This is a genomic window from Actinomycetospora chiangmaiensis DSM 45062, assembly GCF_000379625.1.
Lineage (GTDB): Bacteria > Actinomycetota > Actinomycetes > Mycobacteriales > Pseudonocardiaceae > Actinomycetospora > Actinomycetospora chiangmaiensis.
Genome location: NZ_KB903219.1, coordinates 113,773 through 200,391, shown reverse-complemented (window position 1 = coordinate 200,391; position 86,619 = coordinate 113,773). Strand labels below are relative to the sequence as shown.

79 protein-coding genes, 3 tRNA genes and 1 riboswitch (1 of these 83 only partly in view) are annotated in these 86,619 nt (G+C 74.0%); of the genes, 38 read left to right on the top strand and 44 right to left on the bottom strand.

Annotated features, from left to right (window positions below; translation table 11 throughout):
- The 9 genes from A3CO_RS0108515 to A3CO_RS0108475 all read right to left on the bottom strand — a co-directional run.
- Positions 1-875 (bottom strand): IS110 family RNA-guided transposase (locus A3CO_RS0108515; RefSeq protein WP_018331823.1); only part of this gene is annotated, 875 nt, incomplete at its 3' end.
- A 156-nt stretch (positions 876-1,031) separates the two neighbouring features.
- Complete coding sequence (gene cobA / locus A3CO_RS0108510; RefSeq protein ID WP_018331822.1) at positions 1,032-2,249, bottom strand: uroporphyrinogen-III C-methyltransferase; 1,218 nt, start codon at positions 2,247-2,249, stop codon at positions 1,032-1,034.
- Positions 2,246-4,054, bottom strand: a complete 1,809-nt coding sequence (gene bluB, locus A3CO_RS0108505) for a 5,6-dimethylbenzimidazole synthase (RefSeq protein ID WP_018331821.1) — start codon at positions 4,052-4,054, stop codon at positions 2,246-2,248. The genes cobA and bluB overlap by 4 nt, the downstream gene beginning before the upstream one ends.
- Positions 4,055-5,113, bottom strand: a complete 1,059-nt coding sequence (cobC, locus tag A3CO_RS0108500; protein WP_018331820.1) for an Rv2231c family histidinol phosphate aminotransferase CobC — start codon at positions 5,111-5,113, stop codon at positions 4,055-4,057.
- The gene (locus A3CO_RS0108495) at positions 5,110-5,493 is read right to left on the bottom strand and encodes a hypothetical protein (protein ID WP_018331819.1); all 384 of its coding nucleotides are present in this window, start codon (positions 5,491-5,493) and stop codon (positions 5,110-5,112) included. Before A3CO_RS0108495 ends, cobC begins: the two co-directional genes overlap by 4 nt.
- A 91-nt stretch (positions 5,494-5,584) precedes the next feature.
- A riboswitch (cobalamin riboswitch) is annotated at positions 5,585-5,708 on the bottom strand.
- A 68-nt stretch (positions 5,709-5,776) separates the two neighbouring features.
- The gene (locus A3CO_RS40200) at positions 5,777-6,349 is read right to left on the bottom strand and encodes a LuxR C-terminal-related transcriptional regulator (RefSeq protein ID WP_018331818.1); all 573 of its coding nucleotides are present in this window, start codon (positions 6,347-6,349) and stop codon (positions 5,777-5,779) included.
- A gap of 100 nt (positions 6,350-6,449) precedes the next feature.
- Positions 6,450-7,376: an asparaginase gene (locus tag A3CO_RS30925; RefSeq protein ID WP_018331817.1), complete on the bottom strand. Its 927-nt coding sequence runs from the start codon at positions 7,374-7,376 to the stop codon at positions 6,450-6,452.
- Positions 7,377-7,431: 55 nt separating this feature from the next.
- The gene (locus A3CO_RS0108480; protein WP_018331816.1) at positions 7,432-8,004 is read right to left on the bottom strand and encodes a cyclodeaminase/cyclohydrolase family protein; all 573 of its coding nucleotides are present in this window, start codon (positions 8,002-8,004) and stop codon (positions 7,432-7,434) included.
- Complete coding sequence (locus tag A3CO_RS0108475) at positions 8,005-9,702, bottom strand: formate--tetrahydrofolate ligase (RefSeq protein ID WP_018331815.1); 1,698 nt, start codon at positions 9,700-9,702, stop codon at positions 8,005-8,007.
- A 100-nt stretch (positions 9,703-9,802) separates the two neighbouring features.
- Here A3CO_RS0108475 and A3CO_RS0108470 point away from each other — a divergent pair, with 100 nt between their 5' ends.
- Positions 9,803-10,747, top strand: a complete 945-nt coding sequence (locus A3CO_RS0108470; RefSeq protein WP_018331814.1) for an AEC family transporter — start codon at positions 9,803-9,805, stop codon at positions 10,745-10,747.
- On the opposite strand, the gene A3CO_RS0108465 is transcribed toward A3CO_RS0108470, so the two are convergent.
- Entirely contained in the window at positions 10,744-10,959 is a 216-nt protein-coding gene (locus A3CO_RS0108465; protein WP_018331813.1) for a hypothetical protein, read from the bottom strand. The two genes, A3CO_RS0108470 and A3CO_RS0108465, sit on opposite strands and share 4 nt — an antisense overlap.
- Positions 10,960-11,049: 90 nt before the next feature.
- On the opposite strand from A3CO_RS0108465, the gene mobA reads away from it, so the two are divergent.
- The 5 genes from mobA (at position 11,050) to A3CO_RS0108440 (ending at position 14,731) form a co-directional block, all read left to right on the top strand.
- On the top strand, positions 11,050-11,697 hold the full coding sequence (mobA, locus tag A3CO_RS30920) for a molybdenum cofactor guanylyltransferase (protein WP_051085888.1): 648 nt from the start codon (positions 11,050-11,052) through the stop codon (positions 11,695-11,697).
- A gap of 27 nt (positions 11,698-11,724) precedes the next feature.
- A complete protein-coding gene (locus tag A3CO_RS30915; RefSeq protein WP_245561466.1) occupies positions 11,725-13,269 on the top strand; it encodes a chloride channel protein in 1,545 nt (514 codons plus the stop codon).
- Positions 13,266-13,721, top strand: a complete 456-nt coding sequence (locus A3CO_RS0108450; RefSeq protein ID WP_018331810.1) for a hypothetical protein — start codon at positions 13,266-13,268, stop codon at positions 13,719-13,721. Before A3CO_RS30915 ends, A3CO_RS0108450 begins: the two co-directional genes overlap by 4 nt.
- Before the next feature lie 108 nt (positions 13,722-13,829).
- Positions 13,830-14,255: a PPOX class F420-dependent oxidoreductase gene (locus A3CO_RS0108445; protein WP_018331809.1), complete on the top strand. Its 426-nt coding sequence runs from the start codon at positions 13,830-13,832 to the stop codon at positions 14,253-14,255.
- Positions 14,256-14,311: 56 nt separating this feature from the next.
- Positions 14,312-14,731, top strand: a complete 420-nt coding sequence (locus A3CO_RS0108440) for a cupin domain-containing protein (RefSeq protein ID WP_018331808.1) — start codon at positions 14,312-14,314, stop codon at positions 14,729-14,731.
- On the opposite strand, the gene A3CO_RS35505 is transcribed toward A3CO_RS0108440, so the two are convergent.
- Positions 14,732-18,382 carry a transglycosylase domain-containing protein gene (locus A3CO_RS35505; RefSeq protein WP_051085887.1) on the bottom strand — a complete coding sequence of 1,217 codons (3,651 nt, stop codon included), beginning with the start codon at positions 18,380-18,382 and terminating at the stop codon, positions 14,732-14,734.
- A gap of 325 nt (positions 18,383-18,707) precedes the next feature.
- Here A3CO_RS35505 and A3CO_RS0108430 point away from each other — a divergent pair, with 325 nt between their 5' ends.
- Entirely contained in the window at positions 18,708-19,187 is a 480-nt protein-coding gene (locus tag A3CO_RS0108430) for a hypothetical protein (protein ID WP_018331807.1), read from the top strand.
- Here A3CO_RS0108430 and A3CO_RS0108425 read toward each other — a convergent pair.
- From A3CO_RS0108425 to A3CO_RS35495, 6 genes are all read right to left on the bottom strand, one after another.
- Positions 19,184-19,942, bottom strand: coding sequence for an SDR family NAD(P)-dependent oxidoreductase (locus tag A3CO_RS0108425; RefSeq protein ID WP_018331806.1), 759 nt, complete (start codon positions 19,940-19,942; stop codon positions 19,184-19,186). The genes A3CO_RS0108430 and A3CO_RS0108425 overlap by 4 nt on opposite strands.
- Before the next feature lie 12 nt (positions 19,943-19,954).
- Positions 19,955-20,962 (bottom strand): acetamidase/formamidase family protein, encoded by a 1,008-nt coding sequence (locus A3CO_RS0108420; RefSeq protein ID WP_018331805.1) that lies wholly within the window; start codon positions 20,960-20,962, stop codon positions 19,955-19,957.
- Complete coding sequence (locus tag A3CO_RS0108415) at positions 20,959-21,282, bottom strand: putative quinol monooxygenase (RefSeq protein WP_018331804.1); 324 nt, start codon at positions 21,280-21,282, stop codon at positions 20,959-20,961. Before A3CO_RS0108415 ends, A3CO_RS0108420 begins: the two co-directional genes overlap by 4 nt.
- A gap of 67 nt (positions 21,283-21,349) precedes the next feature.
- On the bottom strand, positions 21,350-21,739 hold the full coding sequence (locus A3CO_RS0108410; RefSeq protein WP_018331803.1) for a hypothetical protein: 390 nt from the start codon (positions 21,737-21,739) through the stop codon (positions 21,350-21,352).
- A 46-nt stretch (positions 21,740-21,785) separates the two neighbouring features.
- Positions 21,786-23,594, bottom strand: coding sequence for a serine/threonine-protein kinase (locus A3CO_RS35500; protein ID WP_018331802.1), 1,809 nt, complete (start codon positions 23,592-23,594; stop codon positions 21,786-21,788).
- A 60-nt stretch (positions 23,595-23,654) separates the two neighbouring features.
- On the bottom strand, positions 23,655-24,356 hold the full coding sequence (locus tag A3CO_RS35495) for a DUF1707 SHOCT-like domain-containing protein (protein ID WP_018331801.1): 702 nt from the start codon (positions 24,354-24,356) through the stop codon (positions 23,655-23,657).
- Between the two features lie 34 nt (positions 24,357-24,390).
- On the opposite strand from A3CO_RS35495, the gene A3CO_RS30895 reads away from it, so the two are divergent.
- Both A3CO_RS30895 and A3CO_RS30890 read left to right on the top strand, forming a co-directional pair.
- Positions 24,391-25,356 (top strand): DUF3048 domain-containing protein, encoded by a 966-nt coding sequence (locus A3CO_RS30895; RefSeq protein WP_018331800.1) that lies wholly within the window; start codon positions 24,391-24,393, stop codon positions 25,354-25,356.
- A gap of 20 nt (positions 25,357-25,376) precedes the next feature.
- Positions 25,377-25,550: a CsbD family protein gene (locus A3CO_RS30890; RefSeq protein ID WP_018331799.1), complete on the top strand. Its 174-nt coding sequence runs from the start codon at positions 25,377-25,379 to the stop codon at positions 25,548-25,550.
- Positions 25,551-25,611: 61 nt separating this feature from the next.
- Here the strand turns inward: A3CO_RS30890 and A3CO_RS0108385 are convergent, their stop codons facing one another.
- Positions 25,612-25,857: a hypothetical protein gene (locus tag A3CO_RS0108385; protein ID WP_018331798.1), complete on the bottom strand. Its 246-nt coding sequence runs from the start codon at positions 25,855-25,857 to the stop codon at positions 25,612-25,614.
- Positions 25,858-26,228: 371 nt separating this feature from the next.
- On the opposite strand from A3CO_RS0108385, the gene A3CO_RS39370 reads away from it, so the two are divergent.
- From A3CO_RS39370 to A3CO_RS0108365, 3 genes are all read left to right on the top strand, one after another.
- Positions 26,229-26,579: a hypothetical protein gene (locus A3CO_RS39370; RefSeq protein ID WP_018331797.1), complete on the top strand. Its 351-nt coding sequence runs from the start codon at positions 26,229-26,231 to the stop codon at positions 26,577-26,579.
- Between the two features lie 13 nt (positions 26,580-26,592).
- Entirely contained in the window at positions 26,593-27,450 is an 858-nt protein-coding gene (gene purU / locus A3CO_RS0108375; RefSeq protein WP_018331796.1) for a formyltetrahydrofolate deformylase, read from the top strand.
- A 383-nt stretch (positions 27,451-27,833) separates the two neighbouring features.
- On the top strand, positions 27,834-28,145 hold the full coding sequence (locus A3CO_RS0108365; RefSeq protein WP_018331794.1) for a hypothetical protein: 312 nt from the start codon (positions 27,834-27,836) through the stop codon (positions 28,143-28,145).
- Between the two features lie 11 nt (positions 28,146-28,156).
- Here A3CO_RS0108365 and A3CO_RS30885 read toward each other — a convergent pair whose 3' ends face one another.
- Positions 28,157-29,704, bottom strand: coding sequence for an alpha/beta fold hydrolase (locus A3CO_RS30885; protein WP_018331793.1), 1,548 nt, complete (start codon positions 29,702-29,704; stop codon positions 28,157-28,159).
- 175 nt (positions 29,705-29,879) lie between these two features.
- Between A3CO_RS30885 and mtnA the strand changes: the two genes are divergently transcribed.
- Complete coding sequence (mtnA, locus tag A3CO_RS0108355) at positions 29,880-30,824, top strand: S-methyl-5-thioribose-1-phosphate isomerase (protein ID WP_018331792.1); 945 nt, start codon at positions 29,880-29,882, stop codon at positions 30,822-30,824.
- Here mtnA and A3CO_RS0108350 read toward each other — a convergent pair.
- The gene (locus A3CO_RS0108350) at positions 30,821-31,753 is read right to left on the bottom strand and encodes an SDR family NAD(P)-dependent oxidoreductase (RefSeq protein ID WP_018331791.1); all 933 of its coding nucleotides are present in this window, start codon (positions 31,751-31,753) and stop codon (positions 30,821-30,823) included. The genes mtnA and A3CO_RS0108350 overlap by 4 nt on opposite strands.
- Positions 31,754-31,835: 82 nt before the next feature.
- On the opposite strand from A3CO_RS0108350, the gene A3CO_RS30880 reads away from it, so the two are divergent.
- Positions 31,836-32,363: a TetR/AcrR family transcriptional regulator gene (locus A3CO_RS30880; protein ID WP_018331790.1), complete on the top strand. Its 528-nt coding sequence runs from the start codon at positions 31,836-31,838 to the stop codon at positions 32,361-32,363.
- Between the two features lie 78 nt (positions 32,364-32,441).
- Positions 32,442-33,311: a sterol desaturase family protein gene (locus A3CO_RS0108340; protein WP_018331789.1), complete on the top strand. Its 870-nt coding sequence runs from the start codon at positions 32,442-32,444 to the stop codon at positions 33,309-33,311.
- A gap of 12 nt (positions 33,312-33,323) precedes the next feature.
- Here A3CO_RS0108340 and A3CO_RS0108335 read toward each other — a convergent pair whose 3' ends face one another.
- The 5 genes from A3CO_RS0108335 to A3CO_RS0108315 all read right to left on the bottom strand — a co-directional run bounded on the left by A3CO_RS0108335 (position 33,324) and on the right by A3CO_RS0108315 (position 35,855).
- On the bottom strand, positions 33,324-34,613 hold the full coding sequence (locus A3CO_RS0108335; RefSeq protein WP_018331788.1) for an aspartate aminotransferase family protein: 1,290 nt from the start codon (positions 34,611-34,613) through the stop codon (positions 33,324-33,326).
- Between the two features lie 49 nt (positions 34,614-34,662).
- Positions 34,663-35,115, bottom strand: coding sequence for a nuclear transport factor 2 family protein (locus tag A3CO_RS0108330; RefSeq protein WP_018331787.1), 453 nt, complete (start codon positions 35,113-35,115; stop codon positions 34,663-34,665).
- 95 nt (positions 35,116-35,210) lie between these two features.
- Positions 35,211-35,489 carry a hypothetical protein gene (locus tag A3CO_RS0108325; protein WP_018331786.1) on the bottom strand — a complete coding sequence of 93 codons (279 nt, stop codon included), beginning with the start codon at positions 35,487-35,489 and terminating at the stop codon, positions 35,211-35,213.
- Between the two features lie 161 nt (positions 35,490-35,650).
- Positions 35,651-35,723: transfer RNA gene (locus A3CO_RS0108320), tRNA-Arg, on the bottom strand.
- 42 nt (positions 35,724-35,765) lie between these two features.
- A tRNA-Ser gene (locus tag A3CO_RS0108315) sits at positions 35,766-35,855 on the bottom strand.
- A gap of 220 nt (positions 35,856-36,075) precedes the next feature.
- On the opposite strand from A3CO_RS0108315, the gene A3CO_RS0108310 reads away from it, so the two are divergent.
- On the top strand, positions 36,076-37,107 hold the full coding sequence (locus tag A3CO_RS0108310) for a zinc-binding dehydrogenase (RefSeq protein WP_018331785.1): 1,032 nt from the start codon (positions 36,076-36,078) through the stop codon (positions 37,105-37,107).
- A gap of 40 nt (positions 37,108-37,147) precedes the next feature.
- Here A3CO_RS0108310 and A3CO_RS0108305 read toward each other — a convergent pair whose 3' ends face one another.
- Together A3CO_RS0108305 and A3CO_RS0108300 are read right to left on the bottom strand one after the other, a co-directional pair.
- A complete protein-coding gene (locus A3CO_RS0108305; protein ID WP_018331784.1) occupies positions 37,148-38,902 on the bottom strand; it encodes a phosphatidylglycerol lysyltransferase domain-containing protein in 1,755 nt (584 codons plus the stop codon).
- Positions 38,903-38,941: 39 nt separating this feature from the next.
- Entirely contained in the window at positions 38,942-39,646 is a 705-nt protein-coding gene (locus A3CO_RS0108300; protein ID WP_018331783.1) for a dienelactone hydrolase family protein, read from the bottom strand.
- A gap of 98 nt (positions 39,647-39,744) precedes the next feature.
- Between A3CO_RS0108300 and hisC the strand changes: the two genes are divergently transcribed.
- Complete coding sequence (hisC, locus tag A3CO_RS0108295; protein WP_018331782.1) at positions 39,745-40,797, top strand: histidinol-phosphate transaminase; 1,053 nt, start codon at positions 39,745-39,747, stop codon at positions 40,795-40,797.
- Here hisC and A3CO_RS30875 read toward each other — a convergent pair.
- Entirely contained in the window at positions 40,710-41,888 is a 1,179-nt protein-coding gene (locus A3CO_RS30875) for an acyltransferase family protein (protein ID WP_018331781.1), read from the bottom strand. The two genes, hisC and A3CO_RS30875, sit on opposite strands and share 88 nt — an antisense overlap.
- Before the next feature lie 143 nt (positions 41,889-42,031).
- On the opposite strand from A3CO_RS30875, the gene A3CO_RS30870 reads away from it, so the two are divergent.
- On the top strand, positions 42,032-42,718 hold the full coding sequence (locus A3CO_RS30870; RefSeq protein ID WP_033414002.1) for a DUF1990 family protein: 687 nt from the start codon (positions 42,032-42,034) through the stop codon (positions 42,716-42,718).
- 24 nt (positions 42,719-42,742) lie between these two features.
- Entirely contained in the window at positions 42,743-43,930 is a 1,188-nt protein-coding gene (locus A3CO_RS0108280) for a low temperature requirement protein A (protein WP_245561465.1), read from the top strand.
- Between the two features lie 75 nt (positions 43,931-44,005).
- Here the strand turns inward: A3CO_RS0108280 and A3CO_RS0108275 are convergent, their stop codons facing one another.
- The gene (locus A3CO_RS0108275) at positions 44,006-45,115 is read right to left on the bottom strand and encodes an FAD-dependent oxidoreductase (protein WP_018331778.1); all 1,110 of its coding nucleotides are present in this window, start codon (positions 45,113-45,115) and stop codon (positions 44,006-44,008) included.
- A 66-nt stretch (positions 45,116-45,181) separates the two neighbouring features.
- On the opposite strand from A3CO_RS0108275, the gene A3CO_RS0108270 reads away from it, so the two are divergent.
- Positions 45,182-45,844 (top strand): TetR/AcrR family transcriptional regulator, encoded by a 663-nt coding sequence (locus A3CO_RS0108270; RefSeq protein WP_018331777.1) that lies wholly within the window; start codon positions 45,182-45,184, stop codon positions 45,842-45,844.
- Positions 45,845-46,241: 397 nt separating this feature from the next.
- Here the strand turns inward: A3CO_RS0108270 and A3CO_RS0108255 are convergent.
- Positions 46,242-46,329 (bottom strand) — tRNA-Ser (locus A3CO_RS0108255).
- A gap of 197 nt (positions 46,330-46,526) precedes the next feature.
- Positions 46,527-46,991, bottom strand: a complete 465-nt coding sequence (locus A3CO_RS0108250) for a MarR family winged helix-turn-helix transcriptional regulator (RefSeq protein ID WP_018331774.1) — start codon at positions 46,989-46,991, stop codon at positions 46,527-46,529.
- Between the two features lie 79 nt (positions 46,992-47,070).
- On the opposite strand from A3CO_RS0108250, the gene A3CO_RS0108245 reads away from it, so the two are divergent.
- The gene (locus A3CO_RS0108245) at positions 47,071-48,063 is read left to right on the top strand and encodes an NAD(P)H-quinone oxidoreductase (protein ID WP_018331773.1); all 993 of its coding nucleotides are present in this window, start codon (positions 47,071-47,073) and stop codon (positions 48,061-48,063) included.
- Between the two features lie 93 nt (positions 48,064-48,156).
- On the opposite strand, the gene A3CO_RS0108240 is transcribed toward A3CO_RS0108245, so the two are convergent.
- Complete coding sequence (locus A3CO_RS0108240; protein WP_018331772.1) at positions 48,157-49,374, bottom strand: cysteine desulfurase-like protein; 1,218 nt, start codon at positions 49,372-49,374, stop codon at positions 48,157-48,159.
- Positions 49,375-49,535: 161 nt separating this feature from the next.
- Here A3CO_RS0108240 and A3CO_RS0108235 point away from each other — a divergent pair, with 161 nt between their 5' ends.
- From A3CO_RS0108235 to A3CO_RS30860, 6 genes are all read left to right on the top strand, one after another.
- Complete coding sequence (locus A3CO_RS0108235) at positions 49,536-50,090, top strand: bacterial proteasome activator family protein (protein WP_018331771.1); 555 nt, start codon at positions 49,536-49,538, stop codon at positions 50,088-50,090.
- Between the two features lie 57 nt (positions 50,091-50,147).
- Positions 50,148-51,101, top strand: coding sequence for a galactan export ABC transporter permease subunit Wzm/RfbD (wzm, locus tag A3CO_RS0108230; RefSeq protein WP_018331770.1), 954 nt, complete (start codon positions 50,148-50,150; stop codon positions 51,099-51,101).
- A 5-nt stretch (positions 51,102-51,106) separates the two neighbouring features.
- Positions 51,107-51,919 carry a galactan export ABC transporter ATP-binding subunit Wzt/RfbE gene (gene wzt, locus A3CO_RS0108225; protein ID WP_018331769.1) on the top strand — a complete coding sequence of 271 codons (813 nt, stop codon included), beginning with the start codon at positions 51,107-51,109 and terminating at the stop codon, positions 51,917-51,919.
- On the top strand, positions 51,919-52,821 hold the full coding sequence (gene glfT1, locus A3CO_RS0108220) for a galactofuranosyltransferase GlfT1 (protein WP_018331768.1): 903 nt from the start codon (positions 51,919-51,921) through the stop codon (positions 52,819-52,821). Before wzt ends, glfT1 begins: the two co-directional genes overlap by 1 nt.
- A gap of 70 nt (positions 52,822-52,891) precedes the next feature.
- On the top strand, positions 52,892-56,284 hold the full coding sequence (locus A3CO_RS30865) for an arabinosyltransferase domain-containing protein (protein ID WP_018331767.1): 3,393 nt from the start codon (positions 52,892-52,894) through the stop codon (positions 56,282-56,284).
- A gap of 101 nt (positions 56,285-56,385) precedes the next feature.
- Positions 56,386-57,327, top strand: coding sequence for a hypothetical protein (locus tag A3CO_RS30860; RefSeq protein WP_018331766.1), 942 nt, complete (start codon positions 56,386-56,388; stop codon positions 57,325-57,327).
- Between the two features lie 34 nt (positions 57,328-57,361).
- Here the strand turns inward: A3CO_RS30860 and A3CO_RS0108205 are convergent, their stop codons facing one another.
- Positions 57,362-57,817, bottom strand: a complete 456-nt coding sequence (locus A3CO_RS0108205) for a GtrA family protein (protein WP_033413997.1) — start codon at positions 57,815-57,817, stop codon at positions 57,362-57,364.
- Positions 57,818-57,882: 65 nt separating this feature from the next.
- Between A3CO_RS0108205 and A3CO_RS30855 the strand changes: the two genes are divergently transcribed.
- From A3CO_RS30855 to dprE2, 4 genes are read left to right on the top strand one after another with little or no spacing between them, the layout of a single operon-like run.
- Positions 57,883-61,005, top strand: coding sequence for an arabinosyltransferase domain-containing protein (locus A3CO_RS30855; protein WP_018331764.1), 3,123 nt, complete (start codon positions 57,883-57,885; stop codon positions 61,003-61,005).
- Entirely contained in the window at positions 60,989-63,925 is a 2,937-nt protein-coding gene (locus A3CO_RS30850) for an arabinosyltransferase domain-containing protein (RefSeq protein ID WP_084681632.1), read from the top strand. Before A3CO_RS30855 ends, A3CO_RS30850 begins: the two co-directional genes overlap by 17 nt.
- A gap of 45 nt (positions 63,926-63,970) precedes the next feature.
- The gene (gene dprE1, locus A3CO_RS0108190; protein WP_018331762.1) at positions 63,971-65,341 is read left to right on the top strand and encodes a decaprenylphosphoryl-beta-D-ribose oxidase; all 1,371 of its coding nucleotides are present in this window, start codon (positions 63,971-63,973) and stop codon (positions 65,339-65,341) included.
- A gap of 22 nt (positions 65,342-65,363) precedes the next feature.
- Positions 65,364-66,119, top strand: a complete 756-nt coding sequence (dprE2, locus tag A3CO_RS0108185; RefSeq protein ID WP_018331761.1) for a decaprenylphospho-beta-D-erythro-pentofuranosid-2-ulose 2-reductase — start codon at positions 65,364-65,366, stop codon at positions 66,117-66,119.
- A gap of 47 nt (positions 66,120-66,166) precedes the next feature.
- Here dprE2 and A3CO_RS30845 read toward each other — a convergent pair whose 3' ends face one another.
- Positions 66,167-67,579 (bottom strand): acyltransferase family protein, encoded by a 1,413-nt coding sequence (locus A3CO_RS30845; RefSeq protein ID WP_018331760.1) that lies wholly within the window; start codon positions 67,577-67,579, stop codon positions 66,167-66,169.
- 383 nt (positions 67,580-67,962) lie between these two features.
- Between A3CO_RS30845 and A3CO_RS30840 the strand changes: the two genes are divergently transcribed.
- Positions 67,963-70,188, top strand: a complete 2,226-nt coding sequence (locus A3CO_RS30840) for a hypothetical protein (protein ID WP_018331759.1) — start codon at positions 67,963-67,965, stop codon at positions 70,186-70,188.
- A gap of 58 nt (positions 70,189-70,246) precedes the next feature.
- Here A3CO_RS30840 and mscL read toward each other — a convergent pair whose 3' ends face one another.
- The gene (gene mscL, locus A3CO_RS30835; protein ID WP_051085884.1) at positions 70,247-70,684 is read right to left on the bottom strand and encodes a large conductance mechanosensitive channel protein MscL; all 438 of its coding nucleotides are present in this window, start codon (positions 70,682-70,684) and stop codon (positions 70,247-70,249) included.
- 207 nt (positions 70,685-70,891) lie between these two features.
- On the opposite strand from mscL, the gene A3CO_RS0108165 reads away from it, so the two are divergent.
- Positions 70,892-72,235 carry an MFS transporter gene (locus A3CO_RS0108165; protein ID WP_018331757.1) on the top strand — a complete coding sequence of 448 codons (1,344 nt, stop codon included), beginning with the start codon at positions 70,892-70,894 and terminating at the stop codon, positions 72,233-72,235.
- Positions 72,236-72,338: 103 nt separating this feature from the next.
- Here the strand turns inward: A3CO_RS0108165 and A3CO_RS35490 are convergent, their stop codons facing one another.
- The gene (locus A3CO_RS35490; protein WP_018331756.1) at positions 72,339-73,019 is read right to left on the bottom strand and encodes a hypothetical protein; all 681 of its coding nucleotides are present in this window, start codon (positions 73,017-73,019) and stop codon (positions 72,339-72,341) included.
- Between the two features lie 124 nt (positions 73,020-73,143).
- Between A3CO_RS35490 and A3CO_RS0108155 the strand changes: the two genes are divergently transcribed.
- The gene (locus A3CO_RS0108155; protein ID WP_157647197.1) at positions 73,144-73,584 is read left to right on the top strand and encodes a hypothetical protein; all 441 of its coding nucleotides are present in this window, start codon (positions 73,144-73,146) and stop codon (positions 73,582-73,584) included.
- Here A3CO_RS0108155 and A3CO_RS0108150 read toward each other — a convergent pair.
- The 5 genes from A3CO_RS0108150 to glf all read right to left on the bottom strand — a co-directional run bounded on the left by A3CO_RS0108150 (position 73,581) and on the right by glf (position 79,728).
- Complete coding sequence (locus A3CO_RS0108150; protein ID WP_018331754.1) at positions 73,581-75,584, bottom strand: glycosyltransferase; 2,004 nt, start codon at positions 75,582-75,584, stop codon at positions 73,581-73,583. The genes A3CO_RS0108155 and A3CO_RS0108150 overlap by 4 nt on opposite strands.
- 112 nt (positions 75,585-75,696) lie before the next feature.
- Positions 75,697-76,407 carry a hypothetical protein gene (locus A3CO_RS0108145; protein WP_157647195.1) on the bottom strand — a complete coding sequence of 237 codons (711 nt, stop codon included), beginning with the start codon at positions 76,405-76,407 and terminating at the stop codon, positions 75,697-75,699.
- 25 nt (positions 76,408-76,432) lie between these two features.
- Complete coding sequence (locus A3CO_RS0108140; RefSeq protein WP_018331752.1) at positions 76,433-77,635, bottom strand: alpha/beta hydrolase; 1,203 nt, start codon at positions 77,633-77,635, stop codon at positions 76,433-76,435.
- A complete protein-coding gene (locus A3CO_RS0108135; RefSeq protein ID WP_018331751.1) occupies positions 77,632-78,498 on the bottom strand; it encodes a DMT family transporter in 867 nt (288 codons plus the stop codon). The genes A3CO_RS0108140 and A3CO_RS0108135 overlap by 4 nt, the downstream gene beginning before the upstream one ends.
- Positions 78,499-78,534: 36 nt before the next feature.
- Positions 78,535-79,728, bottom strand: coding sequence for a UDP-galactopyranose mutase (gene glf, locus A3CO_RS0108130; RefSeq protein WP_018331750.1), 1,194 nt, complete (start codon positions 79,726-79,728; stop codon positions 78,535-78,537).
- Between glf and A3CO_RS0108125 the strand changes: the two genes are divergently transcribed.
- Positions 79,727-80,215, top strand: a complete 489-nt coding sequence (locus A3CO_RS0108125; protein WP_051085883.1) for an SRPBCC family protein — start codon at positions 79,727-79,729, stop codon at positions 80,213-80,215. The genes glf and A3CO_RS0108125 overlap by 2 nt on opposite strands.
- 63 nt (positions 80,216-80,278) lie before the next feature.
- On the opposite strand, the gene A3CO_RS0108120 is transcribed toward A3CO_RS0108125, so the two are convergent.
- Positions 80,279-81,595 (bottom strand): heparin lyase I family protein, encoded by a 1,317-nt coding sequence (locus A3CO_RS0108120; protein ID WP_018331748.1) that lies wholly within the window; start codon positions 81,593-81,595, stop codon positions 80,279-80,281.
- 201 nt (positions 81,596-81,796) lie between these two features.
- On the opposite strand from A3CO_RS0108120, the gene A3CO_RS0108115 reads away from it, so the two are divergent.
- Positions 81,797-82,378 (top strand): TIGR03086 family metal-binding protein, encoded by a 582-nt coding sequence (locus A3CO_RS0108115; protein WP_033414075.1) that lies wholly within the window; start codon positions 81,797-81,799, stop codon positions 82,376-82,378.
- Here the strand turns inward: A3CO_RS0108115 and A3CO_RS0108110 are convergent.
- Positions 82,360-83,655 (bottom strand): heparin lyase I family protein, encoded by a 1,296-nt coding sequence (locus A3CO_RS0108110; RefSeq protein WP_245561464.1) that lies wholly within the window; start codon positions 83,653-83,655, stop codon positions 82,360-82,362. The two genes, A3CO_RS0108115 and A3CO_RS0108110, sit on opposite strands and share 19 nt — an antisense overlap.
- Before the next feature lie 186 nt (positions 83,656-83,841).
- On the opposite strand from A3CO_RS0108110, the gene A3CO_RS30825 reads away from it, so the two are divergent.
- The gene (locus tag A3CO_RS30825) at positions 83,842-84,462 is read left to right on the top strand and encodes a hypothetical protein (RefSeq protein ID WP_018331745.1); all 621 of its coding nucleotides are present in this window, start codon (positions 83,842-83,844) and stop codon (positions 84,460-84,462) included.
- Here A3CO_RS30825 and A3CO_RS0108100 read toward each other — a convergent pair.
- The gene (locus tag A3CO_RS0108100) at positions 84,422-84,886 is read right to left on the bottom strand and encodes a hypothetical protein (protein ID WP_018331744.1); all 465 of its coding nucleotides are present in this window, start codon (positions 84,884-84,886) and stop codon (positions 84,422-84,424) included. The genes A3CO_RS30825 and A3CO_RS0108100 overlap by 41 nt on opposite strands.
- Before the next feature lie 179 nt (positions 84,887-85,065).
- Here A3CO_RS0108100 and A3CO_RS30820 point away from each other — a divergent pair, with 179 nt between their 5' ends.
- Positions 85,066-86,619: the 5' portion of an acyltransferase family protein gene (locus A3CO_RS30820; RefSeq protein WP_245561463.1), read on the top strand. 489 nt of this gene lie beyond the right edge of the window; only the first 1,554 of its 2,043 coding nucleotides appear in the window; it begins with the start codon at positions 85,066-85,068; the stop codon falls past the right edge of the window.

Genomic DNA, 86,619 nt, shown 5'->3' with positions numbered 1-86,619 from the left:
GGTTGCCCGTCGGCACGTCGGGCTCGTTCCCGGCTCGAGCGCAGTGGACGGCGGTGGTGCCAGGCCGACTCGACCAGCAGGCGACGGGCATGGGAGTTCCCGGTCTTGGTGATCCCGCCCTGGACCCGTCGGGCGCCGGAGGAGAACTCCGAGGGCACCAGTCCGAGGTAGGAACCGATGGTGGACCCGGTGAATCGGTGCCAGTCGGCGACCTCGACGCAGAGCCCGGTCGCGGTCAACGTCGAGACCCCGCGCAGGCACCGCAGCCGCCCCACCGGTCCAGCCAGCACTGGATCGCTGGTGGCCATCTCGGTGATCGCGGCATCGAGCCGATCGCGGCGGGCATGAACGGTGAACACCGCATCGAGGGCTTCGTCGAAGGCGAGCTGGACTCCGCGGCGCTCGAAGTGGTGGCTGCGCAGCCAGACCTCGTGCGCGGCGGTCCACGCGGTGTTGTCCCAGACCAGACCCTGGCGCAGCAGCAACTTCGAGAGCCGATGTCGGGCCCGCATCAGATCACCGCGGCAGTCCTCACGGGCCCGCACCAGATCCCGCGCGGCTTCCTCGGACTCGGTCGGGACCCGCACCCCGGGTACCTCACCGATGCGCAACAGCCGGGCGAGCCGCTCGGCGTCGCGGCGGTCGGTCTTGACCTTGTCTCCGGCCGGGCGCTCGATCTTCGAGGGCGCCACGACCTCGCAGGCCACCCCGGCCGCCCGCAGCGCCCGCGCCAGCCCGAACCCGGTCGGCCCGGCCTCGTAGCAGGCCGCGACCGGGCCGGGCTGCGCGAGCACCCAGTCCACGATCTGCCCGGTCCGCGCCCCGATCCGCTGCGTACGGATCTCCGCAGCGCCCTCGTCGATCGCGCACGCCACGACCGATCTAGCGTGAACGTCCAACCCGACCCACGTACCCTCACCCAGCACCGGCGCCTCCCGTAAATGCGGCACCGCCACCTCACGACGGTGACCCGCGCCAACTTACGAGCGAGGCGCCGGGCCTCCATACGGTCTAGGGCTCTCCTCCGGCGGTCAGGGCGGCGGGAACGCCGACGGGTCGGCGACGGGGCCGATCACGACGACGGCCGGCGGGCGCAGCCCGGCGTCGACGATGGCCGAGGGCAGCTTCGCGAGCGGCGCGCGCACCGTCGCCTCGCCCGGCAGGCCGCCCTCCTGGATCGCGATCGCCGGGGTCTCCGGGTCGCGGCCGCCCGCGACGAGCGCCTCGGCGATGTGCGGGAGGTTCTCCACGGCCATGAGCAGCACGACGGTGCCGGTGAGGCGGCCGAGCGCGTCCCAGTCGACGAGCGACTGCTCGTGGCCCGGGGGCAGGTGCCCGGAGACGACGACGAACTCGTGGGTGATCCCGCGGTGGGTCACCGGGATGCCGGCGAACGCGGGCACCGAGATCGCGCTGGTGACACCCGGGACCACGTCGACCGTGACGCCCGCGGCGGCGCACGCCTGGATCTCCTCGTAGCCGCGGCCGAAAACGAACGGGTCGCCGCCCTTGAGCCGGACCACCCGGTTCCCGGCCAGCGCCTCGTCGACCAGCACCGCGTTGATCGTGTCCTGGCTCATGTAGCGCCCGCGGGGCAGCTTGGAGGCGTCGATGACGGTGACGTCGGGCGGCAGCTCGTCGAGCAGCGCCTGCGGGGCGAGCCGGTCGGTCACCACCACGTCGGCCTGCGCGAGTGCCTGGCGGCCGCGGACCGTGATGAGCCCGGCGTCGCCCGGGCCGCCGCCGACGAGCGTGACCCCGGGGTTCCGGTCGCCCCGGTGACGCCGGTCGGCGAGGGTGCCGCTCCGCAGCGCCTCGACGACGCCGTCCCGCACGCCCGCCGCGCGCCGCGGGTCGCCGCCGCCGATCACCCCGACCGTGACGTCGTCGTAGCGCCCGACCGCCGGGGTGACGGCCGTGCCCTCCTCCGCGCTGTCCGCCCGCACGCAGAACACCCGGCCGCCCTCGGCCTCGGCGGCCACGGCCGCGTTGACCTCGGGAACGTCGGTGGCCGCGACGCAGTACCAGGCGGTGTCGAGGTCACCCGCCGCGTACGTCCGCTGCTCCCAGACGATCTCCCGCGAGTCGGCGAGCGCCTCCAGCGCGGTGGTGACGGCGGGGCTCACGACGTGGACGTCCGCTCCCACCTCGAGCAGCCCCGCGACACGGCGCTGGGCCACCGAGCCGCCGCCCACGACGACGACGCGGCGACCGGCCAGGTCGAGTCCGACGGGATAGAGCGTGCTCACTGACGAATCTCCTCGGTCTTCTCGGCGACCCCGGCGCTGTCGAAGGTGGCGACCTCGGCGAGCGCCCGCGCCGCGGCGGCGACCAACGGAGCCGCCAGGAGGGCCCCGGTCCCTTCGCCGACCCGCAGCCCGAGGTCGAGCAGCGGCTCGAGCCCCAGGTGGGTCAGCGCCAGGGTATGGGCAGGCTCCACGGAACGGTGGCCCGCCAGCCACGCCTGTGACGCATTCGGGGCGAGCGCGTCCGCGACCAGCGCCGCCGCCCCGGCCACCACGCCGTCGACGACGACGGGGGTGCGCAGCGCCGCGCCACCCAGCAGCAGCCCGGCGATCCCGGCGATCTCCAACCCGCCGACGGCCGCCAGGGCGCCGAGCGGGTCGTCCGCCGCGGCGTGAGGGGAGGATCCGAGCGCTCTTGTGGTGTGAGGGTTCCCCTCGCGCGGAGAGCCGGGGAGCAGGCCGTGCCGCCCCAGGGCCGTGCGGATCACCGCCGCCTTGCGGGCCAGCGTGACGTCGTCGATCCCGGTGCCGCGCCCGGTGACGACCTCCGGCGAGGTCCCGGTGAACGCCGCCACGAGCGCGGCCGAGGCGGTGGTGTTCGCGATGCCCATGTCGCCGGTGACGAGCAGCCGGTTGCCCGCGGCGACGAGGTCGCGCGCCACCTCGATCCCGGCGACGACCGCCGCGCGGGCCTCGGAGCGGGTCATGGCCGGGCCGACGGTCATGTCGGCGGTCCCGCGGGCGACCTTCCGGGGCAGCAGCCCGGGCGCCGGGTCGATCGTCGCGGCGACCCCGACGTCGACCACCACGACCTCGGCGCCGACCTGGGTCGCGAACGCGTTCACGGCCGCCCCGCCCGCGAGGAAGTTCGCCACCATCTGGTGGGTCACCTCCTGCGGCCACGGCGTCACGCCCTGGGCGTGCACCCCGTGGTCGCCGGCGAACACCGCGACGACGGCGGGTTCGGGCACCGGCGGCGGGCACGACCCGGCCAGTCCGGCGAGCCGCACCCCCACCTCGGCGACCTGCCCGAGCGCCCCCGGCGGCACCGTCATCCGCGTCAGCCGCTCGCGGGCCGCGGCCTCGCCCTCGGCCAGGTCGAGCGAGGCACAGGCCGCCAGCGCGTCGTCCAGCGCGTCCCCGCCGGGATGCGTGCCCCACGTGTCCTCGTGCACGGCCCACTCCAGGGGTCGGCGCCGGGCCCAGCCGGCGCTCTCCAGCTCGGGCGCGTCGGCGAACGCGGTCACGTGGCCGACGCACAGGTACGCGACGATCTCGAGGTGCTGCGGCAGGCCGACGCGCTCGCCGAGCAGCGCGGCCAACTCCCGCTCGCGGAAGAACGACACCCACCCGACGCCGAGCCCCTCGGCCCGCGCCGCGAGCCACAGGTTCTGCACCGCGCCGGCGACGGAGTGTGCGGCCATCCGCGGCTGGGTCGCCCGGCCGAGGACGTGCCGGCCGCCCCGGGTGGGGTCGCACGTCACGACGACGCCGAGCGGCGCCTCCCGGATCGCCTCGACCTTCAGGCCCGCGAACGCCCGGGCCCGGGCGGCCGGCAGCGACGCCGCGAACGCGGTCCGCTGGGCGCCCGCGAGGTCGGCGAGCTCGCCCCGGACCGCCGGGTCCCGCAGCACGAGGAAGTCCCACGGCTGGGAGAACCCGACGCTCGGCGCGGTGTGCGCGGCGGCGAGGACCCGGCGCAGTGCCGCGTCGTCGACCGGCTCGGCGGTGAAGCCGTCCCGCACGTCCCGCCGGGCCGACAGCACCCGGTACAACGCCTCCCGGTCACCGGGTTCCAGCACGCTCACTCACAGCACCTCCCGCAGGACGTCGACGAACGCGTCCATGGTCGTCCGGTCCCGGACGGCCACGCGCAGGTGCTCCCCGTCCAGACCCGGGAACGTGTCCCCGCGCCGCACGGCCCACCCGCGGTCGCGGAGCCGGGCCCGCACGTCGGTCCGGCCCGGGACGCGCAGCAGCAGGAAGCTCGACGCCGGGTCGGAGCCGCGCACCTCCACGCCGTCGAGACGCCGGAGCGCGACGAGCAGGTGCTCCCGGTCGCCCCGCAGCGCGACCGCCGCCCGGTCGGCCTCGGCGCGCGCGGCCGTCGTCGTGCAGGCCTGCATCGCGACCAGCGCGGGCGTCGAGACCGACCACGGCGGGGCGGCCGCCGCGAGCCGGGTCACGAGATTCGCCGGCGCCAGGACGTAGCCGACGCGCAGCCCGGCGAGGCCCCACGTCTTGGTCAGGCTGCGCAGCACGACGAGCCCGGGCAGGTCGGTGCGCCCGGCCAGCGACTCCGGCTCGCCGGGCACGGTGTCGGCGAAGGCCTCGTCGACGACCAGCACCCGCCCCGGCCGGGCGAGCGCGGCGAGGGTCGCCGCGGGGTGCAGCACGGAGGTGGGGTTGGTCGGGTTCCCGACGACGACGAGGTCGGCCGCCTCGGGCACGTCGCCCGGGTGCAGCGTCAGGTCGCCGCCCAGCACCACCCGCTCCACGACGTGCCCGGCGGCCCGCAGCGCGGCCTCGGGCTCGGTGAACTGCGGGTGCACGACGACGGGTCGCGCGGGCCGCAGGGCCCGCGCGAGCAGCACGAACGCCTCCGCGGCGCCCGCCACGGGCCAGACCTCGGCCGGGTCACGGCCGTGGGCGCCCGCCACCGCCGCCCGCGCCGCCGTGGCGTCGGGGTAGGCGGCGAGCCCGGACAGGGACGCGGCGAGCCGCTCCGTCAGCCACGCCGGCGGGGTGTCGGCGCGGACGTTGACCGCGAGGTCGACCAGGCCGTCGCCGACCTCGGCGTCGCCGTGGTGGGCGAGGTCGTGCGGGTCGTCGGCGGGAGCTGACTCGCTGGGGAGGAGCGCCGTCACCGCATCTCGCCCTGGCGCGCGCCGGCGGCGGCCCGCAGCAGGGCCGCCTCCGCCGCGGGCACCGACGCGGCCAGGACGGAGGTCACCGCGCGCGGAGCCGCGCCCGGGTCCCAGCCCTCGGCGTCCATCCGCTCGAGCAGGGCGGCGGTCAGCGTGTCGATCCGCGCCGTGAGGTCGGCCCGGGAGCGGACCGGCCCCGACCCGAGCAGGTCGAACGGCACGGTCGCGGCGTCACCGAGGCACGCGAGCGCCAGGGCCGCGCGGAGCTCGTCGGAGGCACGGGTCCGCCAGGTGGCCGGACGGGGGCAGACGGCGTGGCGGCGCAGGTGCCGCGGGGGGCCGCCGGGGCGGTCCGATCGCGGTCGGGGGGCATGCGTCATCGCAGGCAGGCCTTCCTCGGGTTCCTCGCCCGATCGGCCGGCGACCCCGAGGGGGAGCCGTCGGCGTGCTGTGGCACCTCACGACGGCCGGAGTCTCCTGGCTCCCGGATCGACACTCGCCCCGGCCTTCCCGCCGGTTGCCCGACCGTGGCCATGCGTGGGGTCCGCTCCCCGGTGACAGTGGCGGGACCGCGCCGGATTCACACCGGCTTCCTCCGCGTCCGTCGACCGCTGAGCCGACCACACCCGCGGGCCGGGGTCAACGACACGGACGTCACGTGGCTCAGTGCAGGATGCCCTGCCGGAACCCGCGGGCCACCGCGTCGGCGCGGTCCCCGGCGCCGAGCTTGCGGAACAGCCGGCGGGCGTGGGTCTTCACGGTGTCCTCGGCCAGCGACAGCGATTCGGCGATCTCGGAGTTCGACAGCCCGTCGCACATCCCCAGCAGCACGTCGAGCTCCCGGCGGGACAGCTCGGTGGTGGTGGGGCGGCGGCCGCGGGCACTGAACGGCCGGGGCCCGGTCTCCTCGCCCGCACGCAGGAAGCCCTTGGCCCCCCGCTCCAGGGCCAGGCCCGCCACGCGGGGTTCGTCGGCGGGGCCGCCGACGACGAGGACGGCGACGTCGGGTGCGGTGGTGCGCACGGTGTCGAGCACGCCGATCCAGTCCGCTTCCCGGGTGTCGGGGCCCTGGGTGTCGGCGGCGACCAGCACGAGATCGGGGCGCTCCCGCTCCAGGACGGCGGCCAGCTCCTCGTCCGGCCCGACCCCGCACACCAGGTCGAACCCGGCGTCCACCCCCCGGGCGACCCGCTCCCGGGTGGCGGCATCCGGCGCCACGATCAGGCAGACGGGCACGGCGGCTCCTCGGGCTCGGGAGGGGTCTCAGGACGGTCGCGCCAGGCTCCCACACCAACCCGACATCAGGACCCGCGGGCTGCCGACACGTTTGAGGACATCACCCGTCCGCGGGGCGCGGCAGGCTCGCCGTCAGCTCCCCGACCGGTCGCCCCTTCCCGACGACGGGGGGCGCGGCCACCGCGCGCAGCGCGGCGGGCACGGCGAGGCCGACCGCGTCGAGGACGGCGAGCAGGACCGGTCCGAGGGCCCGGCCGGCCCCGTCGGCCACCTTCGCCGCGACCGCGGTGCCGTCCGGGAGGGCCGCGACGAGGACGCCCTCCGCGCCCGACTTCGCGACGCTGCCGGGCAGGGCGGTCATGAGCACGGTGTCGAGCCGGTCGGTGCCCGCCACGAGGTCCGGGCGGGCGCGCATCGCGGCGGCGACCCGGGCGAGTGCCGGGTCGGTGGGGCGGGCCAGCCCGTGCGCGAGCCGGGCGAGTCCCGCGAGCGGCGTCACGAACGCCGGGGCCCCGCAGCCGTCGACGCTCGCGCCGAGCACCGGCCCGGCGAGCTCGTCGACCGCGGTCCGGCACGCGACCTGCAGCGGGTGCTCCGGCTCGAGGTAGTCCGGATCCCCGCCGGCCGCCACGAGCATCGCGGCGTGCTTGCCGGAGCAGTTCATCGCCAGCGGCGTCGGCCCGTGCCCGGCGGCGAGGTACGCCCGCATCGCGGCGGTGCCCAGCGGCAGGTCGGGCACGCAGCCCAGGTGGTCCGGCGTCAGGCCGTGGCGGGCGAGCAGCGCGGTCACCGCGGCGAGGTGGACCGGCTCGCCGCTGTGCGAGGCGCCGGCGATGGCGACCTCGTCGTCGGTGAGGTCGGCGCCCGAGCGGAGCACCGCGACCGTCTGGGCCGGCTTGAGCGAGGAGCGGCCGTAGACCGGCGCGGCCGGGTCACCCGCCGTCAGGAAGGGCGTGCCGTCGGGGCGCAGGACGACGAGCGCGACCTCGTGGACGGACTCGACGAGACCGCCCCGGGTGCTGCGCACGTGAGCACTAACGGTCGCCATGGCGACCTTTTCTGCTCACCTGGCCGGAGGCCACCTAGAACGCCGCCCGCTCCGCCAGCCGCCGGGCCTCGCCGGCGCGCTCCTCGGCGTCCTCGACGCGCGGGTCGGCCCACGCGTCGGGCCCGTCGGCGATGTTGATCCCGACCAGCGCGGAGGCCGACTCGGCGGCGCCCGCCGCGAGCAGGGCGGCGGTCACCGCGTCGCCGGAGAGCGCGTCCGGGCCGTGCTCGGCGAGGGCCGCCGCGATCTCGGTGACCCGCACCGCGAGCCCCAGCACGTCGAGCGGCACCTGCACGATCGCCTCGGTCGCCCCCGCGTCGCCCCCGGGGGCCGTGCGCGCCGCGAGGAACCCGGCGAAGGCGGCGACGTCGTCGTCGGCCAGCCCGAGCGCGCGGCCGCGCAGGCCGTCGAGCTCGTGCGAGAGGTCGAGGGCGGCCGGGTCGGTGCGCGCCGCCGCCTTGGCGACCTTGCCCGCGAGGCCGGCGGCCAGCGCCGCGGTGATCGCGGCGGTCGACCCGGCCGCCGGGCCGGGCCCCTTCGCCGCGAGCGCCTCGCCGAGCGTCGCGACCGGCACCTCGCCCAGCGGCCGGGGCTGCCCCGGGGCCACCTAGAACAGCCCCACGATCGTCCCGTCGGGCTTGACGTCGATCGAGTGCGCGGCGGGCTGCTTGCCCAGGCCCGGCATCGTCCGCATGTCCCCGCAGATCGGGTAGACGAACCCGGCGCCGACCGACGCGCGGACCTCGCGCACCGGCATCCGCCAGCCCGTGGGGGCACCGAGCAGCTTCGGGTCCGACGAGATCGACAGGTGGGTCTTCGCGATGCAGACCGGCAGGCCGCCGAACCCGTTGCGCTCGTAGAGGTCGATCGAGGTGTTCGCGGCCGGGGCGTAGTCCACGCCGTCGGCGCCGTAGACCTGCGTCGCCACCGTCTCGATCTTCTCGCGCAGCGAGGCGTCGTCGGGGTAGAGCAGTCGGAAGTCCGAGGGCTCGTCCGCGGCCTCGGCGACCGCCTCGGCGAGCTCGGCCGCCCCGCGGCCACCGTTCGCGAAGTGCGTCGACACGGCGACGCGGGCGCCGAGCGACTCGGCGATCTCGCGGATCGCCGCGTGCTCGCTCGCGTGGTCGGTGGGGAACGCGTTGATGCAGACGACCGGGGAGACGCCGTGCAGGCGCATGTTCTCGATCTGCTTGCGCAGGTTCGCCCCGCCGGCGTGCACCTCGTCGGGGTTCTCCGCGAGCAGCGCCTCCGGCAGCTCCCTGCCCGCGACGATCCGGTGGTTCCCGCTGTGCGCCTTCAGGGCCCGCACGGTCGCGACGACGACCGCGGCGTCCGGCGTCATCCCCGACGCGCGGCACTTGATGTTGAAGAAGCGCTCGGCGCCCATGTCGGCGCCGAACCCCGCCTCGGTGACGAGGAAGTCGCCGGCGTGGATGCCGATGCGGTCGGCGACGATCGAGGAGTTGCCGTGCGCGATGTTGCCGAACGGGCCGGCGTGCACCAGGACCGGCGTGTTCTCCAGGGTCTGCATGAGGTTCGGCTTCAGGGCGTCGCGCATCAGCGCGGCCATCGCGCCGGCACCGTGGATGTCCTCGGCGGTCACCGCGTCGCCGTCGGGGGTGTAGCCCACGACGATGCGCCCGAGCCGCGAGCGCATCTCCTCGAGCGAGTTCGACAGCGCGAGGATCGCCATGACCTCGGAGGCGGAGGTGATGTCGAAGCCGGACTCGCGCGGGACGCCGTCCAGCCGGCCGCCGAGACCGGTCACGACGTTGCGCAGCGCACGGTCGTTGACGTCGAGCACCCGGCGCCACGTGACGCGGTACGGGTCCAGCCCGGCGGCGTTGCCCTGGTAGAGGTGGTTGTCGAGCACCGCGGAGAGCATGTTGTGCGCGCTGGTGACGGCGTGGAAGTCGCCGGTCAGGTGCAGGTTGAACTTCTCCATCGGGACGACCTGCGAGTAGCCCCCGCCCGCCGCGCCGCCCTTGATCCCGAACGTCGGGCCCATCGAGGGCTGCCGGATCGCGATGACCCCGCGCTTCCCGATGTGGGAGAACGCCTGGCCCAGCCCGACCGTCGTCGTGGTCTTGCCCTCGCCGAGCGGGGTCGGCGTGATCGCGGTCACCACGACGTACTTGGCCGTCGGCCGGTCGGCCATCACGTCGATCGCGTCGAGCTCGATCTTGGCGACGTCGCGGCCGTGCATCTCCAGCAGGTGGGAGGGCAGGTCCATGGCCGCGGCGACGTCGTCCAGCGGCGTCAGCGTCGCCTTCTGGGCGATCTCGAGGTCCGACGGGATGCTCATGACGGATCACACAAGCAGAGACCGCCCCGGCCGTCGACGCGAAGTGACCTCGCGCCTACTGCGCGCACGCGCACCGGATCGTCGGAGAGCATGGTCGTCCGTGGACCCCGCGACCCTCCTCACCCAGATCGCCCCGATCTTCGCGGTGATCGCGATCGGCGCGGTCGCGGCCCGGTGGGAGCGGTTCTCCGAGTCGGCCGCGGCCACCCTCAATGACCTCGTCTACTACCTCGCGCTGCCGGCCCTGATCTTCGACTCGGTGGCGGAGGCCGACCTGTCCACCGGGGTCTCGGGCGTGGGCGTCGCCGTAGCGTCCGGCCTGCTGCTCGTCGGCTACGTCCTCGCGGTGCTCGGCGCCCGTGCCGTCCGCCTGCCGTGGCGCGACGCGAACGCCGTGGGGACGGTGGGCGCGTGGGGCAACGTCGGCTACCTCGGCATCCCGCTGTCCGTCGCGGTGCTCGGACCGGCCGCCGGGTTCGCGGCGTCGCTGGTGTCGACGATCCACACCGCGCTCGCGATCTCGGTGTTCGTCGTCGCGGCCACGCTGATCGACCGGGACCGGTCCTCGCGGGGGCTGCTCGTCCGCACCGTCGCGCGGCGGGTGCTGGGCAACCCGATCGTCGTCGCGATCGTGCTCGGCCTCCTGGTGGCCGCCAGCGGGTGGCGGCTGCCGCGACCGGTCGCCACCACCGTGGAGCTGCTCGGGGACATGGCCGCGCCGGGCGGGCTGTTCGCGCTCGGCATCCTGCTCCGCGGGGCGCTGCCCGCCCTGCGCGGCGGCGGACGCGTCGGGGGCATCGTGGTCGCCGTCGTGGTCAAGCTCGTCGTCCTGCCCGGGCTCGCGGTGGGAGCGGTGCACCTGTTCGCCGTCCCGGCGCCGTGGGCCGCGGTGCTGGTACTGATGTGCGCCTTGCCGGACGCGGCGACGGTGTTCGTCCTCATGGCGCAGTACCGCACCTGGTACCGGGAGAGCACCGCCGCCGTCATCCTCACCACCGTCGGGTCGATCGTGACCCTGCCGGTGGTGCTGACGCTCGCCCTCTAGTTCGACATCCAGAGGCTGCGGCGCTCCTCGTGGGTGCGGGCGTGTGCGATCCGGTCGACGGCCTCCCGCTGGTCCGGGCTCGCCGTCCCCAGCGCGACGGCGCGCTCGGCGTCGGCCATCTCGCGGTCGGCGCGTGCCTCGTCCACGTCGGCCGGCGTCGCCGCGATCTGTCCGCGTCGAGCGTCCTCGGGCTCGCCTGCGTACCTCGCCATCGTGGTCCACTCCTTCGTCGCGCGGTGGGCCTGCTGCTCAAGCCCAGGCACGCCGTGGGTAGACGCAATGCGCGCGCAACAATCAGCGCTGTGTCCGAGACGACTGCCGCCGCCGTGGTCCTCGCCGGCGGGCGATCGAGCCGCATGGGGCGCGACAAGGCCACGCTGAGCTGGGGCGACGGCACGCTGCTCGACCACGTCGTCGCGGTGGCGCGCCGTGCGGGGTGCGGTCCGGTCGTCGTGGTCGGCGCCGCCGGGTTCCCCCGACCGGTGGACGCGGAGGGGTTCCTCGCCGTCACCGACGACGAACCCGGCCGCGGCCCGCTGCAGGGCATCGCGACCGGACTCACGACGGCGGGTGACGCGGGCCGCGAGGTCGCGTTCCTCTGCTCGGTCGACCTGCCGCGGCTGCACCCCGCCTACGTGACGGCCGTGCTCGGCGCACTCGGCGACGCCGAGGTGGCACTCCCCGTGCTGCACGGGCACCGGCAGCCGCTGGCCGCCGTCTACCGGACCGCGCTGGGTCCGCGGGCCACCGCGCTCCTCGCCGCCGGCGCCCGACGTCCGGCGGACCTGTTCGCCGTCAGCGACGTCCGGGAACTCACCGCGGCCGACCTCCTCGCCGACCCCGCGCTCGCCGCCGCCGACCCCCGCCTCGACGCCGTGGCCGACGTCGACACCCCCGAGGAGTACGCCGCCGCCCGATCCCGGGAGGAACCGGACGACGCCGCGACGTAGGCCGCCCGGCGTGGGAGGTTGATCGTCGTGACGGCACCCCGGTGGCAGCGGTTCCTGGGCACGTCGGTCCCCGGGATGGCCGTGGCCGCCGTCGTGGTCGGGCTCGGCGCCGGCCTGGGCGCGGTCGTGTTCCGGGAGCTCATCTTCGGGGTGACGCGCCTGGTCACCGGCACCACGGACTACGCCGCGACGCCCGGTGCGCCGCTGCCCTGGTGGCCCGAGATCGGCCGCTGGTTCCTCGTGGCCGCACCGGTGGTCGGCGGTCTGCTCTACGGCCCGCTCGTCTACCGGTACGCCCGGGAGGCCCGCGGGCACGGGGTGCCCGAGGTGATGCTGGCGGTGGCGGAGAACGACGGCCGCATCCGGCCCCGCGTCGCCGTGGTGAAGTCGATCGCCTCCGCCCTGACCATCGGCACCGGCGGGTCGGTCGGGCGGGAGGGGCCGATCGTGCAGATCGGCTCGGCGATCGGCTCCAGCCTCGGGCAGTGGATGCGGATGCCGTCCTCACGCCTGCGACTGCTCGTCGCCTGCGGCGCGGGCGGCGGCATCTCGGCGACCTTCAACGCCCCGATCTCGGGCGTGTTCTTCGCCCTCGAGATCATCCTGCTCGACTTCACGATGCTCTCGTTCGTCGTCGTGGTCACCGCGTCCGCCGTCGCGAACCTCGTCGCCCGGGCGTTCGAGGGCTCGTCGACGTTCCTGCGGCTCCCGCCGTTCGCCGTCGAGTCGTTCCCCCAGTTCGCCCTCTTCGCCGTCGTGGGCCTGGTCGGGGCGCTCGTCGGCGTCGCGTTCACCCGCACCCTCTACGGCCTCGAGGATCTCGCCGACGCGGTGTGGAAGGGCCCGGAGTGGCTGCGGCCCGCCGTCGGGGGCGTGCTCGTCGGTCTCCTGCTCGTCGCGCTGCCCGAGATGTACGGCGTCGGCTACCCCGTGCTCCAGGCCGGCGTGGCCGGGCGGTACGCGCTCGGGTTCCTGCTGGTCCTGCTCGTCGGGAAGCTCCTGGCCACCAGCCTCACGCTCGCGATCGGGGGCTCGGGCGGCATCTTCGCGCCGTCGCTCTTCCTCGGCGCCATGACCGGCACGGCGCTCGGCCTCGGGTTCGCCGCCCTCGCCCCCGGCGTCGCCGGGCCGGCGGGCGCCTACGGCCTCGTCGGGATGGCCGCCGTGCTCGCCGGGGCGACGCGCGCCCCGATCACGGCCGTCGTCATCGTCGCGGAGATCACCGGCGAGTGGTCGCTGATCGTCCCGCTGATGATCGCCGTGGCGCTCGCGACCGCGCTCTCCCGCCTCGTCGCCCGCGAGACGATCTACACGATGAAGCTCTCGCGACGCGGCATCCGGCTCACCCCGCCGGGCGCGGCCACGTGGCGCCCCTTCGGGCCCGGGGAGGTGCTCGACCTGCCCGAGGAGCGGGTCCTCGTCCGCGTCCCCGTTCCCGACGACGGGTGGGTCGCGCCGCCCGCGTTCGCGAGGCTGGACGGCGGGGCGGACGATGCGCGGGTGCTCCTCACCGGACCGTCCGCCGACCTCGACACCCTCGCCGCCACGCTCCGTCCGGGCGCGGACCGATGAGGCGTGCGGTCGTCCTGGCGGCGGTCCTGCTGGGGGTGCTGGCGGGCTGCGCGGACGACAACCCGGCGAGCATCCCGTCCGGGCAGTCCACCGCGGCGGCGGCACCCGGTGCGGAGAACCGCTCGTCCGACGCGGCGCGCAACAAGCTGCGCCTCGCGCTCGCCGACCCCTGCTACACCGACCCCGACGCCCGGGCGGTGTGGCCGCGCTGCGGCCGGTGGGTCGAGGAGACCGCCTCCACGGCGCGGAGCGCGGCGAACGCCCTGCCGAACGACCCCGCCGTCACGGCCGCCGTCGCCGGCGTCACGAACGCCCGGGACACCTACGTCGGGCGCGGCTGCCCCGCCACCGCCCCCGGCGGCACGATCGACGTGAGCGCCTGCGTCGGCGGGCTCGTCGCCGCCCGGGCCGCCACGTCGGCGCTCGCCCGCGCCCTCGGGACGGGCGGCTGAACTCCCCGGACGAACGGACCCGCAGCGGGCCGGGACGGAGCACCGGAGCCCGCCAGGGGTCCGATGATCATGGAGCGGACCCGGCCCGGGCTCCCTAGGCTCGCCGTCATGAGCAGCCTGACCGACCCCGCCGTCCGGGACTTCCTCTCCCACGGCACCCGCACCGGCAAGCTCGGCTGGACCGCGAGCGACGGGCGGCCGCTCGTCGCCCCCATCTGGTACATGCTCGACGGCGACACGCTGGTGTTCAACACCGGCCGCGACACCGCGAAGGGGAAGGCCCTCGCCCGGGATCCGCGGGTCGCGCTCTGCGTCGACCTCGAGGAACCGCCGTTCGGGTTCGTGCAGGTGCAGGGCACGGTCACGCTCTCCGAGGACCCCGACGAGCTGCTCCGCACCGCCACGGCGCTCGGGGGGCGCTACATGGGCGCCGACCGCGCCGAGGAGTTCGGGAAGCGCAACGCGGTGCCCGGGGAGCTCGTTGTCCGGATCACGCCGACGAAGGTCCTCGCGTCGCTGGACATGACCGCGTGAGTCCGGGCGACGGGACGGGCCGCCGGGGCGAGCGAAGCGACGGGACAGGCCACCGCGTGGGTGCACGGCCCGCCCTGGCCGAGGAGTTCGACCTCGCCCCCCACCCCGAGGGTGGCTGGTTCCGTCGGATCTGGGCCTCCCCCGTCGTCGTGACCCCGCCCGGGTACGCGGGCGGGAGGCCGAGCGCCACGGCGATCCACTACGTCCTCGCGCCGGGTGAGCGGTCGGGCTGGCACCGGGTGCGCTCCGACGAGCTGTGGCTCTGGCAGCGCGGCGGGTCGCTCTCGGTGTGGGTCGGCGAGCACCCCGAGGGCGGGGTCGAGCACCGGCTCGGCCCCGACGACGGGCCCGCGGCGCTCGTCCCCGCCGGCGCCTGGCAGCGCGCGGAGCCGACCGGGCACGCCGCGGTGCTCGTGACCTGCGTCGTGTCCCCCGGCTTCGACTTCGCGGACTGGGAGCTCGCGGACGAGGGGTGATCAGCCGCCGTCGGCCGGTGGCTGCGCCGCCTGCGGCTGCTGGGCCGTCCCCGCCCCTGCCCCTGCCCCGGCCGGCGCCTGGGGTGCCGTGCCCGCCGCCGGGGTGCCGGGCTGCGCCGGAGCGGCCGTCGGCTGCGGCGCGGGTCCCGCGCTGGGCGTCGGCGCCGCCGAGCTCGTCGTCGCCGGGGCCTTGCTGGCGGTGGTCGGCGCGGCCGTCGTGGTCGTCGCCTGCTGACCCTCGCCGGTCGCGGTGGTCCCCGGGTCGGTCCCGGCGACCGGCACGAACTCCCCGAACGACTGCTTCGGCGTGCCCTGCACGGCGCCGTTCATGAACGTCTGCCAGATGTCGCTGGGGATGCCGTGGCCGTAGATCGGGCGGCCGTCGGGGTACTGGATCGGCGTGTTGTCGTCGGTCCCGACCCACACCGACGCGACGACCGCCGGGGTGTACCCGACCATCCAGGCGTCGTTGTTCTGATTGTCCAGGTGCGACTGCACGGTCCCGGTCTTGCCCGCCGCGATCCGGCCGCCGGCGAGCTGGGCGCCGTCGTACGTCGGCACGTCGCGCATGGCCTCGGTGACGTTGCGCGCCACCTTCGGGTCGATGCGCTGCTCCCCCTGGTCGGCCGCGCCGTCGTAGAGGACCTCGCCGCTGGCCGTCGTGACCTTCTGCACCAGGTGCGGCTTGTGGTAGACGCCGTCGTTGGCGAACGTCGCGTAGGCCGCCGCCATCTCGACCGGGGTGACCTCGGCGTTGCCGAGCGCGAGCCCCGAGTTCGGGTTGTCGAGCTTCGCCGTGATGCCGGCCTGGTGGGCGGCGTTCGCCACCGCCTGCGGCCCGACCTCGTTGCCGAGGGCGGTGAACACGACGTTGTTGGAGAGCGTCATCGCCCGCTTCAGCGTGCAGCTGCTGCAGTCCGCGCCCTCGACGTTCCGCACCGTCTTGCCGGGCACCGACTCGCCGTCGAACTGGGTGCTGATGCCGATCGGCGGGTCGTGCTGCAGGGCGGCGAGCATGACGAACGGCTTGAACGTCGAGCCGGCCTGCTTCTTCACCTGGGCGTAGTCCAGCCCGGACCCGTTGTCCCCGCCGTAGTAGGCGAGGATCGCGCCGGTGCGGGGGTCGACCGAGACGGCGGCCGTGCGGAGGTTGCCGGGCTTGCCCTTCAGCTCCGAGCGCACGGCGGTGACCGCGTCCTCCTGCTTCTGCGGGTCGATCGTGGTCTGGATCTGCAGACCCTCGGTGACCAGCGCGTCCTCGTCGATGCCGAGGCTCTTCAGCTCGTCCTTGACCGCGTTGTAGATGTGGCCGCGGTCGTCGTCCGGGACGCCGTTGCCGACCTTGCGGGGCGGGATCGTCATCGGGAACGTCGCGTTCGCGCGGTCCCCGGCGGAGAGCCAGCCCTGCGACACCATGCCGTCGAGCACGTAGGTCCAGCGGCGCTGCGAGGCCTGCAGGTTCACGGCCGGGTCCCACTGCGACGGCGCCTGGATGAGGCCCGCGATCATCGCGCCCTCGGCCGGCGTGAGCTGGTCGACCGACTTCGCGAAGTACGCCTGCGAGGCCGCCTGGATGCCGTAGGCGCCCCGGCCGAAGTAGATGCTGTTGAGGTAGTCCTCGAGCACCTGGTCCTTCGAGTACTCCTGCGTGATCTTCGCCGAGATGATCAGCTCTTTGAACTTGCGGAAGTACGAGTGCTCGGACCCGACCATCGCGTTCTTCACGTACTGCTGCGTGATCGTCGACCCGCCGCCCTGACCGCCGGTGACCTGCTTCCAGGCCGCCTTCGCGATCCCGGAGACGTCGAAGCCCGAGTTCGTGTAGAACGTGCGGTCCTCGGCGGAGAGCACGGCGTGCTGCACCGGCAGGGGCACCTGCGAGATCGGCACCTTCTGGCGGTTGCCCTGCTCGCCGGGGGCGACGCGGGCGAGCACCGAGCCGTCGGAGTACGAGACGGTGTTGAGCTGGCTCTCGACGGCGGAGTCCGCGTTCGGCACCGGGATCAGCAGCCAGCCCAGGGTGAGGCTGAGCACCGGGACCCCGACCGCGGTCGCCAGCATCGCGTAGCCCATCCGCCGGCGCCGACGCCACAGCCGCACGGCCTCCGGCAGCGACGCGCCGTCCTTGCCGTCGAGGTAGCGCTGCACCAGGTCGTCGACCCGGTGGCCCACCCGGACGAGGTGCTCCCCGCCGGGCCAGCGCCCGACCTTCACGGCGACGGCCGCCAGCAGCGCGGCCACCGCCGCGGCGATCCGGCCGCGCGGCGGGGCCGGGCGCTCGTCCTGCGCCGGCTCCGACCGCGTGATCCGCGTCCGCCCCGGGGTGGCCCGGGTGGCGGCGGTGCGGCGCCCGGCGGCGCGCGCGAGCCCGTTCTTCCCGGCCGCGCGCCGCTCCGCGCGGGTCTGCATCGACTGCGGGGTGGAGCCGTGTCGCCGGGTCGCCGTGGTGGTGGCGGTGGACGTCGTGGTGGTGGTGGACGTCGTGGTGGAGGAGCTGGTCGAGGTGGTCGTTCCCGACGAGGCGCGGGTCGGCTCGGCCGCCGCGCCCTTCTCCTGCCCGTCCTTCCCGACGGCGGGTGCGATCGCGGTGCCGTCGGGGGTGCGCCGGGGGGAACTCCCCTGATCATCGAGTGCCGTCGGTGCCGCGGCGGTGCCGGTGGCCGCCGAGGGTGCGCGCTCGTCGGGCTGGGCGGGCGTCGCCGTGGTCCGGGCGCCGGTGGTCGCGGCCGGGGGACGCGGGGCGCCGCCCGCGGTCGCCGGACGGGAGGGCGCGGGTGCCGCGGCACCGCGGGCGTCCGGCCGGCCGGGGGTCGCGGGTCGGGCGGGCGCCGAGTTCTGGGTGGGCGGTCCGGCCGGGGTGGGCGGTCCGGCCTGGGTGGGCGCACCGGCCTGCGTGGGCGCACCGGCCTGGCCGGGCCGCGCCGGCCTCGCGGGCTGGGCGGGAACGCCGGGCTGGGCGGGAACGCCGGGCTGGGCGGGAACGCCGGGCTGGGCCGGGACGGCCGGCCGGGTGGGCGCTCCGGGCCGACCGGGTCCCGCGGACCGGGTGGGCGCCGGGGCCGACGGCGGCCGGGTCGCGCCGGGTCGGGCGGGAGGAGGGGTCGTCGGCCGCGGCTGCACGCCGGAGTCGGTCCGCGCGCCGGGGACGGACCGGGCGCCGGTGAGCCCGGTGGGGGCGGGCTGGGAGCCGGGGAACGACGGGTGGCCGACCGGGCGGTGCGGCGGGGCCGCGGGGCCACGACCGGCCGGGCCCTCCGGCAGCGGCCGCGCCGGGGGCGGCGGCACGGCCAGGGGCTGCTGCAGCGCGGTGGCGGAGGACCCGCTCCGCGGCGGGCGCGAGCCGGTCAGCAGGCCGGTCGCGGCGGTGCGGTGCTCCGGCTGGGCGGGACGGTCCGCGGGGGCCGCGGGAGGTGCGGGAGGTGCGGCGGGCGTGGCCGGGGCGGCGGGAGCACGGAACGAGGACGACGACAGTGCGGTTGGGAAGCCGAGCGGCGGGGAGGGCGGCGCGGGGTCGTCGGCCGGCCGCGGCCGGAAAATCTCGCCGTAGTCACGGTCACGGTCCTCGGCGTCGAGGTCGGGCCCCGACGGCGGGGGCACCTCGAGCGGGTCCGGACGCTCGTGACGCGCGGACCGGGAATGCGCACCCGCCAACGCTCCACCTCCCGCGTCCCGTGCGGTGGGTCGACCCCACCGGTCTCGATTGGATCACGATCCGGTCACTGACCGGCCACGGTCCCCGGGGTGGAGCCGACGCCGGCGGGGCCGCCGCGCAGGCTGACCCGTCCAGGTCAACGGCCGGTTCGGCACCCGGATGTAGGGGGAAGATGGCGTGCTCCGTGACCGGATGGAAACATGCGGCGAGCGGTGTCCGGTCATGCTCGGATGGGCGACACTGTCCTCCGCTCGCCCGAGGGCGGCCGGTCGCCGATCGGCCCCCGCACCACACGCCCGCCCGACCGACGCCGAGAGGTGCCCCATGACCGACGAGCCGGCCGATCCCTCCGGGGAGGCCCCGGGTGCGTCGGACCCCGCGGGCGCCGGTCGTCCGCACCGGGTCGCGGGGGAGGCGGCGGCCATCGCCCGGTTCGGGGACGGCCCGGCCCTGTTCTCGGCCGACATCCCCGCACCCCGGCATCCCCACGTCGGCCCGCTGCTGCCCCACCGCAGGGTCGCCTTCCGCGCGGCGACCGGCGGGGAGGAGCCGACCCGCGCCGAGGCGTCGTCGGGATCGGAGCTGGTGCTCGCGCCGCGGCACCTGCCGGCGCGGCCGTCGGCGGACGTCACGACGCTCTGGCACCGCGTCGGCGACGCCACCCGGCGCGGCGTCGAGGTGGCCGTCGACTGGACCGCGCGGGGGGTGGTCGCCGCCGTCGCCGCGCTCGGGGCCGCGGCGAACGCCGTCGTCGGACTGATCTTCGGCCCCGAGCGCCCCGCGCTCCCCGAGGGACGCCGCTAGAGCTGGACGCCCCGCGTCAGCGCCCCGTCGACGACGAGGTTGGTGCCGGTGATGAACGACGCCACCGGGCTGGCGAGGAACGTGACCGCCACGGCGATCTCCTCCGGGCGGGCCATGCGGCCGGTCGGGTTGAGCCCGAGCGCCTGCTCCCACAGGTCGGGGTCGCCGGACTCGATCGACTCCCACACGCCACCGGCGAAGTAGGTGTTGCCGGGGGACACGCTGTTGGCCCGCACCTTGCCGGCCAGCTGGAAGGCGAGCCCCTGCGTGTAGTGCACGATCGCGCCCTTGAACGTCCCGTACGGGCCCGCCGCGAAGTCGATCTCGCGCCCCGAGACGCTCGAGATGGTGACGACGGCCCCGGCGTCGGAGGCCTCCAGCGACGGGAGGGCCGCCTCGACGAGCCGCACCGTGCCGAGCATGTCGGTGCGGAAGGACGCCTCCCAGTTCTCCTCGGTGGGCGGGATGGCCAGCGCCGACACGTTCGCCACCACGACGTCGATCCCGCCGAGCTCCTCGGCGGTCCCCGTCACCCAGGAGCGGAGCGCGTCGCCGTCGGACACGTCGACGGCCGACCCTCGGACGTCGTGCCCGGCCGCCGTCAGGTCGGCGACGCAGGCCTCGACGCCCTCGGCCCCGCGGGCACAGAAGGCGACCGTGGCGCCCTCGCCCGCGAGGCTCTCGACGACCGCCCGTCCGATGCCCTTGCTACCGCCGGTGACCAGGGCCTTCCGGCCGGCCAGCTGCAGGTCCACGTCCGTCTCCTCCTAGAGCTGCGCCGCGCGGGCGCGCAGGTCCGCGTGCAGGCCGTCGTACGCGGCCACGGGGGGCAGGAACGCCTTGGACACCTTCGTCACGGCGCTGTAGTTGGTGTCGACCACGTTGGCCAGGGGGGCCAGCGAGATCTGGGTGAGCAGCTCGTAGGCGTCGAGCCGGTCCAGCCCGTGCAGCGCCCCGAGCCAGGAGATCATCTCCTTCTGCCCGATCCGCCACGCGTCCTCGAGCGGCCGGGAGGAGCCCACGGTGATCAGTTCGTCGTCGCTCTCGATCCGCGGCCACAGCGGCGCCGGGGCGACCGCGGCCTTCACGAGCTCGACGATCAGCGTCACGTGCATCGCGCCCTCGACCGCGGTGCCGCACGACTCGCCCTCGCCCTGGCGGTAGTGCCCGTCGCCCACCGAGAACAGGGCGCCCGGCTCGTTCACCGGCAGGTAGCAGGTGACGCCCGCCCGCATCTCGGGCGTGTCCATGTTGCCGCCGAAGGCGTCCGGGGTGAGCGAGGAGCGCACCTCACGGGCGGCGGGGGCGACCCCGACCGTGCCCAGCATCGGCGCCACCGGCAGGTCGACGGAGAACTCGCTGCGCCGGGCGACGAAGGTGACGGTGTTCCGCGCCCGGTCCAGCTCGTAGATCCAGGTCAGCTCGGGCAGCGGGTCGTCGAGCAGCGCCGTGCGGTCGGTGCCGGTCAGCCCGCCGAAGAAGGGCACCAGCGTCGAGGCGCCCCAGTCGCGGGCCGGGGTGAGGTCGACCAGGTGCAGCACGAGCGTGTCGCCGGGCTCGGCGCCGCGCACGGCGAAGGGCCCGGTCTGCGGGTTGAGGAAGCGCGGGTCGAGCACCGCGCTCGCCAGGTCGGTGACCGCGCGGATGCGCCCGCCGAAGGCGTCGTCGCACCACAGCCGCATCACCGTGCCCGGCTCGACCTCACGGACCGGGGCGACCCCGCCGAAGGTCCAGGCGTACTGCTCGGGTGTCGGGGTGAACTCGAGCTCGGTCACCGGGGCTGGATCTCGCCCATCGGACCGAACCCGTCGTGCGGGGTGTCGATGTAGAGGATCTGCGGCTGGGCGGACACGAGATCCGGCATCTGCTCGAAGAACTCCTTCACGTACGGCTGCGAGGTGTGCGTCGAGCCGGCGTCGGCGTCGCGGAAGCCCTCGATGCAGACGTACTCGTTCTCGTCGGTGAGGCTGCGGCTGAACGCGAAGTAGAGACAGCCCTCCTCGGCGTTCACGTTGCGCGCGTAGGAGTCCGCCAGCGCGAGCCAGTCGTCGGTCTTCTCCGGCCGGATCTGCATGACGATGTTGATGACGATCACGGCGGCTCCCGGGCTCTCGACGACGGTGCGCGCCCAGCCTGGTGGGTCGGCGCGCGGAGGTCCAGCGTCAGAAGTCGTCGGTGCCCGTCAGCTGCTGCTCGAGCCGGTCAGCGGTCTCGGTGACCAGGCGGAAGGGGGCCTCGAACTCGGCGAAGGAGAGGTCCTCCAGCGGCGCGGCGTGTCGGAACACGGCGATCCCGTCGACCGCGACGGCGCCCCCGACGACGGCGCTCTCGGCGAGCTCCAGGAGCCGCCGCACGTCGATCCGGTCGAGCTTCGCCACGGGCGACTCGATCTGCATCCAGTCGTGGCCGTCGACCTGGCCGCGGTGGCGGACGTACACGAGCTGGTCGCGGTCCTCGGCGGTCGGCAACCGGAAGGTGAGGCTGTCGGCGTCCTGCGCCATCACCTCGTAGCGGACGCGTACCCACAGCACCAGGTCGTCCCAGCTGGCCACGTGCCGCCCTCCTCGACTCGGTCGGAAGCGCACCGTAGCAGCGGACTCAGCGGGCCCCGACGAGCTTGTCCCAGGCGAAGCTGCCGACGGTCGCGGTCGCCCCCGAGCGGTCCAGGAGCCGCAGCAGGGCGGCGCCGTCGCGCGGCCGGTCGGCGGCGTCCTGCGCGGTGGCGCGGCGCAGCACCGGGACGAGACGCGGCGAGAGCCGGCCGACACCGGTGAACGCGTCGGCGGGCGGGCCGTCGAGGATCCGGCGCGCGATGTCGACGATGTTCTCGCCGTCGAAGAGGTGGTCCCCGCGGGCCGCGAAGACCACGCAGCAGGCCCAGGCCCACACGTCGGTGGCCGGCCCGGCGCCGTTCCCGGTGACCTGCTCGGGCGCCATGTAGCCGGGCGTGCCGACCATGTTGCCGGCCGGGGTGTGGTGGGTCTGGCCGACGACCCGGGCGATCCCGAAGTCGACGACCTTCGGCCCGGCCGAGGTGAGCAGGATGTTGCCGGGCTTGAGGTCGCGGTGGGTGATGCCGTCGTTGTGCAGCGCGGCGAGCGCCCGGGCGAGCGCGATCGCCATGCGCGTCAGCGTCTCGGCGTCGCGCACGGCGCCGCTCTCGCACACGTAGGCGTGCAGCGACGGGCCGTCGAGCCGCTCCATGACGATGTAGGGCATCGACCCGTCGAAACCGACCCCCAGGACGCGGGCGGTGTAGTCACCGGTGACCTTCTGCAGGGTCTGGCCCTCGCGCAGGAACCGGGTGCGGGCGTCGACGTCGTCGAGCAGGTGCGGGGCGAGCACCTTGATCGCGACCTGGCCCGCCGTCCCCGCCCGGTGACCGAGGTAGACGGTGCCCATGCCGCCCGACCCGAGCCGGCCCGTCAGCTGGTACTCGCCGACGGTCCGCGGGTCGTGCGGGGTCAGCGGTTGCTCGGGGGGCGCCAGGTCGATGAGGCGCGTCGCGGTGGTCGGCGGGCGCGGCGACGCGGTGGGCCGCGGGGGTGCGACCGGCGGGGGTGTGCGGCCCGGACCCGAGCGGGGCCCGGCCGGGGTCGCCCCGACGGGACGTGCCGCCGTGGCCGGGCGGGCGTTGGTGGACCCGGCCGTGCCCAGCCCGGGCGCGGGGCCACGGCGCGAGCGGATGAGGCGCCGTTCCTTGGGGTCGGGCAGCCGGGCCGCACGCAGCGCCTCGGGGAGCGCCGGGGCCACGGTGCACAGCTTCGGTCGCATCGCACGCAGCGTGAGCTGGTGACCGAGCAGGAACAGGCCCGCGGCGAGCGCGCCGTTGTCCAGGCCGATGAGGAACAGGAGGCCGAAGACGACGGCGGCGAGCAGCCACGTGGTGCCCCGCCGCGACAGCGGCCACGGCCGGGTCACCGGCATCGCCCGACGGCGCTCGACGTCCAGCGCGGCGACGTGGAGGGTGGCCACGGCCAGCGCGATGAGCACCGAGACCAGCGAGGCGACCACCAGCACCGCCGAGCTCGCACCCGGCGTCGGGAAGCCGGCGTCGTCGAGGACCCCGAGCAGGCGGTCGATGAGCTCCCGGCGGTCGGCGTTCCCGGCGGTCGCGGTCCGCGCGGTGAGGACCGCGCCCACCACGGTGACGACGGCGGCCAGCGCGGCGAGGCCGAGCACGACCGGGACCGGATCGCCGGCCTGACGGTGCAGGTGGCGGACGGCGCGACGCCGCTCGGGCCCGGTGAGGCGGGCGACGCGCCCGGTGACGACGCGGTCGACCAGCAGGGCCTGGCGGCGGCGGGTGACGAGCGCCCGGTAGAGCGGCGAGGCGACCAGCGCGAGGAGGACGCCGATGGCCAGCGGGGTGAGGAGCCGGAGGCCGGCGCCGGGGTCGAGCGTCACGGGTGTCCCTCCTCCGTCGGTCGTCCTCGGTGTTCTGGCCGGCTTCCCGGGTGCTCGACGTTACCGTCCCCCGGTGTCGGATCGGTGTGCGTCGGAGCGGGCGGGTCGGTGGGCGCGCGTCACGCGGCGGGCCACCGAGCGGGGCGCCTCGGCCGGCAGCGACCGCAGCCGCTCCCACCGACCGCGGAGCGGATGGCGCAGGACGACGTCGCCGAAGGCGTGCCGTCCCCGCACGCTGACGTGCATCTCCCCGCGCTCGCGGCGGTGCACCGTCTCGTCGCGCACCGACCCCGCCGAGATGCGGAGGTCGTCCACGTCGGCGGTGGCGCCCTCCGGGATCACGATCGTCGGCGTGCACATGCCGGTCGCGAGTTCCACGGCGGTCACGGCCGTGGCGCACTCCGCCTCGGACAGGTCGAGCAGGACCCGGCCGACCCAGCTGTGCACCCGCACCGTCGGCGGGACCTTCCAGTAGCCGCGGCGGGTGATCGAGCCGCCCAACCCCGCCTCGAGCTCGAGCGCGTCGCTGCCGTGCGAGGAGTGCAGCACGAACCCCGGGAGGTCGGAGAGCAGCCCGTCGAGCTGGTCGCGGTAGCGCGCGGCCTGCGCGATCGCCGCCCGGTCCGAGTACTCGACGGGGGTGAGCCGACCGGCCACCATGGCCCGGGCGAGCATCGCGGCGACGTCCTCGCGCTCCGCGTCGGAGGCACGCTCCCGCGGCGGGTCGACCGGTTCGGGGTCCTGCGCTGCGCGGCGCGCCATGCCCTGATCATAGGTCGGGGCGAGGATGCACCGCGTGGCCGACGACGACGGACGCAGCCGGGCGCTGGGCCTGCTGCTCGCCCTCCTGCTCGCCGCGGTCCTGGGGTTCGTGGTCCTCGGCGGCCGGGCCACGCCCGCGAGCCCGGTCGCGGCCACGCAGGCCCCGGCCGTCGCCGTGTCGCCGCTGACCGGCGAGCCGGGCGACCCCGGGCGGGCGGTGCTCGCCGTCAAGGTGGACAACGCCCCCGAGGCACGGCCCTGGATCGGGGTCGGGGACGCGGACGTCGTCTACCTGGAGCCGGTCGAGGCCGGCCTGACCCGGCTGCTCGCGGTGTTCGCCTCGCGGCTGCCGCCCACCGTCGGGGCGGTCCGCAGCCTGCGGGAGTCGGACCTCGACGTGCTGGCCGCCTACGGCCGCCCGGCCCTGGCCTACTCCGGGAACGCCCCGGCGCTCGACGCGAGCGTCGCGGCCGCCGCCATCGACGGCGTGTCGGCGGAGCGGGTGCCGCGGGCGTACCGGCGCGCGCCCGACCGGCCCGCACCGCACAACCTGCTCGCCGACCCGACGGCCCTCCTCGCCGCGGCCCCGGATGCGGCCGGGCCCCGCGACATCGGCTTCCGCTTCGGCCCGGCGGGCGACGGCGGGACGCCCGCGCCCGAGGCCGTCGAGCGGGTCGGACGCACCGAGGTGGCCGCCCGCGCCGACGGCGACCGCTGGGCCCTCACCATCGGCGGGACCCCCACCGACGTCCGGCCCGCGACGATCGTGGTGCAGCGCGTCCCGGTGCGGACCTCGGCGATCCGCGACGTCGCCGGCTCCCCCTCACCCACCGCCGTCACGGTGGGTTCGGGCCCCGTCGACGTGCTGCGCGACGGCCGACGGTTCACCGGGACCTGGTCCCGGTCCGCCCCGGGCGACCCGACCGCCTTCACCGCACCCGACGGTTCGCCGCTGACGTTCGCGCCCGGCCCGGTCTGGGTGCTGTTGGTCGCGGCCTGAGATCGGGTATCCCCACCGACATGGCTACCGGTGACAAGATCGACAACAAGGCTGACGAGCTCAAGGGCAAGGCGAAGGAGACCGTCGGGAAGGCCCAGGACGACAAGGAACTGCAGGCCGAGGGCAAGACCGACCAGACCAAGGGCAGCATCAAGCAGGCCGGCGAGAAGATCAAGGACGCCTTCAAGTCCTGATCACGGTTCCGACGACGGGTCCGCGCGGCGGACCCGTCGTCGGGAACGCCTGCGGGGAGGCTCAGTAGCCGCGGGAGAACCGCTGGCCGGCGAAGCCGTAGACGGGGGTGCCGTCCGGGTCGCGGCGCGCGAGGCGGTGCACCGCGAAGACGTTGACGCCCGGGATCGTGCCGCCGTTGACGCCGTCGGTCGGCGTCCGCGGACCCTTCTCCACGAGCACCAGGTACTCCTCGGGCGGCGCGGCGGAATCGACGACCCGCACGTCGTGGTCGCCCGCACAGGGACCGTCCTGCAGTCGGATGCGCATCGCGCCCTCCCTCCGGCGCGGACATGATCGCACGTCGGACCCTATGGGGCAGGGCACAGGTCGGACGATCCGCTTGACGGCGCCGATGACGGAGAGGACCGTTGGAGGCGTCGATCATGCCCCCCGTGATCGACACGAGCCCGGTCGGTGTCCCCCCGCCGACCGGGCTTCCTCACGTCCGGGGCACGACGCCGCCGTGTGGGTCACCCCGACGAAGGACCGCCGTCCCGATCGGGGCAGTGCCGGGTCGATCGTCATCCCCCGTTCATCGATCCGATGTCGCGCCGCCGCCGAAAGACGTGTGAACGACGCGCGGTCGGGCACTCTGCGTGGGCCGGGACGACGGACGGCGCGGCTGAGGGGGCAGGCTCGTGGACGACGAGGGGCGCCGCCACCTGCGGGAGCTCGTGCGGCGGGCACACGAGGCGCTGGCCGAGGCCGCCGAGATGCAGGCACACTGCCCGGCCGGGGTCGACCGGTTCGACTGGTCGGCCGACCTCCTCGACGAGCTCGCCCGGGTCGCCCTGCAGGTCGGCGACGCCGCCGCGGCGCTCACCGGCGGCGAGGACGAGGAGCTCGAGGCCCGCTCCCGGGAGCTCGCCACCACGATCGTCCGGCGCCGCAACGACGCCCTCACGCCCCTGCGCCCGACGCGCCGCCGCATGCCGCGGGCCGCCGTCCCCACGCAGCTCGACGCCCGCGCGATGTCACGGCACGCCTGACTACCCTGCCCACGTGTCACGCCCCGCCGACACCGTCGGCCGTCTGCTCGTGCGCTGCCCCGACCGCTTCGGGATCGTCGCCGCCGTCTCGTCGTTCCTGTCCGCCTCGGGCGCGAACATCCTCTCGCTCGACCAGCACACCACCGCGACCTACGACGGCACCTACTTCCAGCGCACCGAGTTCGCGCTCCCCTCGCGCGACCTGGACCGGCTGCGCGCCGCCTTCGGCTCCGACGTGGCCCGCCACTTCGGCATGGACTTCACGGTCACCGACACCGCCGTGCCCAAGCGCGTCGGCATCCTCGTGTCGCGCATCGACCACTGCCTGCTCGACCTGCTGTGGCGCACCCAGCGCGGCGACCTCGACGTCACCGTCGAGGTGGTCATCTCCAACCACCCCGACCTCGCGGCCGCCGTCGAGTCGTTCGGGGTGCCGTTCGTGCACGTGCCGGTGACCCCGGAGACGAAGCCCGAGGCGGAGGCCCGGCAGGCCGAACTGCTCGCCGGCGTGGACCTCGTGGTGCTCGCCCGCTACATGCAGATCGTGTCCGGCTCGCTGCTCGCCGCCGTCGGCGCGCCGATGATCAACATCCACCACTCGTTCCTGCCGGCGTTCGTCGGCGCCGTGCCCTACCGGCAGGCCAAGGAGCGCGGGGTGAAGCTCGTCGGCGCGACGGCGCACTACGTCACCGAGGAGCTCGACCAGGGCCCGATCATCGAGCAGGACGTGGTGCGGGTGAACCACCGGCACACCGCGGCCGACCTGACCCGCCTCGGCGCCGACGTCGAGCGTTCCGTCCTCTCGCGTGCCGTGCGCTGGCACTGCGAGGACCGCGTCATGCGCGACGGGACGACCACGGTCGTGTTCTGAGGGCTCGAGCTCCTCGGGGTGTTCGCCGAGTCAGGCCGTCCAGGCGATCCACATGGCCAGCACGATCACCACGAGCACGAGCAGCAGGGCGAGGGCGGGGATGCCGGTGGGCGTCCTCGGGGTCGGCACGGCCATGGTGGTCTCCTCAACCGGACGGGGCGTGTGCCTCCTCATCGCGCGCAACGGGTGCGGCGTGAGCGGAGGTCGCCCGATCGTGGCACGTGGTCCTGCATCAGGACCCGTCGTGATCGCTCCGAGACCGAAAGAACAGCTCGCCGCGATCCGTGGTGCGCCCACCGCCGGCAGGACAGGAATGGCCCATCGCTCGCACGGCACGCGCGAGAGGCGCCACTCGCGCGTCCGGCGGTGGCATCCTCGGCACGGTGAGCCGGATCCAGCGGCACGACGACGGGCTCGAGGTGGAGATCCACCCCGGCCGCGAGGAACTGGCCGCGCGGGTCGTGGCCGAGCGCGAGGCCGTCGTCGGCAAGGCGCTGCACCTCCTGTCGCGCTACCTGCGCCTCGACCGGCGCGGCTTCCACCTCGACACGATCTCGGTGCCCCGCGACGGCGAGGCCGAACTCAGCTTCTCCTGGGCCTCCGCGGCGGAGCCGGAGGCGGAGGGCGGCACGCGCTTCGACGTGTTCGTCTCCGCCGACCTCCACCCCGTGGGCTTCGCCGTCCGCTTCGTCTGACGGCGCCGAGCTCAGTTCCCGAGCCAGCGCTGCGGGGCCACCGCGGTGACGGCGCTGGCCGCGGCCTTCGCGGTCGCCGCCGTCGGCGTGGGGAGGGTGACCGCCGTCGGGGTCGGCTGCGGGGTCGGCGCGCACTGCGCGTCGGACCCGCCCCCGCCCGTCCGGGCCGGCAGGGCCCCGGACGCCAGGTAGTTCGCGACGATCTGGTCCTCGCAGGGCGCCTGCCCCTGCAACGTGCCCGCGTGGGTCGTGCCGCCGGTGCCCTCGACCAGGCGGGACTGCGGGAAGGACCGCCGCACGGCCAGGGCGCCGGAGTACGGCGTCGCCGCGTCGAGCGTCTCCGAGACCAGCAGGATCGGCGGCGCGGCCGCACCGTTCACCACGGTCGGGCGCCCCGCGGGGGCGGGCCAGAAGGTGCAGGGCGCGTTGAACCAGGCGTTGGCCCAGGTCTCGAACGGGGCCTTCGGGAAGAGCGCGGCGTTCTGCGCCCGGAAGGCGGGGTAGCGCGACCACGGCGCGTCGGTGCACTGCACGCCGAGGTAGACCGCGTAGCCGTTGTCGTCGGTGGGCGCCGGGTAGAGCGCGAGCAGGCCCGCCGGGTTCTGCTGGTTGACCCACGCCGAGAACGCGGACGCGATGTCCTCCCAGCCGTACACGTAGTAGCCGGCCTGCAGGAAGATGTCGTTCCACTCCGACGAGCCGATCAGGCCGCCGGCCGGCTGGGTCCGGAGCTTCTGGTACTGCTCGTCGTAGCGCGCCCGGACCGCCTGCGCGGTGGTGCCCAGGTGGTAGACGGCGTCGTACTTCGCCACCCACCCGAAGAACACGCCGACGGAGCGCTCGAAGGCGACGTCCTGGTCATCGTTGCCCTGCTCCCAGACGCGGGACGGGTCGACGACGCCGTCGAGGACCATCCGCCGGACCTGCTGCGGGTGCAGCGTGGCGTAGACGGTGCCGAGGTAGGTGCCGTAGGAGAAGCCGTAGAAGTTGATCTGCTGCTCGCCGAGCGCCTTGCGGATCGACTCCATGTCCTCGACGGTGTCCGTGGTCTTGAGGTGCGGCAGCAGGTCGCGGCCCGCGACGGCACACGCCGCGGTGTAGCTGGAGGTCTTGGCCAGCCACGCCGCCTCGGCCCGCGGGTCCTGCGTCGCGACGTAGTAGGGCCGGTTGAAGCCCGCGTAGGTCTTGTCGCACGACAGCGCCGGCTCGCTCGCTCCCACGCCGCGCGGGTCGAAGCCGATCCAGTCGTAGGCGTTCCCGGCACCGTTCGGCACGCGGGACTGGAGCCGGGACAGGGCGAGCCCGGAGCCCCCGGGACCGCCGGGGTTCACCAGCATGACCCCCTGCGACTGCGAAGTCTTGTGCGTGATCCGCGAGATCGCGATCGTGATCTTCCGGCCGCCCGGGTCCGCGTAGTCCAGCGGCACGGTGACGAATCCGCACTGCGCGCCCGCAGCGACCAGCGACGCGGACGTGCACGGACCGAAGGTCGCGGGCGGGGGCTGGTAGCCCGGCGCGGGAGCGGCCTGGGCCGGGACGGCGGTGAGCGCCCCGATCACGGCGAGGAGCAGGACGGCGGCGAGACCGACGACTCGAGTGCGCAGCGGAGGCTCCTCACACGGATCCGATGACTGAGGAGCACTGTAGACACCCACACGGGCTAAGAGGATCTCTGTGTCCGGTTTCTCCTGATCGAGGAACCGGGTCGCCCGGATCGGGTGCGACGATCGTGACGTGGAGTTCGTGGACTGGTCCGACGACGGCCCCGCGCTGGTCCTGCTCGACCAGCGGGCCCTTCCGCACGCGACGACCTGGCTGCGGCTGCGGACCGTCGACGAGGTCGTCGAGGCCATCCGCACCCTCGCGGTCCGTGGCGCTCCCAGCCTCGGGATCGCCGGCGCGTACGGAGCGGCGCTCGCCTGCGCGCTCGGCACCCCGGAGGCCGCCACGCGGATCGCCACCGCCCGGCCCACGGCGGTCCCCCTGAGCCTCGGCGTGCGCCGCGTGCTCGCCCGCGCCGGCGACGGCCCCGCGACCGCGCTCGCGGAGGCCCGCGCGGTGGCGGGAGAGGCCGCCGTCGTGAACGCCCGGGCCACAGAGCGGGCCGCCGCGCTCGTGCAGGAACTCCGGCCCGGGCCGGTACGGGCGTTGACCGTGTGCAACACGGGCGACCTCGCCTGCGGGCCGGGCGGGTCCGCCCTCGGCGCGATCCTGCGGCTGCACGACCGCGGGCTCCTCACCGAGGTACTCGCCTGCGAGACCCGCCCGCTGCTGCAGGGCGCGCGCCTCACGGTGTGGGAGCTCGCCCGGGCCGGCGCCCCGCACCGGCTGTGCGTGGACTCGGCGGGACCGGCCGCGATCGCCTCCGGCCTGGTCGACGCGGTGCTCGTCGGCGCCGACCGCATCGCCGCGAACGGCGACACCGCCAACAAGATCGGGACGTACTCGTTGGCCTGCGCCGCCGCCCGGTCCGGTGTGCCGTTCCTCGTCGTCGCCCCCGAGGAGACGATTGACCCGGACACGCCGACCGGGGCCGACATCGTCGTCGAGGAACGCGGCGCCGACGAGGTGCGCGGCGGTGCGACCCTCGCCGACACTCCCGTCTACAACCCGGCCTTCGACGTCACGCCCTTCGAGCTGATCACCGCGGTCGTCAGCGAGAAGCAGGCCTGGCGCTAGGCGATCAGCCGCTCCGAGACCGACCAGAGCCGCTCGGCGTTCGCGGGGTCGAGCGCGAACGCCGCGACCCCGTGCCGGCCGTCCGACTGGTCCCGCCCGGTGATCACCGCCGCCTCGTGGCAGTCCTCGAAGTACCGGCCGCCCACGCCGTCGAGCAGCGGGGACACCGCGCAGAGCACGGAGGTCGACGCGCCCTGCTCGACGGTCTTCAGCTCGGCCGACGCCCCCGCCGCACGACGGACGGCCATCAGTGCCTCCATGTCCACGTGGCGCTGCAGGCCCGTGGCGATCCCGCCCGGCATCAGGGCGTTCACGGTGATCCCGTCGTCGGCCCAGCGCCGCGTGGCCTCGACGGCGAACAGCACGTTGGCGGTCTTCGACTGGGCGTAGCCGATCCAGGGGTTGTACTCGACGAAGGAGAAGGCCAGGTCGTCGAACAGCACCGGCAGGCGCAGGTGCGCGGACGACGAGACCGACACGACACGCGCACTGCCGGCCACGGCGAGCGCCCGGTGCAGCCCCGTGGCCAGGGCGAAGTGCCCGAGGTGGTTCGTCGCGAACTGCGCCTCCTGCCCGTCGACCAGCGTCAGCTCCGGCAGCGCCATCACGCCCGCGTTGTTCACCAGCACGTGCAGGGGCCCGTCCCAGGCGTCCACGAACGCGGCGATCGAGGCGCGGTCGCCGAGCTCGAGCGGCCGGACATCGACCTTCCCGCCCTGGCCGCGGATGTCCGCCGCGACCCGCTCGCCGGCGTCGAGGTTCCGGACGGCGAGCGTCACCTCGGCGCCGTGGGTGGCCAGCGTGCGGGCGGTCTCGACGCCGATGCCGGAGGAGGCGCCGGTGACGACCGCCCGCTTCCCGGTCAGGTCGATCCCGGCGGCGACCTCGTCGGCGGTGGAGAACTCGCCGAAGGGGGTCTCGATGGTCATGGTCGCGCTCCTCGAAACGTAGGGTTCCTACGGTTAGAACTCGACCGTACCACCGAAACGTAGTCGCACTACGCTTGTCCACGTGCCCCGCGCCGACGCCCGCGCGAACCGCGCCGCCCTCCTGGCGAGCGCGGCGCAGCGATTCGCCATCGACGGGGCCGACGTCGCGCTGGAGAAGATCGCCCGCGACGCCGGCGTGAGCATCGCGACGCTCTACCGGCACTTCCCGCACCGCGAGGCCCTCGTCGCGGCCACCTACGCCCGGGAGATCGAGGACCTCGCCGAGGTTCCCGACGACGGGTCGGGGTCGGTCGCGCTCGCCCGCTGGCTCCTGCGCTTCGTGGAGTTCGCGCGAACGAAGCGGGCGCTCGGCGACCTGCTGCACGCCCCCGGCGCCGACCACCCGCCGGCGCGGGGCGTCCTGCTCGACGCCCTCGACCGCATCCTCACCCGCGGCCGGGCCGACGGGACGCTGCGCGACGACCGCGACCCCGCGGACGTGCTCGCCCTCCTCGCCGGGCTGTGGACCCTCCCCGACGACGACACCTGGCCCGTCCGCGCCGACCGGCTCGCAGGCTTCGTCCTGGACGGGCTGACCACGACGCGGTGATCCGTCGTCGCCGGGGAACGGGCGTCACCCGGTCCGGGTGCGGACGGGGGGAACGAGCCGGTTCGGCAGAATGGGCGCATGTCGGTCCTCCGGGATCCCCTCACCCTCGCGGTGCCGTTCTTCATCGCCTTCGTCGTGCTCGAGGCGGTCTCGTTCGCCGTCTTCGCCGACGACGACCTCCGCGGCTACGACCGCCGCGACACCCTGACCAGCGTCATCAGCGGCATGGTGGCGCTGCTCTTCAACACGGTGGCGCGCGGCGCGGCACTGCTCGGCTACGCCGGGCTGTACGAGCTGACCCCGCTGCGCCTCGACCCGTCGAGCGGCTGGACCTGGGTCGGCGTGCTGCTCGGCGTGGACCTGCTCTGGTACTGCTACCACCGCACCGCGCACCGGGTCCGCCTCGTGTGGGCCGCCCACCAGGCCCACCACAACAGCGAGTACTTCAACTTCTCCACGGCGGCCCGGCAGAAGTGGAACCCGTGGTTCGAGATGCTCTTCTGGGTGCCGCTGCCCCTGCTCGGGGTGCCGCCGTGGATGATCTTCACGGCGTTCTCGCTGAACCTCGTCTTCCAGTTCTTCGTCCACACCGAGCGCATCGGGCGGTTGCCCGCACCCGTCGAGTTCGTCTTCAACACGCCGTCGCACCATCGGGTGCACCACGCGAGCGACCCGGAGTACCTCGACCGGAACTACGGCGGCGTCCTCATCGTCTGGGACCGGCTGTTCGGCACGTACGCCGAGGAGCGGCAGCGCCCCCGCTACGGCCTGACCACCCCGCCGAGCACCCGGAACGTGGCCGGGCTGCAGTACCACGAGTTCGCGGCGATCTGGCGGGACGTGCGGGCCGCGACGACCTGGCGGGAGCGCCTCGCGCACGTGTTCGCGCCGCCCGGGAGCACCGAGCGGTCCGCCGGCACTGCGGCGGAGCACCCGGCAGCGCGCTGAGGAACGCGCGGATCAGGAGACCGAGCCGAGCGCCTCGCCGATGATGGCGACGCCCCAGTCGATCTCCGCCTCCGTCGCGGTCAGCGGCGGGGCGATGCGGAACGTCCCGCCCATGCCAGGCAGCTGCACGATGTTCACGTGCAGGCCGAGCTCGGCGCACCGGGCGGTCACGGCGGCACCGAGCCGGTCGGCGTCGTCGCGGACCCTTCCCCCGTCGCTCCGCTCGCCCGGACCCAGTTCGAGCCCGACCAGCAGCCCGCGACCACGCACGTCGGCGATCACGTCGTGCGGCAGCGCGGCGAGTCCCGCGCGGAGCCGTTCCCCCAGGTCGCGGGCGCGTTCGTCGAGCCGGTCGCGCCGCAGCACGTCGAGCACGGTCAGTCCGACGGCCGCCGGCAGCGGATCGTTCACGTGCGTGGTGAAGAAGAGGAAGCCGCGCTCGTGCGCCCGTTCCTCGATCTCGGCGCTGGTGACCACGGCCGCGAGCGGCAGGCCCGCGCCCAGGGTCTTGGAGAGCGTGAGGATGTCCGGCACCACCCCGTCACGCTCGAAGGCGTACCAGTCCCCGGTGCGGCAGAGCCCGGTCTGCGCCTCGTCGACGATCAGCAGCATGCCCCGCTCCCGGCACTTCTCCTGCAGGGCGGCGAGGTAGCCGGGCGGCAGGTCGACCACGCCCCCGGAGCTCAGGACCGGCTCGACCAGGCACGCCGCGAGGGCCCCGACCGACTGGGCGTCGACGAGCTCGAAGCCGAGGTCGAGCTGGCGGCGCCAGTCGAGCTCGCCGTCGGCACCGACGATCGCGGGACGGAGGCGGTCGGGCACCGGGATCGCGAAGTTCCCGGGCGCCGTCGGGCCGTAGCCCACGCGGCCGGCGCTGTAGGTCGCGTTCGCGGCGGCCTGCGTCATGCCGTGCCACGAGCGGGCGAACGAGACGACCTCGTGGCCCCCGGTGATCAGCTTCGCCATCCGCAGCGCGGCCTCGTTGGCCTCCGCACCCGTCGTCAGGAAGACGGCCTTCTCGAGCGCCGGCGGCAGCGTCGCGGTGAGCTCGGCGGCCAGGTCGAGGACGGGTGGGCTCAGCATGCCGGAGTGCAGGTGGTCGAGGCTCGCGACCTGCTGCTGCACGGTCGCGACGATCTCCGGATGGGAGTGGCCGAGGATCGCGCTCATCTGCCCGGAGGTGAAGTCGAGCAGCTCGCGGCCGTCCTCGGTGAACACCGAACTGCCCGCCGCGCGGACGATCACGTCCCGGGCGAAGGCGCCGCGGCCCGAGTAGCGGATGAGGTGCTTCTCGTCGGTCACACCGCCGGAGCCTTCCCGACGACGGGTCGCTCGGCCAGGGCCCTCCCGGTCAGCCCGTGATCGGGGCGGCGGCCGCCTCCTCGACCCCGCGTGCTGCGAGACGGTCGAGGTAGTCGGCGACGAGCTGCGAGTTCTCGTTGGCGTCGATCTCGACCGCCTTGCCCCACCGCATGCGGACGACGTGGACCCCGTGGTTGAAGTAGGGCACTCCGTCGAGCGGCTCCTGGGTCGCCTGCCAGCGGATGACGGCGACCGTGTCGTGCGGGAGGCCTTTCACCCAGACGTCGGTGACCTCGAAGGCGAGTGTCGGCGTCAGCCGCCCGAGGCGGTCGAACCACCGCCCGAGCGCCTCCCGGGAGTGCCGCTCGCCGCCGAGGGCGTGATCGCCCCCGAAGCGGTGGTGGATGTCGGGGCTGCACCCGGCCAGCACGGCCGCGTAGTCCCGGGCCGCGACCTTGTCGAAGGTCTGGCGGGCGATGCGGCGGACGATCGCGTGGTACATGACGGCGGCCTCTCCTCGACGCTGTCGCGGGAGACTACCCCGATGGATAGCAGACATGTCCACTATCTGCCTGCTGCTGATCAGCAGGTCGCCCCTCAGGCGCGATCCGGTGGCACCCGGGCCCGACGCAGCCGCGCGGCCTCGTCCCGCTCGGCCGCGGCGAACCGTCGGGCGCGGCGTGCCCCGTCGCGCAGGGGTTCCGGATCGCCCCGCGTGGTCCCCGCGACGAGGTCGCGCGTCCGGGCGAGCTCCTCGGCCACGGCGGCGACGGCCTCCGCGGTCGCCGCCAGCCGGGCCCTGAGGTCCGCCACCCGCGCCCGCCGCTGCCGGAACGTGGCGGCGAGGTCCTCGGTGAGGTCGGGACCGGCATCCATGGGAGACCCACGATCGGCGTCGGGCGGCGGTCCGACCAGCATGGCCGCACCCGCGGCGGTTGTCACCGGCGGGGACGGCGCGAACCGGGAACAGCGCGACCCGGGAACAACGAAAGGGGCCGCCGCGACGCGACGACCCCTCTGACCTGCACCAACGCGAGCGCGCCCGAAGGGATTCGAACCCCTAACCTTCTGATCCGTAGTCAGATGCTCTATCCGTTGAGCTACGGGCGCATGATCTTCATTTGTACACGGCAGACTCGTTCCCTGCCGCTGCGGAGGCTCCGGGATTTGAACCCGGGATGGGGGGTTACCCCAAACCGCATTAGCAGTGCGGCGCCATAGACCAGACTAGGCGAAGCCTCCCGGAGCCCTGGGGCCCACCGGGAGAAGACATTACACGGCTCGCCCGACGCCCCGGACGGGCACCCCCACCGGGTCGCGCGACGGTCGCGGTCTGCTCCCACCGGACGCGAGCAGAGCGCCGTCGACGTCGGCGGGACCGGTGTGAGCCGTGCGCAGGTCCGCATGTGTGCCGACCGCGGGGGTAGCCCGCGATCGACGACCTACGAGGAGGACACCAGCCGTGAAGGCGACTCTCATCTACGGAGCAGGCGACATCCGGGTCGAGGAGGTTCCCGACCCGAAGCTCGAGAACCCGACCGACGCCATCGTCCGGATCACGCACTCGTGCATCTGCGGCTCCGACCTGTGGCCGTACAAGAGCCGGGAGGCGACCGACGAGGGCGGCCGGATCGGCCACGAGTTCATCGGGGTCGTCGAGGAGACCGGCTCGGACATCAGCCGGCTCAAGCAGGGCGACGTCGTCGTCGCGCCGTTCTTCTACGCCGACGGCGCCTGCGAGTACTGCCAGGCGGGTCTCACCAGCGCGTGCCCGAACGGCAGCGCGTGGGGCGCCGAGACCGACGGTGGCCAGGGCGAGGCGGCGCGCGTGCCGTTCGCCGACCACTCGCTGATGAAGCTGGACGTCCCGGTCGAGTCCGACCTCATGCCGAGCCTGCTCACGCTCTCGGACGTGTTCGGCACCGGCCACCACGCCGCCGTGTCGGCGCGGGTGGAGCCGGGCAAGGACGTCGTCGTCGTGGGCGACGGTGCCGTCGGCCTGCTCGCGGTGCTCGCCGCGAAGCGACTGGGCGCCGAGCGGATCGTCCTCATGGGCCACCACAAGGAGCGCACCGACCTCGGGCGCGAGTTCGGTGCCACCGACGTCGTCGAGGAGCGCGGCGAGGAGGGCGAGCAGAAGGTCCGCGACGTCCTCGGGACCGACGGCGCGCACTCCGTCATCGAGGCCGTCGGCTACGACCAGTCGCTGTCGACCGCGATCAACGTGACGAAGCCGGGCGGGTTCGTCGGCATCGTCGGCGTGCCGCAGAGCGGCACCATCCCGAACGCCGGCCGCAAGTTCGGCGCGAACATCACCATCGCCGGTGGCATCGCGCCGACCCAGGCCAACATGCACGAGCTCCTGCCCGACGTGATGGACGGGAAGATCGAGCCCGGCAAGGTGTTCAACCGCACCATCGGCCTCGACGAGGTCCCCGAGGGCTACCGCGCGATGAACGACCGCGAGGCGCTCAAGGTGCTGGTGCGCCCGTAGGTGCTCCCCGCCCGTGAGCGCCCCTCGCTCCGAGGGGTGCTCACGAGCGCCGCACCAACCGCAGCAGCGCGGGCGGCCTGCCGCCGTAGCCCTCCGCCTCGAAGGCGGCCACGGCGATGCGCGGCAGGTCGCGGACCCCGTCGAACACCAGGAACCGCGGCACCCACTCCGGCCCGAAGCGGGCGTTGAAGCGGTACAGCGTCTCGATCTGCCACCAGCGTGAGGCGATCCGCAGGAGCCGGGCCCACAGGCGCGCCACCGGCCCCGCCCCGATCCGTTCCCCGCGCTCGAGTGCCGACCGGAACACCGCGAAGTTCAGCGACACCCGGTCCACGCCGAGCCCGCGGCACGCCGCGAGCAGGTCGGTGATCAGCAGCTCGTTGAGGCCGTTCTCGGTGACGGCGGGGTCGCGGATCATGAGGTCCAGCGACAGCCCCTCGGTGCCCCACGGCACGAACTGCAGGAGGCCGCGGGGGGCGCCGTCGGCCTCCGCCACGACGACGACGGCCTCGGGATCGGCCTCGGCGTCGGCCACCCGGGAGAGCGCCATCGAGAAGCCGCGCTCGTCAGGGCCGCCGCGCCAGCGCTCCACGCACGCCGCGAGCCGACCCAGTTCATCGTCCGGGACGTCGCGCAGCCGGCGCACCGTGGTCTCGTAGCCGGCCCGCTTGATGCGCGACACCGCCTGCCGGACGGTGCGCATGGCCCGGCCCTGCAGCGAGAAGGTCGCGACGTCGACCACGGCCTCGTCGCCGAGCTCCAGCGCGTCCAGGCCGGCCTCGCGCGACCACACGCGCGCGCCGGTCTCGGAGCAGCCGAGCACCGCGGGCAGCCAGCCGTGCCGGCGACAGACGGCGACGAACTCCTCGATCGCCCCCGGCCACGCCTCGACGTCGCCGAGCGGGTCCCCGGAGGCGAGCGCCACCCCGGCCACCACCCGGTACGCCACGGCGGCCTTGCGCGACTCGGAGAACACCACCGACTTGTCCCGGCGCAGCGCGAAGTAGCCCAGCGAGTCGGCCTTGCCGTGCCGCTCGAGCAGGGTGCGGATCCCCGTGACCTCGTCGGGCGTGAGCTCCGGACGCGGCTCGGCCGAGCGCAGCAGGAAGTAGCCGCCGAGCACCAGCGCGCCGATGCCGAAGGTGAGGCCGACGGCGGAGGTCAGGTCGTCGTACCAGGCGAACCGGAACTCCACCGGTCCGTCGACCCCGACCAGGGAGAGCAGCGCGTGCAGCAGCTTCTCCCCGACCGACGGCCGCCCCAGGAGGAAGTTCGAGCGGACGAACAGCAGCATCGCGCTGACGATCACGAAGCCGGCGACGACGAGCTGCAGCACCACGCGCAGGGCCACCAGCCGGCCCACCGGGTCGGGCAGCGCGTCGAACTCGCGGCGCGTCCACAGGAGGCCGACGAGCAGGATGACGGCGACGACCAGCGGCGGGATCGGGTGCCGCCCCAGGACGTGCGACGCGACGATCACCACGCACAGCGCGACGGCGAGCTGCCAGGCCCGCCGTTTGCGTCGTCGCAGCCCGGTGGCCAGCAGCATGAGGCCGACCCCCGCCGTCGCGAGGACCACCGTGCCGACCAGCGTCGCCTCGACCGGGAGCCCGAACCACGCGGCGGGCTCCAACCGCCGGCGGGCGGCGGGGGCGAGGATCGACAGGATCGAGAGCAGGCCCACGATGCGCGCGGACCACACGACGACCCGGACGATGCGGGCCCGGCGCCGCCGTTCCCGGCGGGCCTCGTCGTCGGCACCTTCCTCGGCGTCAGCGACCCGAGTGCCTGTCACCTCGTCCTCCCATGTGGCCTCCGGCCAGACGAGCGCACCTCACCTCAGGTGCGCCTCGAACCAGTTCAGCACGCGGTGGCGGGCCTCGCTCCGGGTGCCCTCCTCGCCCTCGCCGGAAGCGAGACCGTCCGGCACGACGGGCGAATCGGCGTCGTCGAAGCGGTGCTCCGCGGCCGGGTAGACGATCACGTCGACCACGGCACCCGAGGCGTGCGCGGCCTCACGCAGCCGGTCCACGTCCTCGGGGTCGACCGGGTCGCCGGTCTCGCCGTAGAGCCCCAACCAAGGGCAGGTGAGCTCCCCGACGACGTCGAGCAGCGGCGGCAGCCCGTCGGCCAGGGGCTGCGCCACCCCGGCCGCGGCGACGGTGACGACGGCGCCGAGCGAACGCTGGGAGGAGACGACGAGGGCCGCGGTGGCGCCGAGGTCGAAGCCGAGGACACCCATGCGGTCGGCCGGGACGCCGTGATCGGCGAGCCACCCGAACGAGGCGTCGGAGTCGGCGAGGACCGTGACACCCGACACCTCGTCGGCGGAGCCGGTGCGGTGGAACAGGTGCGGGGCCACCGTGAGCCACCCCTCGTCCGCGAGACCGGACACGATGCGCTCGGTGCGCTCCGTGACGCCCTGCGAGGAGTGCAGCACGACGATCCCGCCGCGCACCGGGGTGCCGTCCGGCTGACCGACGGTCACCGCGAGTTCGGTGTCGTCGACGAGCGGGATCGTCTCGGTGCTGGTCGTCATGGGAGCAGCCTTCCATGTCCGGACGCACCGGGACCGCGTGACCTGACCCGATCATCGCAACCGGTTCCGCCCCGTCGACCCCGCACTACGGTGGCGGTGTGACACCGCTGCGCCCCGACCTCTCCTCGCTGCCCGCCTACGTCGCCGGACGCACCGTGCCCGGGGCCGTCAAGCTCGCGAGCAACGAGGTCGCCCTGCCGCCGCACCCGCGGGTCCAGGAGGCGGTCGCCGAGGCCGTGGCGGCCGCCAACCGCTACCCGGACATCACGGTCACCACGCTCTCGCAGCGGCTCGCCGACCACCACGGCGTCGACCCGGACCGCATCGCGGTGGGCTGCGGCTCGGTGGCGCTGTGCGGCCAGCTGGTGGCGGCGGTCTGCTCGCCGGGCGACGAGGTCGTCTTCCCGTGGCGCTCGTTCGAGGCCTACCCGATCGTCTCGGTGATCGGGCACGCGACGCCCGTGCCGGTGCCGAACACCCCCGGCCACGCCCACGACCTCGAGGCCATGCTCGCGGCGGTCACCGACCGCACCCGCATCGTGTTCGTCTGCAACCCGAACAACCCCACCGGCACCGCGATCCGCCGCCCCGAACTCGTCGACTTCATGGCGCGGGTCCCCGAGCACGTGCTGGTGGTGCTCGACGAGGCCTACCGCGAGTTCGTCGCCGACGACGACGTGCCCGACGGGCTGACCCTGCTCGACGCCCACCCGCACGTGGCGGTGCTGCGCACGTTCTCCAAGGCGCACCGCCTGGCGGGCCTGCGGGTCGGCTACGCGGTCACGGCACCGGACCTCGCGGCCGCCCTGAAGAGCGTGTCCGTGCCGTTCTCGGTCTCGGCCCCCGCGCAGGCGGCGGCGCTCGCGGCCCTGGACGTCCTCGACGACCTGCTCGCCGACGCCCGCGCGGCGGCCGCCGAGGCGCAGCGGATGGCGGCGGAGCTGCGGGCGATCGGCTTCGAGGTCCCGGAGACGCAGGCCAACTTCTGCTGGCTGCCGCTCGGGGAACGCACGCAGGCGTTCGCCGAGCACGCGCTGGACCACAAGGTCGTCGTGCGGGCCTTTCATCCCGCCGGGGTGCGCATCTCCGCGGGCGCACCCGAGGAGAACGAGCTGCTGCTCGACGCCGCCCGGTCGTTCCCCCGGTCCTGACGGTCCCGACGACGGGTCAGCACCCGGAACGCGGGCCGCTCCACGCAGCGGGTCAGCAACCAGCCCAGCAGGAACGCCAGCCCGAGGACGCCGAGCAGGCGACCCCAGCCGGTGACGCCCGCGTAGTCCTGGGCGAGCCAGGCGAAGAAGTAGCCGATCTGCTGGTTCATCAGGTAGACGCCGTAGGAGACGCCGGCCATCCAGCCCACGATGCGCGGCAGCGGGCCGATGCGCAGGAAGTGCCAGTCCGGGCCGAGCGTCGCGGCCGCGATGAGCAGGCACGCCACGGCGAGCACGATCGCGGAGTCGGTGTCCGGGGTGATCACGGCCTCGGCGAGCACCCCGGTGGCGGTGAGGGCCGCCAGGTGCGTCAGCGAGATGCGTCGGGTGCTCGCCAGCCACATCGCGAGCCCGATGGCGAAGAGCTGCCAGCGCCACATGACGAGGCCGTCGGACAGGACCTTCAGCCAGCCGGTGGCCAGGGTGGCGAGCAGCACCGGGACGGTCACGCCGAACCAGGCGAGCAACGGCAGGGCCCCGGGGCGACGCCACAGGTCCCGGCCGAGCAGGCCGACCGTGAGCGCCACCAGCGAGAACACCCCGAGCTGGAGCGGCAGCGTCCAGTAGGAGTGGTCCATGTAGGTCACGTCCGGGTCGAAGCCCTGGACGAGCAGCAGGTTGCCGACGAGGTCGCGCACCCCCGGCCGCCAGTACCCGTAGTCCGCGGCCAGCAGGGTGGCGCCGTAGGTGATGACGACGGCCACGAGGTAGGCGGGCAGCAGCCGGGCGATGCGCTGGTACCACCACCGTCCGGGACGGCGCTTCGCGACGGTGACGCAGATGAAGAAGGCCGAGACCACCATGAGGGTGTTCGCGCCGGCCTCGACGCTCCAGATGAACGGCGGCGGGGCAAGCCACGGCATGACGCCCTGCGCGGTGAAGGTGGCGTGCTGGACGACCACCGACAGGACGGCCAGCACCCGGATCACGTCCCAGGAGAGCCGACGTTCGCCCGACGCGGCCGGGCGCAGCAGCCGGCCGGTCGGCTCGGCACTGCGCACCCGGGAGGGGCGTTCGTCGAGGATCGTCATCGCCGTCGGAAATTACGGACGGCTCCTGAGCGATCGCTGAGAGCTGCCTGTGTGCACCGGGGCGGTCCGGCGAGCGGACGGCGGTGGTCGGCAACCGGACGGGGGACGACCGGTCGTCGTGGAAAACGGGTATGAGGGGCGCGATGAGGACCATGCGGCTGAGCCCGGTGTCCGATCCGGCGGCCGACCTCGCCGAGATCGCCCGCCTGGAGTTGAACTACGACCCCTCGACGACCGGCGGGAAGGGCTGGCACCACGACCGGCTCCGGCACACGCTCGCGGTCGAGGACCCCGGGCCGCCCGAGCCCGGCGGGCCGTGGGAGATCGCGTGCGCGCTCGTGCACGACTACGAGTTCGCCGACCGCCACATCATGGCGGCGCTCTTCCACGCCGATGCGCCCCTGAAGGGCCGCGACATGTTGCTCGAGGGCCGCTTCGTCGTGCTGCGGTTCCCGATGGGCGTGCGCGTGGACACCGTGGTGGACGAGACCCGGGAGCGGGCCGACGGCTCCCAGGAGCGGGTGTGGGGCTGGAGCTACCAGACCCTCGGACGCCACCTCGAGCGCGGCCGCCTGGTCTACGAGGTCGTCAAGAACACGACGACGGGCCGGGTCGAGTTCGTCATCACCGGCGTCTCCTCCCGCGCGTCGATCCCGAACCCGGTGATCGCCCTCGGCTTCCTCGTCTTCGGCCGGTTCACCCAGCGGCGCTTCTACCGCGCGGTGTCGGCGAAGCTGGCGGAACGGGTGCGGCACGTGCTGGAGGGGCAGCCGCGCCCGACCCCGGCGCACGTCGGCCCCGGCGACATCGTGCGCGCCCCCTCGGCCTGACGGGAATCTGACAAGCTCGTCCGTGTGACGAGCCCACGCACCGAGTGCCGGCGGCCGATGGTCGCCCGGGACCCGGAGGAGCAGCCCCGCGCCGCGTCGCCCCTCGAGCTCCTGTTCGACCTGGCGTTCGTGGTCGCGATCGCCCGCGCCGCGGCCGAGCTGCACCACGCGATCGCCGAGGACCACCTCGGCGCCGGCCTGCTGAGCTACCTGCTCGTCTTCTTCGCGATCTGGTGGTCGTGGATCAACTTCACGTGGTTCGCCTCGGCCTACGACTGCGACGACGCCCCGTACCGCGCCCTCGCGCTGCTCAAGATGGCGGGCGTCCTCGTGCTGGCGGTCGGCGTCCCGGACGTGTTCCACGGCGATCTCGGCACCGTGATCCTCGGGTACACGATCATGCGCGTGGCGATGGTCGCGCTGTGGCTGCGCGCGGCCGCCGGCGATCCTTCCCGACGACGGGTCTGCCGCACCTACGCCGCCGGGCTCGCCGTCCTGCAGCTGCTCTGGGTGGCGCTCGTGCTCGTGCCGTCGCCGTGGATCTTCGTCGTCGCGGTCGTGCTGATCCTCGCCGAGGTGTCGCTGCCGCCGTTCGCCGAGTCCCGGGGACCGGCGACGCCGTGGCACCCCGAGCACATCGCCGAGCGGTACGGCCTGCTCACGCTGATCGTGCTGGGCGAGGTGATCCTGGGGATCACCAACGCCTTCGCGGGGGCACTGAACGCGGGGGGCTTCTCGGTCGGGCTGCTGGCGCTCGGGCTGGGTGGGCTGTTCGTGGTGATCGGGCTGTGGTGGATCTACTTCCTCGCCGGTGACGACGAGGGCCTCACGTCGCTGCGCGTCGCCCTGACGTGGGGCTACGGGCACTACGTCGTGTTCGGCGCGGTGGCGGCGGTCGGCGGCGGGATCGAGGCGGCGGTGGACGTCGAGGAGCACCTGGCCCACGTCCCGCCGGTCACCGCGGCGTTCGCCGTGGCGGTCCCGATCGCCGTCGTGCTGGTGACGCTCGCCCTGTTGCGGCGCCTCACCTGGGCGGCGAACTCGCTGGTGCCCGGTCTCGCGGTCGGCGGGGCGGTCGGGGTCCTGGTGTGCGCGGCGCTCGCCGGCGTGGTCGGCGTCGGGGTCTCGATCCTGCTCATGGGCCTGGTGCTGCTCGCGGTGCTCGTGACGTTCCTGCTGACGGTGGGCCGGCGGGCGCGGGTGGCGGCGTAGGTCGGCTCCGGGTCAGCCGTGGCCCACCGCTGACACCTGACGTCAGGAGGGCGCCACGCTCGCGGCCACCCGTCGTCAGGAAGCCATCTGCTCGAACCACCGCACGAGACCGTGAGGTGCGTCGGCGCCGTACAGGAGCGACGTCATCTCCTCGCCGTCGGCGGCGGACGCCTCGGCCCGGGCGAACATGGCCGTCTCGTGGGCGGCGAGGGCGGCCTCGACGTCGTCGGGGTGGGCCGCCAGCGCGAGGGCGAGCTCCGCGCCGTCCTGCATCGCGAGGTTGGCGCCCTCCCCGTTGGGCAGCGCGAGGTGGGCGGCGTCGCCGACGAGCGTGACCCCGGGGACCCGCTCCCACCGGTGCCCCACCGGCAGGGTGTGGAGCCGCCGGACCACCGGTGGCGTGTCGCTCTCGGTGAGCAGGGCGAGGAGTGCGGGGTCCCATCCGTCGAACTCCCGCGCGACGCGCTCGACCAGCGTGTCGGGTTCCAGCTCGTCGAACCACGACAGCGGGCGCGCCACGGCGACGTACCCGTGCAGGGTGCCGCCGCTCTCGCGGTGGGCCGAGATGCCCTGCCCGGGTGCCAGCGCCATGAGTGCCCCGCCGCCGACGACCGCGGCCGCCGCGGGATGGCGGGTGTCGCCGTCGTACAGCCACGTCTCGACGTAGCACCGGCCGCTGTAGGTCGGCGTGGCATCCGAGACGAGCGGGCGGACCTTCGACCAGGCTCCGTCCGCACCGACGAGGAGGTCGGTGGTCAGGCTCGTGCCGTCCGCGAGGGACACCTCGTGGCGGCCGTCGCCCAGGGCCCGTACCGCGGTGACCTTGGCCCCCCAGCGGACGGTGCCCGCGGGCAGCGCGTCGAGCAGCAGCGCTCGTAGCGCCGCGCGCTGGACCTCCGGGCGGCCGCCCGACCCGTCGTCGGGCTCGTCGAGGAGGACGGTGCCCTGCGCGTCGAGGATGCGCATCGCCTCGCGTCCCTCGAGCACCAGGGCGCGGAACCCGTCGGTGAGCCCGGCCGCCGCAAGGGCGGGCTGGCCGTCCTCCTCGTGGATGTCGAGCATCCCGCCCTGCGCACGGGCGTCGGCCGAGGCCTCCGCCTCGAGGACGACGGCGGGGATGCCGTGGACGTGCAGGACGCGGGCGAGGACGAGACCGCCGAGTCCGGCGCCGACGATCGTGATCATGACTTCTCCTCTGGAACGTTGTTCCATCAGTTTGGAACGTTGTTCCAGGCGTGTCAAGATGGCCTCGTGGCACCCCGACGTCCCGAGTCACTCTCGCGCGACCAGATCGTCGCGACGGCCGTCGAGGTGCTGGACGCCGACGGCGAGACCGGGCTGACCTTCCGCGTGCTGTCCGGACGGCTCGCGACGGGCCCGGGCGCGATCTACTGGCACGTCGCGAACAAGGACGAGCTGCTCGACGCCGCGACCGACGCCGTGGTGCTCACGGCACTCGCGGAGGAACCCGCCTCGGGCTCACCGCACGACCGGCTCCGGGCCGTCGCCCTCGGGCTGTTCGACGCGGTGGACGAGCACCCGTGGGTCGCGGCCCGGCTCTCGCACGGCGCCTGGCAGGCCGGCGGCCCGCGGATCGTGGAGGCGGTCGGGCGTCAGGTCCGCGCGCTCGGGGTGCCGCAGCACGACTGGTTCGTCACGACGACGGTGCTGGTGCAGTACATCCTCGGGGCCGCCGCGCAGAACGCCGCGAACGCGCGGGCCGCCGGACCGGACGGGGACCGCGAGGAGATGCTCGACGCGATGGCGACACGGTGGGAGGAGCTCGACCCCGAGGAGTGGTCCTTCGCCCGCACGCTCGGAGACCAGATGCGCCACCACGACGACCGCGAGCAGTTCCTCGCCGGGATCGACATCGCGCTGGCGGGGATCGAGGCGCTCCACCCGCCGACGTGAGTCAGCTGCGTCCGGTGGGCGGTCCGTAGTCGCGCCGGGTGCGGTCCGCGTGCGCCGCGCGCACGTCCGCCGTCGCGTCCCGGGCGGGCTGCAGCATCGGTGTTGCGGTGCGCCACGATGGCGTCGACGAGGTCCTGGGTCTCGCGGCGGACCACCGCGCTCTCGTCGCCGGACGCATGGTCGACGGCACGGCCGAGCAGCTCGGCCACCCGGGCCAGCTCGTCGAGCACGTCGGCGGTCCATCCGAAGCGGTCACTGCCCGGCGGTCGGAGGTGGGGGCCGTGCTGGTCGAGCGCCTCGAGTGCTTCCGCGGCCCGCCGAGCCAGTGCGACGCCCGTGTTCTCGATCGTCACGGCCGAGCAGCGTAGGTGATTCCCACGTCCGGTTGCTCGGCCGGTGGCGGAAGCGGGGGGATTCGAACCCCCGGTACCTCTCGGTACGTCCGCTTTCAAGGCGGGTGCAATCGGCCGCTCTGCCACGCTTCCGCGGGTCAGGGTAGGCAACCGGGGCACCGACGTCGCGGCAGGGCACGGACGAGACGTCACCGATCGGTCCGCCGGAGCCGCCCTCGGGCGGATGCGTGACGCCTCGGCGGCAGCCGGGCCGACCCGTCGTCGGGAAGGAGTGGGTGGCGCCGTCCTGACGTCGGATGACAGCGATGGGCCACCGCTGCCGCCGACGGCTAGGGGCGGAGCTTCGCGACGATGCGCTCCATCACGTCGCCCATCACGCGGCGCTCGTCCTCGTCGAGGAGATCGACGAAGTGCTCGCGGACGCCGCGGAGGTGGTCCGGCGCGGCCTTCTGCAGGCGGGCGTAGCCCTCCGGCGTGAGGACGGCGAAGACTCCCCGACCGTCGGAGTCACACACCTCGCGACGGACCAGGCCCTGCCCCTCGAGGCGGGCGACCTGGTGCGAGAGCCGGGACTTGGAGGCGACGACCTCCTCGGCCAGCGAGGTCATGCGCTGGCGGTGGTCGGCCTTCTCGGAGAGCCGGACCAGGATCTCGTAGTCGGCGAACGCGAGATCGTGGCCGTCGGAGAGCTCACGGCCGAGGCGACCGAGCAGGAGCGCCTGCCCGGCGATGAAGTTCCGCCAGGCACGCCACTCCTCGGCGTCGAGCCAGCGCGGCTCCTCCGAGGTGGACATGCCTTGCATCTTACCCGGAGGCAATCGTTTCCGGTTCGCCCTTCTGCGTCGGGCCGTCCGCACCACTACCGTCCGCCGCGTGTACGGCATCGCCATCCGTGAGCCCGGCGGACCCGAGGTCCTCGAGTGGACCGAACAGCCCGACCCCGAGCCGGGGACGGGCGAGGTCGTCATCGACGTCGTCGCCGCGGGGGTGAACCGCGCCGACGTCATGCAGCGGCAGGGCAACTACCCGCCGCCGCCCGGGGCGTCCGAGCTGCCGGGACTGGAGTGCTCCGGACGGATCAGCACGGTGGGCTCCGGGGTGAGCGGCTGGAACGTCGGCGACGAGGTCTGCGCGCTGCTCGACGGCGGCGGATACGCCGAGAAGGTGGCCGTGCCGACGGCCCAGCTGCTCCCGGTGCCCGCGGGCGTCTCGCTCGTCGACGCCGGTGGACTGCCCGAGGTGGCGTGCACGGTCTGGTCGAACCTCGTGCTCACCGCCGGGCTGCGCTCGGGCCAGACGCTGCTGGTGCACGGCGGGAGCGGCGGGATCGGCACCCACGCCATCCAGGTCGGCAAGGCGCTCGGCGCGACGGTGCTCGCGACGGCGGGCCACGAGGACCGGCTCCAGCTCTGCCGCGACCTCGGCGCCGACGCGGCCCTCGACTACCACGGTGACCTCGTCGAGCTGGTGAAGGAGGCGACGGACGGGCACGGCGCCGACGTCGTCCTCGACCACATCGGCGCCCGCAACCTGGACGCGAACCTCGACGCCATGGCGGCGGGCGGCCGGATGGTGATCATCGGGCTGATGGGCGGCGCCAAGGGCGAGATCAACCTGGCGAAGATGCTGACCCGCCGCCTCTCGGTCGCTGCGACCTCGCTGCGCGGGCGCCCCACCGACGGTCCGGACGGCAAGGGCACGATCGTCGCGGCCGTGCGCTCGGACCTGTGGCCGCTGGTCGAGTCGGGTCGCGTCCGTCCGATCGTGCACGAGCGCATCCCGATGCCCGAGGCGTCCCGGGCCCACCAGCTCATGGACGACGGCGGCGTCGTCGGGAAGATCATCCTCGAGGTGCCGTCGGCCTGATTCCCGACGACGGGTCGCGCGGCCGGGCCCGCCGAGGTGGCTTCCCTGCCACTGGATGACAGCAACGACGCTTCGCTCTCACGGGAGCGGAGCTCACAACCGCGACAGCGCACCCACCAGCGCATCCACGTCCGCGCGCGAGGTGTAGTGCGCCAGGCCCACCTTGACGACCCCGCCGATCTCGGCGCCACCGATCACCTCGAGCGCGCCCTGGTCGCCGGGGTCGATCAGGACGCAGACCCCCTGGTCGGCGACCCGCTCGGCCACCTCCTGGGCGGTGTGGCCCGCGACGACGAAGGCGATGGTCGGGATCCGGCGGGCCGGGTCGCCGATCACGGTGACGCCCGGCAGGAAGCGGAGCTCGCTCACGAGGTGGGCGGTCAGCTCGTCGTGGTGGGCGCGCAGCGAGGACATCGACGTGAGCACGCGGTCGCGCCGCGAGCCCCGGGCACGGTCGTCGAGGTCGGCGAGGTGGTCGACCGACGCCGCCAGGCCGGCGAGCAGCGCGACCGGGGCGTCACCGACCTCGAGCCGTTCGGGACCGCGGGCGGCGGCGTCGTGGGACGCGGCCGGCAGCCGGTCGAGCAGCTCGGGCCGCCGGAACACCAGGACACCGACCGACGGGCCGCCCCAGGCCGCGGCCGAGAGCACCATGACGTCGGCGCCCATCGTCTCGAGGTCGAGGGGCAGGTACGGCGCCGCCGCCGAGGCGTCCACGATCATCAGCGGCTCGACGCCCGACGCGGGCGGGGGCAGCGCGTGGACCTTCCGGGCGATCGCGGCGATCTCGGTCCGGGTGCCGAGGTGCCCGCACGCGGCGGTCACGGTGACGACGCGGGTGCGGGGGCCCACCAGCTCGTCGTACTGCCAGCTCGGCAGCTCGCACGTCTCGATGTCGACCTCGGCCCACCGCACCCCGGTCCCCGCCCGGGAGCAGGCGCGGGTCCAGGGGAGCACGTTCGCCCGGTCGTCCAGCCGCGAGACGACGACCTCGTCGCCCAGCGACCACGACGAGGACAGCGTGTCCGCGAGGCGTTCCAGCAGCGATCCCGCCGAGGCCCCGAGGACGACGCCCTTCGGGTCCGCGCCGACGAGGTCGGCCACCGCGCGGCGGGCCGCGTCGACGATCGCGCCGCCGCGCTGCGAGGCCGGGAAGACCGACCCGGGCGGCGAGACCGGTGCGCGCAGCGCCGCGGAGACCGCCGTCGCCACCTGCTCGGAGACCTGCATGCCCGCGGGGGCGTCCAGGTGGACCCAGCCGTCACCGAGCGCGGGGACCTGGCCCCGGACCCGTGCGACGTCCACCGTCATGCTCCAGTACGGTACGTCGGCTCCGGCCCGTAGCCGAGCCCGGTCCGCCCGGCGCTCGACCGGCGGAGGGTCCCGGTCGGCAGGGGGCTCGACCGGCCCAGCGTCCGGCGATGGGGCGTCACCGCGACGGCGGGCACCGGGTATCCGCCAGGATGGCGGACATGAGCGAGCAGCCCAGCGACGAGTCCGGGGTCTCCGCGGGCGACCAGGTGATGATCGTCGGCGCCGACGGCCGGCCCGTGGGCACCGTGCGGATGCCCTCGGGAGAGGCCGTCGAGGAGCCCGACGGCGAGCGCGAGGACCTCTCGTCGGCCGTCGAGGAGCCGGCGAAGGTCATGCGGATCGGCACGATGATCAAGCAGCTCCTCGAGGAGGTGCGGGCGACCGAGCTGGACGACGCCAGCCGTCGTCGGCTCAAGGAGATCCACGCCTCGAGCCTCGCGGAGCTCGAGTCGGCCCTCTCCCCCGAGCTGCGCGAGGAGCTGGCGCGCGTCATCGCCCCGTTCGACGGGGACGTCACCCCCACCGACGGTGAGCTCCGGATCGCCCAGGCCCAGCTCGTCGGCTGGCTCGAGGGCCTCTTCCACGGCATCCAGACCGCGCTGGTCGCGCAGCAGATGGCGGCCCGCATGCAGCTCGAGCAGATGCGCCGCGGCCTGCCGGCCGGCACCGGGGGCGCCACGGGCTCCGGGGGGACGACCGGCCAGTACCTCTGACCGCCGGGCATCCCTGCCCCGTCGCTGCGCTCGCCCCGGTAGGTACGCTCACCGACCGTGGCCGTCCCAGCACTCGCGCGTCCCGGCGCCGACGAACCGACGGGTGACGACGCGGCCGGGCCGGACATGCACGGGGCCTCCCCGCGGTCGTGGCGTCGCGCGTTCGGCGACATCCGGCAGGCGATCGCGCAGCGCGAGCTGTGGGGCCACCTCGGCTGGCAGGACATCAAGCAGCGCTACCGGCGCTCCACGATCGGCCCGCTGTGGATCACGATCAGCATGGCCGTGACCGCGGCGGCGCTGGGCGGGCTGTACTCGCAGCTCTTCGGCCAGCCGATCGGCACGTTCATGCCGTACGTGACCGTCGGCTTCATGATCTGGTACTTCATCAGCGCCTGCGTGCTGGAGGGGACCGAGACCTTCATCGCGAACGAGGGCCTCATCCGGTTCCTGCCGGCGCCGCTGATGATCTACGTGTTCCGCACCGTGTGGCGCCAGGTGCTGTTCTTCGCCCACAACGTGGTCGTCTACGCGGTCGTCCTGGTGATCTTCTTCGGGCAGCTCGACGAGCCCTACCGGATGGGCACGAAGGAGACCGCGGTCCTGCACCCCGGGCTGTCCTGGGCGGCGCTGCTCGCGATCCCGGCGTTCGTCGTCATCGTCTTCAACGGCCTGTGGGTGACCCTGCTGTTCGGCATCATCGCGACCCGCTTCCGCGACATCCCGCCGGTGGTCTCCAGCTTCATGCAGCTGTTCTTCACCATGACGCCGATCATCTGGACGCCGGACCTGCTCGCGGGCGGTGCGCCCGGCAGCACCAAGGCCTACGTCGAGCAGCTGGCGCGGCTGAACCCCTTCTACCACTTCATCGAGATCTTCCGGGCCCCGCTCGTGGGGCAGGTGCAGAGCTGGACGCACTGGGCGGTCGTCGGCGTCATCACCGTGGTCGGCTGGACGCTGGCCCTGGTCGCGCTGCGCAACTACCGCTCCCGCGTCGCGTACTGGGTGTGACACACATGGTCTCGATCGAGGTCCAGGGCGCGAGCGTCGACTTCCCGATCTTCGACGCCAAGAACCGCAGCCTCAAGAAGTCCGTCCTCGGCAGGGCCGGTGGCCGGATCACCGACGCCAAGGTGCCTGTCGTGGAGGCCCTGCGCGACATCGACCTGAGCCTCAAGCAGGGCGACCGGGTCGGTCTCGTCGGCCACAACGGCGCCGGGAAGTCCACGCTGCTGCGCCTGCTCGCCGGCATCTACGAACCGACGCGGGGCCGCGCACGTATCCGGGGGCGTGTCGCCCCGGTCTTCGACCTCGCCGTCGGGATGGACCCGGAGATCTCCGGGCTGGAGAACATCCTCATCCGCGGCCTCTTCCTCGGCATGACCCGCCGGGAGATGGAACGCCGGGTCGACGAGATCGCCGAGTTCACCGAGCTCGGCGACTACCTGCGGATGCCGCTGCGCACCTACTCGACGGGTATGCGGGTGCGGCTGGCGCTCGGCGTCGTCACCTCGATCGACCCCGAGATCCTCATTCTCGACGAGGGCATCGGTGCGGTCGATGCGGCGTTCCTCGAGAAGGCCCGCGACCGGCTGCGCGACCTCGTCTCGCGCTCCGGGATGCTCGTCTTCGCCTCGCACTCCGACGAGTTCCTCGTCGAGCTCTGCGACACCGCGATCTGGATGGACACCGGGGAGATCAAGGAGCAGGGCACCCTGCGCGAGGTGGTGAGCCACTACAAGGGTCGCGACCTCTTCGAGACCCTCAGCCCCGAGACCCTCGCGCGGATCGGAGCCACCACCCCCACCGACGAGCGGGTGCACCCGTGATGGATCCCACCCGGACCGTCCACGCCGTCGTCGTCACCCGCCACCGGCCCGAGCTGCTCGCCGACGGCCTCGCCGTCATCGCCGGGCAGACCCGGCGTCCGGACCACCTCGTCGTCGTCGACAACGGGCCCGACGAGAAGACCCGCGAGGTCGTCGAGTCCTGCGGCCTGCCGGTCACCTACCTCCCCTCGCAGCACAACCTGGGGGGCGCCGGCGGCTACGCGCTCGGCATGCTCACGGCCCTCGCGGCCGGTGCCGACTGGCTCTGGATGGCCGACGACGACGGGCGCCCCGCCGACGAGCACGTCCTCGCGACGCTCCTGGAGGTCGCGGAACGGCGCGGCCTCGCCGAGGTGTCGCCGGTGATCGCCGACGCCGCCGACCCGGAGCGCCTCGCCTTCCCGCTGCGCCGCGGCCTCACCTGGGTGCGCCGGCGCCGCGACCTCGACGGGTTCGGCGACGGCGAGCTCATGCCCGGGATCGCGCACCTGTTCAACGGGGCGCTCTTCCGCGCAGCGACGCTCGACGTGGTGGGCGTCCCGGATCTCCGCCTGTTCGTGCGCGGGGACGAGGTCGAACTGCACCGCCGCCTCATGCGCTCCGGGCTTCCCTACGGGACGTGCCTGACGACGGCCTACGTCCACCCCGACGGGTCCGACGAGTTCAAACCGATGCTCGGCGGCCGGCTCCACGCCCAGGATCCGGGCGACGCGACCAAGCGGTACTACACCTACCGCAACCGCGGCTACCTGCTCGCCCAGCCCGGACTGCGCAGGCTCGGCGCCATCGAGCACCTGCGGTTCGGCTGGTACTTCCTCGTCGAACGACGCGACCCGAGGGCGCTGCGCGAGTGGCTGCGCCTCGTCCGGCTCGGTCGTCGCGAGCAGTTCCGCCGGGCATGAGCTCCCCCAGCCAGCCGGGCACGAACCCCCTCATCCTGGAGGTTTCCCACCCCATGTCAGGACGCACCACGTGCTGACCTCGGACTCGGTCCCGCCGACCACGCGCGCCGCGGACGAGGGCACCCGACCCGACCCGACGTCGGGACGGGACGACGAGCGCGTGCTGCGCCGCTGGCGCTGGATCGCGATCCTCCTCGGCGGCCTCGGCTCCGTGCTCGCGGTGGTCTACCCGTTCCTGCCGGTCGTGCAGGACACCGCGACCATCCAGTGGCCCAGCGCCACGAACGGGACCCGCTCGGTCGACGCGCCGCTGGTGGCGTTCCGCCCGCAGTCGATGACGGCGACGATCCCCTGCGCGGCGATCCGCAGCCTCGACGCCCGCACCTCGCAGCGCGCGACGGTCTTCTCGACGACGCCGCCGCTCTCGCCGCAGGGCGCCCAGGTCGGCATGCAGCTCTTCGTCGACGACGGGCAGCTCACCGTCGCCGACCGCGGCCAGCAGGCCGCGCAGGAGCCGGTCCCCGGCGGGCCCTGCAACGTCACGATCACCTCGGACTTCAACGAGACGGTGATCAACCTCGGCGCCGGCGCGGACACCACCCTGGGCGGGGACTTCCGGCCGCAGGTCGTCGGGATCTACTCCGACCTCGACCAGAACCGCGACCCCGTCGCCGGCACCAGCGTCTCGATCACGCCGGACACGCGCTTCCAGACGACGGCCACCGAGCTCAAGACGGCGGCCGGCATCCTCGCGATCCTCTGCTTCCTCGGCGCGGTGTGGGCCCTGCACGTGCTCGACACCCGCGCCGGTCGCCGCGCCCCACGGCTCGCCCCGCGCCGCTGGTGGGTGCCGACCTGGCGCGACGGCGTGGTGGTCGCCGGCCTCGCGGTGTGGGCGGTCATCGGGTCCCAGACCTCCGACGACGGCTACATCCTCGGCATCGCCCGGGCCCGCGAGAGCGCCGGCTACATCGGCAACTACTACCGCTGGTTCAACGTCCCCGAGGCACCGTTCGGCTGGTTCTACGAGCTGTACGCGGTGTGGGTGCAGGTCAGCGACACGGTCCTGTGGATGCGCCTGCCGTCGGTGTTCATGGGCATCGTGTCCTGGCTGCTGATCAGCCGGGAGATGCTGCCCCGCCTCGGCCAGCAGGTGCGGCGCTCGAAGGCCGCGGGCTGGGCCGCCGCGATGGTCTTCCTGATGTTCTGGCTGCCCTTCAACAACGGGCTGCGCCCCGAGCCGGTCGCCGTGATCTCGGCCCTGCTCGCGTTCTGCGCGGTGGAGCGCGCGGTGGCCACCCGCCGGCTCGCCCCGGTGGCGCTCGGCCTCGTCGCCGCCGCGTTCGCCCTCGCCGCGACCCCGACCGGCCTCATGGCCGTCGCACCGTTCCTCGCCGCCGCCCGACCGCTGTTCCGGCTCGTGCAGGAGCGGGTCCGGCGGCTCGGCTGGCTGCCCGTGCTCCTGCCGATCCTGTCGTCGGGGCTGATCGTGCTGACCGCGGTGTTCGCCGACCAGACCTACGCGGCCGTGATGGAGGCCAACCGGGTCCGGTTCCTCATCGGGCCGAACTACACCTGGTACCAGGAGGTGGTCCGCTACGAGTCGCTGTTCTCGGTCTCCGCGGACGGCTCGCTGGAACGCCGGGCCCCGGTGCTGCTGCTGATCCTCGGGCTCGTGGTCTGCCTGGTCGTGCTGCTGCGCCGCAACCGCATCAAGGGTGCGGCCCTCGGACCCTCGCAACGCCTCATCGGCACGACCCTGCTCGGCTTCCTCGTCCTCGCGCTCACCCCCACCAAGTGGACCCACCACTTCGGGGCGTTCGCGGCCCTCGGGTCGGGCATGGCGGCGCTGACCGCGCTGGCCACGTCGTCGGACGTGCTGCGCTCGCGCCGGAACCGGTCGCTGTTCCTCGCCGCGGTGTTCGCGACCCTCGCGCTCGCCTTCACCGGCCCCAACACGTGGTGGTACACGAACAACTGGGGCGTCCCCTGGAACGACAAGCCGCCCTCGTACCACGGCCACCAGGCGTCCACGCTGCTCCTCGGGGTCGCCGCCGTCTTCCTCGTCGTCGCGGCCATCGAGCACCTCCGGGGCATCCCGGAGGAGCGACGCGACCCGGCGTCGGGCCAGGCCTCCTTCCTGACGACGGCCTCGGCGCCGCTGCGGGACCGCGTGCGCCGGCTGCGGGGGTCGCGGTCGGCGAGCGCGGTCGAGCGGCGCGCCCGGGCGCTGCGGCTCGGGTCGGCGCCGATCGCGGTGATCTGCGGGGCGCTCGTGCTGTTCCAGATGGGGTCGATGGCGAAGGCGATCGACAAGCAGTGGGACAGCTTCTCGCTCGGCGGTGACGTGCTGCGCACCGCGTTCTCGTCCTCGTGCGGGCTGGCCGACCGTGTGAAGGTGGAGGGCAGCCCCGCCGCCGGGATCCTGCCCGTCGCGCCGCCGTTCACCGGGGTCGTGCCCTCGGCTCGCGGGGTGCTGCCGATCGTGGCGCCGCAGGTCCCGCTCGCGCCGGGCCAGCAGCCCGCACCGCTCCCGCCGGACACGGTCCCCGCGTCCAGCCCGCTCGCCCAGCTCGTCGACCCGAACCCCGTCAACGACGGCTTCCACGCCGAGGGCGCCGTCCCGCCCACCGGCGGCGGCACCGGCGTCTCGGGCTACGAGTACACGCTGCGCAACGACCTGTCGTCGCAGGTCCTGGGCACCTACGACCCCACGGGGCGGGCCACCGGCACGCTGCGCACGCCGTGGCAGTCCGTGGACGACTCGCTGCGCTCCGGGAACACGCCGCTGGTGATCTCGGTGGCGGGCCGGCTCGACGGCGGGAACAGTCTGTTCCTGCAGTACGCCAAGCGCTTCCCCGACGGCCGCATCCAGATCCTGGGGTCCGACCAGCTCGGCGGCGGGAGCGGCAACGAGCCGCCGTGGCGCGAGATCAAGGTCAACCTCGCGAGCGGCAAGGGCGCGACCGCCGACGAGGTCCGCCTCGTCGCCCAGGACCGTGCGCTCGGGCCGGACGGCTGGCTCGCGATCGCCCCGATGCGCGGGCCGAAGCTCGTGCCGTTCACGCAGGCGGTCGGGACCCAGCCGGGCTACCTGGAGTGGCCGGTGCAGTTCGCGTCGCCGTGCCTGAAGCCGTTCGACGTCTCCGACGGCATCGCCGAGGTGCCGACCTACCGGCTCATCGCCGACGCCTCGCAGTTCCGCATCGGTGGCGAGACCTGGTCCCAGCCGTCGGCCGGCGGCCCCATGGGCTGGATCGAGGTGCTCGAGCGCCAGCAGGACGTGCCGTCCTACCTCGAGGGCGAGGCGTCCCTGGACTGGGGCCGCATCGAGGCGCTGGAGCCCTACGCGCCAGGGACCGTCGCCCCGGACGTCGTGCACGGCGAGAAGACCGTGTGGGGCAATCACAGCGAGGGCGAGATCGGTGACCCGCCGCCCGGGATCCCGTCGCCGGAGAGGTGAGCTTCGCTCCTGTGAGTACTAATCCGTGTTCCAGCACGGATTAGTACTCACAGGCCGCAGGCACCTGGAACCGATCGGTCTCGGTCGCAGTCCAAGCCCGTGTGACAGCGGAACTCCTGGAGCTGGCGGCCGCGCAGGACGGCCTGCTCACGCGTGAGCAGTTCCTCCGGTACGGCGTGACCGACGAGATGATCGAGGCCAACGTCGGGGCCCGGCGCTGGGTCCCGGTCCTCCACGGGGTGTACGCGCTCTTCACCGGCGAGCTGGCACCGCACGTCCGACGGCGGGCGGCCCTGCTCTTCGTGTGGGGGCCGGCGGCTCTGAGCCACGGTTCCGCGGGCGCGCTCTGGGGCTTCCCGGGCTGTCCCGACGACGGGCCGGCGCACGTCACCGTGCCGTACACGTCCTCGGCCCGGGGCTGCGCGGGCGTCGTCGTGCACCGGAGCCGGGCCTTCCGGTACATCGTGACGGATGCCGACCCGCCGGTGACGACGAAGGCCCGGACCCTCGTCGACCTCGCCGTGGCCGCCGCGGGTCCGCGGGATGCCATGCGGGTCCTGACGGCGGGTGCCGCCGCCCGGCGGATGGACGGCACGGCGCTCCTCGAGGAGCTCACGGACCGGCCACCGCGTCGCTACGGCAAGGCCCTGCTCGCAGCGGCGACGCTGCTGGTCGAAGGCGTGGAGTCGACGCTCGAGGCGGACTTCTCGCACGACGTCCTCACCGCGCACGGTCTCCCGCACGGCGTCCGTCAGGTGCCGCGGATCGTCGAGGGCCGACGTCGCATCGAGGATCACGAATGGGAGCTGCCGCTCGGCACCCTGACCGCCCGACTCGACGGCTGGCGCTTCCACGCGAACCGGCGCACCGCGTACGCCGACCGGCAACGCGACAACGCCGCCGAGATCGAGGGGCGGGCGCGGTTCTCGTTCGGCACCGAGGAGGTGGGCGACGCCTGCCGGACGGCGGCGCTCCTCGCACGGCGCATGACGCAGCTCGGATGGGAGGGGGAGCTTCGGAGGTGCCCTGCCTGTGAGTACTGATCCGTGTTCGAGCACGGATGAGTACTCACAAGCGTCAGCTCCTGAAGAGCACCCACTTCATCACCACGAAGTTGATCGTGGTGGCACAGGCCTGGGCGACGAACCACGACAGGATGGACGCGAACAGGGGCGGGTTCACGGTCGGCGCGTGTGCGAGGTGCAGCACCAGCGACGCGACCCCGACGTTCACGGCGAAGGTCGAGCCGTAGAGCACGAGGAAGCCGACGAACTTCGCGCCGCCGCCCGAGGAGGCGGCGAAGGTGAAGCGCCGGTTGAGCAGGTAGGCCGTCGTCGTGCCGAGGATGAACGACACGCCCTTGGCGCACGGCGCCCACACCCCGAGGGCGAGGAGCAGCTGGTAGACGCCGAGGTCGACGCAGGCCGCGACGCCGCCGATCACCACGAAGCGCAGCAGCTGCGCCCTCAGCCCCAGCGCGACCGGGGCGATGGCCGCTTCCGCGGGGCCCACGGCGTTCTCCTCGACACTCACGCCTCCCGATGGTAGGAGCCGCCCCCCACCGGCCCGTCACCGCACCGTCGATACCGTTGCCACCCATGGCCGTCGTCGAGGACACCCCTGTGCGCGCCACGGAGCGTCCGCCGCGATCCACGCCCCGTGCGACGGTGCGCTCCGGCTGGTTCCTCGCGGCGCTCGCGGCGGTGACCGTGCTGCTGGGGGTCGCGATCCCGTTCGCGCCGGTCACGGCGGACAACCCGGTCGTCACGTGGCCGAAGGCCGGCCAGCCCGCGGCGTCGACGAGCGTGCCGCTGGTCCCCTACCGCCCGCTCGCCATGACCGCCGAGGTCCCGTGCCAGGCCCTGCGCGGCGGCGGCGACGCCCTGCGCACGCAGCCGGACAGCGCCGGCACGCCCGGGCGTGGGCTCACCCTGTCGAACTCGGGCGGCCGGGTCACGGTCACCAGCGACGGCGCCACCCTCGTCGACGAGGTCCTGCCGCTCACGCCGTGCGTGTACCGCTACGCCAACGACGGCACGACGACCACGCTCTCCCGCGACGGAGTGCAGCTCTACGCCGCGCCGGGCCAGGCCCCGCAGGTCGCCGAGCTCGCCACGGACGCCCCCGGGACACCGGGGCTCACGGCCACGATCCACCCCGACGACCGGTACTCCAGCGTCCCGTCGGGCCTCAAGCTGACGCTGCTGATCCTGCACGTCCTCGCGCTGGCGGCCACGCTCGTGCTCGCGACCCGGCGCTGGTGGGGACGTGGGGACCGCGGGTTCGTCCGGCCCCGGTTCCACGGCGCCGACGTCGCGGTGGGCGTGATCAGTGCGGCCTGGGTGATCCTCAGCCCGCTGCAGAACGACGACTCCTGGTACCTGCTGATGGCCCGCAACGCCGGGGCCACCGGGTTCGTCGGCAATCAGATCTACATGTTCGACGCGACGGAGAACCCGTTCGTCGGCAGCCAGTACCTGATGTCGATGTGGGGGTCGGTCGGGAACTGGCTCGGCATGCCCGGGTGGGGCCTGCTGTGGATGCGGTGCCTGCCCCTGCTGCTCGGTCTGCTCACCTGGTTCCTGCTCCGCGGCGTGCTGTCCACGGCGCTCGGACGCATCGAGCGCCGCCGCTGGGTGCCGTGGACGCTGCTCGGGGCCCACCTCGCGTGGTTCCTGCCCTACGGCATGGCGCTGCGGCCCGAGGTCTTCATCGTCCCGGTGTTCGCGGCCGTGCTGCTGCTCGCGGAGATCGCGCGCCGGCGGGAGGCCGTCGGCCCGCTGATCCTCGCCACGGCGCTGGCGGCCCTCTCCGTGACCGTCTCGCCGTCGGGCCTGGTCTCCGCCGCACCCGTCGTCGTGACCCTCCCCTGGCTCTTCCGGTGGCTGCGGACGACGAGCTGGCGCACGCGGCTCGGCGTCGTCGGGGCCGTGATCGCGGCCGGCACCGTGGCCATCCCGGTGGGCTTCGGCGACGCGACCCTCGGGGACGTCCTCGAGGCGACGAACGTGCACTCCTGGTACTACGTGACGTTCCCCTGGTACGAGGAGTGGGCGCACTACCGGACCCTGATCGAGACCGGGACCTGGGGACGCCGGCTGCCGGTGCTGCTCACGCTGGTCCTGCTCGTGATCGTGTCGATCGGCTCCGGACGGCGCGGCCGTGCCGACGGCCCGATCCACGCCTACACGCTCTCCACCGCGGTGACGACGGCGGTGGCGCTCTTCCTGCTCGCGCTCGGCCCGACGAAGTGGGTGAACCACTTCGGCGCGATCGCCGCGCCGGGCACGCTGCTGCTGACGCTCGCGATGCTGCAGACCCCGCTCCCACGGCGCCCGGGAGCGCTGGTCACGGGGGCGGGCGTCGCGCTGCTCACGGGCGCGACCGTCCTCGGGTTCGCCGGGCCGAACACCTGGAAGCCCTACTCCGACCGCGGCCAGCCGTTCGGCAACCACCTCAAGGCCGGTCCGTCGATGCTCGACCTCGAGAAGCTCGCCCCACACGTCGGCTCGCTCTACCTGCGGCAGTTCTTCTGGTGGGTCGGGCTCGCCGTGCTGGCGGCCCTGTTCGTGGCGTGGCGGCGGGGCCACCGGAAGCCCACGTTCGGGATCACGCCGGACCGCGCGGTCCTCGTGCCGTCCGTCGTCATGACCGCCCTGCTGATGGTCGCCGTGATGGCGTACGCGCCGGTGGTCCAGGCGCCGGGCTGGTCGGTCGCGGGGTCGCAGCTGCAGGCGCTCGCCGGGCGGCCGTGCCAGCTGTCGAACTCCGTGCAGGTGATGGCGCGGACCCCCGTCGACCTCGGTGCGGCGGTCACCCCCGCCGTCCCGACCGGGGACTTCGCCGTCACCGGGCCGGGCAACGGCAGTCCTGACGAGGCATCGGTGCCGGCGCCCGGGCCCGCCCCGGGCGGCAGCGGACCCGTCCTGTGGAACGACGCGGTGACCACCGACCCCGGGCTCCCGCAGCAGGGCACGGGCCTCGGGACCCTGACGACGGGCTGGTACCCCGTCCCCGCGCAGTCGACGGCGACGCACGTCGTGGTGCCGGTGGCGGGCAACGACCCGAACTCGCAGCGGGTCGTGCTCGAGTTCGGCTACGGGCCGGCCACCGCACCCACCCGGACGACCGCCGTCACCGTGAACCCCGCATCCGGTCTGACCGCCCGCCAGTGGCAGGAGGTCCCCGTCCTGCTGCCGGGCGACCGGCCCACCGCGGTGCGGATCGTGGCCGAGGACCGGGTCGCGGGGCCCGACACCACGCTCGCCGTCGCCCCGCCGCACCTCGCCGCCATGCAGCCGGTGCAGTCGCTGGTGGGTCCCGACGACGGATCGGGTCCCCCCGTGTTCGCCGACCAGCTCTCCGCCGTGCTGTGGCCGTGCGTGAACCAGGTGGCCGTGATGCACGGGATCGCGCCGACCCCGCAGGTCCGCCTGCAGGCCGCCGAGAACACGCCCGACTTCATCCTCACGAACCCGACCTACGAGTCGTGGGGCGGGACGATGGTCCAGTCCGAGCGGACCTGGGCGACCGTGCGCATCTACTCCACGGTCACGCCGGGCGGCCCGCCCACGCTGCAGTGGGGCAACGTCGACCGGATCGTCTACGACCACCCGACCGACGGCTACGACCTGACCGTCGGCTCGGTGTCCCGCTGCGGCCTCACCCGGTTCCCGACCCTCGCGACGGAGGCCTACTCGGGGCGTGAGTACCTCGGCTAGATCCCCGCTGCGTCAGGTCGCGCTCGTCGCGGGCGTCGTCTCGGTGCTCGCGGCACTGGCGTTCCCGTTCGCGCCGGTGACCCAGCCGGTGGTCACCTACACGTGGCCGACCGCCGTGGCCCCGACCGGCGCGGCGATCCCGATGCTGCCCTACCAACCGCAGTCGCTCGACGTCACCGTGTCCGCCGCGGCGGCGCGAGCGGTCCCCCGGGGCACCGTGCTGTTCTCGACCGCCCCGCTCGTGTCCGATCCGCTCGCCGAGCCGATCCAGGGCCTGACGGTCCGGGTCGACGCGGACGGGGCCCTCGACGTCACCTCCGGTGGCCACACCTTCGACCCGGCCCCGGCGGACGCGCTCCGCGTGGACTCGACGATCGGGGCGACCACCCTGACCGTCGACGGCCGCGAGGTCGCCCGCGCCGACGGGGACGTCCGCCCGACCGTGGCGGGCGCGTTCACCGGTGCGGCGACCTCGGCCGGGCTGGATTTCTCGGCGGTCGGCGACACCCGGTTCCAGACGACCGCGAGCGGGTGGAAGGTCGCGCTCGGGATCGTCGCGGTCCTGGCGTTCCTCGTGGCGCTGGTCGCGCTGTGGCGGGCCCCGTCCCGTGGCAGCGACGCGTCGTCGCTGTCATCCAGTGGCAGGGAAGCCACATCGTCAAGGACCCGCCTGGCCGACCTCGGCGTCGTCGGCGGCCTGCTGGTGTGGCAGGTCATCGGCCCGCTCACGGTCGACGACGGGTACATCGCCGGGATCGTCCGCTCGCTCGGGCAGAACGGCCAGGTCGGCACCGTCTTCCGGTGGCTGAACTCCCCGGAGACGCCCTTCGGCTGGTTCTACGAGGTCCTGGCGCTGATCGCGGGCGTCGACCCGGCCCCGTTCTGGCTCCGCCTCCCCGCGACCGCGCTGGGCATCGTCGGCTGGTTCCTCCTCAGCCGCTCGGTGCTGCCCCGCCTCACCGTCCCGACGACGCCACTGCTCGCCGGCGTCGTGTACCTCGCCTGGTGGCTGCCCTACGACCTCGGCGTCCGCCCCGAACCGTGGGTGCTCGTCGGGTCGACGCTCGTGTTCGTGCTGGTGGAGCGGGCGATCGAACGGTCGAGCCCCGTCGCGCTCGTCGGTGCGCTCGCGATCGCCGGGTTCACGCTCGCCGTCACCCCGACGGGCCTCATGGCGTTCGTGCCGCTGCTCGTCGGCGCGGCCGCCCTGCTGCGGCTCGTCGACCGCACCACCCTCGTCGTCGGGATCGCCGCCCTCGGCCTCACCCTCGTGCTGGTCTACGCCGGGCAGACGTGGGCCTCCGTGCTCGACTCCGTCGGCATCCGCACCCTCATCGGCGGCGACCGGCCCTGGACCGACGAGTACGTCCGCTACACCTCGCTGCTCACCGTCGGCGACGCGGAGGGCAACCTCGGCCGGCGCGCCCCGGTGCTGCTGCTCGTCCTCGCGTTCGCCGCCCTCGCCTTCGGCGCCCGCGACCGTCTCACCGGCACCAGCCGCCGCGTCGTCGTGGTCACGCTGCTCTCGCTCGTCTCGCTCGCCTTCACCCCGACGAAGTGGACCCACCACTTCGGCGCGTTCGCCGTGCTCGGCACGGCCACCACGCTGCTCGCCCTCGACGCGTGGCGCCGCTCCCTTCCCGGCAACGACGCGGACGAGGGTCGCCGGCTCCGGCGGGCCTCCGTCGGGGTCGCGGTGGCCGCGGGCGCGTCCGGGCTGACGCTCGCGGGCTACAACCAGTGGCACTGGATCTCGAGCTACGCGATCACGTGGTCGACGCTCTCCCCGCAGCTCGGCGGGATCCGGTTCGCCGACGCGGTGCTGGTGCTCGGCGCGGTCGCGGCCGTCGTCCTGGCGATCCTGGCGCTGCGACAAAGCGGCGAACCTGCCACTGGACGCCGGCAACGACGCTTCGCTGCCACGGCGGGCGGGTGGGCCCCCGGACTCGCCCTCGCCGTCGTCGTGCTGGTCGTCGCGATCGAGGTGCTCTCGTTCGCCCGCACCGCCTACCAGCGGCGCGACTCGTACACGCTGGCGTCGGACTCGATCGCGAGCCTCACCGGCCGATCGTGCGGTATCGCCGACCGGCTCCGCGTCGAGCGTGACCCGCTCGCCGGGCTCCTCCCCGCCGACGGGCCCGGGCCCCTGCCGGCGGTGACCCCCGACGGGCCGACCATGGCCGGCGCCGACCTGCCCGGCTGGCGCGGTCCCGACGTCACGACCGGCTGGTACCGCCTCTCCGGCCGCGCCCCCGCGGGCGAGGCGCCCGGACCCGTCGTCGTGACCCTGACCGGGCCGATCGTCGCGGGCGACGTCGTCGCCGAGTTCCGCGACGCCGGCGGGCAGGTCACACGCGTGCCGCTCGACGAGAACGCGACGCAGTACGCGGAGTCGGCGAGCGTCGACGCTCCCCGCTCCCGCGACCTCCGCCTCGACCCGGGGCTGTCGGCGGGCCACGAGGCGGTCCGCCTCGTCAGCAGCGTCGACACCCCGGCGGACCAGGGGTTCTCGGTGCCGCGCATCGCCCGCCTCGTCGCGTGGAACGAGGTCCTCCCGCCCGGCGTCCCCGCGGCCGTCGACTGGCCGGGCGCCTTCCTGTTCCCCTGCACGCCGTTCCCGACCCTCCGCGACGGCGTCGCCGCCCTCCCCGGCTGGCGGGTCTCCACCGACGCCCGCAGCGAGGCGCAGTCGGGCTACATCAGCTACACCGCCTCCCAGGGCGGGCCGTGGCTCACCGCGCGGGCGCTGGTCCGGCAGGTCCGGTACGCGGTCTACCTCCCCGGCCTCCCGCTCACCGACATCGCGAGCCTCGAGCGCTGGGTCCCGACGGTGCCGCTGGTGGCCCCCGCGGTCGGCTCGCGCGACGTGTCCCACAGCGGGTTCTCGACGCCGGGTCCGCTCTCGATCGGCCAGAGCTAGCCCTTACGGCTAGCCACGTCCAGCCGCGCGCTAGCCTCGACGACGATGGCTCGCACCGAGAAGACCCTGGTCGGATGGGCCCGCACCGCCCCGAGCCGGGCGACCGTGCTCTCCGGCGACGAGGTCACGTCCGACACCCAGCTCGCGGAGGCCGTGACGACGGCAGGTCCCCGCGGCGTCATCCCGCGCGGCCTCGGCCGCTCCTACGGCGACCCGGCGGTCAACGCCGGCGGGCTCGTGGTCGACATGACCGCGCGCCACCGCATCCACGCGGTCGACGCCGAGAGCGGGCTGGTCGACGTCGACGCCGGCGTCTCGCTCGACACCCTGATGAAGGTCGCCCTGCCGTTCGGGCTGTGGGTCCCCGTGCTGCCCGGCACCCGCCAGGTGACGATTGGCGGCGCGATCGCCAGCGACATCCACGGCAAGAACCACCATTCGCACGGCAGCTTCGGCAACCACGTCGTGTCGATGGACCTGCTGACCGGCACCGGCGACATCCGCCGGCTCGAGCCCGAGGGCCCGGAGTCGGAGCTGTTCTGGGCGACCGTGGGCGGCATCGGCCTGACCGGCATCATCCTGCGGGCGACGGTCCGGATGACGAAGACCGAGACCGCCTACTTCGTCGCCGACACCGAGCGCACCGCGAACCTCGACGAGACGATCGAGCGGTTCTCCGACGGCTCGGACGAGGCCTACGACTACTCCTCGGCGTGGTTCGACTCGATCTCCACCGGGCCGAAGCTCGGCCGGGCGGCCCTGGGCCGGGGCTCGCTGGCACGGCTCGACGAGCTGCCCGAGAAGCTCCGGCGCGACCCGCTGAAGTTCGACGCGCCGCAGCTCGCGACGCTGCCCGACGTCTTCCCGAACGGCCTCGCGAACAAGGCGACGTTCTCGCTGATCGGCGAGCTGTACTACCGGAAGACCAAGAACAAGCGCGGCCAGATCCAGAACCTGACGGCCTTCTACCACCCGCTGGACCTGTTCGGGGACTGGAACCGGGCCTACGGCTCGAAGGGCTTCCTGCAGTACCAGTTCATCGTCCCGCTGGCCGCCGAGGCCGAGTTCCGCTCGATCATCGCCGACATCGCGGCGTCCGGGCACGTCTCCTTCCTCAACGTGTTCAAGAAGTTCGGCGAGGGGAACCGGGCGCCGCTCTCGTTCCCCATGCCCGGCTGGAACATCTGCGTGGACTTCCCGATCGTCGACGGTCTCGGCCGGTTCTGCCGCGACCTCGACCGCCGGGTGCTCGCGATGGGCGGCCGGCTCTACACCGCCAAGGACTCCCGCACCGACGCCGCCACGTTCGCCGCGATGTACCCGCGGCTCGACGAGTGGCGCAAGGTGCGCGACGCCGCCGACCCGGACGGGGTGTTCGCCTCGGACATGTCGCGCCGGCTCGCCCTGACCAGCTGATCCTCATCCGACTGGAGACCGAATGATCGACGCCGTCGGGCACCCGTCCTCCCTGCTCCTCCTCGGGGGCACCTCCGAGATCGGGCTCGCCATCGCCGAGCGCTACCTCGCGGACGGGCCGGTGCGGGTCGTGCTGGCCGGCCGCCAGTCGCCGCGCCTCGCCGACGCCGCCGCCCGCCTCGGCCGTGCCGGGGCCCACGTCGAGACCGTCGAGTTCGACGCCAAGGACGCCGCGGTGCACACCGAGGCGGTCCGCAAGGCGTTCGCGGGCGGCGACATCGACGTCGCCGTCGTCGCGTTCGGGCTGCTGGGCGACCAGGAGAAGGCCTGGCAGGACATCGACGTCGCCGTCGAGCTCGCCGAGGTGAACTACGTCGCGACCGTGTCCGTCGGTGTCGCCCTGGCCGCCGAGTTCCGCCGCCAGGGGCACGGCCGGATCGTGGCGCTCTCGAGCGTCGCCGGGGAGCGCGCCCGCCGCTCGAACTTCGTCTACGGCTCCACCAAGGCCGGCATGGACGCGTTCTACTCCGGCCTCACCGAGGCGCTGCGCGGCGACGGGATCGGCGTGACGATCGTCCGCCCCGGCTTCGTGAAGACGAAGATGACCGCCGGCATGGACTCCGCGCCGCTCGCGACGACGCCGGAGGAGGTCGCCCGGATCACCGTCGACGCGGTGACGAAGCGGCGCGAGCTCGTCTGGGCCCCGCCGCAGTTCCGGTACGTGATGAGCGTGCTCCGCCACATCCCGCGCCCGATCTTCCGGCGCCTTCCTGTGTGAGCTTCGCTCAGGTGAGCACTCAAGGGCCTATAGCCCCCAGTTAGTGCTCACCTGCGCGTCAGCGCACCCCGGGCGGGCTCCTCGATCCACCGGTACGCGAGGTGGGCCAGGAACACGGACGCGACGAGCACGTGCGGGACCGCGAGGGCCGCGAGCGAGGAGTTCGGCGCGAGCGCGGGGAACCGGGTCATCGCGACGACCGTGATCTCGATCAGCGGGAAGTGCACCAGGTAGATCGCGTAGGAGATGCGGCCGCCGTGCTGCAGGCGCTCCGAGGACAGCCAGTCCACGAGCCGGCCGCGGGCCACGCACAGCGACCCGAGCAGCACCGGGAAGAGCGGCACCGCGAGCCACAACCGGTCGGCCGCGGGGATCGCCGCCGACGCCGGGGCGGACGCGGCCCAGTAGGCCACGAGCATCGTCTCGGCGAGCACGGCCAGCACGAGTCGACCGGCCCACCGCTCGACGACGGGCGTGCGCGGCAGCCGGTCGACCACCAGCCAGGTGAGCATCCCCGCGGTGAACCCGCCGCCGATGCGCAGCAGCCACACCCATGCGCCCGACTCGCCCGAGCCCGCCGTCGCCAGCGGCACCACCGCGACCGGTGACGCGGCCAGCACGGCGAGGACCGCCAGCACCGGCAGCGGCCACGACCGGATCCGCCACGCGCCCAGGACCAGCAGCGGGAAGCACAGGTAGGCCAGCCACTCGGCGCTCACCGACCACGCCGGGAGCACGAACGAGACGCCCTCGATGCCGGACGAGGTCCACAGCTGGGTCATCGTCAGCTGCCGGATCCAGCCGAGCGGGCCGAGCGAGGGCTGCGGGGTCTGCCAGGCGACGATGCCGTCGTGGCCGAACACGAGCCGCGCCGTGCACCACGCCCCGAACGCCACGGTCACCACCGCGTACAGCGGCCACACCCGGGCGATCCGTGCGCGCAGGAACCGGGCCGTCCCACCGACCGACGGCCGGGTCCCCATGCGCGCGAGGTACGAGCGGGTCAGCACCAGCCCGGAGAGCACGAAGAACAGGTCCACCCCGAGCGGTCCCGCCGCCACCAGCGGCGCGATCGGGGCGGTCCAGCGGCTGTACACGTCACCCGGGATGTACGACGCGTGCAGCAGCAGCACCCACACCGCCGCGACGAAGCGCAGCCCGGTGAGCTGCGCGATGTCCTGCGACCTCGTTCCCGACGCCGGGTCGGTGCCGGTCGGGCGCGCCGCCGGCGGCTCGACGGCGGGGGTGGGCGACGTCCCCCGGGTCCGGGGGAGCGGGAGGACGGTCCCGCTCCCCGCACCGGGCGTCCGGAAGCCCACCGGGGGCGCCGCGAGGGCCTCCGCGGCGGACAGGGGCACCGCCACCAGGGGCGTGGTGCGCAGCGTGGAGACCCGGGCCGGCTCCGCCGCCGACCCGCCCGCACTGGTCGTCCGCGACGTGAGTGACGTCAGCGTTCCCATCGTGCTGCCTCCCCAGACCCCGTACTCCCCGACCGAGCTCCCCGATCGGGCCGACCGCGGTGCTCGACCTGAGGAACGGCACCGCTCGTCCGATTCCTGATAGGCCATTCAGTGGATCGAGCGACGGCTGTCCGGTCGCAGTCCGCAAGCCGGGTGACGACCGCACGCACCGTGACCGGAACCGCCTCACCGGGCCCGGATCCGACCCGACCGAGCGGTGGCGCGACCCTTCCCGGTGGAGGGGTCACGCACCGACCGGCCGCCGATCGCTCCTGGTCACGCACCGTGTGCCCCGCGGCCCCCGCCCGCCCCGGGTGACGGCGGGCCGCCTACCGTGGCGGGGTCGCCGCGCAGGAGGCGTGTGACGAGGAGGAACAGCTGTCGTGACCAGGGGCCCGACGATCTCCGATCCCGAGCTGGAGCCGGACCCGACGCGCCCGGCCGCCGCGGCGGATCACCCACACGGGGAACGGGTGCAGCCCCACTGGAGGCGCCTGGTCGGTGACCGCGCGCTCGTGGGCGTCGGCGTGCTCGCCCTCCTGACCGCCCTCGCGGTCGTCGTGGTGAACGCCGCGCACAACCAGGGCCGGTTCGTCCCCCCGCTCGACGACGTCTACATCCACCTGCAGTACGCCCGGCAGATCGGGCTCGGCGAGTTCCTGCGCTACCAGGCGGGCGCCCCCCGGACGACGGGTGCGAGCAGCCTGCTCTACGTCCTGCTGCTCGGCGCCGCCTCCGTGGTGGTCCCGTCCGGGCTGCTGCTCTACGCGGCGGTCGCGTTCGGCGTCGTCTGCTTCGTCGCGACGGTGGTCCTGGTCGCGCTGCTGGGCCGGGAGCTCGGTTCGCGACGCACCGGCACGGCGGCGGCCGCACTCACCGCGGTGTGCGGACCGTTGCTCTGGGGCGTCACGAGCGGGATGGAGGTCGCGCTCGTCGCGGTCCTCGTGGCGGGCCTGCTGCTGGCCTTCGTCCGCGAGCAGCCGCGCCGGCGCTTCGTCGCGACCCCGCTCGTCGCGCTCCCCCTCGCCGTCACCCGCCCCGAGGGACTCGTCCTCGTGCTGGTCGTGCTCGCCGGAGCAGTGGTGACGCTCCTGCGCGGCCGGCGCCGACCAGCCGTCGGGAAGGCCCTCCTGCTGGTGCTGCCGCCGGTGGCGGCGCTCGCGCAGTTCGGGCTCTACCGGCTGGTGACGGGGTCGGCGGAGAACTCCGGCGTCGTCGCGAAGTCGTGGTTCAGCCGGCCGCTGGGGTCGCCGCTCGAGGTGGTCGACCGGGTGGACACCACCGCGACCACCGCGCTGGAGCTGATCGGCGGCCTCACGACGACGGCGGTGGCCGGGCCGGGCGTCGCGATCCTCGCGGCCATCGGGCTCGCCGCGGTGGGGTCCCGACGACGGGTCCTGGCCGGGGTCCTCGCGCTCGGGCTCGCGGGCGTGCTGCTCGCCGTGGCGACGCTGCAGACCGCGCTGTGGCACGACGGTCGCTACCTGCAGCCGTTCCTGCCGGTCGTCGTACTGCTCGCGGTGCTCGGCGTCCGTGCGGTCGGACGGGCGGCCTCCGACGCGCGCAGCGGCCGGGTCCTGACGACGGGTCTGGTGGCGGTGCTCGCGGCGTTCGCCCTGGTCTCGGCGCCGACGTGGGCGCTGCGCCAGGGCGAGCAGGCGGCGGGCATCCGTGAGTCGGCGGTGTCGGTGGCGCAGTGGATCCGGGGCAACACACCCCCGGACGCGGTCGTGGCCGTGAACGACGTCGGCGCCGTCGCGTGGTTCTCCGACCGGCGCGTGGTCGACCTCGTCGGGCTCACCACCCCCGGCTTCGCCCGCCCGGCGATCGAGGGCTCGGGCGCGATGTACGAGCAGCTCGCGCACCTGCCGCCGGCCCAGCGGCCCTCGTACTTCTCCATCTTCGACGACACGCAGCTCGTGCCGGTCGGGGAGCTCTCGCGCGCCCGCATCCTCGGCGACGAGCCGGTCACGTCGTTCGACCTCAAGAGCCCGGAGCGCGACGGCGGCCCGTTCGGCGGCATCTGCCAGACCGCCGGCGGGTGCCCGGTGATCAGCGTGTGGCGCGCGGACTGGTCGCACGTGGGCAGCGGCGACCTGCCCGACGAGGCGGTGCCGGGACGGATCGTGGACCGGGTCAACGTCGGCGACCTCGCCGACGAGGCCGCCCACGGCTACGGCGTGGACCGCGCGCTCGTCGGGGTCGCCGACCAGACCGAGGTCCGCAACCAGGACGTCGCGGGGCGGGTGGTCGTGGACAGTGGCCGCCACGTGGTGGGCGGTGAGCACTTCACGCTGCGCGGCCTCACCCCCGGTCGGCCCGTCACGCTGACGGCCCGGGTGGACGCCCGCGAGCCGGTGAAGGACCGCAACACAGGGGCCGGTGTGGTCTCGGTGGGCGTGGACGGCCGGGGCGTGGGGGACTGGGCGTTCGCCACCGAGGTGCCGGGGCTCGCACCGGGCGCCGAGCACTCGTGGGCCCAGTCGACGTTCACGATCCCGGCGGCCGCCGTGACCTCCCCGGAGCTGCAGATCACGCTCGGGCCGCGCCAGCCGTTCCTCGCGCCGTACCCGGACTACCGGTCCTTCTCGTACTGGGCCGTGCAGTAGCTCGTGAGCACTTTCCGTGGCTATGACCACGGCACGTGCTCACGGGCGCGCAGCGCACCTACCGGTCCTGGTGCGGGATCCGACCGGCCGTGCCGCCGTCGTCGCGGCGGGGACCGCGGGCCTGCTCGCGCAGCAGGTCACGGATCTCGGTGAGCAGCTCGACGTCGGTGGGCTCGGCCGGCCCGGCCTCCTCACCGCGCTTGCGTCGTTCCGCGACGATCTTGAGCGGCAGGACCACGAGGAAGTAGATGACGGCCGCGGTGATCACGAACGTGATGAGCGCGTTGAGGAACGACGCGTAGTCGAAGACGACCCCGTTGACCGTGAACGTCCCCGCGAGCTGTCCCCCGCCGCCCGTGGCGAGCTGGATGAGCGGCTTGAGGAACGCGCTGGTGAACGCGGTGACGACCGCCGTGAACGCCGCTCCGATCACCACGGCCACCGCGAGGTCGACCACGTTGCCGCGGAGCAGGAAGTCCTTGAACCCCTTCAGCACCCGAGGGCCCTCCATATCGCTCGATCGCCACAGATGCGCACCGAGCGTAACCGGACCTCACGGACGGACGCGCCCGCCACGCCGGTTGGGGGGGGAGCCGGCAGGGCGGGCGCGTCGGTCGTCGGGCGCGCCCGGGCACGCGCGCGACGCGGTCACCCGTCGTCGGGAACGACCGGGTCCGGGCGCCGGTGCACTAGCGTCCGTGGCGTGTCCACCGGGTCGGCCACGCCGCTCTCCCCCGCTCCCACTCCCGGCACCACCGGGGCACTCGTCCGCTGGGCGGCGTGGGACTGGGGCTCGGCCGCGTTCAACGCCGTCATCACGACCTTCGTCTTCACCGTCTACCTCACCAGCGGCGTGGCGAGCGACGAGGCGAGCGGGTCCGCGGCCCTCGCCACCACGATCGCGATCGCCGGGGTGCTCGTCGCCCTGACCGCTCCCGTCTATGGGCAGCGCAGTGACGCGTCGGGGGCGGAGCAGGGCCGGCAGCGTCGGCTCGGGGTGCTCACCGCGGTGATCGTGCTCGCGAGCGCGCTGATGTTCCTGGTGCGGGGCGCCCCGGAGTACCTGCTGCTCGGGCTGGTCCTGCTCGGGGTCGGGACCTTCGCCTACGAGCTCGCCCAGGTCGAGTACAACGCGATGATCTACCGGCTCGCGCCGCCCGGACGCACCGGCTGGGTCTCGGGCGTCGGGTGGTCGGCGGGCTACCTGGGCGGGATCGTCCTGCTGGTCCTGTGCCTGGTGCTGTTCATCCCGCCGGTCGGCGTCATCAGCTTCGGCTCCTCGGACCTCGCCTACCGGATCATCGCCCTGCTCGCCGCCGTGTGGTTCGGCGTCTTCGCGATCCCGGTGCTGTTCATGCGCTTCCCCTTCCCCGCCCCGCCCGGCGACGCCGAGGCCGCGTCGGTGAGCTGGCTCGGGTCCTACAAGCTCCTGGTGCAGCGCCTCGTCCGGCTCTACCGCACCGACCCCCACCTGCTGGGCTTCCTCGTCGCGAGCGCGATCTACCGGGACGGCCTGACCGCCGTGTTCACCTTCGGCGGCGTCCTCGCGGCGGGCACCTTCGGTCTCAGCTCGTCGGAGGTCATCGTGTTCGCGATCGTCGCGAACGTCGTCTCGGCGGTCGGCGCGGTCGTCGGCGGCCGGCTGGACGACCGGATCGGCCCCAAGCCGGTGATCCTCGTGTCGCTCGCGGCGCTGGTCGTCGTCGCGGGGGCGCTGCTCCCGGCGTCGGGGAAGACGGCGTTCTGGATCGGCGGGCTCTTCCTCTGCCTGTTCGTCGGCCCGGCCCAGGCGTGCTCGCGCAGCTACCTGGCCCGGCTCGTCCCGCCCGGGCGCGAGGGAGAGATCTTCGGGCTGTACGCCACGACCGGGCGCGCCGTCAGCTTCCTCGCCCCGGCCCTGTTCGGGCTCTTCATCACCCTCTTCGGCGAACAGCGCTGGGGCATCCTCGGCATCGGGATCGTCCTGCTCCTCGGGCTGGTCGCGCTCGTCCCGGTCCGCGGGGTCCCCGGGTCCGTCGGCGCGGGGAGCGCCGCGGTCGGGACCTGACCCTTCCCGACGGCGGGTGGGTGCCGGTCGGACCACGAAGGTGACACCAGGCATGCCCGGCGACCCGAGCACTTGCCTGACGTCACTCTCGCGAGGCGCCCGCCTACTTCACCCGGGCGGCCACGAAGCGGACGAGCCGGGAGGCGAGCTCGCCGACGAAGACCCAGAACACCGCGGCGACCAGCGAGTTGACGATGAGTGCGATCGTCGGGTCGGCCGGGATGAAGAGGTCACGGAAACCGAGGATCACCAGGGCGGCGAGGCCGCCGATGAACTGCGCGACCCCGTTCGCGGGGTTCACCCCGACGAGGACGAGCACGAGGTTCGCCACCAGCACGAGGGCGAACAGGATCGCGAGGGTGCGTAGCACGGTCGCGATGACGTTGCCCGCCCGCCAGGCGATCTCGCCGATGTCGACGTGGCGGCGCGGCGCGGTCTCCGGCTCGGCCCAGGAGGTGTCCGCCGCGCCGCGCTGCTGTCCCCGGGGCGGCGCCGACTGCTTCTCCGTCGGCGCGTCCGCCGGGGCGGCCTTCTCGGTCCTCGCCTCCGGGGCGGACTTCTCGGTCTTCGCCTCCGCCGGAGCGGACTCCGTCTTCGCCTCCGCCGGAGTCGACTTCTCGGTCTTCGCCTCGGACGCGTCGGACGGCTGCTCGGTCTTCCCTTCCGCCGGGGCGGACTGCTCGGTCGTCTCCTCCTCGGCAGCACGGTGTCGGCCGGTCGTGGCGTCCCCCTCCGAGGACGGCTGGTCGGACGACGTCTGCTCCTCGGTCTCCTGCTGCGCCATCCGCCAATCTTGGCACCGACCGCCAGCCCGGTCTGCACGGCCGCGCGGACGACGCCGAGAGCGAAATCGGTTGAGACGGGGCGGCTCCCTCGGCCACGGTGTGACGCGTCCGGAGGTCGAGGAGGTGAGCGCCGTGACCGGCATCGCGACGACCCCGCCGGTGACCGTCATCCGCCCCGCCCTGCGGCTCGCGCCGTTCGCCGACGAGCTCGCCGACTGGCTCCACGAGGGCATCGCAGCTCATCTGACGGGCACGGTCCGACGCACGCCCGTCCGGCCCGCGGTCCTGATCGTCCCGGAGTACCTCCACACCGCTCCGGAGGCGCTCCTGGCCGACCTCGCGACCGGCCGGTGGGCGGGCCGCGCGGTGGGGCTCGTCGGCTACGCCGGCCGGACCCGCGCGCGGTACGCCCTCGAGGACGCCCGCGAGACACTGCAGGACGCGGGAGCGCTCGTGGTGGGGCCCGCCGTCGGCATCGACGTGGCGCGGGTGCGGGCCCGCGGGTTCGATGCCGCCGACGTCCTGCTCCGCGACCTCGTGCTCGACGAGCTCGCGGCCGCCTAGCGGAAGCGCGAGAAGACCTGGGCCTCCCACGCCTCCCGGCTGACGAGCTCGCCCATGTCGTCCCGGTAGCGCCGCCGCAACGACGACCACGACCGCGCCACCTCGCGGTGCATCGCGAGCGAGGTGCGCAGCAGCCGCCAGAACTCGGCGCGGTCGCGCTGCCGGAACGTCACGCCGGTGCCGTCGGAGGTGGACACGGTGACGCCGTCGAGCCGGGACAGCAGGAACCACGTCCCGTGCTCGGCGGGGACGTTGCGCTGCGGGCGCTGGGTGGCGGTGGGGTCGGTCGGCCGGAGCTGGTGGCGCAGGGCTCCCGCGAGTGCCTTGACCTGCGCGACCCTGCCGCGCGGCGGCTCCGGCCACAGCTGGGCGGCGAGCGCGCCGATGGGGGGTTCGGGCAGGTCGCGGGCGCTCGGGACGACCTTCCCGTCGGGGTAGCGCGCCCGCAGCGCCCGCACCTCGCCGAGCGCGGTGGGCAACGCCCCGAACAGCACCTTCGGGCCGAGCAGGAAGTCCCGCATCGCCACCTGGTGCAGGGCGATGGCCGAGTACTCGAGCAGGAACAGGTGCCGCAGGGTCCGCTTGAGCGAGTCGAGCAGCATCGCCTTCGGGTCGTCCGGCCCGTGCAGGGCGGCGACGACGAGCCGGTTGCGGGCGTGGAAGTAGGCCTGCCAGTCCGAGCTGTCGTCCTTCTCGACGAAGCTCATGTGCCAGATCGCGACGCCGGGCACGGTGGCCGTCGGGAAGCCGTGCGCCCCGGCCCGCAGGCCGTACTCGCAGTCGTCCCACTTGATGAACAGCGGCAGCGGCTGACCCACGGCCTCGGCGACGACGCGCGGGATCAGGCACATCCACCAGGCGTTGTAGTCGACGTCGGTGCGCCGGTGCATCCACAGCGTCTCGCGCAGCGAGTCGACCGCGAAGTCGTGGTCGTCCTCGGTGTTCGGCGCGAGCTGCCAGAAGAAGGTGGTCCGGTCGACCACCTCGCCCATCGCGTGCAGGTGGGAGCGCGCCTGCAGCGAGAGCATCTGGCCGCCGACGAGCATCGGCGTACGGGCGTAGCGGGCGAAGGCGAGCGCGCGCAGCACCGAGTCGGGTTCGAGGACGACGTCGTCGTCCATGAACAGGATGAACTCGGCGTCGGTGTGCTCGAGCGCCTCGTACATGATCCGGCTGTAGCCGCCCGAGCCGCCGAGGTTCGGCTGGTCGATGATCCGCAGCCGGTCGCCCAGCAGCGCCGCCGCCTCGTCGAACCCGTCCTGCTCGCGGACCTTCGCCGTGCCCTGGTCGGGGATGACGACGGCGGTGAGCACGTCACGCACCAGCGGGTCCTCGCCGAGCGCGCGCAGCGTGTTCACGCAGTCCGACGGCCGGTTGAAGGTGGGCATCCCGACCGTCACCGCCGCGCGACCGGGCGCGGGCCGGTCCGCGTACCACCCGCCGTCGAGCAGTTCGAGGGGTTCGGCGCCGCTGGAGAGGTCGAACCAGACCCAGCCGCCGTCCTCGAACGGCCGCAGGGAGACCGGCACGTCGATCGAGCCCTCGGCGGTGACGGCCTCGCCGTGGACGTGCACCGGCACGCCCCGGGCGGTGGACCGGTAGACGTCGACCCGCCCGGCGCCCCGCAGCCGCAGCCGCAGGTGCACGGCGTCGAGGACCGACCAGCGCCGCCAGTAGGACGCGGGGAAGGCGTTGAAGTACGCCGCGAACGACGTCTCGGTGTGCTCGGGCACCCGCACCGAGGTCCGCGAGAGCACCTCGGCGCGGCGGCCGCCGGCGGTGGTGAGGTGCAGGACGAACTCGTCCTGCTCCTCGTTGACGGTGCCCGGCCGTTCCGCGGTGGGGGCCGCGGAACGCAGCGAGGTGGCGGTGCCCTCGTCGAGGTAGAGCGCGCGCACCGCGGTGGGATCGGCCGGGCGCGGCAGGATGATCCGCTGGAGCAGCGCGGACTCCGACCCGCGCACGCTCTGCTGCACCGGCGCCTCCTGCGTGCTCGTCATGCACCCGACGGTAGCGCCCACCCCCGACAGCACCCGTCCGCCCCCACACCGCGCGGCCGACCGGACCACCCCTCCGTTCTGCAGGCGATGTGTCCGGCCGACGGACGGTCGCTCACACGGAGGTGGGTGCGGCCAACCGCCAGGCCACCGGGTCGCGGTGCGGCACGAAGGTCGCCGCCCGGCTCTCCTCGAACTCCTCGGGCAGGGCGTGCACCCCGCCGTCACGCCCGATGTTGTCGCTGCGGCTCGCGAGCGGCCCGACGAAGCGCATCCCGCGGGCGGCCGCGATGCGCTCGACGCCGAAGTCCCAGCCCGCCCCCGCGCCGTCCCACGGGGCGCGCGCCGCCTCGAACCAGTCGTCGCGCAGGGCCCGGTCCCAGCGGTCGGCCCACGTCCCCCACACCCACGCGCTGAACCCGGTGTCGGTCAGCACGTCATCGGGCTGCGGGGCCTGCCGCTCCGAGAAGGCGCAGGCGGCGAGCACGTCCGGCGTGTCGGGAACGGCCGTGAGGCACTCCAGGACGTCGTCGGCGACGACGATGTCCTCCTCGCACAGCACGACGAAGTCGGCGCCGGTGGCGAACGCGGACGCGAGCGCGTGGTGCGGGTTGGCGCGGACCCCGCGGCGCTCGGGGTTGACCTCGATCCCGACGCTCCGCGCGACCCGTCGTCGCTCGAAGTCCTCGGCCACCGCGACGCAGCGCTCCAGCTCGGCCCCGGGCTCGACGACGAGATGGAACGGCCAGGCGGCCAGGCCGCGCACCGCGGACCAGGAGTGAAGGGTCTCGGCGAGGTAGCCGGGGCGGTCCCCGGACACGGTCATGGTGATCACGCGGGCTGGTACCCACTCACTGCTGCGGGCAGCTCACCCCGGTCGAAGGGATGCCGAGGCGGGCCGCCATCCAGGGCAGCGAGTCGGCGAACCCGGCGGAGAACACGTCGAAGGTGTGGCCGCCGTCCGGGATCACCACCGAGCAGACCGTGGTCCCGGACCGGCGCGCCAGCGGTACCAGGGCCTGCTGGGCGGCGGCCGGCTCGCTGTCCGCGTCGCCCACCTCCCACCAGCCGCCGAGCCGCGGGAAGCGGCGTGTCGTCAGCAGGGACGACGGCTCGTGCGCCCGGAACGCCTGTTCGGACCCGCCGAAGAGCCCGCCGACCGTCGGGGCGGTGTCGGCGTTGGTCTCCCCGACACGCGGCCCGGCAAGGCCGGCGTAGTTCCCGAACGTCTCGAACAGCGTCGGGTGGCGCAGCGCCAGCATCATTGCGCAGGAGCCGCCCTCGGAGAGGCCCGCCACGGCCCATGCGCGCCCGGTCGGCTGCGTGCGGAAGGTGGCGGTCACGAACGCCGGCAGGTCCGCGGTCAGCGCGGTCTCGACGCGCCCCAGCGGGGAGTCGACGCACTCGGTGTCGGCGTCCTCGGTGCCGTTGATGTCGGGCGCAACGAGGATCGGGGCGGTCCCGCCGTGCGCGGCCGCGAAGGCGTCGGCGGTCGCGGCGGCGAGTCCGGGTCCGAACCAGTCCGAGGGCGTCCCCGGGGTGCCGTGCAGCAGGACGACGACCGGGAGCCTCGGACGCGGCCGGTGGAACCACGCGGGCGGGACGTAGACCAGTGCCTGCCGCGCCGCGAACCCCGAACGCCTCGTCGGGATCGTGACGGCGGCGATCTCGCCGTGCGTCGGCACCGTGGTCTGGCGCAGGAGCCGCGCGAGGGACTCCTCGTCGGCGGGCTCCACACCGAGGACGGCACCGAGGGTGCGGTCGTAGTCGACGTAGGTGTTCACCGCCGCGGCCAGGTTGAGCAGCAGGACCACCACCGTCACCAGCACGGCCGTCACCCGCGTCCCGCGGCGGCGCGCGGCAGCGGCCGCGACCACGGCGAGGACGAGCAGCGCGGCCAGGAGCGCGTGGAACGGCCAGTCGGTCACCGGAACGTCCCGGGGGTCGCCCCCGGCGGCCACCAGCAGGACCACGGTGAGCACCGCGACCGCGCCGGTGAGCACCCCGAGCAGGGGACGGAGGTTCCCGACGACGGGTGTGGTCCGGCTGCTCACACCGGCGCCGGGGTCGGCGCCGCCGCGGCGCTCGACCGCGCCAGCACCGCCGTGGCGACCACGGTGACCACGACGAGGAGCGCGATCAGCACCCACTGGGCGCCGTCGGCCGTCACCCGTTCCCCGAGCACGGTCAGCCCCAGGACCGCCGCGACGAGGGGTTCGGCCACGGTGATCGCGGGCAGCGTCGTCGCGAGGTCGCCGGCCTGGAACGCGGCCTGCTGCAGGTAGGTGCCGCCGATGGCGGCCACGACCAGCACCCAGGTCTCCCAGCCGAGCAGCAGCGGGACGATCCCGTCGGTGAGCAGCTGGACCACCGACTTGGTGAGGGCCGCGAGCACGCCGTAGGCGAGCCCGGTCGCCACCGCGAGGGCGGCCGCGCGGACCCGACCCCGACGACGGGCGGCGACCACCAGGCAGGCGAGCAGCACCAGGAGCAGCACCGACCCGGTCGGGATCCAGGCCGCGACCGGGGCCCGGTCCTGCCCCGCGGTCGGCTCCCCGATGACGAGGAACAGCGCGAGCGCGGCGGCGAGCACGAGTGCCCACACCCCGTCGCGGACCGTGATCCGGCGTCCCCCCGTGGCCGCGTCGAGGGGCAGCGCGAACAGCAGCGTGGTCACGAGCAGGGGCTGCACGAGCAGCAGCGAGCCGGCCCCGAGGGCGGCCGCCTGGGCGACGAAGCCCCCGACGTCCCCGACGCCGCCGGCCCACCAGGTCCGTGAGCGCACGAGCCGACGCAGCAGCCCGAGCCCACCGACCTCGTCGTCGGGAACCCGCCCCGCCGCTCGTCGCTGGGCGACGGAGCCGACGGCCAGGAGCAGCGCCGCGAGCAGGGCGAGAGCGACGGCGAGAGCGGTCATCTCTCCCCGTCGCTTCGCTCGCCCCGTGTCACGTCGTCAGCCCTCGAGCGGGTCCGCGCCGTCGAAGTCGGTCCCGTCGGTGAACCACGGCGCGATCCGGTTGTCGAACATCGTCAGCGCCGAGCCGATGGCCATGTGCATGTCGAGGTACTTGTACGTGCCGAGCCGGCCGCCGAAGAGGACCTTGCGGTTGGTCGCCTCCTTGCGGGCGAGCTCGCGGTAGCGCTCCAGCTTGGCGCGGTCCTCGGGGGTGTTGATCGGGTAGTACGGCTCGTCGCCGGACTCGGCGAAGCGCGAGTACTCCCGCACGATGACGGTCCGGTCGGTCGGATAGTTCTTCCGCTCCGGGTGGAAGTGCCGGAACTCGTGGATGCGGGTGAACGGGACGTCGCGGTCGGCGTAGTTCATGACCGGCGTGCCCTGGAAGTCACCCGTCGTCGTGACGACCTCGGACTCGAAGTCGAGCGTGCGCCAGCCGAGCTCGCCCTCGCTGAAGTCGAAGTAGCGGTCGAGCGGACCGGTGTAGACCGTCGGGACGTCCTCGGGCAGCGAGTCGCGCAGGTCGAACCAGTCGGTGTCGAGGCGGACCTCGATGTTCGGGTGGTCGGCCATCCGCTCGAGCCACGCGGTGTAGCCGTCGACCGGCAGGCCCTCGTGGGTGTCGTTGAAGTACCGGTTGTCGAACGTGTAGCGCACCGGCAGCCGCGACACGATCGACGCCGGCAGGTTCTTCGGGTCGGTCTGCCACTGCTTGGCGGTGTAGCCCTCGAAGAACGCCTCGTAGAGCGGGCGGCCGACGAGCGCGACGCCCTTCTCCTCGAAGTTCTGCGCGTCGTCGACGTCGATCTCGGCGGCGTGCTCGGCGACCCAGGCGCGGGCCTCGTCGGGCGTCATGGCCTTCCCGGCGAACTCGCAGATCGTCGCCAGGTTCACCGGCAGCGGGTAGACGCGGCCGCGGAAGATCGTGAAGACGCGGTGCTGGTAGCCCGTGAAGTCGGTGAACCGGTTGACGTAGGACCAGACCCGCTCATTGGAGGTGTGGAAGAGGTGCGCGCCGTAGCGGTGCACCTCGATCCCGGTCTCCGGGTCGGGCTCGGAGTAGGCGTTGCCGCCGAGGTGGGAGCGGCGCTCGACGACGAGCACCCGCTTGTCCAGCGCGGTGGCGGCTCGCTCGGCGATGGTGAGGCCGAAGAAGCCGGAGCCGACGACGACCAGGTCAGGCTGGGCCATGCCCGCCACGGTAGCCGTGCGCCGGGACGGGTACGCCGGGGGCATGCCCACCGTGACGCGGACCGTGACCACCCCGGCGCCGCTCGAGACCGTCCGGGACTACCTGCGCGACTTCTCCCACGCGCCCGAGTGGGACGCCGGCACGATCACCTGCGAGCCCGTCGACCCGTCGACCCCCGTGGGGGTCGGCAAGCAGTGGACGAACGTCTCCGAGTTCCGGGGGCGGCAGACCACGCTCACCTACACCCTCGAGGCCGACGAACCGGAGCGCATCCGCATCGTCGGCCGCAACAAGACGGTGACCAGCGAGGACGAGATCGAGTTCTCCTCGCTCGGCAACGTCACCACCGTCCGCTACACCGCGACGTTCACCTTCCACGGCGCCGCCAAGCTCGTGACGCCGCTGATGATCCCGGCGCTGCAGAAGCTGGGCGACGACGCCGAGCGCTCGCTGCACGACGCGCTGGTCAAGCTGCCAACGTCCTGACGGCGGGTCGCGCGCGAGTGCGGCGGAGTGCATCACGGGTGATGCACGCCGCCGCACCCGACCTCAGTCGACCTGCGCCCGGGTGTTCCCGACCTTCGCGCTCTCGATCGTGTACCGGGCCTGCTGGGTGATCGCCGAGTCCCGGTAGATGCCCATCTTCCAGTAGGAGTTGCTCGTGGCCGTGTTCTTCTTGTCGGTCGGGTAGAGCGTCCCGCCGGCGGGCTTGTACCCCGCGAGCACCTGGGTGCCGTTGCGCCAGACGTCGACGGTGCCCTTGCTCGGGTCGCGGGAGAAGAGGACGTGGAGCACCAGGTCGGTGCTCTGACCGGTGACCGCCGGGGCCAGGGGCTGGGCGAAGGTCCGCGGCCCGGCCGGGTAGCCGTAGCCGCCCTCGAGGTTGAGGTTGCCCTTGCCGACCGTGATCTCCAGGGGCGGCGAGCCCGTGCCGTCGTTCTTCCACTGCGTGATGACCTGCCAGGTCGTCACCTGTGCCGGGAATCCGGCCGGCAGGTAGAACGAGAAGCGGAACCAGCGGTCCTGGCCCTCGGAGAACTCGGCCGTCGTCGGGACGATCTCCGACCGCGTGCCGCCGCCGGGCATTGTGAACTGCGCGGCCTTCGCGCCCGAGGTCACCGGCGAGTCGACGATGACCGGCGCGCTCGCGCCCACGTTGTTCCACGGGGTGTCGTCGAAGTTCCCGAAGCCCGACGAGGTGAAGCTCGAGTCCCAGGTCTGCGTCGTCTGCGCGGGCAGGCTCGTCGAGGTCGTGGTGGTCGTCGTCGGCGGGGCCGTCGTCGTGGTGGTCGCCGGCGGCGCGGTGATCGTGGTCGCCGGGGGCGCGGTCGTCGTGGTGGTCGCGGGCGGAGTCGTCGTGACCGGCGGCGCCGTCGTCGTCGTGGTCGGCGGCGGTGCGGTGGTGGTGGTGTCCGGCGTCGAGACGGCGGGCACGGTCCACTTCTGCGCGTTGGTGTTCGCGCACACGGCGATGGTGATGGGCGTCTTCGCCGTGGTCTTGTTGTTCGACGGCGCCAGACAGGTCTGGGACTTCTGGTTCTGGATGTAGCCGCTGGCGTAGAAGGTCCACCTCTGCGAGGTCGACGCCGTCGAGCAGACGACGAGCACGACGCGGGTGCCGTTCCCCGTCGCGCCGTTCAGCGTGTCGATGCAGCGACCCTGGACGCGCAGCGTGCCGTCGGACCACCGGGACCACTGCTGGCCGGGATTGGTGCCGCACGTGTTCAGCCACTGTGCGTTGTTCGTCGCCGTCGAGTCGTTGGCGTTCTCCAGGCACCCGCCGGCGACGTCGTGCACCTGCCCTGTCACGGTCGCCGCGGACGCCTGCCCCCCGAGTCCGATCAGCACCCCGATCAGGAGCGCCACCGCTCCGCCCACCCACAGCCGTCGACCTGCCACCACTCTGCCCCCCTGGACTACGTCTGGTGGTCATGTCGTGCGGAACCCGGGAAGTATTACGGCGAGCATCACCCGATCGGATGTACGTGGTGACAATTCGTATGTCGAGAACGTCGGTCCAGGATCGACACCGGGGTGGACGACGTGGACACCGAGGAGAGGACGACGATGGACGCAGCGCAGGAGTACCGCGAGACCGCGGCACGGTTCACCCAGCTCGTGGATGGCGTGCCCGACGACGCGACGTGGGACGCGCGCTCTCCGGTCCCGGCGTGGACCGCCCGGGACGTCGTGGGCCACCTCGTCGGGTGGTTCCCTTCGTTCCTCTCGGGCGGGGCCGGGGTCGACCTGCCGTCGGGACCCGACGTCGGGACGGACCCGGCGGGGGCCTGGCGGACCATGAGCGACGGTGTCCAGGCGCTCCTCGACGACCCCGCCACCGCCGGGAAGGAACTCGTGAACCCCTACATCGGGACGGTGCCGCTCCCCGAGGCCGTGTCCCGGTTCTTCACCACCGACGTCTTCCTGCACACCTGGGACCTGGCGCGCGCGACCGGGCAGGACGAGCGCCTCGACCCCGACCGCTGCGCCGCGCTCCTCGAGGGCATGCTCCCGCTCGACGAGCTCCTGCGAACCTCCGGGCAGTACGGGCCGCGGGTCGACGTCGCCGAGGACGCCGACCCGCAGACCCGCCTGCTCGCCTTCATCGGCCGCGACGTGGCGGCACCGCGTCAGGCCACCGAGGCGTAGGTGTTGCCGACCTTCGCGCTCTCGATCGTGTACTGCGCGGCCTGGGTGATCGCGGAGTCGCGGTAGAGGCCCATCTTCCAGTAGGAGCTCGTGGTGGCGGTCGACGCGGCGCTCGTCGGGTAGAGCGTCCCGCCGGCGGGCTTGTAGCCCGCGAGCACCTGGGTGCCGTTGCGCCAGACGTCGACCGTGCCCTTGCTCGGGTCCCGGGAGAAGAACACGTGGATGACGAGGTCGATCCGCTGTCCCGTCGTCGCCGGCGCGAGGGGCTTGGCGAAGGTCCGCGGGCCGGCCGGGTAGCCGTACCCGCCCTCGAGGTTGAGGTTGCCGCCCCCGACGGTGATCTCCAGGGGCGGTGAGCCGGTGCCGTCGTTCTTCCACTGCGTGATGACCTGCCAGGTGTTCACCTGCGTCGGGAAGCCGGCCGGCAGGTAGAAGGAGAACCGGAAGTAGCGGTCCTGACCCTCACCGAACTCGGCCGTCGTCGGGACGATCTCGGAGCGGGTCCCGCCGCCGGGCATGGTGAACTGCGCGGACTTCGCGCCGGACGTGACCGGCGAGTTGACGATGACCGGCGCGTTCGCGCCCACGTTGTTCCACGGGGTGTCGTCGAAGTTGCCGAAGCCCGCACCGGTGAAGTTCGAGTCCCACACCTGCTGGGTCTGACCCGGCAGCGAGGTGGTCGTCGTGGTGGGCGGCGGCACCGTCGTCGTGGTCCGGGGGGGCGCGGTCGTGGTGGTGGTCGGCGGCGGCGGGGTCGTCGTGGTCGGCCGCGTGGTGGTGGTCGGCGGCGGAGCGGTGGTGGTCGTGGTCGGCGGTGTCGAGAGCGCCGGCACGGCCCACTTCTGCGCGGCGACGTTCGCGCAGGCCACGATCGTCATGACGACCTGCGCGGCGATGCGGTTGCCCTGCGGCGCGAGGCACAGGCTCGAGTTCTGGTTCTGCACGTAGCCCGCGACGTAGAAGTTCCAGCGCTGCGAGACGGCGCCGGAGCAGGTGGCGAGCACCACGCGGGTCCCCGGGGCGGTGGCGCTGCCGGCGGCGTCGGCGCAGAGGTTCTGCACGCGCAGCGTGCCGTCGCTCCAGCGCGACCACTGCTGCCCCGGGTTCGTCCCGCAGACGGCGAGCCACAGCGGGTTGTTGACCGCCGCGACGTTGTTGGCGTTCTCCAGGCAGCCGCCCGCGGAGTTCGCGACCCGCCCGGTGACGACGGCGGCGTCCGCCCGCCCCGGCGTCACACTGGCCAGGACACCCACCAGCAGGGCCAGAGCACCCAACACGGACACGAGGGCCCATGTGCGACGGTGTGGCGCCCTCGCCCGCCCGATCTCACTGTCCGTCATCCCGCTCCTCCGTTGCGTGACCAGTCGCTTCGGGATTCGCTCGGAGGACACCGTTCATTAGTCCGAACGGACTACACGACCGGGTGATCACGGGATGGTCACGGCAGGGGAAGGTTCCCGACGATGCCTCGCCCGGCCGCGCTCGCCGCCGCCGCCCTGCCTCCGCTGCTGCTCGCCGGGGTGGGACTCACCCACCCCCTCGTGCTCACCCCGGAGACCGCGCCCTGGTGGCGTGACCTGCACGTGATCGGGTTGGTGGCGTTCCCGCTGCTGGCGCTCGGCCCGTGGGTCGTCGTGCGGGGCCGCGGGTGGCTGCTGGAGGGCACGGTGGTCGTCCTGGGCCTCGTGTACGCCTGCTTCTACACCGCGCTCGACGTGCTGGCCGGGATCGGCGGCGGCCACGAGACGGTGGTGCTCGGGCCGGGCCCGTGGGTGTCGGCACTGTTCGGCATCGCCGACCGGCTCGTCGTCCCGGGCGTCTACGCCTACCTCGCCGCCGCGGTCGTCGGCGGGATCACGGCGGTGATCGTGACCCCCGGGCCGCGGCGCGCCGTGGCCGTCGTCGGCACCGTCCTCGTCGTCGGCGGCGCGTACTCGTTCCTGACGAGCCACATCTACTACCCCGTCGGGGTCCTGACGACGGTGGTGCTCGCGGTCGGCTGGACCGCGCTGGCGGCGGTGGTCCCGCCGGTCGCGCGGTCGGTCAGGTCGACGCCGCGGCGGCGGCAGCCTGTTCCCACATGAGCAGGACGACGGCGAGGGTGAAGACGGCGAGCGGGGTCGGCATGCCGGGCAGGTCGGCCTCGGCGTCGCCGCGCCAGGTGCCGGTCCGCCGGATGCTGCCCACCGGCTCCTCGGACTCCGGGTCGGCCACCCATTCCTGGTCGGCCTTCCAGACCGAGCGGCGCCGGAAGTGGAACGTCCCCTCGGGCGTGATGATCGACCACCGCTTGCGCCCGATGCGCTCGGCCCGGGCGAGCTCGTCGTCGCCACGGGTCAGCGTGTACTGGGTGCCGGTCCAGGTCGACTGCACCTCGTAGCCGACGCCGTCGAGGGTGTAACGCACCGCCGAGCGCCACCCCTTCGCCTCGAGGACGAGCAGGGGTGCATCGTCCTCGCGGACCTCCCAGCGAGAACGCAGCGACGACACCCGATGGGCCTCCAGCACGGGGGAATCAGACCAGTCGGACAGGCCCGCTTCAACCCGGGTGTCGACCCCGCGGCGGGGTGCCTGTCGGCCGGTCGGGCGTGGGAGTCATGCTCCGTGGGCAGGGAGAGACCACGGGGGCCGTCGCTCGTTGGGGCGTGGGGGTCGTCGTGGGCGGCGACGGGACTTCCCGGGAGGCGGTGGACGTGCTCGCACCGGGCCGACGGTCGACCGTCCCGTGGTCGCCGTCGGCCACCAGCCGGGACGACCCCGCCCGGTGGCGGCCCGAGCTGCAGGGCCTGCGGGCCCTCGCGTGCGCCCTCGTCGTGATCTTCCACGTCTGGTCGGACCGGGTGTCCGGCGGCGTGGACGTCTTCTTCGTCATCACCGGCTTCCTGTTCGCCGGGCAGCTGGTGCGGGCCGCCGAGCGCGGGACGCTCGACCTCGTCACCACCTGGGGGCGCATGCTGCGCCGCCTGGTCCCGACGACGGCCGTGGTGCTGCTGGGATGCGTGGCCGCCGGCTGGTTCATCGTCCCCGAGAGCCGGTGGCCGCAGACGATCCGCGAGGTCGGCGCCTCGGCCGTGTTCCTGGAGAACTGGCGGCTCGCGGCCGACTCCGTCGACTACTACGCCGCGCACAACACGGCGAGCATCGTCCAGCACCTCTGGTCGCTGTCGATCCAGGGCCAGTTCTACCTGCTCTTCCCCCTGGTCGTCGGGCTGCTCGCCGTCCTCGCCCGGCGGTCGCGGACGCCGGTGCGCCGAGTCGTCGTCGGCGCCCTGGCCGGGCTCACGGTCGTCTCGCTGGCCTACTCGGTCGTCCTCACCGCCACCGACCAGAAGCTCGCCTACTTCGACTCGCTGACCCGGCTCTGGGAGTTCACGGTCGGCGGGCTGCTGGGCCTCCTGATCACCGCGTTCGCCCTCCCCGTGGGCGTCCGCATCGTCGCCGGCTGGGTCGGCGTGGTCGCCCTCGCGGCGTGCGGGGTCGTGCTCGACGTCGAGGGCGGTTTCCCCGGCTACCTGGCGCTCTGGCCGGTGCTCGCCGGCTGCCTGGTCCTCGCGGCCGAGCGGACCGGCTCGGCCCTCGGTGCCGACCGCTGGCTCTCGGCGGCCCCGATGCAGTACCTCGGGCGCATCAGCTTCCCGCTCTACCTGTGGCACTGGCCGGTGCTGCTGCTGGCGCTGCTCGCCACCCACCGCGAGCAGGCCGGCGCACTCGGCGGGGTGCTGGTGGTCGCCGTGTCCCTCGTCCTCGCGGCCCTGACCGACCGGCTCGTCGACCAGCCGATGGCCCGGGCCCGCCGTTGGCGCGGGGCCGGGTACCGCTCGGGCACCGTCGCGATCTGCGCGGTCCTGCTCGTGACGCTCGGCTGGCACGTCGTCACGGTCGCCCGGGCGGTCCCGAGCGGCGTGCCCGGCGACGCGAACCACCCGGGTGCGATGGCCCTCGCCCCCGGCTTCGTCTACCGCGGTGCACCGGCACCGAAGCCCATCCCGCCCGCCGTGTCGGCCTACGAGGACTGGGTGCAGTACCAGGACGACTGCCACCCCGCGCCCGGCGAGCCGGACCTCGAACGCTGCACGTTCGTGGCCGCGCCACGCCCGGACGCGCCGACCGTCGTCGTCATCGGCGACTCCCACATGCAGCAGTTCCTCCCGGCGCTCGTCCCCGTCGCCCGGGCGCGCGGGTGGCGGGTCGACACCCTCATCCGACCGGGATGCCCCTTCTCGACGACGTCGGAGTCGAAC

Bases quoted from the DNA above. Each gene is read 5' to 3' on its own strand.
- A3CO_RS0108495 (WP_018331819.1), bottom strand. From the start codon at position 5,493: ATGACGCATGCCCCCCGACCGCGATCGGACCGCCCCGGCGGCCCCCCG.
- A3CO_RS30870 (WP_033414002.1), top strand. From the start codon at position 42,032: ATGAGGACCATGCGGCTGAGCCCGGTGTCCGATCCGGCGGCCGACCTC.
- A3CO_RS35490 (WP_018331756.1), bottom strand. From the start codon at position 73,019: ATGGCGCAGCAGGAGACCGAGGAGCAGACGTCGTCCGACCAGCCGTCC.
- A3CO_RS0108445 (WP_018331809.1), top strand. From the start codon at position 13,830: ATGAGCAGCCTGACCGACCCCGCCGTCCGGGACTTCCTCTCCCACGGC.
- A3CO_RS0108235 (WP_018331771.1), top strand. From the start codon at position 49,536: ATGAGCGAGCAGCCCAGCGACGAGTCCGGGGTCTCCGCGGGCGACCAG.
- A3CO_RS0108145 (WP_157647195.1), bottom strand. From the start codon at position 76,407: ATGACCGTGTCCGGGGACCGCCCCGGCTACCTCGCCGAGACCCTTCAC.
- dprE2 (WP_018331761.1), top strand. From the start codon at position 65,364: ATGATCGACGCCGTCGGGCACCCGTCCTCCCTGCTCCTCCTCGGGGGC.
- A3CO_RS0108150 (WP_018331754.1), bottom strand. From the start codon at position 75,584: ATGACGAGCACGCAGGAGGCGCCGGTGCAGCAGAGCGTGCGCGGGTCG.
- A3CO_RS0108340 (WP_018331789.1), top strand. From the start codon at position 32,442: ATGTCGGTCCTCCGGGATCCCCTCACCCTCGCGGTGCCGTTCTTCATC.
- A3CO_RS0108135 (WP_018331751.1), bottom strand. From the start codon at position 78,498: ATGACCGCTCTCGCCGTCGCTCTCGCCCTGCTCGCGGCGCTGCTCCTG.
- A3CO_RS0108300 (WP_018331783.1), bottom strand. From the start codon at position 39,646: ATGACGACCAGCACCGAGACGATCCCGCTCGTCGACGACACCGAACTC.
- A3CO_RS0108385 (WP_018331798.1), bottom strand. From the start codon at position 25,857: ATGCGCATCCGACTGCAGGACGGTCCCTGTGCGGGCGACCACGACGTG.
- A3CO_RS0108250 (WP_018331774.1), bottom strand. From the start codon at position 46,991: ATGTCCACCTCGGAGGAGCCGCGCTGGCTCGACGCCGAGGAGTGGCGT.
- A3CO_RS0108450 (WP_018331810.1), top strand. From the start codon at position 13,266: ATGAGGCGTGCGGTCGTCCTGGCGGCGGTCCTGCTGGGGGTGCTGGCG.
- A3CO_RS30855 (WP_018331764.1), top strand. From the start codon at position 57,883: ATGGCCGTCGTCGAGGACACCCCTGTGCGCGCCACGGAGCGTCCGCCG.
- dprE1 (WP_018331762.1), top strand. From the start codon at position 63,971: ATGGCTCGCACCGAGAAGACCCTGGTCGGATGGGCCCGCACCGCCCCG.
- glf (WP_018331750.1), bottom strand. From the start codon at position 79,728: ATGGCCCAGCCTGACCTGGTCGTCGTCGGCTCCGGCTTCTTCGGCCTC.
- A3CO_RS30875 (WP_018331781.1), bottom strand. From the start codon at position 41,888: ATGACGATCCTCGACGAACGCCCCTCCCGGGTGCGCAGTGCCGAGCCG.
- A3CO_RS0108125 (WP_051085883.1), top strand. From the start codon at position 79,727: ATGCCCGCCACGGTAGCCGTGCGCCGGGACGGGTACGCCGGGGGCATG.
- A3CO_RS0108330 (WP_018331787.1), bottom strand. From the start codon at position 35,115: ATGTACCACGCGATCGTCCGCCGCATCGCCCGCCAGACCTTCGACAAG.
- A3CO_RS0108240 (WP_018331772.1), bottom strand. From the start codon at position 49,374: ATGACGGTGGACGTCGCACGGGTCCGGGGCCAGGTCCCCGCGCTCGGT.
- A3CO_RS30825 (WP_018331745.1), top strand. From the start codon at position 83,842: ATGCCTCGCCCGGCCGCGCTCGCCGCCGCCGCCCTGCCTCCGCTGCTG.
- A3CO_RS0108465 (WP_018331813.1), bottom strand. From the start codon at position 10,959: ATGGCGAGGTACGCAGGCGAGCCCGAGGACGCTCGACGCGGACAGATC.
- A3CO_RS0108115 (WP_033414075.1), top strand. From the start codon at position 81,797: ATGGACGCAGCGCAGGAGTACCGCGAGACCGCGGCACGGTTCACCCAG.
- A3CO_RS0108350 (WP_018331791.1), bottom strand. From the start codon at position 31,753: ATGACCATCGAGACCCCCTTCGGCGAGTTCTCCACCGCCGACGAGGTC.
- A3CO_RS0108430 (WP_018331807.1), top strand. From the start codon at position 18,708: ATGACCGACGAGCCGGCCGATCCCTCCGGGGAGGCCCCGGGTGCGTCG.
- glfT1 (WP_018331768.1), top strand. From the start codon at position 51,919: ATGGATCCCACCCGGACCGTCCACGCCGTCGTCGTCACCCGCCACCGG.
- A3CO_RS30845 (WP_018331760.1), bottom strand. From the start codon at position 67,579: ATGGGAACGCTGACGTCACTCACGTCGCGGACGACCAGTGCGGGCGGG.
- A3CO_RS30890 (WP_018331799.1), top strand. From the start codon at position 25,377: ATGGCTACCGGTGACAAGATCGACAACAAGGCTGACGAGCTCAAGGGC.
- A3CO_RS0108275 (WP_018331778.1), bottom strand. From the start codon at position 45,115: ATGATCACGATCGTCGGCGCCGGACTCGGCGGTCTCGTCCTCGCCCGC.
- A3CO_RS0108325 (WP_018331786.1), bottom strand. From the start codon at position 35,489: ATGGATGCCGGTCCCGACCTCACCGAGGACCTCGCCGCCACGTTCCGG.
- A3CO_RS0108475 (WP_018331815.1), bottom strand. From the start codon at position 9,702: ATGAGCATCCCGTCGGACCTCGAGATCGCCCAGAAGGCGACGCTGACG.
- A3CO_RS35495 (WP_018331801.1), bottom strand. From the start codon at position 24,356: ATGGCGCGCCGCGCAGCGCAGGACCCCGAACCGGTCGACCCGCCGCGG.
- wzt (WP_018331769.1), top strand. From the start codon at position 51,107: ATGGTCTCGATCGAGGTCCAGGGCGCGAGCGTCGACTTCCCGATCTTC.